The sequence below is a fragment of the Enterococcus sp. AMC1251 genome, from assembly GCF_058216535.1.
The window spans coordinates 3,401,202-3,516,544 of sequence record NZ_CM177098.1 but is presented as its reverse complement, the minus strand read 5'-3'; the positions used below and the strand labels follow the sequence as shown (position 1 = coordinate 3,516,544).

Below are 115,343 nucleotides of genomic sequence, written 5' to 3'. Positions count from 1 at the left end.
CTCCAATTTCACCAATGAGTAAAGCGGCAGACACTTCCCCAATGCCTGGAACACTTTGGTAAAGATCAAACTCCGATAATGGTTTGGTTTGTTCAATAAGCTGCTTAGACAAGGTTTCCTTATTTTAAAATGACAGTGAAGGAGACCGTTTTTTTGTAGGGACTCGAAGTCCATGAGCGTGTGGTCGATCTTCCTTTCACCCCTTACTATAACCCTAAAAACAGGAAAATAGAGGGTAAACTTATCCGTCGATGAGCTTACTCTCTAATCTTAGTATGTTTTTTATATCGTAAAATGAAATTTATAAAAATTATAAACTTAGAGAATTATTATTTTATTTGGGTTGACAAAAGGATTGGTTAAAACATGTATTAAAGTTCTGGGCGTTTTGTACTGGACTATAAGATTAGATAGTGAAAGGAAGGGGTTAAGCTGAAGAAAGTATATATGATAGTTATCTTGATCGTTTTTTTTAGCGCAATTTCTATATTATTTTTTTCTCAAAAAAGGCCTGAAACAGTTATCTGTAAAAAGAAAAGCCCAAATACAATTGGTATGATAAAGAATTGAACAAAAAGACCTTATCATATAAAAAATAATACTTTTTACATTGATAAGAAAAAGCTAGATATTATTAATATTTCAGATAAGTATTTGGCAACAAATGATTCTATTGAAAATATAGAATATAGATTTACTTTAGAAAACAAAACCAATTACATGTCTATAGATCGACTTAGTGGTAAATGCACCAATAAAACCTATAAAATTAATAGAAATACCTTGATGTAACAACAAAACCTCATAAATATGACATAAATTTATGAGGTTGGGACAAAAGTAAAAAGCATTTTTGCCTCCCGCTCTAAGACCGAATAAACGGTGGTGCAAAAGCAGCTGCTAATCACATCAAATTCTAAGTGCTTTAGCTTTTAGAATTTGATGTGATCGGAAATAAGTCGAAATTTATCGGAGCTAAACACTTTTGTTCCAACCTCATTTCATTTTATTTACTTATCCAATTGTTGTCTGTGTAAACTGAACCACAGTCCCATAAGCCAAAATTTCCACGACCCATTTCCCTTGATACTCTACATATTTTTCTTCAAAATGACAATTGATCACAGCATCTGCTTCATATTCAAATGCGATCACTTTTAGCTGGCGGTAAACACCGCTGAATACATCATTTGGATTAACCTCTGGCGAAAATAAATCCGTCTCGATTCGATCTGTCGCAAAAATAATATCCCGAACAATGTATTTTTTATTGACATTTCCTGTAGATAATGTGATTCCATTTAAACGATTTTCTAGTTCTTGTTCATTAAATTCATCTTTTTTTACTCGTTTCATTTTAGGAAACCTCCTTGCTTTAGTAAGTTTATTTTAAAGATAAACTAGAAGAAATGCAAAGTTAAAGAACACTTCTAGCAAATAAACAATGTTGCGAAAAAAACGAAAATATGCTATCCTATGTCAAGAAATTAATAGGAATTGATGCAGTGAAAGTGCTAGATCCAACCTGAAAAAATAGAGGTGGAGTGGGCGCTTTTTTTGTAGCCAAAAATCGATTTATACATAGTTTTTTAAATAATATGAGATGTTAAACGTAGTAATTATTACGCAAAAAATAGCTCAATCCATTTACGAAAGGAAGTTAGTCAAACATGCAACAAATAACATTAGAATTTGATACAATCGCTGCAATTTCAACGCCTCCTGGCGAAGGCGCAATCAGTATCGTTCGTTTAAGTGGTGATGAAGCGATTGATATCGCAAATAACGTCTATCGCTCAGGTAGTAAACAATTGCTAGAGGTGCCCACGCATACTATCCATTATGGACATATTTTTGATCCGAAAGATGATCGTTTGCTAGATGAAGTAATGGTTTCTGTCATGCGAGCACCAAAAACATTTACTAGAGAAGATGTCGTTGAAATCAACTGTCACGGTGGAATTGTAGTGGTGAATCAGTTATTACAGCTACTATTAAAAGAAGGGGCACGTTTAGCTGAACCTGGAGAATTTACCAAAAGAGCTTTTTTAAATGGTCGAATGGATTTGTCTCAAGCAGAAGCTGTAATGGATTTAATTCGAGCAAAAACGGATCGAGCAATGCATGTAGCCTTAGATCAATTAGATGGAAATTTGTCTTCTTTAATTCGCTCTCTAAGACAAGAAATTTTAGAAACATTAGCTCAAGTTGAAGTGAACATCGATTATCCTGAATACGATGATGTAGAAGAGTTGACGACAAAATTACTTCTTGAAAAAGCTGGATTTGTCAAAGCTCAGATCGAAGGATTATTGACGACAGCAAAACAAGGGAAAATCTTGAGAGAAGGCTTAAGTACAGCCATTATCGGTCGTCCGAATGTAGGGAAATCGAGTTTATTAAATCATTTATTACGTGAAGAAAAAGCGATTGTAACAGATATTGCTGGAACGACGCGTGATGTCATCGAAGAATATGTCAACGTCCGTGGTGTACCATTGAAATTAATCGATACAGCAGGAATTCGTGAAACAGAAGATATTGTGGAACGGATCGGCGTAGAACGTAGCCGTAAAGCGTTAGCTGAATCTGATTTGATTTTGCTAGTTCTGAATCAAAATGAGCCGTTAACAGATGAAGATCGTCAATTGTTAGCAGCGACAGACGGGTTAAAGCGCGTGATTTTACTGAACAAAATGGATTTACCTTCTCAATTAGATCGAGAAGAATTAAAAAAGCTCGTGAAAGATGAAGAAATTTTACCCGTATCAGTTTTGTCTAATACAGGGATGGAACAACTAGAATTAAAAATTGCAGACTTATTTTTCGGTGGTCAAACTGGGGAAAAAGATGCAACCTACGTATCCAATACCCGCCATATCGCATTACTAGATCAGGCAGCTATAGCGCTGGATGAAGTAATTCGAGGAATCGAAGCTGGAATGCCAGTCGATCTAGTTCAAATGGATATGACTCGCTGCTGGGACTTTTTAGGAGAAATCGTTGGTGACAGTGTTCAGGATGAATTAATCACGCAATTATTTAGTCAATTTTGTTTAGGAAAATAGAGAGGAAGAGTCGATGAATCAATTTAAAGCAGAATCTTATGACGTAATTATAGTCGGAGCAGGCCATGCCGGTTCAGAAGCAGCCTTAGCATCCGCTCGCATGGGCAGTAAAACCTTACTTTTAACAATCAATTTAGATATGGTCGCCTTTATGCCATGTAACCCATCTGTGGGAGGTCCAGCAAAAGGAGTCGTCGTTCGAGAAATCGATGCATTAGGTGGTGAAATGGGTCGTAATATAGACAAAACATACATCCAAATGCGGATGCTAAACACAGGAAAAGGTCCGGCCGTTCGCGCGTTGCGTGCCCAAGCAGACAAACACGCTTACGCAACAGAAATGAAGCATACAATCGAGCGTACGGACAACTTATCGTTACGCCAAGGAATCGTTGAACGCTTGATCGTAGAAGATGGTATTTGTAAAGGGGTTACCACAACAACAGGGGCACAATATCAAAGTAAAGCAGTAATCATTACAGCTGGAACAGCACTTCGTGGTGAAATCATTATTGGTGAACTAAAATATTCTTCTGGACCTAACAATTCATTGCCATCAATCGGCTTAGCAGAACATCTGAAAGAATTAGGTCTTGAAATTGATCGTTTTAAAACAGGCACACCGCCTCGCGTAAAATCAAGTACAATTGATTATTCTGTGACAGAAGAACAACCAGGCGATGAACAACCGAATCATTTTAGTTTCAGTACGCCGGATGATGCGTATAATTTAGACCAACGCTCTTGTTGGCTGACTTACACAAATGAAGGAACCCATGAAATCATTCAAGACAACTTGCATCGTGCACCGATGTTTACCGGAATTGTTGAAGGCGTTGGCGCTCGTTATTGTCCATCGATCGAAGATAAAATTGTTCGATTTGCTGATAAACCACGCCACCAACTATTCTTAGAACCTGAAGGGGTGAATACAGAAGAAGTCTATGTTCAAGGACTGTCCACCTCGTTACCAGAAGATGTCCAAACAGATATCTTACATTCGATTGCTGGTTTAGAAAAAGCTGAAATGATGCGTACAGGTTATGCGATCGAGTACGATGTGGTTGTGCCACACCAATTACGTCCAACATTAGAAACAAAAGTCATTGAAGGTTTATTTACAGCAGGCCAAACAAATGGTACTAGTGGTTATGAAGAGGCGGCTGGACAAGGGTTGATTGCAGGAATCAATGCTGCGTTAAAAGTTCAAGAGAAAGAGCCCTTTGTGATGAAACGTAGTGATGGTTATATTGGTGTTATGATTGATGACTTAGTTACCAAAGGAACGAATGAACCTTATCGTCTGCTAACATCCAGAGCTGAATATCGTTTAATTTTACGTCACGATAATGCGGATTTACGTTTAACAGAAAAAGGGTATAAAATCGGTTTGGTTAAAGAAAAGCAATATAAAGCTTATCTTGAAAAGAAACAAGCAGTGGAAGCAGAAATTGCTCGTTTAAGTTCAGTTAGAGTGAAGCCTACAGCGGACGTACAAGCATTTTTAGAAGCGAAAGGATCAGTCCCTTTAAAAGATGGCGTCTTAGCCAGCGATTTCTTAAAACGCCCAGAAATGACGTATCATGAAGTAACACAATTTATCCCAGCATCTGAGGTAGCACTAGGTGATAAGGTCATCGAACAAGTAGAGATACAAATCAAGTATGAGGGCTACATAAAAAAAGCATTAGACAAAGTCGATAAACTAAAACGAATGGAAGCAAAACGAATTCCAGAAAATATTGACTATGAAGCAATCAACGGATTGGCAACGGAAGCGAAACAAAAACTACAAAAAATCCAACCAGAAACGATAGCCCAAGCAAGTCGAATTAGTGGTGTGAATCCAGCAGATGTATCGATTTTGATGGTTTATATTGAACAAGGGAAGATAGCAAAAACCACTTCAAAAAGTGAGTGATAAAAAGGTTTCAACTCGTTCAATATAAACAATCATATTTTTGAATACGGTAAGGAATGATTACAGGATATTGGGAAGGGCTCAAGAAGAACAGAAAACATCAGCGGAGACGGGAAACGTATAGGCACCTTCACCACTGTCGGCACAGACGAGGACGGAAGCTCTGCTATTGTAGGTAACTTTAGTGAGCTGCGGATGTAATAATGTAATACTAGAAGTGTCTGGGACTAGCGCAGAGGTATTTGACACCGTAGAATACGCAAAAAAAGCCGACTTTTAAATGATTCTCGATCCTCATCTTGTTGTGTTAGACGGAATTAAAGTAGAAACAAGAAGCCTTATCATTATCGAGAAGGCTTTTTTTGCATAGCCCCCCTTCCCCAAAAAGTAAATTTGTGAGGTTGAGGGGGAACGGTGCAGCCCGTAACTTCTATATTTCTCGTTTTTCAATTTTTTGAAAATGGACATTTTATAGCTTTAAACGCTGATATAACGGTATTTAACTTTAAAAAAGACCAGAAAATTGTAGATTTCAAAATATTAGTGTACCCATACTTTTATCAGTCAGAGTCATTCTAAATTTATTTTATAAAGTTTTTTTCATACATAGTATTTATTTATGATATAATCATTATGTTAAATTTTTATTTATAATTATAAGAAAAGGGGTTGTTTGTTATGTTAGTTGAAAAAATTAAAGATTTAGTAAATAATGGGGAATGGTTAAAAATAATTATTATGGTTATTATAATGTTAGTTTTATTAATTTTATTAATTTTTGGAATTGAAAAATTGATATTATTAGTACTATCAAAAATTGATGATAGCAAAAATTATGATGAAGATAAATTACTAAAGCAAGTATTAAAATTAAAAGGAAAGAAAAATAAACAAAAACATCAATGGCAAAGAGATAAAAATACTGGAGAGTTGTATTATTGTACTGAGTACTGGTGCTGGCAATATAATAAAGCAAACGTATTGTCTGGAATATTTGAACGGAACATGAAAATTGATTTTACAGATAACACAGTTATTAGAGTTGCAGAAACGGATAAGTTAAATAAAAAAAATAAAGTTCGTAGATATAGAAAAGAGTTTCGTGTCTATTTTGAATGAATATTACTATAATACCCCCAGCTAACTGTTATAATTGAATACGGTTTTCAAAATACCATATAATCAAATTTTCCCACAGGTTTATTTTGTTTTGCTTCGGCCACTTTGAAAAATGTTTTTTCACTTTTTCAAGGATATTATTTGAATAAGCGTTCTATATAAACTGGTTTTTCTTACAAAATAACGAAAGACTGAACACCACATTATAGTTGAAATTTTTTTCTCTTATTACAAAGAGCGAATGTTTCTTTGATAATGTGGTTTTTGTCTCTTGAAAAATTGGTTTGTCGTTTTGTAGTTCAGCAAGTGCTTTGTTCTCATAGATAGTTCGATTATTAGAATCAATATCTTTCCATTGTCTTATTTTTTCGTAAACCAGCGAACCCAAGTAGTCGGAAAATATAAAAATATGTTTATCATTTTAATGTGTTAAATAATCAACTTCGCAAGAGTAGGATTTGAGCAAAAGGATCTAAATATAATTTAAAGTAAAATGAACTTACAGAATATTCAGAATAATATTGGCAATTATGTTATTTTTATGGTATTTTTTTAACAAATAGGTATTAAAAAAAGCATCGTATCTATAAAAGCTTAGATTGTTATGGTATTTATTAAAATAAGGGGGAGGATAATATGATCTTGATTGAAATTTTGATTGCTTTAGCACCAGTTATTGCTAGTATCTCTTTTGCGTTCATGTTAAAAAATAAAAAGCTAGCTAAGAAAATAGGATAAATTTAGATTTATATGAGTGATTTTGTAGAAGTGAATGTATTGAAAATAATTTGGCCGTGGTAATTGAGACTTTTGTTAGAAAAATACCTATAAGGTGTTTAATAACTTAAACATATGTAAGAACTAACTAGAGCTAAACGTATAAATAAAATTTTTCTCAATATATTTTCAAAAAATTATAGTTCCTTGGTTGAAAAATAGATAATCATCAGGGGTATTTGTTGTGGGCGTCATTTCAAAATACTTTATCAATGTAAAAACAATTTAAGGATCCTTGCTTAATTCTTTATTTTCTATTTGTGTCAATCGTAAGAACGCTCCTGCGACACTGATTGAGCTAAAATCCGATACTATTAGCCAATCTGATTTAGTTTTGTTTACGGTTGTCCTGAAAAATCAAGATAAAGTGAAACGATAAATAAATATATCTGTCGAATTATACGACAGATGTTAAAAAATATAAATATAGATTTCAATATATGATGTATCTAGGATAGAAAATAAGCTTTGTAGTGTTTGATAAAGGCATTTTTTATGTCATTAATTGTAACAAATAACAATTAAACATGTTTGATAAAAGGTTAGGATCTAGTGACGTTGCTTTAGCTCTCACCTTTTATCTGGATTCCTTGTGACTGGGGTATAACTCGCAGAGTTATGGTCCAGTCACTTTTCTAAAATAATTGACCTGAGTTTTTCAAAAGAGAGCAAAGCTTGAAAGATTCAATCAATTATTTTGAAAAAAAAAAGTAGGTGACTCTTATTTATAAAAAAATAGTACAGCATAAAAAACTACTTATTATTTTTGTTTTATACATAACAGGATTTAGTTTTTTAGCTTATCCATTTGCTAGTAATACTTATCATCAATGGGTTCAAAAAAGTGTGACAAAAGAATATCAAAAGAACGTGGCTAATAAAGATGAAAAAGAATTGGAAACGATCAGAAAAAAGATAGAAAAGCGCAATGATCAATTAATCGATCAACAATCAGTGATGGGCGAGGAAGATTTTGGCGTAGAAGCTGAAAGAAATGTTCAAAAAGGACTAACATCGCCTAAACGAGAAAAATTAGGTGATGTGATTGCAGTTTTAGATATCCCTAAAATAAACCTAGAACTACCTGTTTATAATGGTACAAACAGTCAGCAAATCTCCAACGGTGCAGGTGTCATGAAAGAAACATCATTACCATTTGGAGGGAAAAGTACGCATTCAGTGATTACCAGTCACCGAGGTCTACCCACTGCAAAACTATTTACCGATTTACCTGAATTAAAATTAAAAGATTTATTTTTTATTAAAATAGCAGGAGAAACCCATGCATACGAAGTGGATCGTGTCAAAGTAATTGAACCAGAGGATTTTAGCGAGTTAGAGGTTGTAAAAGGACAAGATTATGTCACATTACTAACGTGTACACCATACATGGTCAATACGCATAGATTGCTTGTTCGAGGTCACAGAGTAACTCCCTATAAACCCGAATTACATAAAAAAGCGGTAAAAGCTGGACGATGGCATCAACTAAAAAAATTCGCGATCTATACACTTGTAGCTTTAGCAATATTCGCTTTATTCTATCTACTAAAACGATACCGCGATAAAAAACAAAAGCTAAAAGAAAAAGCTGCTCGGGCAGCAAGAAGGCAAAAACAAAGAAGAAATTCTAAAAATACTACACGAAGAAAAATAGACCAATCGCCCCCCAATGGGATAAAAAGAAAAAAGGTCTCTCAAAAAACAACTTTGGATAATAAACAACGTAAGAATAAATTACCAGAAAAAAATAAAAGAAAATAGCTGTTTTTTGTTTAGATGGGAGGGGATGAAAAGTAATGGACAGTAGAGAAAAACAACCAATTAGAAAGAAGAAAAATAACACGTCTTCTCCAAAACGAAAAAAAGTTCGCTCTTCTGAGAAAATGAAAAGTAGTAAGGGAACGGATAAATCAAAAGAACGTCGGCGTAAAACAAACCAATCCAATTCACAAAAGTCTCAAAAAAAAACGCCTTTAAAAAAAGAATTTAATAAACCAAAAAAAAAGAAGAAAAAAAAACTAGCTATCTATATTGTTTATGTACTAGGGTTCATTTTATTTTCGTATCCCTTTTTGAGTAATTGGTACTACAGTCGAATACAAAATAACGTCTCTGAGGAATATCACCAAAGCATGTCGAAAAAAAATGATCAGGAATTATCACAAATGAAGCAAGAAATGCTAGAACATAATAAAAAATTAGCTGATACCAATGCACAGCAAGTATCAATACCAATGCTTGAGAATAATTCAAATTCATTCACAAAAATAGAGAAGGAAACGTTAGGCCCAGTTCTTGCTGTTATTGAAATTCCTAAAATACGGGTTGATTTGCCTATTTACAAAGGAACATCAGATTTTCAATTAAAAAATGGGGCAGGATTACTAGAAGGAACGTCTTTACCTTTTGGCGGAGAAGATAGCCATTCAGTTATTACTGGTCATCGAGGGTTACCTTCGGCTAGATTATTTACAGACTTACCCAAATTGAAATTAAAAGATCAGTTTTATCTTAAAATAGTCGATGAAATTCATGCGTATGAAGTGGATCAAATAAAGGTAGTTGAACCTCAAGATGTGGACGATTTAAAAATTGTTAAAGGACAAGATTACGTTACACTACTGACCTGTACACCATATATGTTAAATACGCATCGCTTATTAGTTCGCGGACACCGTATCCCTTACTCAAAGGATTATCATGAAGAACAAACAACGATTGCAAAACAAAATTATTGGAAAGAAGTTGCTCTATACGCAATTATTTTCTTAGTAATTCTTTGGTTTGTTATGTTTCGAAATTATCTAAAAAAACGGAAAGAAGTGAAAAAAAATGTGGCGTGAGCGATTATCATTGATCTTGTTTTTAATGGGCATAGCTGTGTTTTTAAGTATCCCAGTTCATGGCTTATGGTCAGCTTTAATCAATTCAAATACTATTGAAGCATATGAAGAACAAGTGCTTGATTATCAACGATCGCCAGAACTAGCTGAGGCAATTGAAAATAAGTTAGATGAAGAAAATGTACAGAGTATAGAAGAGCCTTTTGGCAATTCTAATGTTGCTTTTTCAGATCAAAAACTAGCGCTTCCAGAAGAAGCAATCGGTTTTGTTAAAATGCCTAAAATCAATGAAATCATTCCTTTGTATATGGGAGCATCTGATATAAATCTTGCCCATGGTTGCGCGCATATCACAGGAACGGATCTACCCTTGGCAGGAAAAGGAACCCACACTTTTATAGCAGGTCATAGAGGCTATTATGGACCGACGTATTTTTTATATGTTGATTATTTAGTTCCTGGTGATTTAATCTATGTATCCTATTTAGGAAAAGAGGCTGTATATTCTGTCACAGGAAACGAATTAATCGATCCTACAGATGGCGCTAAATTGACAGAAAGAAAACCAAATGAAGAGTGGTTGACTCTTTTGACATGTCATCCATTTCCGACAGCTTTACAGCGACTACTTGTTCACTCTAGGCGTTTAAGCGATGAGGAAATCTCAAGAATCCAAATGGATGAACCGATACAATCGATTGAAAGCACGCACCGTGAACAAGGACAAAATATCGAGAATTTGGACACAATAATCGATTCAAGTATAGAAACAAAAGAAAGTACAGTAGAAGTAAAACCTGAAGGAGTAATGAAAATGATTGGAGAAATTGGTCAACATTCGATTTGGTTGTATATTGGATTGTTAGTTGTTGGTGGAAGTGTGTTCATTTTTTCTTTTTGGCATTTGATAGGAACATGGTTATAAAAAATAAAATATAGATCAAGGTATTTTTGTTTCATGTGAAACATTTAAAATAGATATAGCTACGTAATTTTGAAAGGTGATTTTCGAAATTTTGTAGCTTTTTCTATTAAAAATTTAATTATAGTGATTTGACTTGTTTTAAATTAGAGGGAGAATCTGAATAAATAGAGAAGACACAAGTGTTGTTTGAAATAATGGAGTAACCGAGGAATCTACCCACTATTATGAAATTCTAAAAGAAATTCTGATATTCACCAAACAATCGTAATAAAGAAACCAATTTTTCAACACAAAATAGTCACAATTTCGGGTTATTATATATGTATACCAAACAAACAACCCTAACAAAACACTTTTTCATTTTTTAACTCCTTTTCCCACTCTTCCCCAAAGAGTGGGTTCTTTTGTTGTAAATCACCAAAATTTTAAGGTAAAAAACAGCTGAAGTGATGAGTAACAAGATAGATAAGTAAAAAAGTCAGCATTCATGTTCAGAATCAAAGACTGTGTTTCGATCGTATCGATTTCGAAATAGAAGAACACCGAGAAGCAATCACTTTGATGTTGGGTGATTGCTTCTTCGTGTTTTTTATCATTCTCTTGATTCTCAGTTTATTTTTAGAGATTAAATTCTTAGATGACTTTAGTACTGATCTGAAAACTAGAACTTACTTATTGTGTCTTCCTTTTTTTCTTTTCCAGAAAAGAAGTGATCCAGCTGCTCCAGCCATAAAGGCACCTATTCCTTGTTCTGTCGCAGAAGTTTCTGTTCCTGTATTAGGTAATCTTCTTTCCAAACGAGTATTTGGAAGCTTAGTATTTGATGGATCTAGGACAGTATTTGTTTTAGTACCTGACGTCATAGGAAGTGTCGTTTCTTCTTTTTTCTTAGGAGCTATTAATGGTACAGCAGCTTCAGGTACGTTGCTTGTTATAGGAGCTTCTAACGTTTTAGCTTCTGTTGGTGCAGTGATATCAACTAATTTTTCTACGGGAGGTGTGACGGGATCCACTGCGTCTGGCGCTATAATTTCTGGGATGTTGGGTGTTTCTGCTTTGGGCACGTCTTCAAATTCTTTTGGCTGTTCCAGCGGGTCCAAATCTGCGACTACGTCTAAATCATTTAATTCAACTGGTATTTCAGGTTGAATGCTTTCTTCGGCTTCTTCACTATCCAAGTCCACGTCAGTTACACCTGTTGATTTGCCTGGTTCTGCAACTGAATCTGTTGGTGTTGATGCGTGTTCTTTTGTCAGTGTTGGTAAATGGATCCCTGTGATAGCTAAAATGACTTTTGTAGAAACGGCAGAAGGTTCAGGAGCTGAATTTGTTGGTTCATTTACAGATTCTACTTTTTTAGGTTCATTAATTCCTACAGGTTCTATAGGGGTTACAGGCATATCTGGTACTTTTGGAATTACTGGAGCATTGATTTCTTTGAGTATTAGTGGATCTAAACTTGGATTGATAGGGTCAATACTAAATTCAGGTAATGGAAAAATAACATCTGGATTTTGTCCGACTATAACCCCACTATACTCGCCGCTTTGTCTAAATTGAGTGGTTAACCAACTATGAATTGATAATGGAGAACCTGGTATTTCTGGAAAAGGAGTATTTTTTAAACTGTTAATATTTTCAGTAACAATAGCAGAGGTGAGCGAAAGCATACTTTTTATTGAATTTGGGATAGGATCGCCCATAAAATAAATTTTAACATCGTTACCGGTTTGTTCATTGAAGGTTTCGATTGCCGTTGATAAATCTTTTTGAGCTTGAGCCCACGACGATGCAACACCGTCTAGATAAGTTCCATATTCGGAGAATTTTTTTAAATTTTCTAAGGTTACTTTTTCGTAAGTGTCTACAAATGCATTCCATTCTTCTAATGTCTTCATTTTTTTTAGATTTTCAGTTGAAAATTCTGGCGATATAGGAGTAAAATCTCCGGTATTTAGTGCATTAATAATCGGTTGCCAAACATTTGTGTAGTCATCCTCTGGATCCCAAACATTTCCAATTTGCCATCCAGTAGTGTACTCTTCAAAAGCTTTTTTGTAGTTATCATAGGATTCATAATATTTTTGATAAGCATTTGCTTTATCAATATTTTTTTGCATCATTTCTTCCGAATCTGCAATAAAGTTTATTAGTTTATCTTCAAAATGTTCTGGATCATACACAAAATCATGTTTAATATTTGGTGCGATTGAACTAGCATTGTAGATAACATTTTTTGCTTGATATTCTTCAATGACAGGCCAAAAATCAGTTAAAACAGTCGTTAAATCTTGTTTAGCTACACTATACTTGGATTTCCAAGCAGTTAAAACATCAGTAATATTTGCATAGTTATCTTGTGTAATTTCAGTTGCTGGGAATTCATCAAGAACCTGACTCATACTAGTAATGGCAGCATTGATTACTTTTTTAGCGATTGTGGCTTGTTCATACGCCTTAAGTGCATCTTCATAAGGTTTTGCAGCGGTACTAAAACTTTCTGTTGCAAGAGTATATTTCGTTTTTAAAGTGTTATAGAGTTTAATCGCTACATCATAGTCTTTTTTTAGTGTGGTAAGCTTTCTGTTTGCTGCTTGATAGGCGGTATTGGCTTCAGCCCAAGCTTTGTTTGCTTTGCTATATGCAGTTTTAATATCAAGATATTGTCTATTGAGTTCTGTAAAAGAATCGCTTAAATTTCCATATTCTTCTGAAATAGTTTGATACTCTTTCTCATGTACTGTTTGCTTAGCTTCAACTTCACCTAAAGTAATCACTGCAGCATCGTAAATTTTTAGGGTTTGTTCGTATTTAGTTTTAAGATCAATATAATACGCAGCTAAATCAGAATATTCTTTTTCGCGAAGGACAAAAGTATCTTGAGCTTCCGCAATAACTTCTGCTGCTTGAGTATAAGCTGTTTTTGCATCGGTATATTCTATTTCTAAATTAGAAAATTGCGTTTTAACTTTTTGGTAATTATCCATTGTTTCAGTATATTGTGTTTTTAAAGCGGTGTATTGTTTTTGAGTGGTTGCTAACAATTTTTCTAAATTAGTAAACGTTGTTTGGGCTTTTGAAAGTTCAGACTTTAATTGTGTCAATTCATCTTTGAGCGTTTGATATTCCGGTAATAGTTGATCATATTCATCGCGTGCTCTTTCATATTTTTGGTTAACGGTGTCATAGATTTTACTTGCCTCGATATATTTTTCTTCAATTGTTTCAAAAATTTTCGAGCCATTTGTAAATTGAACTAATATACGATCATAAGATAAATTTAGTTGATCAAATTGTGTTTTTACTTCATTTGATTCTTTTAGTGCCGCTTTATAGGCTGTTTCTGTTTCAGTATAGACATCCATCACATGAGTATAACTAGCACTGATTGTTTGATATTCTTTTTCCAGTTGTTGATAATCACTTTTAGCTTGGTCACACTGTGCTACGAGAGAATCATATTTTTGTTTGATTGCTTGGTAAGAGTCAGCAATTACTTGATACTCACTTGTTGCTGTTTCATAAGCAGTTTGTACTTCTTTAAATTCAGCAGTTAATGAATCTGCTTGTTCTTTCATTTGCTGATAATTCTTGTTTACTTCGTTGTAGCGATTATTATTTTCAGTATAAGCAGCTAAAGCAGTTGAATATTCTATGGTGCCTTCTTCATATTGTTCAAGGATAGCTTGTGCAGTTGTACGCTTTTCATTATAGATAGTCAAATCTGTTTCGTAAGCTACAAGTTTAGCATCGTATTCAGCTTTTTGTTGATCGTACGCTTTTTTAGCTGTTTCATAAGTTTTCGTTTTTTGATCAAAAGCTGTTTTTTCAGTTTCATATAGTGAGCGTTCAGTTTCGTATTGGTTCACTAAAGCTTCTAATTGACTTGTTAATGTATCGTAATTCGTTTTTGCTTCCTCGTATGCTTGTTTTGTTGTTTGATAATCGTCTTTGATTTTGTTATACTCTGCAAGTTTGTTTTCGTAATTACTTATTGAGTTGTTCAAAGTAGATAAACGTTCTTCATACGCTTTTTTTTCTGTGAGGTAGTTGTCTTTCTTTCCATTATATTCAGTTAATAAGGTATTATATTCTTTAAGTGCTTGATCATATTCTGTTTTGACTTTAGTGTAGTCTGTTTGAGCTATTTCAAGCTCTGATTTTAAGGTATCGTATGATGCAGCGGCCAAATTGAATTTTTCCGCTTTAGTATTATAAGTCGCTTTTTTAGTATTATAAGTGTTGAGGAGATCCTCGTAAGATCGTTTTTGTGTGTTATAGTCTGTCAATTGAGAGTTATAGGTCTCTTTCGCTTTGTTATAGGCTGTTTGAGCTGTTCTATAAGCTGTTGCAGCATCTTCATAAATTTTGAGTTTTTTCTCGTAATCAACACGTAAAGTTTCGTATTCCGCTCTTTTTTTCTCTGCCTCTTTGTTTAATGTTTCATACTTCGTTCGTGCATCTAAATATTCGTTTTGCTTGTCAATAAATGTTGATTCTGATTCTTGATAAAGCTGCTGTTCTATTTCGTAAGTCTCTTTAACTTTATTGTAATCATCAATATGTGCTTCATAATCAGATTTGTTTTTTTCATATTTAGCGCAATTTGCTTCATATTTTTTAGTAGCCACTTCAAATTTTGTTAATTGTGTTTTGTAGGTTTCTTTTAATCCATCCAATGTTGTTTTAAGTTCATCTGCCGTTTTATACGTATTATCGGCTTCGCCTTTTAATGTATTATATTCTTTCAATGCTTCGGTGTAACTTGTTTCTATTTTAGTGTATTCATCTTTTGCAGTTAAGTATTCCTGTAACAAAGTATCGTAATCTTTCTCCAAGACTGTTTGATTAGACTGGGTTACCTGATCGATCGTTGTTGCCAATACTTGTACAGAGTTACTTGCGGAGATGAAAAGCGTACTTGAATACAATAAAAATTTAAACGAACCTTTTTTCCATGAATCATTCATTGATATACACACTTACCTTCCTTTTTTTGTGGTGTTCATATAGTAAAAATATAGAACCTTTAAGAGGCTTATATTTTCACAAATGTAATTATACAATATTTTTAAGTGATTTATTTATCATAATTTTCAGCGTAATTCTAATTTTTTGATAAATAATGATAAAGGATACGTTTTACAAATATAGAAATTACTTCGAAGAAGAGGCAGATTTTCCTGGGAATTGGTGAGAATAGCTTTTGGAAAAAGTAATTGAGCTATCTTTAAAAGTAGTAGAAATATGTAGTTTTCCTCTTTTTTTTAATTAAAATATTTTAATAATTAAATATTTAAAAAAGTTTTATCATCATTTCGCCAAACAATCATACAAAATAAACCGAAATTTCAACACAAAATAGTCATAAATTCGAGTTATTATGTATGTATACCAAACAACCCTAACAAAACACTTTTTCATTTTTTAACTCCTTTTCCCACTCTTCCCCAAAGAGTGGGTCTTTTTTTGTCATTAAAAAATTGATGTTCATTTTTCGACAGAACGTTTTATAAACTTCTAGTACGCTAAAGAGGTACAATGAGAGGATAAATGATCGCTGAATAAAAATGAATTAGCGCAATTCAGAAATGTGCTCAAAAAATAGGTCACTAGATTCAAAGTCTATGAATAATAGGAATCGCTGGTGTTTTTTCGGTATATTTTATACGTTATTTCTGGCTCATTTGACTCAGAATGAAGTGAAAAGGAGAATGTCTTGTGTTCAACGAAAAAGAAAAAAAACGCTATTATCAAGCTTTATTGGCAAAAGATTCAAACTATGATGGAATTTTCTTTGTCGGTATCAAATCGACTGGTGTTTTTTGCCATGCAACTTGTCCGGCAAGAAAGCCAAAATATGAAAATTGTACTTTTTATGAAACTGCAGAAGAAGCGCTCTTATCAGGATACAGACCTTGCAAACGTTGTAAACCGTTATCCTATCCAAGGGAAATCTCGCCTTTGGTTCAGCAGATGGTAGAATTAGTCGAAAAGTTTCCAGAGAAACGCTGGAAAGACCAAGATTTTGCTGAATTAGGCATTCACTCGATGACCGCTAGAAGACAATTTAAAAAAGTTTATGGAATGACGTTTGTTCAGTATGCGCGTTCAAGAAGGATGGGTCTGGCTTTGAAATCGATCAAAAATGGTGAAAAACGGATCAATACTCAGTTAGATACAGGCTATGATTCTTCTAGTGGATTCTATGACGCTTTTTCTAAAATCATGGGTAAAAATCCGAAGCAGTCGAAAGATATCCAGATATTATCTGCTGATTGGATTGATACTATTCTGGGTCCGATGATGAGTATTGCAGATGATGAGTACTTATATTTGCTGGAATTTGTCGACCGCCGAGGGTTGGAAAGGGAAATTGAGCGGTTGCGAAATAGAATGAATGCGTCAATTGTTCCAGGTGAAACGAAGATTAATAAACAGATCAAAGAGGAATTGGGTTTGTATTTTGGGAAGAAGTTGGACGGATTTCAAACGCCGTATCGTTGTTTAGGATCAGAATTTCAAAAAAGTGTTTGGCAAGCTTTGGCGAAAATTAAGCGTGGTGAAACGTCTTCTTATAAAAAGTTGGCAACTTTTATTGGATGTCCAAATGGGATGCGAGCGGTTGGCAATGCGAATGGCGCAAATCAGTTGGCAATCATTATTCCTTGTCATCGGGTGATTCAGACGAATGGTAGTTTAGGTGGATATGGCGGTGGTGTGGAGCGGAAGAAATGGTTGTTGGGACATGAACGGAATTGGGGAATACCGGAGCGAAAAAATATCGACACTTGAAGAAATACTGGAAACTTCTTCAAAAAAATCAATCGAAGCTTGATTTTGAAAAACGGCTTTGGCGTTCTTCATTTCGTACCTATTTAACTGAAACTGAACTCGTTGATTGACTACTTGCGTATGATAACGAGTTGAAAATGGGCTACACCTGTTATCAGGACTTTCTTTATGCTATACAGACAAGGGATTTCGCTTGGTTTTACGCACTATTAGAGGAAGGTTTCCACTGTCTCCCTACTTATTACCAAACGACTATTGGTACTGGTCCAAAATGAAATTAAACATGCCCTAGAATTGCCTTATTCTAATGGACCACTGGAATGTCTAAATAACCATATTAAGGTGTTGAAGAGAAATGCTTACGGGTTTCGTAATTTTTACAATTTCAAGTTGAGAATTTTTTTATGTTTTGGCACTATTCTTTTCAAGTAAATAAAAAGTGACTGGGACATAACTGATCTTTCGTTTGGTCCCACGCTCTAAATCCGAATAAATGGCGAGAAAAAAGCAGCGACTACGCTTCGCTCCGATCACATCAAATTCTAAGTGCTAAAGCACTAAGTTTTGAAGGCTTCGGAAATAAGCTGAAATTGCTGTGAAACACAGCGAGGTACGAGCTGATGTAGAATAGTACCTACTTGGTCATAAAAATTTAAAAAGCAATTTTCGTGAATTCCCTCTTATTTCTTGGAGCTAAACGCTTTTGTCTCGGCCTCCTCATACTAATTGATTTAATTCTTTAGATTTTCTTCACCAACATCAGTTGACAAAGAGCCATAATTACTCAAAATAGTAACTTTTGACTTTGGGAGATAAAAGGGGGGGCTTATATTGTTTCTTTTCGTTGTAATTCTTCCATCTGCGTATTAATTTTTTTTGAAAGTTGGTAAAAGTCATTGTGAAAATTAGTGAATAGTTTAGCGCATACATAGTATTCACTTATCACTTTTTTCTTATTTAGAGGTTGTGGATTATTGTTAAAGAATTGGTGTAGTAAATCCAAAACAAGATTCCACGAGTCAAGTTGTTCTAGAGTGTTACCTAAAGATTGAATGTTTTTTGAAGCATGATTATTTTTAGTAGTGCTAGTTAATGGTTTGATAGTATTCATTGTGATTCTCCTTTAAATTTTTTTGGAGAATTTCTTAAATGTATGATATACTCAACTTGTCTGGGTAGAGTTTTAGTTTAAGAAATTCGTTTCTTAATCGTTAAAGCTCTGCTTCTTTTTATTTATAGTCAACCCTCCTTTTTATTCGTTAAAAAGAATTTAATATTCGCTTTAATGAATATATAGTACCGTAAACAGAATGTTTCGTCAATGGTTTTATTTCGTTTTCGGTATTTTTTGTTCAGTTAAACGAATTTATTGTGTTGACTGTAGAACAGCTACATTTTATACTGAGGATATAGTTAGTAGAAAACGGGAGGTTAAGGCAAATGCCGATAATTTATAATCGTTTGTGGAAGTTATTGATAGATAAAGAAATGACAAAAACACAGTTACGTAAAGAAATAGGGATAGGAACGGCTACGTTAGCGAAGCTCTCTGCGAATGAAAAAGTATCGATGGATGTTATTGAGAGGATTTGTGTGGCTCTTGATTGTCAGCCAGGGGATATTATGGAGTTTGTTTCTGAGAAGGAATAGGTGTTTAAAATAAAAACCGTTGATTATCTAACATTTGGTAAGATAATCAACGGTTTTTTAGCCATTTTTTAGAATAAAATTTAGCTGTTTCTATTCACTTTTTTAAATAATTGTGAGTAGTGATAATGATGGATATACAAGAGAGAACTAATAGAACTCCAATAATATCTATCTCTATTGAATAACTGTGTTTTTTAATTATGATAGAACTCACAAAAATAGTAGATAGTAATAAAAGACATGCTTTCCAACGTTTTGGATTTTTTGCCTGAGAACTCAATAAGTAAAGACTAACTGCACACTGTAGGATAACTAGCACTAAATATAAACTTTTATTCATAGGTTCATAGTAATATATGATCGAGCTTTTACCAGTAATAAGTGTTTTTATTAAAATATATAAAGTAGTTGCTATTTGAAAAAAAATAGTGTATTTGATTGTTTTTTCTAAATAGTATCCTTTGATTGGATCTATAAACATGCTATACTCCTTAGTTTTTTATTACAAAAAAATGATGAAAATTATTTACGATCGAAAGTAATATAGAATAGTTATTTATTAGATTCTTCAATTCCATCTTTATAACTAATCATAATATTATTAACTTCTATTTTATTTAAATCTTCTCCAAAGTAGGAGTCCTTTTTAGGAGATAACGTAATGTTTTTAGCTCCTAAAAAAATAGGTACAATAGTTTTAGGAGAAATTATCTCATCATTGATTTTCTTGTAGTTATAAGGATAATCTCCTTCATCCCCTCCATCAATTGTAGTTAAATCTAAACGGTATTCGAAAGAAATATTTTCGATTTCTCTATCCGTATTGTTCACCAAATACATTAATGTAATGAACATTTGATTTTCTTTATCATAAGTTCCCCCGTACATAATTGTAGAAATTGGTAAATCTTGTACCTCTATTTCTTTTTGATTAAATAGAAATTCTTCCATCTTTTTTGAATCTTTAACAAGAGCATCATCATATATCTTAGGAATAAAAAATTTATATTCTTGTAAATTTATATTTTTACGTTCTGTATCCATAGAACTCTCCTTAATTTGATATTTTGCGGCAACACTATCCCATGTAGAATCGCTACTGCTTTTATTATCTTGACAAGCAGTCAAAATTACTAGCCCACTTATTAACAAAACTATTTTTTTCATGAGTTTCCCCCAACCTTTAGAATGTAAAATCTTTTGTTGTTTCAGTTCTAAAATCTTGATCCTCTATTTTACCCTCTAGCTTACCAGTTATTCCTACTCCACCTTCAGCGCTTGCTTTTTGCTTGTGTTTATTCACTTCCACACTAGCACCGCCTTTAGCACCAACACCAAGATTACCGTTAATAGTAACATTTTTGTCAGTCCATGGAATTCTAATAGTTATTAAATCTGATTGAATATTGACAATATCAGCACCTATCTTGGCTTCGGCGGCAAGACCGGCATTAGTACCTTGTGTATTTATGTTAGTACTTATGTTTAAATAACCTTTTGCCACCTCTACCTGAGTATTTTTAATCATTTGTACCTTACCATCAGCACTTTCAATTAAAGGAATACCATTTTGCAAAAATTCTGCCATAACAACTTTCATACCACCTTCAAAACCAAAACTAATAGTTCCAAAGTCTTTATTTCCCAAGGTTGTTTTACCATTTTTTCTACTGGCAATAGTAAAGTCAGTATTGATGTCTCCATTTTTTTTCGGAAAACTGACTTTCCCAAATAATATATCAAAATCTGATTTTGTAGTTTCGACTCCATTAACAATATATTTTCCATCTTTAGTTATAGTTACTTCATACTTCATTCCTTTAGTGGTTATTTCTAAAGTATTGCAATTTTTAAATAATGATTCTGCTAATAGTTTAATTTGTTCCGGAGTCATTGCATCTCCGTACTTATCTCTAATTATTTTTTCAATTTCTTTTGGGGTTAATAGCTTCGGTGCACCAGCTTCTATTGCATCTTTTACTGCTGAACCTATTTCTTCGACTTTCTTTTTCATTATAGATGGTATTTTAGCTGCTTGTTCCATTCTAATTTTAGAAAATTTCGAACCAAAATCAGGTGAATTAGTGCTATTCTGGCTTATCAATTCAGTATAACTGGTTGATAGTTTAGCTAACATTTCCAGTTCTTCAATTCTAGAGGTAATTCTCATACTGGTTGTCTCTATTTGTGCATATTCCTCCAAAATAGTGTCTAAATTTTTCTTTATTTTATCTCCTAAAGTTGTAAAACTTTGATTGATTTCTGTTTGTCCTTTACCTGCTCCTCTTAATTCACCTATTGTTACAACAGAATATTTTGCTGATAGTTTATCTATCTTCTTAATAGGAGAATCAGTGTTTGTAATAAAACTAGTTGCTTCTGTGATGAACTTATCCACCTCGCTCTTTCGTGTAGTAACTCCAGAATTGGTAATTATCCTATTTTGTGCCAAATGTTTTCCCCCCTTATCTTTTATAACATATTTAGCTGATTCTGTAATGATTGAATAGAAGTATCTATCATAGTGATTTCTAAGTTACACGAGCTAATAGTTTGCTCACATTTTTCGATTTTTTCTTCAATTTTTTCTTTCACTTGTTTACCAATTTCTTTTGCAAAATTCACATCGCTGATTTGATTAAAGACATTAACTTCGAGTTTTGTCTTTAATTCTTGGACTTCTTTATCAATACGATCTCCTTTAAGTAAATCGTCTTTATTAATTTTATTCTCTTCATATGATTTGTGAACTGCTAACATCGCCGTTTCTTCAGTATCTAACTTCGAAATACAATTTTCTACCTCATCTAAATCCAGATTATAGTTCTGGATTTTTGTTTGTTGTCCAGAAATAGTTGTTGAAGCTATGTTTCTTTGTGCTCTTTTTTGATGTAGACTATCATTTAAAGCATTTTGTCGATTTTGCTTAGCTTCTTTTAATACATCATCCATTTAATCTCCTCCTATTATTTAATTACTCAAATATTTGCTCAATTTTTTATCTGTTTCTACCATTTCTCTAAAATGGAAGTTTACATGAGCATTTAATTTATCTAAGAGCTGTCCAGTTTGTTCGAAATATTTTTTTTCTGCATCAATTAATAGTTCATATGCATCTTTATTTAGTGTTTTCCAATCTGCACTGCCACTTTTGGATTTTAACTTATCTAAATTTTTTGTTTCTTTTTTTAGATTACTGATGCTTTTTTGGATTTGTTGGATATGGTGTTCCATTCCTGCAACATCCATTCGAATATTTGCTTCTGCACGATTGCTAGCATTTTCTTTCCTTAAACTATCAATTGAGCCGGGTTTACCGGCTACATCAGATCCTCTATTTACTGATTGCGCTCTAGATTTTGCGGATTCATAGTTTTTTTTAGCAGTATTCCCTTTTTCTACAACAACTGGACGCATTTCATTGTTACTCATTGAATTCCTCCTCGTAATGATTTTTTTAGCTTAATTCAATAAATGTTTCCGTATCAAATTCATGACTTATAGTCTTTAAAGATTTGAACAATTTATCATTGAAATCAATTGATTGACTAACAACATCTTCGTTCATAACAGAAATAAAATTTTTTAAAGAATCTGCAGCTTCTCCACTAATTACATTGCTATTTTCAAAATAATTTAAAGCTGTTTGTACAGATTCTAGACTTTTATTTATTGATTTCATAATTGTGTAGCTTTCATTCAATAAGTCTTCTACTTCGCTAGTTGATACTGCAACGTTTATATCTGTCATTTATTCCACTCCAGTACATATTTTTATTTTCATAAACTCAGAATCTATACAATAATAGGCTTCTGTAACATCCAACATTGGTTCATTGTAAAAACTTCCATTTATTGTGAAGTTTTTAAGATCGCCTAATCGGCTTAATGATATAAAATTCTTCTGTGCTTTTATTGATTTGGAAAGGCTATCGTATCCAGATAGTTTATTAAAATTCACGATTCCTAATATATGAATACCGTATTTTACGCCTTCTTCTAATAGATCAATAAAAGTATTCTCAATTTCTTTATCCAATTTATTATCTACATATTCAGCTATATCAGATAAAATAAGCACGACGGGGCGTATCTTACTTAATATCTCTGTTATTTCTTCACCAGCATTTCGCATATTTTCAATAGCTTGTTTCCTATCAGAAGCTAGTTGTACTATATTTTCTATTTGCTTGATTCCGTCTTCAAAACTATCTGTGTAATCTGTAAATGTGTCTTGATAGAAATTAAATTGTCTTTCACCATCATCTACTACAAGATAATCAATATTTTCCGATTGTAAACTTACCATCTTAGATAAATAGTGTTTAAATAGATTAATTTTTTCTGTTCGGTCACCTGTCACAAAGTATGAAGAAAAACGAGTATAGTCTAAATAAACTGTTTCAACTGTCTCTTTATCCAAGCCCAGTGGGAGTATTTTTACGTTATTTTCCAATGATTGTATCAATGTTTTACGTTGTTTAAAGTCATCAAAATAAAGTACATCTGGCACCATAGGAATCGGTTCAGGTCTTTCACCAGTCCAATGTTGATCCATTGCGTCAACTTCTTCTTGAATTGCTTCAATAATCTGTAACGTATCTTCGCCATCAGCTGGCAATGCAGCTTGGAACAACTCAGGTTCTTCCAACTTAATCAACCCACGACCAGGCAAGTCATCAATCGTCAATGTCGTCCGTCCAACAATTGCTCTTGGTTCACTATCGTCAATCATCTTCAAAACAACCTGTGTCTTGATATTACTTGAGAGTGTCGCTCTCATTGAGTTTTGTCTACCCGCAGATAGAAGTAAATGAACCCCAATCCCAGCCCCTTCACGGGCAACTTGGGTAATGACTTTTTCAAGAATTTCATTGAACTTCGCATCTTTCAATCCTTCAAAACCATCTAACAAGATAAGAATGATCGGCTCTTCTTTCCCACTCGCTCGCTCATACATATCCAAACTCGCCACAGAAAACTCACTCAATAACTTCTTACGACGTTTCAATTCATCATTGATTCTACGTGCAAACTTCTCAATTTTCTCTTCTTCATCAATACTCATCGTATCTGCCACATGCGGTAATTTCTTCAACGGCAGAAGTCCATTTGTCCCAAAGTCCAATAGATAAACATTCAGTCTTTCAGGACTATGCACTCTCGCCAAATCCATCACCACTGTCTGCATAAACGTACTCTTCCCATACCCAGGACTACTAAACACGGTCATATGCCCTTCTTGCGTCATATTCAAACGCAACGTATTCTGCGCCTGCATACTCGGCACATCAACCACACCTAAAACAGGTTCAAGCGGCTGTTTCTCTGTCAACCACTCTTCTCTAAAGTCCACAGGATGAAGGGTAGAAGAAGCAATCCGTTCTTCCAACGGTGGTAACCAAGGTCTCGGTAGTGGGGTGATATTCTCACGTTCCGCCACGTCATGAATCCCATCAATAATGGCATCCAGTTCAGTCGGAATCTGTTTCACATCATCCGCATTCTCCAATCCACTTAAATCTTCACTCAAGATTTCATACTGCCCTAAATCATTCACAAGGTAAATCGTATGATCTTCAATCTGTTGGTCATCTTTCTCAGGCTGATAATCCGCCCCACTCCAAGCACTTTGGAACAATTCATAAATTTCATTATTCCCTACTTGCAAGTAGGCACGCCCAGCTTGGGTGATTTCCGCCGCATCAGGTGTTTTCAACATTTCCATCGAATCGGCTTTATCCGCCACTTTTAGTGCTAATTTAAATTTTGAGTTACTCCAAATTTGGTCATTCACGACCCCACTTGGTTTTTGTGTCGCAAGAATCAAGTGAATCCCTAACGAACGCCCAATACGAGCAGTGGAAACGAGTTCTTTCATAAACTCAGGCTGTTCTGATTTTAACTCCGCAAACTCATCCGAAATTAGGAAAAGGTGAGGCATAGGCTCTTCAACATCGCCGCTTTTATATAATTTTTGATACTGATTGATATGATTCACGTTATTCTCCGAGAAAAGGCGCTGACGGCGTTTTAGCTCGGCATTGATAGAGATTAAGGCACGCATACTTTGAGCGCCATCTAGGTTGGTAATACTCCCTAATAAGTGAGGCAGGTTACGGAACAAGTTCGCCATTCCTCCCCCTTTGTAGTCAATCAGTAGGAAAGCCACATCATACGGATGGAAATTCACGGCTAAACTCAAAATATAACTTTGCACGATCTCCGATTTACCAGAACCCTTGGTACCAGCGACTAACCCATGAGGTCCATGCGCTTTTTCATGTAAGTTCAAATACACAATATCGTCTTTTCCACGTAAACCAAGCGGTACAGCCAAGGTTTTGTGAGGAGAATGTTCTGCCCAACGTTGAGTGACATTAAACTCATCAAATTTTTCGATCCCGTACATTTCTAAGAACGTCACAGTTTCAGGAATACTTGATTTCAAGTTCTGTAAGTGATTCAATGGCGCCAATAAACGCGGCAATTGTTCTTTATTAAATGCAGTAGGGAAGTGATCCAATTGGAATGGCTTGTTCATCAATTTGCCTTCTTCCAACAAAAGCACCCCAGTATTACGGTCACGAATATCGATAACCGTCTTGATATTATCGGATAAACTACTCATGACATCTTCCACGAAATCACGCTACAACCCAATTCGCTTGGATCTTCATTAAAGAATTCCATAATGACATGATCTAAAATCAACTTCTCATCGGTAATCATCACCACATAATGAGGGGAGAAGATGGTACTATCCCGACTATTGCGGTTTTCTTCCATGGAATTTTTACGGTTTTTCAAGATTTGATTCAAGCTATTCAATACTTGGTCACGGCTTCGTTGATTATAGACAAAGCCACGCACGTTCACATCCTGCATGGTGGCATGAGGCAACCAGCGCATCCATTCCCAGAGGTCTTTTTCTGCTTCTGGGAAAATGGAGATAAATTGTAGATCATGGTAACTGTGGAACACAGATAATTGATTGACTAATAAATGGAGCTATGTATTTCATTCTTTTGTATTAAGTTTAACATAAAGAATGATTAATTAGTTTGGAATAAAAGAAAAAGTCAAAAATTACTCAAAATAGTAATTTTTGACTTTGGGAGATAAAAGGGGGGCTTATATTGTTTCTTTTCGTTGTAATTCTTCCATCTGCGTATTAATCTTTTTCGAAAGTCTATAGAAGTCATTGTGAAAATTAGTGAATAGTTTAGAGCAAACGTAGTATTCTCGAATAACTTGTTTCTCATCTAGAGGTTGCGGATTATTGTTAAAGAATTGGTGTAGTAAATCCAAAACAAGATTCCACGAGTCAAGTTGTTCTAGAGTGTTACCTAAAGATTGAATGTTTTTTGAAGCGTGATTATTTTTAGTAGTGCTAGTTAATGGTTTGATAGTATTCATTGTGACTCTCCTTTAAATTTTTTTGGAGAATTCCTTAAATGTATGGTACACTCTACTTATCTACGGTGGAGTTCTAATTTAAGAAATTCGTTTCTTATTTTTAAAGCTCTGCTTTTTAATTCTAAATAGTTAATGAATTCAAAATAAATAAACTTTTTCATATAGGTTCATATTAGATCACCTCCTCAAAATAGATTATCCTGTATTCTTTTTAAACTTACAGGATATAAGATAATAATTATTTCATACGAAAGAATTATTCTGTTAACTTTATATCTATATTATACATATTTCTATTTACTTTATCAACGCTTAAAGTAAATATTTGAATACTTTTTTGAAAAGTAATGTAAAACTTAGTATAGTAATACATGAAAGAAGGTACTACTTTGGAACAGTTAGGAATCAATATTAGAAAATTACGTAAAGCCAGAGGTATGACACAGGAAGAACTGGCAGAAAACGCTAGAACAACTAAGCAAAGCATTTTAAAGATCGAAAAGGGGGAGACAATTCCTCTAAGTACAACTCTTTATGCGATTGCTTCTTCATTAGGCACAACTGTTGAGACTCTTTTTAGTGAGAATATTGAGCTTAGTCAGACTTCTGAAAATATAATTTTAGATATTTTGAGAAAACAAGCTTCATTTAATGAACTACATAGAAATATTTTGAAGGACAGTAAAGAGGATGGATTTGATAAAGTAAATTTAGAGAAGGAGAGGAAACTTCTTCTTTCAGAATTAGATATAGACAATCTAAGTAACAAAAAATTGTATGAACTTATTTTATTGAAACAGAAGTCTGAATTAGCAGTTGCTAGAGAGAAGTATTTAGAAGCTAAATCTGTTTCAGATAGAGTTTAAAAAGAAGAGAACTGACTTGAAATAGTGTCAGTTCTCTTCTTTTATCATTTTTTAGATGGTACACTCTTATTTTTAAGTTTTTTGAATGCCAGTATAGACATCATAGAATCAAAGCGTTATTTCATAGGAATATAAACGTCAATTAGAGTCTCATTATAAATATCGTAGTTTAAACAATACATTTCATCAGTTAGTTCTTTACCATATTTATCTAAAGCAAAATTGGCAATTTTTTTTCGAGCTTCCTCTAAGTTATCTTCTAAATCAGCTTGCCGTAAAACGATAGCATTTTCTAATTCAAGAAGTTTAGTTGTTTTATAAGGAAAGTTATCAGGTATTTCAGATAGAAACATGTAAAATTCAACTTTTCTTGTTTTTTGATTTTTATCAGATTCCGATAACATAAAAGCAAGTGCTGATTGACTATAAACTTCTTCTTGAAATTCTATGCTACGCATTTTCTCGAAGCCATCATCAAAATTTTCTTTAGCTAAATCCATTGTATAATGTACCACATTAGGCATTAGTAAGTTTGTTTTTTCCAAACGCATGGTCATACTCCCTTCAGGAACTGCTTCTTCATTTTTTTAAAAAAAGCTTTCATTTTTCGCTCACTTTGAAATATGCGAGTAGCTCCTAGATAAATTTCTAAATATAATTGTTCATTAACAATTTTAAACATGGTATGGAAGGGAGCGGTAAGTTCCATTTTATTTTCAATAGTATATTCAATTAATTCAGCATACTTTTCTACTGCAATCTCTTGTGCTTGTTCTTGTTTTTTAACTAGCACCCTAGTCATTAACATATTCTCAACTAAAAAATAGGTTTGGAACATTAAATCTTCATCATCTATATTTGCTAATCGGTTCTCTTCAACTGGAATACTGTACATTGCAGAAATGGGCTCAGCACCGAATTCACTCATCACTGAATAAAAAATAGGACCATTTGGTGTTAAGCCTTTTTCATTTATTAAAGTAATGAAATCTTCTGTTATTTTTGCTGATTCAGTACTCTCAAATTGATAGTACTTAGACACTACATTTTTAAAAGCAATTTTTTTTCCTTCTACAATCAATTTAAGGTTCCTCCTTCAATTGGGATGTAAAGATCAATAACTTTTTCCCCTAAGTTATCAGTGATAACAAAGTATGTTTTTACTGATAACTCTAAGTTGAAATGTTCCTCTGCATAAAGTCTCAGCTGCAAATCGTAATCAAAATAGTTTTCTTCGTTATCTGCTATTCTAGTAATTAATGCATTTTCAATCACATATTTATCAAATGTTCTTAAACCTTCTAAGCCTTCAGGAACTTTGGGTGGAAGGTTTAATGAGAGAAAGAACTCGTATTCTACGTATCCTGATTCTCCTTCTAAATGCGTAATAGATAAGACGTCGGGTCCAATTTGATAAAAGTCATCTTGAAAATCAAAATGTTGAGAAAATTGTAGCATTGTATTTATTTCGTATTTTGGCTGAATGTGCTTTGGGCTTATGACATTCAATAAAATTAATGGTCCTTGAAAAACCTTCATTTTTTTAAGCTCCTTTATTTTTTATGTGACACGATTAAGTTTTTTTCTAGATATTGTTCTGGAAATTTAAATTTTAGATAAGAGATAATTAAAAATCTAGGTACCATCCATGATATAAGACATGCGCATCCAAAAAAAATAAAAAATAATGTGAATGATGTTTCTATCATACCACCTAAACCAACTCCTATTAATGATGCATATAAAATGAATTTTTTGCTTTTTACTTGATCTAAATTTGTATTAGATTCATTTTTAAATTTTTGTTCTAATAAAATAACCTTTGGATTTTCTTTGTGTGCTTTCCCAGTATGCACCATTTTAATATATCGTCCAAATGATAATACAATACAGACAATAGGAGTTATTAACAAAATGTTGAAAAGAGAAGCTTGCCATTCTATAGAAATGTACTTTCTAAGAAAAGATAAATACTCCATCAGAATTAAAAAATAGGCAATTTCTAGAAAAGCTAAGCTAGTTAATAACCAAACTATTGAATCATACATTTCATGTTTACTAAATAGGAAAGAAAATATTGATAAAAAAATAAAGATAAGAAAGAAAAAAATGAGCCCTTTAAAAACTAGAGTATTAGGAAGGTAGATACCATCAAGTTCAAAATTTTTAATTATTAAGTACATAATAGGATAACAAGCAATAGCTGTAAGAATTATAGTTCTAGCAGTTTTAATATTTAAAAAATCCAGTCTATATTTCATTGGTATAATAAAAAAGTAAAAATCATCTGCGTTTTTCTTCAAAGTTTTCCTCCTAATCTAATTTTCTCCGAAAGCCCAATTCCCTGATTTTTTGATAGATCTTCCAAACTTATTTTTAGCTACATGAAGTAGATAGTTTATTTAATATTAACATAAAGAATGAATAGATATTGTGATTTAAAGAAAAAAGTCAAAAATTACTCAAAATAGTAACTTTTGACTTTGGGAGATAAAAGGGGGGCTTATATTGTTTCTTTTCGTTGTAATTCTTCCACCTGCTTATTAATCTTTTTTGATAGTTGGTAAAAGTCATTGTGAAAATTAGTGAATAGCTTAGCGCACACATAGTATTCACTTATCACTTTTTTCTTATTGAGCGGTTGCGGATTATCGTTAAAGAATTGGTGTAGTAAATCCAAAACAAGGTTCCACGAGTCAAGTTGTTCTAGAGTGTTACCTAAAGATTGAATGTTTTTTGAAGCGTGATTATTTTTAGTAGTGCTAGTTAATGGTTTGATAGTATTCATTGTGATTCTCCTTTAAATTTTTTTGGAGAATTTCTTAAATGTATGATATACTCAACTTGTCTGGGTAGAGTTTTAATTTAAGAAATTCGTTTCTTAATCGTTAAAGCTCTGCTTCTTTTTATTTATAGTCAACCCTCCTCTTTGTTCGTCAAAAAGAATTTAATATTCGCTTTAATGAATATATAGTACCGTAAACAGAATGTTTCGTCAATGGTTTTATTTCGTTTTCGGTATTTTTTGTTCAATTAAACGAATTTATTGTGTTGACTGTAGAACATCTACATTTTATACTGAGGATATAGTTAGTAGAAAACGGGGGGAAGGTAAATGCCGATAATTTATAATCGTTTGTGGAAGTTATTGATAGATAAAGAAATGACAAAAACACAGTTACGTAAAGAAATAGGGATAGGAACGGCTACGTTAGCGAAGCTTTCTGCGAATGAAAAAGTATCGATGGATGTTATTGAGAGGATATGTGCGGCTCTTGATTGTCAGCCAGGGGATATTATGGAGTTTGTTTCTGAGAAAAAATAATAAGCAGTGCCCACCACATTAGATATTTGTGAGGGTACTGCTTATTAGAGTAAAAAAGTAGAGTTTAAAAATTTAAAATTTTTTTTCTTTAAACTTTGATCCATACCATATTTTATTATCCACATCGAATTTTTTTCTAAAATCTTCTGAAAAATAGTTTAGGTAGAATAGCTTTATATAAGATTTATAGATACTTGTCCAAAGAAATCCAGCTATAATAATAAATATCGGGAAGAACCATAATAGAATCAAATAGAAGTTTTGTTTCAAAGCACCATCATTTTGGAAAAGTATGCTGTATATCATAGCTATTGAGAAAAAAATCCCGATTAATTCTCGAATTTTTTTCCAATTTTTTGATATAAAATCTTCTTCTTTTTTTTCCCCATAGAGCAGTTCATGAATATTTTTTTTCGTTTTAAAAATGATTAAAAGAATGCTTATAATGAACAATACAGAATAAAAGTAACGTAAAAATTTAACACTGATAAGAAGTTGACTAACAATAAAGGATAAAGTATGCAAAGATATACTTATGGCCATCAACCACTTTGCACTGAACAGAGATAACTTTATATTGCGTTTTCTTCTATAAACGGTACCTCCGAAAGTTAAAGTAAAAAAAAGTATACTAGAAAATATAAAAACTAGTGACATGGGAGCAACAAAATACTGATACTCATTAGTAGAGTCTAAGGTAATTGTAGCAGAGTGAAAATGTGTAATGGCGTATTGAGAGAAGAAACCTAACATTAATAGTAATATAGAGAAAAATCCTCCCACAAGAAATCTTCTAAAAAAACTGAATTTTTCACTCATTTCACAACATTCTAAAGCAAAATCTTTGGTAGCTATTTCTTCTATAGCATTAAATTCCATTTTTTTTGTAGTCATATGATATTCTCCATTATTCATATTTACCAAGCAAATGATTCACATAAACCGTTCCAAGCATTTGATACATTGTTTTTCATATTTTTGACATTATTACCTATAGACTTGGCAGTATCATTACTCATTTACTTATTTTTTGCGCGTTTTTCATAAAATTAATGGATCGTATAATCATTTTTGAAAGGCGCTGATTGTGTCGCCTACTGATCAAGGGTCAATATCTGCGATCTTAGTAATTAATACATTTTCAACCACATATTTTTCAAATATTCTTAAACGCTCATTGTCATCTAAATTCGTAGTGAATTAAGTTTAACATAAAGAGAGAATAGATGCTTGGTGTTAAAAGAAAAAGTAAAAAATTCCTCAAAAATAGGATTTTTTTACTTTGAAAGAGAAGAGGTGCTTATATTTCTTCTTTTTGTATTTTAGTCACCTTATTATCTTCTAATTCTATAGATAAAAATACATACCCTTTTTTTGTTTTATCTTCCCATCTCAATACAACTAGTCCATTCTCATCTTTGCTCATTTTATCAGGTTCTCCAAGTTCATTAATGACTTTGGAGAATGAATCTTCTTCTGCTATATTTTTAATCTTCTTTTCCTCAGGCATCGTTAAATCTTGACTATTCATTTTGAGAAATCGTAATTGATTTTCTTCGGGTGAATAGAGTAAATTCTGAATATAGTCTTTTGAAATAACTGAAATTTTAGGAATATTTTTATCTTTCCCTTCTATGAAAGTATACTCATTTTTTTCAGCAAATTTTTTCAATGCTTCAATATTGCTTTTTTCATACTTAGTAGAAACATCCATTGTTTTAAAAATATCTGGAAAAGAGTTGTATACTTTCTTATTGAAAGATACGAATAGCCCCCCACCAATAATAGCAACAAGAGCAATGCTAATTAAAATGACGATAAAGTTTTTTTTATTTTTCAATGTTTTCTCCTTTTTATTTGCGTATATCTATTCTCCTTGTTCTTTCTTCTTTTCTTCGTATTCTATCCGAACATCTTTTATATAAGAGTAGTGACGAAATAACAAAATAATGCCACATACAATTAATATTAATTCTAAATTTCCCCAAGTAAAGGAACTATAACTAGAAAAAATATTAGTAAAGCCAGAAGCTAAACAGCAAACCAATATCCACCATGCAGTTGAGTTTTTAGGAAATTTTTTTTCTTTATTTACCAACCAAAACATTACGATTGTTTGAATAACCGCTCGAATAAGCATTCCGCTTAGGAGTAGTCCATATAGATAGTATTGACTTCCTGCCCAAAATCCAAAAATAACGTTGAATATTGTCATTATTACTTGGACAAAAAGAAGAATATTAGCAGTAGTATCTAGTTTATCTCCAGGAAGTTTACTTTGCACTATCTTGTAGCTCCTTTTCAGATAATTCATCATAGCTTATTTCGTTACAATAGTGAATGACTAATTGATAGTTATCGTTTGTTAATGTCTGGTTATCATAGCGATCATTCCCGAAGTCAATTAAATCTAGTCTCACATCATTTGGAAGAAGTTCTTCATAACAATTTTTATTGGTTCTTAAAGCACCTGTGAAGTATTCTTTTCCAAATAAAGATAATGTAACGCCAAATTCAATTTCTTTGACGGGTTTCTCAGTATGGTTAAGTAGCGCATATTCCAATATCATATTTTCGTTTTTAATAGTCAAATTTCCAGAAATGATTACTAATTCATTGGTAGGAAGGTTGTCTTTATTCTGTTCTAGAAATTCTTTCCAAGCTGCAATGTAATTTTTGTCAATGATCATTGCTTCATATTCAGGTGTTTCTTGTAAGTATTTTGCCCATTTAATGTTCATTGGTGTTAGCCACCTTCTCTCCGTTTATTTCTAAATCCGTTATTTTAAAAGTGATATCTGGACCTTTATTTTCCATTAATAAATCTGCTGAGTTTAAAGGAGCATCTCCAGAAATAGCCAATGTAAAAAAATTTTTAGGTGGTAGTTCGACAAAATCATCACTTTCAAAATTAGATTTTATAGGTTCTACATCTCCAATATTTTTAAATGAAGGAGTAAGGGTAAAGCTCAATTTTTTGATAGTTATATTTGTGGTGTTTATTAGAAATGTCCCTAAGGTATAACGTTCCTCTTCTGGAGAATAATGTAATCCGTATAATATAATATTTATTTTTTTGGATAAATCTATATCATTTTGTTTTTTTAGAAAGTCAGCTTCAAAAAAATTATTAGCTATAAATACTTGTTTCTCATCATTTTTCTGATTTTTTGTTAATAGAAGTTTGTACTCTCCAATCTGATAACCATTGTTTAGATAATCTTCTTGTTCCTTAGTAATTATCTCTTTGTTAGTGCTATTTGAAATAGTGGTATCAGTAGTATTGTTACAACCAGAAAAAAATATAGTAGTGATAACTAATATCAGTATATAGCTTATTCTTTTTTTAAAAAATTGCATGCCAGTATTCTCCCTTACTAAAGATCAGTATCCAAATCTATTAGATCAACTTTTTTTTCCAGAAACCCCAATACCAACTAGTCCTGGTGTACCTATCTCAATACCATCTGATGCTAAATTAGCTTTAATTTTGGCTGATAGTATAGAAATGTCAAGTTTGGTCAAATATTGAAATAGACAGATGAAAATCTAGATAAAAAATCGGAAGTAGTGTTTGATAACAATAATCAGAACTACTTTCGATTTTTTAAGTATTCTAAAATATTTTGAATGCTAGTGTAAACATTATAGAATCAAAGCGTTATTTCATAGGAATATAAACGTCAATTAGAGTCTCATTATAAATATCGTAATTCACGCAGTACATTTCATCAGATAGTCCACTATTATATTTTTCTAAAGCATAGTCAGCGATTTTTTTTCTGGCTTCTTCTAAATTATCTTCTAGATCAGCCTGCCTTAGAACAATGGTATTATCTATTTCAAATACTTTAATTGTTTCGTAAGGAAAATCCTCTGGTATTTCTGAAATTGGCATATAGAATTCTACTTTTCTTACAGATTTATCTTTGTCTGATTTAGATAATTTGAAAATAATAGCGGCTACATTGTAGACATTTTCTTGAAGTTCAATATTTCGCATTTTGTCAAAACCTGAATCAATACTTTTTTCAGTTAGTTCCATCGTTTGTTTTACCACATTAGGCATAATTAACGGAATCTTTTCTAAACGCATAGCTATTCTCCTTTCGCAAATTTATCTTTCACTTTTTTTAAAAATGTCTTCATTTTTCCTTTATCATGGAATACGCGAGTTGCACCTAAATAAACTTCTAAATATAATTTTTCATCAACCATTTTAATCATAGTATGGAAAGGAGCTATAATGTCCATTTCATTTTTGTCAGCATATTCAATCAATTCTGCATACTTTGCTACTGCAAGTTCTTGAATATCTTCTGAATCTGTTGTTAATACTCTAGTCATTAACATGTGATCAACTAAAAAATATGTTTGAAACATTAAGTCTTCGTCATCTATATTTTCTAGTTGAGTTTCTTCTACAGGAATACTGTACATTGCGAAAATCGGTTCTGCTCCAAGCTCATTCATTAGTGAGTAAAAAAAAGGTCCATTGGGAGTTAAATTTTTGTCAGCAATTAAGTTCATAAAGTCTTCTGTTATTTTTGATGATTCTGAACTTTCAAATTGATAGTATTTAGAGACTACATTTTTAAAAGCTATTTTTTTTCCTTCGACAATCAAGTTAAAGTTCCTCCTTTTATAGGGATATAAACATCAATTATTTTTTCACCTAGATTGTCAGTAATAACAAAATATGTTTTTGATGATAAATCTAAATTAAAATGTTCAGATGAATAGGTTCTCAAATGTTTATCATAGCCAAAGTAATTTTCTTCATTATCTGCTACTCTGGTAATTAAGGCATTTTCAATGACATATTTATCATATGTTTTTAGATTTTTTATTCCTTCTGGAACTTCTGGAGGCAGATTTAGTGAGAGGAAAAATTCATACTCTACATAATTCTGCTCTCCATCTTGTGGTGTAATTGATAAAACATCTGGAGCGATTTGATAGAAATCATCTTGATAATTAAAATGTTTAGAAAATTCCAATGCTACATCTATATTTTCTTTTGTAGAGATCGTTTTAGGGCTAATAACATTTAATAAAATTAGTGGACCTTGAAATATTTTCATTATATTGTCCTTTCTGAATTTACTGTTAAAGAAAAAAGTAAAAAATTACTGAATAGTTGTTTATTTAGCTAACTCTTTTTCAATGCTCCTTTGGGAATATTCTTCAGGAAATCTATATTTCATAAATGAAATAATTAGATATCTTGCTGAATATATAGATATGAAATATACACAGATTATCAACAATAATGATAAGAGATAAGGATTCCTATTTAATAATCCAAGAGAGCCCACTCCAAGAAGAATTGAGTATAAGATTATACTTTTTCCTTCCAATAGAATACTTTGATTTTTATATTTCTTCTCAAGCTGTTTTGATCTTTCGGAATCCTTATGAGAAACCTTATTTTTTACTTTAAATATAATATTAAACAAAGAATATAAAAATAAAACGAGTGGAATTATAAATAAAAACTTATTAATTAATACCTCATCTTTAATTAATAGTTGCTCACTAGAAAGAAAATAGTCGTAACCAACTACGATTATTAGATATGAAAACTGAAATGCTGATAACCCACCTGTAAAATATATAAAAGCTTCATAAATTTTTGTTCTTGATAAAAAAAGAGAAGCTACTTGTATAAACAGCATGAGTATGAAAAAGTAAAATATCATTTTGAAAATTATAGAGTTTTGATATATTTCGATATTTGTTTTATTTGTATACATGAAAAAAATAAAAGTACTTATAATACTCATTTTTATTAAAAATTTCATGCTCTTTATGTTAGAATAATTCAATGTGTATTTTAACGGTAATATAAACAAATAATAATCGTCTGCACTGTTTTTCAAAGTTCTCTCTCCTTAATCATTAGCCGAATGCCCAATTTCCAATATTTTTCCATGTTTTTTCAGCATTCTTAAGTGCATCATTTACGCCTTGCTTGACTTTTTTTCTAATATTTTTAGAAGCTTCACTAGCAACCCAAGCTCCCGCAGCACCTCCAACAACTCCACCAATAACTGCACCAACTGGACCTCCAGCAGAACCTATAAGTGCTCCAATTTTTGCTCCTGCAGCAGCGCCACCAATACTTACTCCTGAATCTACAGCTGTATTCACTGTTGTACTTACGACTCTTTTAGAGCCTGTTAACCCTTGTTTAGTAGCATCATTAAAGTTTTCATAACCATTCAACCCTACTTCTACAGCAGTGCCTACAATTCCCAAAGCTTTTAGACTTTTCCCTGCTTTAGATAACTCTTTCCATCCTGTAAAAGGACCTGTAACTTTTCCTTTTAACCGTTGTTTCATTGTTTGTTTTGAGACGTCTGTGAGTTCTTTTGGAAGATCCCAAAATTTAAAATGTTTGCTTCCAGTTCCAGTTAGTTTTCCATCTTTTAAAGTAGTCAGAGCTTTAAAACGTTTTCCATTTTTCCAGTTTTTCACATATTTTAATGATTTTCCATCCCATTTCACTTTTCCAATCAAAGCTTTAGGGTTCATTACTCGTACTCTAACTTTTCCATTTTTAGCCCATGTTATTTTTATATTTCCACGGCTTAAGTGGTATCCAAAATGTGCGGTACCTGCAATTTTTTTTCCGTACTTAGCTATTTTTTTAGCTATTTTTCTCCACTCTTTAAACTTTTCAATATCACTTTTTTTAAATGTTTTAATTCCGTCAGGAACATTTGATATCTTCTGTACCTGTCCTTGCATAGAATTTAACAGACTAATAAACTCTTTAGATTGTGCCACCTCATTACTAGATGCTGAAATAAAGGTTTCAAACTTCTCCATCATATCTGTAATGATTTTTTTAAACTCCTTTTCATCATTTTTAAACTCAGTTGTTTGAACTTTACTTGCGGAAGTAATATCGGAAATACTACTTATTTCTTTGTTAATTGATTTTATAGCAGAAGAGATACTCTTAGTTGCACTTGTCACTTCTGTCTTTAATTGGGTGACGTAGCTACTGTCAATAATACAGCTTGCATCATTATCTACTGAACTACTAAACTGATCCATTGAGTAAGTAAAATTAGCTTTTAAGTCTTCTATTATATTATCATAAACTTCAATTAAATTGTCATGTGCATGAGAAATATAATTTTTTGTGGCTTTTGCTCCGTCTCCTTTGAAAGAATTCATATCTTTGATTTTACCTAATCCAGATTTTGTTTCGGCAATGGCAGAAGTGGCTTTATCTGCATTTTTAGTTAAATCTTCTTTTAATAATTTTACTTCGCTCATATCGATTTTTGCCATGTTTTTCTCCTTTCTAATCGTACTTTTTTATTTTCCTTGACTCCGTCTATCTGCATCTTCAATAGCTTTACCTATATTCGACATTTGTTGTGCATCACTTTCGATAATCGATTTATATTTTGCTAATGCTGTTGCTAAATCTTGAACAGAATTTTCGTATTCTTTAAAAGGATTGATATCTGTTTTTGATAAACTAGCACTAGGAGAAAAATCTATTGAACTAGCACTTGCCTTTAAAGAAGTTATATTGCTATTAAAAACACCTATATTAATACCGACTTGTCCACTCATATTTTGACCTCCTTTTTTATTCTTATAAACTATTTAGCTGTGCAATTAAATTAGTCACTTGTCCATTTTTTGTTGCAATTTCAGCTTCTACACGTTCTAATTCTCGTTCTAATTTAGTTTTATCATCTTGAATAGTATCCACTGCATCCTCAATTTTTGTACCGATGCTTTGGACAGATGTTTTCATCTGTCCAAGTTCCGTGTTTGCTTTTGTCGCATTTTGACCTTTCCATGATCCAGCTTCAATTGTTACGCTATCTAAACTTGATTTACCTGTATCAAAATCACTTTTAGCGGATTCGATATTCGTTAATGCTGTAGTAATTTTTTCGATTTTTCCTTCTAATTCAATTTTCTTCATACTTAACGTTGTCAAAGAGGCGCGAGTCATATTTAATTGACTGACAATTACTGCACGTTGATGTGCTTTTGCGGCATCTTTCGCAGCTTTGGCTTTTTCTTCAGCCATTCCTAATTCAACCATATTGATTCTCCTTTTTATTCTCGTGTGTGTTTAATTTTTATAAATTGTTTTTCTGCGGCATAGTAGGCACTATCTATTTCTAGTTCAGGTTCTCTAGACATATATGGTTTTTCTACAAATTCTTGATCGGAAACTCTCATTGAAAATACCGCAGCTTTGATTACTTCTTTATAATGTCTTGGTAAACCGATTCTTGTTTTTCCAAGGTATTGATGATCTCCTGCGATAATAAAGTGAACACCTGTCTGTTCAGTAGAAAGGAAGAATTCTTTTAGTTCATCCTCTGTTAAGGTAGTTTCTTTCTCAAATACTTCCATATCAGTAATGTAGATAAGCCATTTTGGTAAACCTTCATAGCCATTTTCTTTTCGATTTCTGATTTCAACTAATATATCTTCTTTTACTTTCGGTAAGGTAGCTGGATCGGCGATATAGGCGTTTACTGCTAAGGTTTCTTTCTCGCAAATGTGACCTGAATCAATAATCATTGTATTATGCTGGCCAGCTAATAGTTCTATTGAAGAAAGAACAGCCTGTTTTAATGGTAAAAATGTTTTCCTTTGTTCGCCAATAACAGCTAAATTCGTTTGATGAACTAAGTTGAATGGCATTACTTCAACTTCTTCATAATCGACACCAAGTGGTAAAATACCATTTTCAGCCATTTCTTGAACTTGTTTTTTCTTCTTAAAGCTTTCAAAATCAAGAATTTCTGGCACCATAGGAATCGGTTCAGGTCTTTCACCAGTCCAATGTTGATCCATTGCGTCAACTTCTTCTTGAATCGCTTCAATGATTTGTAGTGTATCTTCACCCTCGGCAGGCAATGCTGCTTGGAACAATTCAGGTTCTTCCAACTTAATCAACCCACGACCAGGCAAGTCATCAATCGTCAATGTCGTCCGTCCAACAATCGCTCTTGGTTCACTATCGTCAATCATCTTCAAGACAACCTGTGTTTTAATATTACTTGAGAGTGTCGCTCTCATTGAGTTCTGTCTACCTGCAGAAAGAAGTAAATGAATCCCAATCCCAGCCCCTTCACGGGCAACTTGGGTAATGACTTTTTCAAGAATTTCATTAAACTTCGCATCTTTCAATCCTTCAAAACCATCTAAAAGAATAAGGATGATCGGTTCTTCTTTCCCACTCGCTCGCTCATACATATCCAAACTCGCCACAGAAAACTCACTCAACAACTTCTTACGTCGTTTCAACTCATCATTGATCCGACGTGCAAACTTCTCAATTTTCTCTTCTTCATCAATACTCATCGTATCTGCTACATGCGGTAATTTCTTCAACGGCAGAAGTCCATTTGTCCCAAAGTCCAATAGATAAACATTCAACCGCTCAGGACTATGGACACGCGCCAAATCCATCACCACCGTCTGCATAAACGTACTCTTCCCATACCCAGGACTACTAAACACGGTCATATGCCCTTCTTGCGTCATATTCAAACGCAACGTATTCTGCGCCTGCATACTCGGCACATCAACCACACCTAAAACAGGTTCAAGCGGCTGTTTCTCTGTCAACCATTCTTCTCTAAAGTCCACAGGGTGAAGGGTAGAAGAAGCAATCCGCTCTTCCAACGGCGGTAACCAAGGTCTCGGTAGTGGGGTAATATTCTCACGTTCTGCCACTTCATGAATCCCATCAATAATGGCATCCAGCTCTGTCGGAATCTGTTTCACATCATCCGCATTCTCCAAACCACTTAAATCTTCACTCAAAATCTCATACTGACCAAGGTCGTTAACCAAGTAAATCGTATGATCCTCAATCTGTTGGTCATCTTTCTCAGGCTGATAATCCGCACCACTCCAAGCACTTTGGAACAATTCATAAATCTCATTATTCCCCACTTGCAAGTAGGCACGCCCAGCTTGGGTGATTTCCGCCGCATCTGGTGTTTTCAACATTTCCATCGAATCGGCTTTATCTGCCACTTTCAACGCTAATTTAAATTTCGAGTTACTCCAAATTTGATCATTCACCACACCACTTGGCTTTTGTGTCGCAAGGATCAAGTGAATCCCTAATGAACGACCAATACGAGCAGTAGAAACAAGTTCTTTCATAAACTCAGGCTGTTCTGATTTTAACTCCGCAAACTCATCCGAAATTAGGAAAAGGTGAGGCATCGGCTCTTCAACATCGCCGCTTTTATATAATTTTTGATACTGATTGATATGATTCACGTTATTCTCCGAGAAAAGGCGCTGACGGCGTTTTAGCTCGGCATTGATAGAGATTAAGGCACGCATACTTTGAGCGCCATCTAAGTTGGTAATACTTCCTAATAAGTGAGGAAGATTTCTAAAGAGATTCGCCATTCCTCCACCTTTGTAGTCAATCAGTAGGAACGCTACATCGTATGGATGGAAATTCACGGCTAAACTCAAAATATAACTTTGCACGATTTCCGATTTACCAGAACCTGTGGTACCAGCGACTAACCCATGAGGTCCATGCGCTTTTTCATGTAAGTTCAAATACACAATATCATCTTTTCCGCGTAAACCAAGCGGCACAGCCAAGGTTTTATGGGGAGAATGTTCTGCCCAACGCTGGGTCACATTAAACTCATCAAATTTCTCGATCCCATACATTTCTAAAAACGTCACAGCTTCAGGAATGCTTGATTTCAAGTTCTGTAAGTGATTCAATGGCGCCAATAAACGCGGCAATTGTTCTTTATTAAATGCAGTAGGGAAGTGATCCAATTGGAATGGCTTGTTCATCAATTTGCCTTCTTCCAACAAGAGAACCCCAGTATTACGGTCACGAATATCGATAACCGTCTTGATATTATCGGATAAACTACTCATGACATCTTCCACGAAAATCACGCTACAACCAAGCTCACTCGGATCTTCATTAAAGAATTCCATAATGACATGATCTAAAATCAACTTCTCATCGGTAATCATCACCACATAATGAGGGGAGAAGATCGTACTATCCCGACTATTGCGGTTTTCTTCCATGGAATTTTTACGGTTTTTCAAAATTTGATTCAAGCTATTCAATACTTGGTCACGGCTTCGTTGATTATAGACAAAGCCACGCACGTTCACATCCTGCATCGTTGCATGAGGCAACCAACGCATCCATTCCCAGAGGTCTTTTTCTGCTTCTGGGAAAATGGAGATAAATTGTAGATCATGGTAACTGTGGAACACAGATAATTGATTGACTAATAAATGAAGCTGTTCCAACACTAAAGTTCTAGGCCCAATATACCCAACCGGTCCATTGACTAAATTCGCCACAATGGGCATATCTTCCAGCTCTAAGCTCTTTGTATACAGCTCATAGCCGCTTTTCTCTAAATCATCTGTTTCTTTCCCACGTTCTTTGTTGGAATAGGTAATATCGCTGGATGAACCAAGCGTTCCTAAGCCTAAACGATAGAAGAGAAAGTCAAAGTGCAAGGGCGTTTTTTCATAAATTCTTGGGCTATAGGTTTTCGTCATCTCCAACAATTCTGAAACCGTTGGGTAATGATACAACTGCCCTTGTTTTTGTTCTTGATTTAATTGGTGCAATTCCACCGATTTATCGACTAAATACTTCTTATAGCTGACTTCACGATCGATCAAGCTTTGTTTGTGTTCTTTTTTGCCTTTAAAGTAATTCGTAATCGAGAAAATAATCGTAATCAAGGTTGTTGCCGCACTGGCTAAAACGAATAAGCCGTTTGGTCTGAAAAAGGCCATCGCAACGGTCACCATCAACATCACAATCGGTGGTAAAATTGTTTTGATGAGTTGGTCTTGTTGCTTATTGTTTGGTTCACTTGGGGCATTGATCGTGATTTTTTCCTCAGGCTCACGGTAAATGATCCGCGGTGAACGGTGGAAATCTGGATAATCCTCATAGACATCGTAACGAGAGGTGTAGATTTCACACAAATCCGATTTAATGATCGTGCCTTCTGTGGCATGAATTTCATGCGTAAAGACTTTCAAGGTATGATGCAAGAAAGACAATTCATCGCCTTTACCCAGTAAGTAATCTGTGCCCGTAAAGAGGTGATTATTGATCATCAGCGCACCAGAAAGGACGGTGAGTAACCATTGCTCGTCTTGTTTTTTCAAGAGAGCGGAAAGCGGTTCAGCTAAATGATCGTTTGGCAATTCAAGGGTTGCGCCTTTGTCGGTGCTTACAATAAGCTCTTTTTTGTCTAATAAATCGAAAATATGAAGCTTTGTTTCAGGTGCTAAAATAACCGTGAGCTCTTGTTCCTCAGATAAAGAGAAGGAGAGAGGCTCAGCTAAATGTAAGGCATACTCTTTCTCAGAATACGTCAATACCCAGTTATCATCGGCCTTTTTTTCGATCGTAAAGGTATCTGCTTCTGACAATAAAGGTAAGTGAAGCGCGGCTTGGTTGTCAGAACTAATCTGTTGGACTTTTTCTTCGTCAAGGGTTAGTTGGTAACGATAGCCTTGAAGGTAGAAGATGGCTTGTGTCTTGGTCATCTAATTTCCCTCCTGAGCAGTCGATCCTTGTGTTTGTTCTGCTTCTGTTGCAGCATTCACACTTTCATCACGTTTTTCTTTGTATTTCTTGTAGTCCGCTTCTAATTTACTGATGACTTCTTCTTTTTCGGTTCCAGTCATTTTCGTGTCTTTTCTGACTTGTTCGATTTTTTGCGTGATCCCGTATAGAATTAAATCAGAATCCTCTAGGTTTTTAGCTACGTCTAGCGCCTCATCAAGATTTCCACGACCGTTTTCGATCCAGTAATCTAAATAATTTTCATCAGAACGTAAGGTTACGTTGTTTAAAATCACTTTTTTCTGTTGTTCTTGTAACGCTTCCCCTTGAATAAAGCTATACGCTAGTTCATATTTTTGCGTAAATGGCATTTTTGCTGTTTTCACAGGTTCTAACGTCGTAATCACGGCTTCATAGTCATTTTTCAAGAAGGCTGTATCTGTGTCTTGCATACGATCCAAAAATGGTAAGCGGAAAAAGAGTAAGTAAGCTAAGGGAACCACTAATAAGACGGACAAAACAGTCATCCAGATGGAAAGTTGCTTCATTACTTGGAATGTTGTTTTGCTGACTTTTTTGATCGTTTTCTTTGTACGTGCAACGGTATGGTCATAGCTTTCTACAAGATACTGTCTGATTTCTTCGAAGCTTTCTTTTTTAAGAATCGTTTGGATAAATTCTGAGCCTTTTTTAATATCTAGTTGACCTTCATAAAGTTTTGAAAAATCTTGTTTCTTTTCGAATAAGGCAACAATCAAGCTTTTGTACTGTCTTAATAATAAGTCGTTGTTCGTGACTTTTGGCGGCATTTTTCCGTCTAATCCACGATAAGCAATTTTTGGCAGTAAATTGTAATCAAATAAAATATTCTCTGGATGAATAAAGAACGTTAAGGGTAGATCTAATAACTGCTCAATGGCGGCCATATTTGCCATGGCACGTAATTTTTCTTCTTTAGAAGCAGTTTTCAATTCTTCAAAAGTGAGTCGTTCTTTTGGTAGCTCATACGTAAATGTTACGGTATCTTCTTCCCAGTGAATGCGTGTATCCATCAATAATGGATGAGTCACCTTAAGTAGCGCTAAGTCTTTTTCTTCCGATACTTGGACTTCCGATTTTCTTAATGCTAGCGTCCAGTTTTCTGCTGTTTTGTTAAATTCATACGTATGTTTTTCAATGATTACGTCTGTTTTTTTCGTAGTTTCCATCTAATTTAATCCCCCAACACTTCGATTATGTCTCCGTTAGTAATCGCCCAATCTTTTAATTTTTGTTCTTCGTCTAAAAGAATGCCTTTGTTCAATACTTTTAATTGATATTTTTTTAATGCTTTTTCTTTACCGAATATTTGATTCAATTCTCGAATAAAGCGGTAAACAGTAATGTTATTCGGGATTCGTAAATCCATTTGTTTGTCCGTCTGTCCTTGATAGAACAAGGTAATATTAATATGTTCTTTATTATCTGCCATTTTGCTGCCCTCTTTTTCTATTGTGATACAACACTAATGTAACAACTGTGACCAGTAATAATCCTAGTAGTAATGGAAACAACGCAGGAGGAGAAGAAACAGATGGAACTGTTTCTTCTTTTTTAACTGCTAGGTGTTTGGTCTCATTTTCTGTAAATAACTGCGTATTGTCATTTGCTTTTACCTTTGGGACATCCGTCAAAAAGAATTGTGCTGCTTCTTCCTGTCGTTGTTTTGCTTCCATTTTTTTGGCATTTGTTACTTTTTCAATCATTTCTGCTTCGAATAAGCGGTCTTCCGCGATAAAACTTTGGGCTTTGCCAGTATCGACTTGTTCTTTGTTTAGACGGTCTGTTTTTAAGTCTAGGTTGTTATCTAGTAAGGTTTCTTTTGCATAGGATGTTTCAGTGAAAGAAAGGAGTCCGATTCCGACGACAATGAAAAACAGAAATTTCTTCATTTTTTCACCACTTCCTTAGCTGCTCTTCTTGGCTTCCAAATGAAAATATTACATGCAAAAAGAACGACAATTGCTAGGATGTATAAAATGATATGAACGACATTCAACGCATTTCTTGATAGAATATCGGCTAGATTAGTTTCCCCGATTGATAACGGGTTGATGGAGCGGATCATATCAACCATCGGATTATTTCCTTTGGTTTTTCCAATAGCATTCGTGACAAACACGTAACTAATAAATAGGAATAAACTGAAGGCAAATCCTGCGATATGGAACTGTTTTAGCGCATAGTGATTGAGTAGTGAGAATATCAGCATAAAGAGTATAACCATCGTAACCCAAATGATTTGAGATTCTTTTACAATGGCTAATTCACTAGCGCTCAGTATGCCCAAAACTAATCCAATACCAATGGCACTTAGTCCAAGTAGTGCTGTTTCCATAATGTTGTCTTTGAACCATAATTGTTCTCGTTTGAATTTATCTTTAACTTTTCTGACGATCGGTTGTGTCGCAAAGAGATACGCGATAAATAAGCTCAACGTATACATGATTAAAATCCATGTGAATGGTTCGTTAATCTCAGTTGTTTTAATAGTTGCTTCGGCTTTTCCGTTTACTGGATTTGCGATAAATTGTAGTAATGTATTATTTGGTACGCCATCTTTTTGAGCATTGCTCAGTACTTTAATAAAGGCAGAGACAAAGTCATTGTTCTTTGCTAGTTCATCATTTAAGTTTTCCATGATCACATCTGCATTGCTGGAGAGTTCTTCTCCATTTTTTTGTGCGGTATTGACTTCTTGGTCAAAAGAAGTGAAGACTGATTTTACGGTTTCGGCTTCTTTAACATTCATTTCAGATGCTTCTTTAACTGCTTGCGATTGTTGCAAGAGTGATTCTAACGTTGATTTGGCAGACCCGATTTCTGAATCTGTTTGGCTGTTCCAAGAGCTAACTTTGCTTTCTGAGCTGAGCGCTTCTTGAATTTGTTTTTGTCCTTCTTCTACAGAGGCAGTTTGTTTTTCAATTGCTTCATTTAATCCTACCGTCGTTGATAGCACGTTACTCATTTTTTCTCCGACTACTTCGGATTGTGATTCAAGACTGTCTGCTTTGAGCTTCAAGGCTTCAAGGTGATCTACTTGGACTTTGTAATCACCGCCAAGGAAGGTCTCGTTAAGAATTTTTTTGAAAGCATCCGTCAAATCCAATTTAAGAAAGCCGCCGAATTGTTCAAATTGATAGTTTTCATAAAAGGCTAATTCACTGTTGATTGAGTCGTAAAGGTCTAACGTTTTACCGACTTGTTCAGAGTAAAGTCTCTTTTTAAGTTGATAATCTCCATCAAGGAAAGCAGAAGTATCAATCGTTTGATCCCATTCTATAGAAAATTGTGATTGTATCAGTTCGCTTGTATATCTTTTTGTTTCTGTAGCTTTAGTGGGCTCTTCTTGAGATTGTTGACTACTTTCTTCTTTATCAGAAGAGGACGTTCGTTCTTCTGAAGATGTTTCAGGAGAGGTTACGTCAGCTGAAAAAGAAGTGTCTCCTTTACTAGATAGTTCTGGTTGACCGATTCTAATGGTCATTTTTGGTGATGAAGTTGTTTCATTGTATTCATCTGTAAACTGGTAAGTGATTGTTCGAGTGCCGTTTCCAATGAAAGGATACTCTCCGCCGTCTTCAATGGGTCCCATATTATCAATTTTAATGTTCGTAATTCCTGCGGGGATATTGCTAATTTTAATTGTTCCGCCTGAACCAATATTGTTTGGTTTGATTTGGAAATTACCGTGAGTATTTGATAATAGTTCCGTTCGTTTCGTCGTTAAATTGTCATAAGCTTCTTTCAACTGCTTATAATAAGGGCTTTCTAGAGCTTTTTCTGGATTCATTTCAAAATCTATAGGCGCTTCTTTCAGATTATTTTCTTTATTGTTTTCTTCGATTTTTTCATTTAAAACAAATACTTTCCCTGAAACTGTATTAAATTTTTCTTGTAATTGAGCAAAAGGCTGTCCATCTCCATAAGGTGCTTTTGTATATCTAAAAATGTCGTCTTGTGGATTTAAGTTAAATGTGATTGTTCTAAAAGGGAGTAAAGCTAAGCGTTCTTCCATCCATTTTTTGTAATCGGCATTAAAACCAGTATCGTCACTAGGCGGATATTCTTTGTCAGCCTTTTTTAAGACATCTTTTAAGGTTACTTTTGCTTCTCCACCAGTTTCGTTGATCCCTAATGAAGCGAAAAATGGTTCCTTGTATCTGTCAAAATAGTTGTCACTAATCTCTGTTAATTTCTCCTGTTGTTCAGTAACTGCCGTTTTTGCATCCGCTAACTGTTGTTTTAAAAGTGCCATTTGTCTAGCAGTCGTATCAGATGAACCATCAGGATTGAATTCATTTTGTAGATTCATACCTGTTTCTTGAAGTTGCTGGAACATAGCTGCTATATTTTCTGATGTTACAGCGTTCTCTGCTTCCGTTAATTGTTTTATAAATTCTTCGTACGTGAGTTGTCCTTTTGCTCGCTCGTCTAGTAGTTTCTCTAAAAGGGAAGAGTACTCTTTATGACTATTGACGAGTGAATCGGTACCTTGTGTGTGACTCCCTAACGTATTTGCCAATAAATCATTGGCTTGTAGTGCACTTTTTGATTGTGATGTGATAGAAGGGAGATAGTCTTTAAAATTTAACGTCGGCTGATACAAGACATCTTGGAATTCCTGCACAGACGAGGTCTGATTCGCATAGACTTTTTCAATATTTCTTTGTGCAGTAAATAAATTATCTACAATACTAACGACATATAAATCGACGAGCTGCTGATTCAACTCATTGACAATTCGTCGCCCAACACTTTTTGATTCATTTTCTAAGGTTGCATTCCCATTTGCATTAATTTTGTAGTTTACTTGGACTTTTTCTGGTGCTTCGCTATCTAATTCTAATAATTTACTTGAAAAATTGCTGGGTATTGTTACGAGTAAGTTATACGTCCCATTTTTTAAGCCATTTTCGGCAATTCCTCGACTTACTGTAAACCAGTTATAGGTAACATCTTTTTCAATTTTTTTAACATAATCTGAACCAAGATTATAGTCTATGTTATTTTTATTGACTCCTGCATCTTCATTCACCAATGCAATATTTAACCGCATATCTTTTTCTTCTTGATCTTTTTTTGCAGAGATATCGGTAAAGTCTCGGTTCATGAAGATAAGCATAATAAGTAATATGACAACCATCCAAACAGACTTCAACATATAATATAGTTTTTTACTGTTCATTTATCATTCTCCTAAAAAAAGAGGAACAGCGAGGAGCAAGTGCCCTCCCTATTCCTCAGATATGTGTTTCTTATAGACCTCTTCCGATTGCTGAAGAGATATTTTGGTCTGTTTCTTCTACAATGTTTGCAACTTCGTTTAATTGTTTGTTGATTTGCTCTAATAACTCAGCAAATTCAGTTACTTTTGGTTTTAAAGCAGTGAATTGATCGTTAAAGCTATCAAAACCGCTACCTTCCCAGTTGCCTTGAATTGTATCTTGTTCAGATTGTAACTTCTGTAAGATGTCGTTTACTTGGTTTGATCCATCTGTATATTTTGTTGCAGAAGTTCTTAGTTCTTGTGGGGATAATTTAATTCTATCGCCTGCCATTTTCATTCCTCCAAATAGTTTTTTATTAGTGAGCATTGATAATATCTGCTACTTACATAAACGTTACCATAAAAAGAAGGTCTGTAAATACTTAATGTAAAAACTTGCAAGTTTTAAGTAAAAAATAACAAAAATAATAGAATTATAAATAATCATTAGGATTATTTTTTATATTTCATAGATTTTTATAGTTTTCTACAAGTCTGAAAAATAAAAATAATGTTAGAAATTTATTCTAATAGTTAGACTTTACTTATGTTTTTCTTGTTTTTGGAAAAATGGCATATGATTTTTTGACGTTATCCTTAAAGGTTCTACTTATAGGCAAAATGGTTGGTGTTTCTTGTTGTACGCCATTTTTAAAGTGTTTAATAAATACTTCATTTTTAATGATTTGAACAATATAATTTGAGTTCACCATGTAACTACCATGTATTCTAGTAAATATATTTCCGTCCAGCTTATCTATAATTTCAGCCATCGTTAAATAGGTTTTATAGACTTTTTCGGTTGTGTGGATATATGCGATCCGTCCACTTTTAGCGATATAAACGATTTCATTCATTGTTAGTACAATCAGTTTTCGGTTAAAAGAAAACTCGAAGTAAGCGCAGATAGTATTAAAATAATTGTTTGCTCTAGCCATTGTTTCTAGTAAATAGTCATCAGAAATCGGTTTTATTAAGTAATCAAATGCTTGAACTTTGAACACTTCAGGCATACGCTGAATATCATCAGATACAAAAATAATCAATGCATTTAAATCAAACGTACGTATTTGTTTCGCTAATGCAATACTATCCATTTTATTCAGTTCAATAGAAATGAAGTAGATGGCATAAATTATGTCTCTGTCTTTTAGATGTCTTATTAATTTTTCACCATTGCTAAAAAAATCAATTTCGTACTTTTGAGAAAAATTTAGAGTGATAGCTTTTTCGATTTTTCCCATTTCTCTCTGGTTATTATCACACAATGCAATCTTCAATGGCTCATCTCCCTTGAGTATAAGATTCAAAATGTATGTTTAATGTAGTATTTCTTGTTTTTTGAACTGTTTTCTTAATCAATTTTAATCATAGCATATTTTTTGATGTAGAAATTCTCAAAAATTTTAATCAAATCTACATTTTTAGAAAATTTGTTATAATCTTTTGAAATAAATGATACTGTATGTTGAAGCAAAGAGCGCTGGAAATACAATTGTTGGGTCATTTTTGTTACACTAGAGAAGTAGAATAGGAGGAGCAGATGAAAAAAATAGTCGCTAAAACCAATACGAATAATCAACCATCTATCCAGTAAATGCTTGGTCTGCAAGACAATATCCGACAAAACTGTTGCTGAATGAAGCTATTGTGAATTAGAGAAAGTAGATCCAAGAAAACGGTTAAAAGATTTGTGTCAAGTATATGAATCATAAAGTTGTTTTAAAAATTGGACATATAGCATGCTACGCGCTAGATGCGTTAAGGTATCGACGTTATGAATGGACGAGTGATGCCTTAAATGAGCGTTAAAAAAAAGCAGCGTTGCGTTTAGGTTGTGTTTTTGAGGGAATCTTTCGGAATGCGTTGGTTTATAAGAAGCGTAATCGAGATATAGTTTGGTTTTCTATTATTGAAAGTGAATGGCCAGAAAAAAAGCTTGGCTAGAGTCATGGTTCTCTGATTCAAATTTTACTGCGGATGGAAAATAAAAAAGACGTCTAAATGAATGTTAAGTATAAAAAAACTTGTTTGAAGGGAAATCAATGAAAATGAAAAAGCCAGAAATTCAATTAACTAAAGTATCTAAGCCAATGATTTTTTCAGAGGTTGCTCCAACGTTTTTAACAGATGAAACGATGGTTGAGCGAAAGCAAAAAGTATTGGACAATATGAAATCAGAAGGCTTTGACGCGTTGGTGATTTATGCGGACAAAGAGCATGGTGGAAATTTTGAATATCTAACGGGATTTATTCCCCGCTTTGAAGAAGGATTGCTTATGCTAGATCCAACAGGAGAGTGTACTCTGATTCTTGGAAATGAAAATTTAAAAATGGCGAAGGTCGCTCGAATCAAAAATCGATTGATTCATTCTCCTTTATTTTCTCTACCCAATCAACCGATGGACAATGAAGCAAGGTTAGAAACGATTTTTGAACGTATTGGTTTATCAGAAAAAAGTAAGATCGGCGTTGTTGGTTGGAAAATGTTTACGACAGCGAAATCAGACAATGACTTATATTTTGATCTTCCTTATTTTATTATTCAAGCACTTTTGATAAGCAAAAAGGAACAAGCAGTGCTCAAAAATGCGACTCATCTATTTATTAGAGGAGATAAGGGGGCTCGTACAACGAATAATGCCAATGAGATTGCTCACTATGAATATGGAGCGAATCTATCTTCTAGCTGTATGCTAAACGCAATGGATGCCGTTGAACTCGGCGTAACAGAAGCTGAGTTAGGGAATGAAATGACTGCTGAAGGACAAGCGAATACCGTGGTGACAATTGCAGCAACAGGCCAGCGTTTTGAATATGGGAATGTGTATCCAACACATAAAAAAGTAAAACTAGGTGATCCACTATCCTTAACGACGGCATTCAAAGGTGGGCTGTCCAGTCGAACTGGTTTTGTGATAGAACATGCGGCGCAATTGCCAGAAAATCAGAAAGATTATCTAGAAAGGGTAGCGAAACCTTATTATCAAGCTGTTACAACTTGGTTGGAGACGATAAAAATCGGAATGCCAGGGAAAGAACTCTACCAAACGATTGAAACTGTTCTTCCTCAATCGGAGTATCATTGGCATCTAAATCCTGGACATTTAGTATCTGATGAAGAATGGATGTCTTCACCGATTTATGCTGAGTCTGAAGAGCAATTGAAAAGCGGTATGATGTTACAAATCGACATTATTCCATCTATAGCTGGCTATACGGGAGTGAGTGCCGAAGAATGTGTTGCTTTGGCTGACGCAAACCTACAAAAGCAAATCAGAGAAGCTTATCCAGAGCTATGGTACCGAATTGTCACAAGAAAAAACTATATTAAAGAAATACTAAATATTAATCTTAGTGAGGATGTCCTTCCGTTATCTAATACAGTGGGGTATTTGCGTCCGTTTTATTTAGCAAAAGATCAAGCATTGTACTGCGTAAAATAAAAATCTAAAAGTAAGTAATTGTTTTTCGTAAGAAGGATAATTACTTACTTTTTGGTCTGAATGTCTGGTGTTACACGTGAAACATTTATTCTATTTCTCGTAAAATGATTTTATGTTTCAATGTTTCAACGTTCTCAATAGTGACATAGCCTACCGCTTGTTCAAGAGCGTTGCTCATTCCACATGCCATAGCATAACGCAAAGTTTCTTCTATAGAAAAGTCTTGATCTAAAGCAAAAGCTACACCACCTACGGTAGCATCACCTGAACCTGTTGGATTAATACTATCGATAGATGGAATGATGATATCAAAAATTCGTTCATAATATTTTGCTACTGCACCATTTCCACCACATGAAACTAGAATAAATGGCGTTTCTTTTAGTAAAGGATGATTTAAATGATTCATTACTTCTTTTTTACTCATTAACGGACTATCTAGCAACTCTGAAAATTCGTGGATATTTGGTTTAATAAAAAAAGGATTGATAGGTCCTTTTAGTGCGTTTTGTAGCTGTTTTCCTGAAATATCTGCTAGAATTTTTACTTTGGAGCCTAAATTGGTATTTAACTGGTGTAAATAATCTTGATATAAACGTTCATTTTTGGTATTAGCTGATCCGCATAAAGCAATGATGGGGTCTTTTGGTTGTTTGGAAGAAAAATCAATTACGCTACTGATTATTTTTTGAGCAGTTTCGGGTGTTATTTCAGGTCCCAGTTCTACGATTTCTGTTTGATTTTTCTCTTGATCCATTACTGTAACAGCGTTTCTTGACTCCCCATCAATTGAGAGAAAGGCTGTTTTAAATGGTTCTTTCGCAAGTGCCGTACGAATCAATTCCCCATTCATCCCAGCTAAAACACCTATTGCAGTTACATTTCCCCCTAAAATTGCAGCGGTTCTTCCTGCATTAATTCCTTTGCCGCCAATTGCTTTGACTGGATTACTGCAGCGGTTCATTTCACCTAAAATAAATGTGTTTGTAAAATAAATGGAATCCATCGATGGATTAAGTGTCACTGTTAAAATCATTGTCATTTCCTCCTTAGAATCCTAGCTAAGCTGGGTTTCTGAAAGAGTGGAGAAACCTCAGTTAACTTTCTTGTTTAATAATTTTCCATAAGATTGGTAAAAATTTAACGTTTGTTCATCGATCTTGTCGTCGGTAATCACGTAGTCTAAATCAGATAGTTTATAAAATGTATAGACATCGCTAACATTGAATTTTGTACTATCTGCGACGACGATTTTCTTCTTGGCATGTTTAAAAGCAGCTCGTTGGACGCCACCTTCTAAATAGTTAGAAGTAGTTACGTTATTATTATAGATGCCATTCGTTGCAGCAAATGCAATATCAATATTAATGGTTTCAAAAGTTTGTTCTGCATGTTCTCCAATAAATTCCTCAGTGATCGGTGTAAAATCCCCCCCAGTTAATAAAATTCGATAATCAGTGTGCTCAATAAGGTAGTTGAACGCTAACAAACTGTTTGTAACGATCATCAAATTTTGCTTCTTGATAAAAGGCAATGCATACAAAATGGTTGTTCCTGCACCAACAAAAACAACTTGATGATCCTGGATCAAAGAATTCATGATTTTTCCGATATATTCTTTTTGCTCGATATGTAGATTGATTTTTTCATGGGTCGCTAATTCTTTTTCCTTTCGATCAATTTTTTGCGCCCCGCCGTATAAACGAACTAGTTGATTAGAATCACTTAGCTCATTAATATCTCTTCGTATCGTCATTTCAGAAACGTACAATTCTTTGGCTATATCAGATACCGTCATAAAGGTCTTTTTTTCCAGTAATTCTAAAATATGTGCATGTCGCTCTCTTTTTAACATAAATAGACTCCCTTTTTGTTCGAAATTGTTTATCTATTACATTTTATACGTAAAACGAACAAAAAACAATGAAAAGAAAGCGTTGACAAACCTTTGTACAAGTTGTATCCTTTTTGTATAAACAAAGTTTAACATATAATTACAAAGTTGAACATAAAAACTTTGAATATGAAAAAAACGAGGAGGGATTAGGATTATGAATATGCATCAGATGTTTCAACCAGAATTGATTGATTTACACGTTACTGTCCAAGATGAAGAAGAATTATTTGAGTGTATCGCAAAACGGCTACAAGAAAAGGGATATGTAAATAGTGGGTATTTGGAAGGGATCAAAACAAGAGAGAGAATATTCCCAACAGGTTTGATTACAGAGTATCTTAATATCGCATTACCACATTCAGACACAGAATATATTGAGAAGCCTTTCATATATATTACAAGAACAACAAAACCAATCAAGGTCAAACAAATGGGGGATAATCAGGAAATGGAGGTGAAAGATTTATTTTTCTTAGGGATCAAGGAACCCTCAAAACAAGTTGGGTTACTGCAGGAATTGATGGTCTTATTTCAAAATCAAGCATTTGTATCAGCGTTAAAAGAGGCAACAGGAAATGAAGAAATATTCAAATTATTCATGAATCAATGGGAGGAAGTAAAAAATGGCTAGAAAATTAATTGTAGCATGTGGCAGTGGTGTTGCGACGAGTACAACAGTAGCAGAGAAAATAAAAAGTAATTTTGATGCTGATAATATTGATTATCCAGTAGAAGCAGTTGATTACAAATCGATTTTGCAGGAATTGCCAAGTGCTAGTATTTATGTTTATATCGCAAAACCTGATGATGAAGTGTTAGAAGAGGCGGAGAAATTGGGTGTTTCTGTTTATGCAGGCGTTCCTTTTTTAACAGGCATGGGTGTTGACGAAATCTACGATGGGATTGTAAGTGACACGAGGAAGTAAAAGAACGCGCTCGGATTATGACGAATCCGAACGCCAGTAAATAATACAATACAAACTAATCATACCAAAAAATTTAAAAGATAGGTAGGTAAAAGAGATGGAAATTTTTCAATCTATGATTGATTATATATTAACTCTTGGTTCGGCAATTTTTGTTCCTTTGATTATTCTGATTATCGGGCTGATAGCTAAGATGCCGTTGAAGAAAGCTTTTATGTCAGCGGTTACATTGGGGATTGCTTTTACTGGAATGAGCATGGTGATCGGATTTATGTCAGACGCGGTAAGTCCAGCATCTGTTGCGATGGCTAAAAATACAGGAATTAGTTTACCAGCTTTGGATTTAGGCTGGACGGGTGCCGCCAGTATCACATGGTCTTGGTCTTATGCTTTTGTTTTTTTCGCAGTTGTTTTAGGCGTTAATTTTGCTATGTTGCTGTTGAACGTAACAAAAACGTTAAATGTTGATATGTGGAATGTTTGGGGCAAAGCGTTGACAGCATATTTGGTGTATTTCATTAGTGGGTCGCTTGTTGCAGGATTTATTGCTGCGGTTATTCAAGTTGTTTTAGAGTTGAAAATGGGTGATATGTTTCAGCGTCATATTCAAGATTTAACAGGAATTCCTTTAGTAACAGTAACACATTTAATGAATATTTCCGCAGTGCTGATGCTGCCAGTAAATATTGTAATGGATAAAATTCCTTTCTTTAATAAAAAAGCAGATACATCCGCTTTAAAAGCAAAAATTGGGATTTTTTCTGAAAATAGTGTGATGGGCTTTATTATTGGGGTCTTGCTAGGATTTGGTGCGGCATATGGTATTTCGGGATCACTGAACTTAGGGATTAAAGTAGCTACAGCGATGGCGTTGTTTCCAATGATTAGTAAAATGTTTATGCAGTCACTTTCTCCTTTAGCTGATGCAATGTCAGAAATGATGAAAAAACGTTTCAAAGATCGGGAAGTATATATAGGGTTAGATTGGCCTATTTTAGCCGGTCGTTCTGAAATCTGGGTGACAGCGATTCTTTTAGTCCCAGTATTTATTGGTTACGCCATGATTTTACCAGGCAATCAAGTATTACCACTTGCTGGAATTATTAACTATTCGATTGCTGTTGGAGGATTATTGCTTACAGGAGGAAATTTATACCGAATGATTACACTTGGGATTATTTACACCCCACTTTATTTATATGGTGCAACGTATCTTGCGCCAGTACTGACAGGGTTAGCGAAAAAAACAGGAGCGGTAGATTTAAAGGGTGGAAGTATAACTTGGTCATCGATTGAAGGTCCTGAATTTAGAATATTATTTGCCGAAGCAGTCAATATGAATGGTATGGCGATTGTTGGTTTTATTATATTTATTGCACTGTTCATCTGGTTATATAAATATATGACGAAAGAACCTGTTCCAAGTGCGCGTTATGAAGAAATAAAAAACTAAGAAAGGACTGAATAACATGAATCAAAAGAGGATATGGCTAGCATTGCTATTTTTAGATAGCTTCCTTTTTATCCTGGCACTTTCAATCGATGTTGTTCCACTATATCTATTAGTGCTGATTCTTTCTTTTTTCATTTATAAAAATGGTAATGCAGTGATTTTTAAAGAATATGATGACAGAAAAAAGCAAAAATATGAAGAGTATAAAGTAATACAGGCAGCAGCAAAAGAAACGATCCGCACAGGTAATTTACTAAAGAAAAAGGAGCTGTAATAAAGCATGGCAGATGGAAGAATTTTATTTGAACGTGAAAGAGAAGATATGGCAAAAATTGTACAGTTGATTTTTGAGCGCAAAAATACAAATGTTGCTGGAGGAAATTTTTCATTTAAAGCAATGGATCACGAGGGCAAGGAGTATATCATTATGACGCCTACCATGATGTCGCAAGCTTATCTAGGGCATGTTTCCCCTTCACAGATTTTGGTGGTAGAGCCGCATACAAGAAGAGTGATTGCTGGTGAAGGAGGTTTAACAAGAGAGATAAATATGCATGAAGCAGTCTACGACGCAAATCCAGAAATAAAAGCTGTGCTTCATGCGCATGCACCAAACAGCATGTTCTGGGCAACAAGTGGATTGGACATGCCTAATTTGACTGAAGCAACACAGAAAGTAGAATATATTGAAGTTTTAGATTTTGAACCAAATTGTTCAGAAGAATTAGCAGAAATCGTAAGTAATCACATTAAAACTATGGCGAAGAAAACTCTTCCACATGAATTTTTACTAGATAGCCACGGGGTCCTGATTACGACTGGTGGTCAAACTGGAATGGAGGCGATTCATTCAGCTTTGTCAATTCTGGACACAGTGGAATGGAATGCAGATATTGCGTATAAACAAACGATTTTTCAAAAATTAGGTATTCTAGATGGTTATTATTCCAAAGGGGTAAAAATAGGAACGATTGATGATTTGATGAACCATGAGCCGATCTATAATAAAATTATAAAAATGACAGTGGGGGATTAGAGGTAGTATGATGGGTGAAATATTTGTTTAATCATAAAAAAAATGGTCTTATTCAGGTTCAATTTAAAAACCTGAATAAGACCACTTTTTTGATTCATCGATCTAATCATTTAAAAAAGTCTGTTCTATTTTAATTGCTTATTTAGAAGATCTATTTGAGATGAATAAGATTATTTTTGTACGAATGTATAATCTAACATTTTACCATCTTTATCGATGTAAGCTAGCGCTAACCAGCTGTTTCCAGAGGTAGCTGGTCTTGTTAAAGCAAAAACACCTGAAATAGCTAATGGATAGAATTTAGTCACTGGTACAAAGTTTTTGAATTGTCTGTCGCCAAAAAAGTCAAATTCGCCAATAACTAATCTAGAACCTTTAGGTTTTTTAGACAAATTAGTAATGACAACATCTACAGTTTCAGGTCCCATGTTATCACGAGTTCCACCATATTGAGCACCGATGAAATATTGTGAAGGGCCTCTAGGGACTTCATTTTGAACTTGTACATACTCAGAAGCATCTACACTATTTACACCAGCAAGTGCAAAAATACCAACGAACATTGAAGCTAAAAAGCTTTTTAAAATTAATTTTCTCATAATTGAATAAATCTCTCCTTTTCTAATGTAACTACTATTGATAATATCTGTCTCAAATAGTAATAATTTAATCTTCTAAAGCAAATAAAATGATCATAAAAAAAGTAACGTGTTCCATTATAATGGATAACGAACAACAACCTTTGATTACTTTTTCGAACCTTTTTGTCAAATCATAGATACAAGTGAAATTATACAGTTATTATTTATATAACGCAAGTTATTATTAAAACAAAATAACAATAAATAAAAAAATCTCATTTTCATTCGTTTTGTATAATGTTTTTTCAAGAAATTATCTTAGACATAATTTCATTTAATATAAGTAAAAACGCGACTAAAACCATTGCATGTTAGGCAGATTTACGTTAAAGTAAGAAAAGACAACTGTGAAACATTTTCTGTTTCACGCAAGGAAGGAAACGTATGATACCAGAAGAATTTAAACAACTATTAAGTCAAAAAGACATTGATCTATCGGATCATCAAATGGAACAATTTGCCCGTTATTTCGAATTACTTGTCGAATGGAATGAGAAAATGAATTTAACCGCAATTACAGAGAAAAAAGACGTGTATTTAAAACATTTCTATGATTCGATTTCTTTAGCGTTCTTTGAAGATTTTTCAACAAATAAATCAATTTGTGATGTAGGAGCGGGTGCAGGATTTCCTAGTATTCCCTTAAAGATTATTTTTCCAACATTACAAGTGACAATTGTGGATTCTTTAAATAAACGAATCACATTTTTAACAGAATTAGTCAATGAATTGGAGTTGGAAGAGGTTTTTTTGTATCATGATCGTGCGGAAATATTTGGTCAAAAAATGGCGTTTCGTGGTGCCTTTGATTATGTTACGGCTCGTGCAGTTGCTCGTCTAAATATATTGAGCGAGTTATGTCTGCCTCTAGTGAAGAAAGATGGTTTTTTCTTAGCATTGAAAGCTGCTAAAAGTGAGGAAGAAATTGCCGAAGCGAAGTCGGCAATTGCTATTTTAGGTGGTAAATTTCAAAAAGAAGTCTCCTTTGAATTACCGATCACTGATGACAAGCGGCATATCGTAGTCATTCAAAAGAAAAAAGAAACACCAAAAAAATACCCAAGAAAACCTGGGTTACCAAATAAACAACCAATCAAATAAGATGGAGGGACACAAATGGCACGAATAATTTCTGTAGCGAATCAAAAAGGTGGTGTTGGTAAGACAACGACCACTGTGAATCTAGGTGCTTGCCTTGCTTATTATGGTAAGAAAGTTTTGCTAATCGATATTGATGCTCAAGGAAATGCGACAAGTGGTATCGGCGTACGTAAACCAGATGTTGCAACGGATGTTTATGATGTATTAGTGAATGAAGAACCAATCAAAAATGTGATCCAGCAAACTTCTAGAGAAAATTTAGATATCGTTCCTGCAACGATTCAGCTTGCTGGAGCGGAAATTGAATTGACTTCAATGATGGCTAGAGAGTCTCGCTTAAAAGCAGCGATAGAAGAAATTAATGATAGTTATGATTTTGTTTTGATTGATTGTCCTCCTTCTTTAGGTCATTTAACGATCAATGCATTTACAGCGAGTGATTCGATTTTGATTCCTGTACAATGTGAATATTATGCATTAGAAGGTTTGAGCCAGCTGTTAAATACGATTCGTCTCGTCCAAAAACATTTTAATCCTGATTTACGCATCGAAGGTGTGCTGTTGACAATGTATGATGCACGAACAAATTTAGGCGCTGAGGTTGTAGAAGAAGTCCGCAAATACTTCCGCGAAAAAGTCTATGACACGATTATCCCTAGAAATGTTCGTTTGTCCGAAGCACCAAGTCATGGGTTATCGATTATTGATTATGATCCCCGTTCACGTGGTGCCGAAGTGTACCAAGCACTAGCAAAGGAAGTGTTGGATAATGAGTAAAGGAAAAGGTTTAGGTAGAGGTATTGACGCATTGTTTCAGGATTTTGCTAGTTTGGAAGATGTAGATGTTCAAAAAGAAGAAGTACTTGAAATTCCTTTAAATGAACTTCGTCCGAATCCTTATCAGCCAAGAAAAACATTTGATGAAGCTTCTCTTCAGGAATTGGCAAACTCAATTCAGCAATCAGGTGTCTTTCAACCGATCATTGTCAGAAAATCAGCTGTTAAAGGATACGAAATCATTGCTGGTGAAAGACGTTTTCGCGCTTCAAAATTAGCAGAGAAAGAAACCATCCCAGCGATTGTTCGAGAATTTGACGAAGAAGCAATGATGCAAGTTGCCGTTTTAGAAAACTTGCAGCGTGAAGATTTAAATCCGCTGGAAGAAGCAGAAGCCTATGATATGCTGATGAAAAACTTGAAGTTAACACAAGTAGAAGTCGCAGAACGTTTAGGAAAAAGCCGTCCATACATTGCAAATTATCTACGTTTGTTAACATTACCAACACAAGTTAAAGAGATGGTTCAAGGTGAAACCTTATCAATGGGGCAAGCCAGAACATTGCTTGGTTTAAAAGACAAAGACGTGATTTTAACTTTAGCCAAACGAGTGATAGAAGAAAACTTAACGGTTCGTCAGTTAGAACAAATTGTTAATGATTTAAATGAAAACCAAGGCAAAAAAGCACCTAAGAAAGAAAAGAAAAATATTAAAGATAAACCTTATTACATTCGTGAGAGTGAAGATCGTTTAATGGATAAATTTGGTACGACTGTCGCGATTCAAGAAAAAGAAGGCAAAGGGAAAATCGAGATCGAGTACCTTTCGCAGTCAGATTTAGCTAGAATTTTAGATATTTTAAACATTCATTTTGATGAAGCTTGATTAATCAGATAAAAAGCGTAAAGCGAAACTTCTTTTAGTTTCGCTTTACGCTTTTTTGTATAGGTATATATTTTTTTATTAAATTTTATATTTGTCTCATTTTGCTGATCATAAAAACTTATATTTAAAAATAACATATTTTTCTTATTTTTATGTAGAATAAGAAAAATCTATAATTGTCTAAATTAAACCCAATGAATATTGTTTATAAAAGGTACTTTAGTCAATTAACCTATACTATGAGTATACAATAAAGAATTTGGGTGTGTCAATGAGGAATAAAAAAATAACAATATATTTAATTTATGTATATTCCAGCTGATAAAAGCAACAAGACCTCTTTTAACGCTAAAACTTTGATAAATAAAGGTTAATGTAGACTACTTCCTTTTTGTAGTTCATGATAAATAGTAACTCGAAATAAAATTACTTATTTTTTTACGCCGTCAAATGAACCGTCAAATATAATATTTTAGACTCACTGGTATCCAGTGATATAGTTGAAAGAAAAATCTGATTAAATTAGTCATGTTTTTTCAAATTTGCTAACTTTCGTCAGAATCTCATAAGAAAGTAGTTAAGTGTAATAGTATTTTAAGTGAGACTGAATATAAATAAATACGTGTGAGAAAAAAAGCAAAAAATCACTTTTATTTCACCACTTAAACACGAATAAATGAAGGAAGCAGGAGAAGCACTTTCGAAAATAAGCTTCTATCTCAGCCTTTTCGAATTTATAAAAACAATACAAGTTTGTTTATTCAAAAAAATCATTATTTTTAAGATATTTTTTCCTGTTATTACTTAATAGACCGTCGTTTAGCCGTCAACAATAGAATATAAACATTTGTATATACTGCATTTATAATCATTTTTTCTTATTCTACATAAGAATAGGAAATTCCTAGTTTTTAATAGTTACAGTTTTAAGCAGCGCATGAGTTAAAACTCTGTATCACATTCAACTGTCTAAGGAATTTTATCAAACAATAAATGGTTGGAATTTACTATATAAAAATTAAGAGGAGGATTTTCTTTATGAGGAAAAAAATTATTATATTGACAGACACACTGAGTGCAAATGGACTGTTGCAAAACAGTTTATTGAATATGGATTATGAAATAATGGTTTCAAAAGATATATTGACTCAACCAAAAGATAAAGAGTTCTATTTTCTGCAAAACTTTGATCTTATTATTTATCAACAGTCTATGTATAGCAGTTTGAAAGAGTCGTTTCTAGATAACTTATCACTGCTGAACAAGCCAATAGTTGTGTTAACGTTTGAATCAGAACAAGTCAGTAAATCTAAGTATCTGAACAATACTAATGTAAGCTTTGTTCGTTATCCAATATCTGTCACTGCTCTAGCAAGCAAATTGTCGACTATTTTTGAGGAGAATGCTAACTTTAAAGGCAAAAATAGCCAAGAAAAAGCAGTAGATTCTTCTATGAACGGTGAAGGATCTTTTCGAAAAACAACATCGTCTTCCAATTTAGTTAAGGTGAAAAAACAATATTTTTTCCAACTTAAAGATCGCACGTTAATTATCGATAACTGGTTGATTCCATTGACTAAAAAGGAACATCAGGTGTTAGAACATTTCATTGAGTCTGATCAAAGTGTTTTTTCAAGTCAGGCGTTATGTGAAGCGATTTGGACAAATGCCAATCAAAAAAATAAACAGGCTCTATTGAGTAATCTGATTAATCGCATCAAGCAAAAGATAATGGAAAAAACATCGATTTTTGATCCATTTATTCTAAATAAAAAAGGGATAGGCTATTATTTGAATAAGGAGTTTGTGGCACTAGACGAACAAAATGATGAAAAAATTGGAGAACTTCTGGTAGGTAGTGTCTAACTTAAGCAAGATATGTAAGAAGGGAAGCGAGAGAATTGGCGATATTTAATAAAAAAAAGCAAAAAAAAAAGAATCATGACGATTATGAAGAATACTACGATGAGTATGAAGAATTTGACGATTATGAAGAATACGATGATAAATCTGAGGAACAGTCATATGAGCCACCTCCAAAAAGCCGTCCAGAAAATTCAACTAAAAGAGAGCGTTTGGAAAATACTATGAGAGAACAAGAGCAAGAAGAACAAGCAACAGTAATTGAACACTTAAATAAAGAAAATCAGCAATTTCAAAAAGAAATGCATCGCCAAAAAACAATGGCAGAACGCTTAAAGGCAGAGGTTGAGAACAAACAGCAAGAAATTGATCAATTAACGATGCGTTTGACAAGTTCATCTAAGTTTAAAGAAAGGATCCTTTCACTAGAAGAGCAAGTCAGACAATCGGAAGAATTGAGGGTTCAATTAGACGAACAATTATTAGACGAACGAAACAAAAGTGTAGAGACGGAAAGGCAACTTCGTCAACAAGATCAAATGAAAAATCAAATTGCTGAAGTTTTGATGGAAGCAAAAGAAAAAGCAAAGCAAATCATAGAACATGCAACCATTGAAGCTGATCGAACAGTAGAAGCCGCAAGACATGAAACTAAAAAAGCAGTTTCGGAAGCTTCGATTGAGTTAAAGATGATCAATCAGGAAGCAGCAAATTATCATACGAGAATTCTTCGCTTGCAGAGCGAAACGAATGTTCTGATGGAGGATCTGTTAAACAAATCCAGCCGACTAGCTGACCAATCGCTAGATTAAAGGAAGGGGATTAAGAAGTGGTTTACCAAAATATTATGGTTGACATTTATCAAGCTGCTTCTCCAGCAGTAGGCGAGCGTCTTTTTGACGATGACATGTTGCGGGATATCTATTATATTTGCGAAGAGATTTTTCAAAAGAAAAATAAAAGAATTCCCTATCCTCAAAAAGAAGTGGAAGAATATTTTGAAGAATTTCATACTATAATTTCTTTTTTTAAACATGTAGAGATTACTTTAGATTTTGTAGATCTTGACTGGTCTGCTTTGCTGGATGAGCTGATTCATACATTTCCACAAATTGCCTGGATTGGTGGTTCTAAAGAAAAAGAGGACAATCGGGTTATTTATTATATTGATTTTGTACCTATTGCCTATAGTGAAACTGGATTTCCTTTCATAGTCAATCTACTGCAGTCGTTAGATCAGCAGCTATCTGATGAGAGTAACAATGTATTGACATTATTTATTTGTGAAATTGAAAGGCTTGTAGCTAGGTTTATTAAACCTTTTAGAGCGTCTAATTTCAATCTAGAAACAGAAGTAGAGGTTGTAAAACGCAATGGCAATGATGATAGTTCAAACTATTTGATTAAAATGGAAGAAGCTGTCAGTAGAGAACGATATGCAAAAGAAAGAATGCGGCTTGCAAATAAGAAATTAGAAGTTGTAATCGATCAAATGGAGCGGCAAAATCTAAACAGAGCTATGAAAGAATTAAGTCAATCAAATAGTGATGAAAATGAAAATTGGGATCAAATAATAAAAGTTGATCTAAGGGAATATTCTCAACTGATACAAAAAGCTAAGTTTTTGGAACAGTCTTGGATGATGAATAAAGAATTAATGACAAAATCAGAAAAGATGACAATTTCGGACAATCAATTGACTTATGAAAGAGAACAGGTAAGAAGCTTCAAAGATTCAGTTTCTACAAATGAGATTTACTTGATTTTAGATGAGTGTAAATTAATTGAATCCAGAGTGAAAATCAAGAAGAAATTTTGGTTTCGTCAACCCCATGTGCGGATGATGAAGATGGATTATGACAGCATATTGAATAAAGCAGCTTATTTTGATCTTATACAAGGAGAAAACTACTTGCTAGAACAGGTTGTGCTAACAGAGGAGTCCATCGATGACGACTAAAATAGTTTTTTTTGAACATTTATGATGAGTAGCATGAGTTTGTTTAAAGAAGCCAAAAGGATTGGGAATAGTCGGCTTTTCCCGTCCACCACTACATAATATTGTTAAATATCAACTAGGAAAAAATAGTATCGCTAAGTTAGCTGAAATATGCTTACCAGTAGTTTAAAGAGTAAATTTATTGAGACATAGCTTTGCAAATTACATTTTTTATCTTCTAAAAAAGAGAGAATAAAATAGGTTGATTAATCATTTTAAATCATGAAAATTTGACGTACAGTATAGAGATTTTAGGAGTTGGAGGATATGAACGAAATTGAACAAAATACTCAAAAAAAGAGAAAAAAAATAATAAAAAAGTACATTCTCCATCAAAAAGTTAACCCAAGACTTTTAGGCGTAGAACTTATCAACAATCACATAGTTACACCACTCGAAGCTTATCTATCATGCAAATTGATCTTCAAAAAAGATGTTCGCTCGTTGAAGGAACTCGAGCAGATCGCAAACAAAATATACGAAAATTGGATTGAAAATAATGAAGAATTACTTATTAAAAAAATCAATGTTTATACATTATCTACATATATCGTATTAACGTTTACCATTGGGTTTTACGAAGAAACACAGATAAAACATCTGCGAGGGTTAAAAGAGTATGTCAAAGAACTCATCGAAACATACGGTGAGTTGATCAAGCAGGAAAAAGAAGCTGGATATAAGAAAAAAGAAGAAGAAATTTATGATGTTTTAGAAAAATTCAGTCAGTTAACTACGAAGATGGAGGTCTTAGAAGATCGGCTCATGAAAAGTGAATCAATCGTATTAGATTCCGGAGAATTATTAAAAACTGAGCTTATGAAGGTAAGCCAAACAATTAAAGAACAGATGAGTCAAATAGAATATAACAAAAAAAATAGTCAAAACTATTCTGAAAACAAAGAACAAGTACTGAAGGAAACAATACGTCACACAAAGAAAAAGCTTATCAATAAAGAAGAATTTCAAGTACGTAAGTATATCCTTGATCGATCAAAAACACGTCCAGTAACGCTAAAAATAAAAAATTGGACATCGGATCAGTTAAAAAAAAAGATAGTGAGAGCAATTCCAGATCGCACTAAAAAATACACTTTAACCAGATATGTATCCAAACTTGAATTAGACATCCTAATGTGGTTTACCGAAAATAAAGAATTGACTAAAAAGCGACTGATACCCAAAAAACAATTATTAATTTTAAAAGCAAAAGTAGAGTTTATTGACTATTTGTGGATGTTGCTAGAGTTAGAAGGAAGAGATGAAATCATCATTGCTGACAAGCTAAGTTGTAGAGCGCTGATCGAAGAGTTGGGTCCATTTATGGAACATGTCGAAAAAGTTGCTGTAGGACCGACAATTTTTAATTACTGGTTGTACTGTTCGCAAGAGATATTAGTAAAACTAGAAGGATATGCAGCATTGAAAGATTTTTTGAGCAGTTTTTTAAGACTAAGCAACAAAGCTCTAGTCAATGAAGAGCGATGATTAATAGGTTGATTTGAAGAAAAAAAGGAGAGGGGTAGAAGAAACTAAAATAGTTTCAGATGTATAAGACCGCTTTCTTTTTTCTCGAATATTATATGAATAGTATTTGTATAACAAATAAATTAGATAGATTACTTCCAAAATTTTTCTTCTTTAGTGGAATTTTTGAAAGGAAGTAAAAAAATTTTTAATGCATACTTGGTTAAGAAAACTGAACGTATTGTAAAGTCTTGTCTGAGCGTATGTGGGAATGGAAATAAGATACATTGATTTTCGATAAATGATTATCTATTTTGTAAAAATAACATAGAACATTTAGAGGTTTGTAGTGAGTTCATTTTCTCAAATTAAATGAATTAGAAAGGATCTTAATTATGGCAAGAAGAGGAGAAAATATCTATAAAAGAAAAGATGGCCGTTGGGAAGGTCGATACATAAAAGGTAGGCAACAAAATGGGAAAATTCACTATGGCTATATATATGGCTATAAGTACTCAGAGGTAAAGCACCAACTTATCTTGAAGAAATACGAAAAACAGACGAGCAGCAATCAAAACGCGCTTCTGTATGAAGGGAGATTACTAGATTGGACAAATTACTGGTTAGAGACATTTGTTCGTCCGAAAGTAAAAAGCAGTACATATGCTAGCTATAAAAATAAACTGGACGTCCATGTATTATCAAGCATGGGTTCAATTAAGTTGCAAAAGCTGGAACAATCAGATATTGATTCGCTGCTAAAAAAGATGGATGAAACACTGAAAGCAAGTTCGATCAGGTCAGTATTTGCAGTATTGAAAAATTGTTTGAGCAAGGCAGTTTCCTTAAATTTACTGGTAGAAAATCCATGTAGGGGATTGGAACTTCCAAAGATAAGAAGAAGACCAGTGCAAGCTTTATCCATTAAGGACCAGGCTAAATTAGTCAAAGAGATCAATACAAACCAGAAATTTTTTTCTATTATGATTGCTTTACAGACAGGACTACGAATAGGAGAAATTTGTGGGCTAAAATGGGATGATATTGACTTTGAAAACAATACACTAGGTGTTAATAGAACGATACTTAGAATTCAGACGAAAGACAGCGCTGGAAGAAAAACAGAGATTGTGGAAGTCACACCTAAAAGTGATAACTCACAACGAAAAATCCCGATTAATAAATCTCTAAAGAAAAATTTGTTGGAACTTCAAAAAGTATCGACGAGTGATTACGTTATTTCGAACAAGCACAAGGCATTAGAACCTAGAACGATTGCTTATCGTTTTCAAATCATTCGTAAAAAGATTGGCTTAGAAAGTTTTTCTTTCCATTCGTTAAGACATACTTTTGCTACCCGTTGTTTGGAAGCTGGTGGGAATATTGCGACAATAAGTTCATTGTTGGGACACTCATCAACAAAAATGACACTAGATTGTTATACAAATTCATTTTTTTCGGAAGAACGCCAGTTGGTAGAAAAACTTGTTTTTATTTAATGAAAAATCAAGAGGAAGAAACTAGGACATAACTCTACGAGTCACATCCCAGCCTCAAGGAATCTGAATAAACGATTGAAAAGTAACTACTACACTTCGCTTCGATCACATCCAATTCTAAATGCTAAAGTACTAAGATTTGAAGACTGTGGAAATAAGATGAAATTGTTGTAAAACGCAGCGAATGAAATGAACTGAAGGTGCTCAATACCTACTCGGTCACAAAAATTTGAAAAACCCCAGCTAGGAATTATTAAACATCGAAATTGAAAATTACGTGATTTTTGTCATTTTCGTGAAAATCCTTTTATTTCTCGGAGTTAGATTCTTCTGTCCCAACAGCCTCTTCAGATATTCAGAAAAAGTAAATAGCTTAGTTAATTAGAGGAATAAATCTCATGCAGCAATTGATCAAGATCAAAGATGTCTTTTTTTTCATTGTAATGGGTCAAAAAGAAAAAATAGGTCCCTCTTTTTTTTAGATAAGAACAATCTACATTACTAATAATCAGATCATAAAATTGGTTTGGGGCTAGAGGTTCTGCTTGAGCAAAAGTAGTTAATCCAACATAGTTGATCCATAGGGTTGTAAATTGTTTTTTGTATAATAAATCACCTTCAATAAATACGCCAACAGAAATTTTTGTTTTGACACATTCTTCATAGAAACGGAAGGCATGGGTGTATTTTGTAATAAGAACGGTATCATGAATGTTATCTACAAAAATTACCGGGTATTTTTCTTTTAGATAATCAACAAAATGATAGATAGTCTTAGAATGCCTAGTTTTTTCTTGTCTGGGATAATCTAGTTTCCAATAATAGTCAATATATCCTTTAAATATTAAATGGCGATAGCCGATAGAATTCAAATAATAATGAAGGCTTGCACTATGAGAATTGCTTAAACAAGTATTTGGATAACAGGTTTTCATAAAATTAAAAAATTCTTTATTTAGAGTCCGTATAAAAAATCTACTATATTTTTCAATTAAACTTAGTTCGTTTAAGCAGGGAGAATTAGCGGGAATGATTTCCTCGCCAAGCATGAAGAGAAGTAATAAGACAGTTTCATTAGGAAGCATTTTAAACGAGTAATAAACTAAAAATAACTCAAGCGTTTCATTAATTTTTTTGAATAAGTGAGAATTTTTAAGTGCATTTACAAATCTTTTTTGACTGCTAATATCTGATTTGTTATTGAAAAAAGGTTCTTGTTCACTGTAATCGTAGATATTTTTTTGCGCATTTCTTCTTTTTAATAGACTTAAATAGATGATAAGTTTTTTTCGTGCCAAGGCGGAAAAGGGACTGTCTAAGATTTGTTGGATAATATTGACTGTTTCATAAATTCTAGGATCAACGTTTGGGGCTTCTAATTGTTGCTTAGGATCTGTGACAATGTAAAGAGAGACGTAAAAAAAACGAATTTGTAATTCAGAACCTAGTAGAGAGCCATTTTGGATAGATAGGTCAAACTCATCCAACAAAATGTTTAATTCGTTAATTTTCCTAAAGTAGGTGGAGTGACTGATTCCAATTTTTTCACATAAACGATTGACATCAATCGTTCCACAAAGCAGTAATTCTGCTAAAATTGTATATTTTGGTGCAAGGATAATTAATTCATTATACAAAGTATGCAGAGAGTAGTCAGGTTTGGTTTGAAAGACAATTATTTGTTTATTTACATCAATAGAAAAGCGATCATTTGATTTTTTTGCTAAGGTTATCAGTTCTTCGATTAGTTTTGATAAAAAGTATCCTCCTATGTCTAGATGCTGTAAAAGTTCCTTTTTTGTTGCAGTACCACCAACGTTACTCAGATAGATCAATAAGTCAATTTGATAAACTTCTAATTTTTCTAGTAAGTCAAATTTTCTCATATGTAAAACTCCTTTTAATGTCAGTAACAGGCTAGAGGGGATTGTTCCAGCCTAATTCTTGCAGTGACATGTCCATTATTATCCAACATAAATACAGTAAATACAATAGTATTTAAAAGGATTCATTAGTGTATTTTTTTGGTAAAGATACAAATCAACTGAATCAGCAAAATAGCTTTGCTTGATTGCTCAAAAAATGGTATTGTATCTTTGTATGTTTATGTCTTATTGCAAGAATATTGACAACTATTTTTAGAAGGGATATGTCTGTAATGTATGAACTTGGTGATATTGTAGAGATGAAAAAACCCCATGCTTGTCAGGCAAATCGATGGGAAATTATCCGAATGGGTGCCGATATTAAAATAAAATGTACGAACTGCGGTCATATCGTGATGATGACACGCCGTGATTTTGAAAAAAAGATGAAGAAAATTTTGGAAAAAAAACTGATAAAGGATAGTGAATGATCAATGGCATTAACAGCTGGAATTGTAGGTTTACCTAACGTAGGGAAGTCTACCCTTTTTAACGCAATTACAAAAGCAGGAGCAGAAGCAGCAAATTATCCGTTTGCAACAATTGATCCTAATGTGGGGATGGTTGAAGTACCAGATGAGCGCTTGCTGCGTTTAACAGAGTTAGTGAAACCTAAAAAAACAGTACCAACAACGTTTGAGTTTACGGATATCGCTGGAATTGTAAAGGGCGCAAGTAAAGGTGAAGGGTTAGGAAACCAATTTTTAAGCCATATTCGTCAAGTAGATGCTATTTGTCATGTAGTACGCTGTTTTGATGATGATAATATTACCCATGTTGAAGGACGTGTCGATCCGTTAGCAGATATTGATACAATTAATTTGGAATTAGTATTAGCTGATTTAGACTCTATTACAAAACGTTATACACGTGTAGCAAAGATAGCTAAGACAAAAGATAAAGATGCAGTAGCTGAGCTTGCAGTATTGGACAAGCTTAAACCTGTTTTAGAAGAAGGTTTATCGGCTCGAACAATTGAGTTTACGGAAGATGAGCAAAAAATCGTTAAAAGTTTATTTTTATTAACAGCGAAGCCAATTTTATACGTGGCAAACGTTTCAGAAGATGAAGTAGCTGAGTCAGATAACAATCCTTATGTTCAGCAAGTTCGTACTTTTGCTGCAAATGAACAAGCAGAAGTAATTGTTGTTTGTGCACGCGCAGAAGAAGAGATTGCTGAATTAGATGATGAAGACAAAGCTGAATTTTTAGAAGCGCTAGGTATTGAAGAGTCTGGTTTAGATCAATTAATTCGTGCAGCGTATGACCTATTAGGATTAGCAACATATTTTACTGCGGGGGAACAAGAAGTTCGTGCTTGGACTTTCCAAAAAGGAATTAAGGCACCTCAAGCAGCTGGGATCATCCACACTGATTTTGAACGCGGGTTTATTCGGGCTGAGACGGTTTCATTTGACGATTTGAATACGTATGGCAATATGCAAGCAGCGAAAGAAGCTGGCAAAGTTCGTTTAGAAGGAAAAGAATATCTTGTAGAAGATGGCGATGTTATGCTTTTCCGTTTCAATGTATAGGAGTATAGAAAAAAATTGCTAAAAACTGTTTTTCTCCCTAAAAAATGTGTTAGAATACTTTCTAGGTAAAGACTACCCCGTTGGTCACGGGTGAGGAGGACGCAAAAAATGGAATCAGAAGCACTTCGAGACATTGTTTCAGAAAATCGTGAACTTGAACAAAAGTTGACAAAAAGAAACGAACAATACATCTTTGATTTGAAAAAATCTTTGGTTGCTGCTAACCTTTCAGAAGAAGCACAGACACTTGCTTTGCAAGAAATTCTACCTCATTTAGTAGAAGGTCAAAAAAGTGGAAAAACTGCGCGGCAGCTTTTCGGAACAGTGGCTGAACGCACGGAGTCCATCTTAAATAAACCAGAAGAACTTCCGGAATCAACACCAGCATTGATGTGGCTGGACAATACATTGTTATTATTTGGTGTAATGACGATTATATTTTCAGTTATGATGATGTGGTCTAAAGGCAAATCACAGCCATTAGGTCTATTGACATTGGTACTGGCATCCATGGCAGGAGGTTATGTATTTTATTTAATGTATAAATATGTATATCAATATGATCGTCCAGGTATAGATAAATCAAAACGTCCTGGATGGTTCAAAACGGGATTGATCTTAGTTGGAGCGATGCTTTTATGGCTTGTTGTCTTTACGGGTTCTGCAATGTTGCCAGCGGTTATTAATCCTGTATTAGATCCAGTAGTGGTTATCATTATTGGTGGAATTTCTATAGGTACTCGTTACTTATTAAAGAAAAAATACAATATGCGTAGTAGTTTGGCGCGTTAAGGAATAATGTAGAAAAAGAGAGGCTGGGAAGCGTTTAACTTTAGCGTGTCTCATGCATAGAAGTTAATGAGATCGAAACGAAGTGTAGTGGTCATTTCTGCTTCCAATGTCTATTCGCGTTCAGGGTGTGAAACAAAAGTGTATTTCATTTTGTACCACTCCCTTTTTTGGCTTTTTTAGTTATAGATAAATTGCTTATTAGTTTAAAAATGAAAGGGTTCATGTTTGAAAGAAAAGTTTCAGCACGTTACCATAATAATAAGGAATGGAAAGCAAAGAAATAACCGTAGTTATCCTTTTATTTTGATAACAAAAAAATGAGAATATGCTCATGTTTCGAGGGACGAAAAGAAAATCTCTGTAAACAGGGAAATGCGGTTGACTTCTTTTTTATTATCTGTTATTTTCTTATATAAAATTAAGATAGAGGAGTGGTCTGGAAAATGTCTAACTGGGAAACAAAATTCGAGAAAAAAGGTCTTACATTTGATGATGTTTTATTGATTCCAGCAGAGAGTTATGTATTACCCAATGAAGTAGATATGAGTATCCAACTTGCAAAAAATATTAAGTTGAATATTCCTCTAATCAGTGCAAGTATGGATACAGTAACAGATAGTAAAATGGCAATTTCAATGGCTCGACAAGGCGGTTTAGGTGTTATTCATAAAAATATGAGTATCGCCCAACAAGCAGATGAAGTTCGTAAAGTAAAACGCTCTGAAAGTGGCGTGATCATCGATCCATTTTTCTTAACACCAACGAATTTAGTCGCAGATGCTGAAAATCTGATGAGTAAATACCGTATTAGCGGAGTACCCATCGTAGAAACGATGGACAACCGTAAATTAGTTGGCATCATTACGAACCGTGATATGCGATTTGTAACAGATTATCAAATGAAGATCGACGAAGTAATGACAAAAGACAACTTAGTTACTGCCCCAGTTGGTACTTCTCTAAAAGATGCTGAAAAGATTTTACAAAAACATAAAATCGAAAAACTACCGATTGTTGATGAAAACAACCGCTTAAGTGGCTTGATCACAATCAAAGATATTGAAAAAGTAATAGAATTTCCAAATGCAGCAAAAGATGAGCATGGCCGTTTACTAGTCGCTGCGGCAGTTGGCGTGACAAGTGATACATTTGAACGTGCGGAAGCTTTATTAGATGCAGGCGTTGATGCAATCATTATCGATACAGCTCATGGTCATAGTGCAGGTGTGATTCGTAAGATCAAAGAAATTCGTGATACATTCCCAGACGCAACATTAATTGCTGGAAATATCGCAACAGCTGAAGGTGCTAAAGCACTTTATGATGTAGGTGTGGATGTGGTTAAGGTTGGGATCGGACCTGGTTCTATTTGTACAACTCGTGTTGTTGCAGGTGTGGGTGTTCCTCAATTAACAGCTATCTATGATGCGGCTTCTGTTGCGCGTAAATATGGTAAGGCAATTATCGCTGATGGCGGGATCAAGTATTCAGGTGATATCGTGAAAGCTTTAGCTGCTGGTGGACATGCAGTTATGTTAGGTAGTATGTTGGCGGGAACAGATGAATCACCAGGTGAATTTGAAATTTATCAAGGCCGTCGTTTTAAAACATATCGGGGAATGGGTTCGTTAGGCGCAATGGAAAAAGGTTCAAGTGACCGTTATTTCCAAGGCGGTGTCAATGAAGCTAATAAACTAGTTCCAGAAGGTATTGAAGGCCGTGTTGCTTATAAAGGCAGTGTATCAGATATTGTTTTTCAGTTAATTGGTGGATTAAAATCAGGTATGGGATATGTCGGTGCGGCAAACTTAAAACAACTGCGTGAAGAAGCACAGTTCATTCAAATGAGTGGGAATGGATTGAAAGAATCTCATCCTCATGATGTGCAAATTACAAAAGAAGCGCCTAATTACTCTGTAGAACAATAAATCGAGATAAATATAAAAACTTCCGATGTCGCATAGGCATCGGAAGTTTTTATATTTATTGAACGGGACGTTCATCTTTGGAACCATAATACATATGGAGTGGTTTGGCTTTTTTTCCTAATAATTCTTTAGAAGGTAAAATCTCATAACCTTCTCCACGTAAGTGGTCGATCACAGTTGATACAGCATCCACTGTATCTGGATGAATATCATGCATCAAGACGATTGTATCATTGTAAGCTGTATCATCGATACGTTTAATGATCTTTTGTGCGTCATGACTTTGCCAATCTTGCGAATCGACAGACCATTGAATGATCGGTTTACCAATGATTGCTGCTACATCTTTATTTATAGCCCCATAAGGCGGTCTAAAATCAGTTGGGAGTTTGCCGATAGCATGGTAGATGGCTTTGTCTGTATTCTGCACTTCTTCTTTCACTTTTTGTGCGTCGACTCCAGTCAATTGAGGATGTGAATAAGAATGGCTAGCTACTTCATGCCCTTCTACCGCTACTCGTTTAACGAGTGATTCATGTTTTACAACATTTTGCCCAAGCATAAAGAATGTAGCTTTGACGCCTTTTTCTTTTAAGATATCTAAAATTTTAGGTGTTGTTTCAGGGTTTGGACCATCATCAAATGTTAGTGAAATGTACTTTTTATCTGGAGCTAAAGGTTCAGGTAAGGCATCTTTAATAGACGAAGCACCAACAAACTCAGGATTTACGTAGCCAGCAATTTCTTTATAAGACAATGTAATTTCTTTTTTGCTAGTTGGATTTTCTGGTAAGGCTAAACTGATTTTGTCGGAATAATAAGTAAAGGAAGTTCCCTCTAAAGAAATGCTCGGCATGTTGAGAATACCATCGATAATGGCATTTCCGTCTGGGCTTTCAGAGAGTAATTTTTGCTGAATGACTTGCTGAATAGCTAAAACATTCGCTTCACTCATAAAAATATCAAGCAAGCTTAACGGTTTCTTTGTTTTTTGATTAACAAATGCAGTATTTTTCCCCTTTTCAGTTTTCTCGGACCAATCAGCTTTTTTTCGATCCCAAGTATAGGTTTCAACAACGGGTTGATAACCGATCAACTGTTCATTAATTTTTTCAGTTTTCACATAACCGACGAATTTAATTGTAGCTTCTTTAGGACTGTTCCTTTGAGCAGTGGCTATCAAAGCGGTCAACTCGGTTTTGATAGTTGATAATTGAGGAATAAAGTCAGCTGCGACGGGTTCATAAACAAGTGTTTGGATGCTACCATCTATTTTTTCTTGCTCCATAGTCTCAAAGTCTTCTTGATTTTGAGATGTCCGAATTTTTTCTAATAATAAGGCCTCTTTTTGTTTATATTGCCGTTCATCTTCCACTTTGTTTGCTTCATTGGAGTCATGCTGTATAGCGTAGGTTGCATAAACGCCACCGCAGATTAAAATGAATGAAAGTGCGCAAACTGCCGTAAAAGCCATTTTTTTTGAAAAACTACACTTATTTTTTTTGCGCCGACTTTTTCGGGTTCCTCGTGAGTGATTACTTTTGTCCATAACGTTTGATCCTTTTTATTTATAAATTTAATATAAATGTATCATGCTCGTTTAGGACTTTCAACAGCCTTAGAAATAAATTAGTAATTTTTTTATTTATCTAATTAATTTCAAGTTACCCATGTATGGAATCAAAACTTCTGGAATGGTTACTGTTCCGTCTTCATTTTGATAATTTTCTAAGATAGCTGCAACTGTCCGACCTACAGCCAAACCAGACCCATTTAGCGTATGAGCATATTGTACTTTGTCATTTTCATCACGGTAGCGGATCATTGCACGACGAGCTTGAAAATCTTCACAGTTTGAACAAGAACTAATTTCACGATAAGCATTTTGAGCTGGGATCCAGACTTCTAAGTCATACGTTTTTGCAGCAGAGAAGCCCATATCGCCTGTTGCTAGCGACAGGACGCGATAAGGTAAATTCAATTTTTGTAAAATATCTTCTGCATTTGCCGTCATTTTTTCTAATTCTTCATAAGAATGTTCTGCATCACTGAATTTCACCATTTCTACTTTGTTGAATTGATGCAGACGAATCAAGCCTCTCGTATCGCGACCGGCACTTCCAGCTTCAGAACGGAAAGATGGACTAAGTGCTGTAAAATAGATAGGTAAATCTTTACTATCTAAAATTTCGTTATTATAATAGTTTGTCAAAGGAACCTCAGCCGTTGGGATCAATGTCATATCGGTTCCATCTAGTTGAAAAACGTCTTCTTTGAATTTTGGAAATTGACCAGTACCAAACATAGAGTTGCTGTTTACGATATAAGGGGTCATCATTTCGGTATAACCATGGTCATAAACGTGCATATCCAGCATAAAGTTGTACAATGCACGCTCTAATCTGGCACCTAATCCTTTATAGTAGACAAAACGACTTCCAGAGACTTTTGCTCCACGCTCAAAATCAAGAATATCCAGATTTTCTGCTACATCCCAATGAGGTTTCGGTTCAAAAGCAAAATTTCTAGGCTCGCTCCAACGGCGTACTTCAACATTATCGTCTTCATCTGCCCCGATAGGTACTGAATCATGAGGAAGATTCGGTAATGTTGTAGAAATTTCATGAAGTTTTGTATCAATCTCTTCGATTTCAGTGTCCATGGATTTGATCTTGCCACCAACTTCTTTCATTTCAGTAATCTTGGCAGTGGCATCTTCTTTATTTCGTTTTAACTGTGCGATTTCGGCAGAAACATCATTCCGATATTTTTTTAGCTCTTCTGATTTTACTAATAAATTCCGACGGCTTTCATCTAAACGCAAGAATTCTATTAATACCTCTTCCTTTACACCACGGGTTTTCAATTTTGCTTGAACAGCATCAAAATTTTGACGAATCATTTTTACATCTAACATAATTACTCCTCCTTAAGTTTAAAAGCGTGATGGGCTAGACCATGTAGCTAGATAACATTGAAATAAAATAAAAAGCCACTCCATCCCTAGAAAAAATTTCTTGGGACGAAATGACTTGAATTTCGCGGTACCACCCAAGTTCAGCTTAAAGCTGCACTTGTAATACAGATAACGGCTGTGACCGGTTTAACTTATTTCGTTAAACGCAAGGAACAGAGACGGACTTCTTTATAGTAGAATATTTGCTCTCACCACCGCAAACTCTCTTTGATTCAGCACTATAAATACTTTTTCTCTTTGCTTGTCACTAGGATACAAAACTTTTGTTTGGATGTCAACCTTAGTAAATCAATTTCTCTTCAAAGGCAAATGAATAATAAAAGAGGTCCAATGATTATCAGATGTTGCATAGATATATCCTCCATGTAATGCAATAATGCTTTGTGCAATAGCCAAACCAAGACCTGTTCCACCTGTTTCTTGGGAACGTGATTCTTCCACACGGTAGAAACGATCAAATAATTGATCTAAAGATTTTTTTGGAATTGGAGGACCATCGTTTCTAACCGAGATTACAGCTTCTGTCCCAACCTTCTCTACGTCAATGACGATATTTTTCCCACCCTTACCGTATTTAAGTGCATTTGATAGTAGATTGTTGAAGACACGAACTAGTTTTTCTGTGTCACCATCCATTTTTATCGATGGCGGATTAGCATTAACTTGAATCGTCATGTCGTTTTTATCTGCCTCCAGCTCAAAATCAGCAGCAAGTTGTTCAATTAATTGCGCCATATCAAAACTAATCGTATTGATAGGAACTGAGGGCTGACGAACTTTTGTATATTCAAAAAGATCATCAACAAGCAATTTCATTTGTTTCGCTTTTACGTAAGCTGTATGTGTATACTTCAGCAAATCTTCTTCGTTATGAAATTGTCGATCCTCAATCAAACCTAAATAACCTATAATAGAAGTTAAAGGCGTTCTAATATCATGACTAACATTTGTGATCAGTTCGTCTTTTGATTTTTCTATTTTACGTTCGTCCTCAATTGCCGCAACGGTGCTATCAACTAAACCGTTGATACTAGTAACAACTTTTGCTAAATCACCACTTAGCTCAAATGGAATACGGTGGTCGTAATTACCATCAGCAATGTAATGCAACTCACTAATAATGTGGCGCAATTGCATTTGACGATAACGACGAATCAAACGCCAGTACAACACAGCAACGTCCACTATAAAAAAGATAGGAATAACAAATTTACTCAAACTCCAAAATAAATCTGTATTTAGCTCTGTTGCAAAAGCACCTTTAGTTGCCCAGATAATACCTTGTAATGTTTGATTGCCGCTAAGAATAACCGTAATCGAGACATTTAATAGAAGTAACAGGATAATCGTGACGATTCCTTCAGCGAGTAATTCACTAATTTCCTTTGATGTTAAGGTGATTCTTTTTTGTTTTTCAATTTTCTTTTGTCTAACGAGCATCGATCTTATATCCAACTCCCCAAACTGTTTGAATAACTTTTTCTCCACCAGTTGCGTCTTCTATCTTATCTCTCAAGTGACTTACATGAACCATGACTGTTTTTGCAGAAACAATACTTTCTTGTTGCCACACACGTTCAAAAATTTCATCAGCACTAAAAACGCGATTCGGATGACTAGCTAATAGATATAAAATCCCGAATTCCAATGCAGTTAATTGAATTTCTTTTCCTTCGACTGTTTTTACTTCGTGGGAATCCTTGTTAATAATCAACGAGCCTATTTCAAGTACATCAGGTTCATCCGCTTTGAGCTGCATTTGGCTACGTCTTAAGATAGACTTAACGCGAGCCATTACTTCTAATGGATTAAATGGTTTTGTGACGTAGTCATCAGCGCCTGCCACTAAACCTTTAATTTTATCCATATCAGTAGTTTTAGCAGTTAGCATAATAATAGGAATTTGAGATTCTTTGCGTAATTCCTTAACTACTTGCATGCCATCCATAATTGGCATCATGATATCTAAGATAAGTAAATCAACATTTGAAATTGTTCGAATCTTAGATAAAGCTTCTTTTCCATCGTAAGCTTTAACAACTTCATACCCTTCATTGTGAATATAAATACTCAGTAGTTCTACGATCTCTTTATCATCATCAGCAACTAAAATTTTCATATCGTTTATTTCCTCCATAAAATAGTAGAATCCTTCTTTCTTATTCTAACAAAAAAATAGAAAAATTGACAAAAACAAGTAGAAATTACGGGAAACTTAGAAAATGTTATCGAAAATTAAGAAATAGCCGAAAAAACTTACTTTTTCAGTCTAGAAACGAACAATAAAGAACGGAAATGACAAAATAATCGGCAACGTAAAAAAGTTGAAAAAAAGTGCAAATATTAGTTGACCTAAGCTTAGAAACTTGGTATATTATATCTTGTCGCAAGGCACTGATGAAATACGCCGAATGACAAAAGTAGAATAACGTTTCAGGTTCTAAAAAAACTTGAAAAATCAGGAAGAAAGTTGTTGACAAATAACAAACAACCTGATAAACTAATGAAGTTGTCGCAAAACATTCGATAACATCAAGCAGAAAAAAACTTTGAAACTTTTTTTGAAAAAGTGTTGACATCGAATCAGAGATTTGATATGATATAAAAGTTGCTGCGAGGTAACACAGTAGACCTTTGAAAACTGAACAAAGTAAGACGAACCAAATGTGTAGGTTGTTTTTACAACGGTAAAAACAAACAACAATTTTTAACAAAGCGAAGCAATATGCTAGCAACCAAATGAGCTTAACAATCTTCGGATTGTGTTCAACTTTTATTATGAGAGTTTGATCCTGGCTCAGGACGAACGCTGGCGGCGTGCCTAATACATGCAAGTCGAACGCTTCTTTTCTACCGAGTGCTTGCACTCATTTGAAAAGAGGAGTGGCGGACGGGTGAGTAACACGTGGGTAACCTACCCATCAGAGGGGGATAACACTTGGAAACAGGTGCTAATACCGCATAATAGTCAACACCGCATGGTGTAGATTTGAAAGACGCTTTCGGGTGTCACTGATGGATGGACCCGCGGTGCATTAGCTAGTTGGTGAGGTAACGGCTCACCAAGGCCATGATGCATAGCCGACCTGAGAGGGTGATCGGCCACACTGGGACTGAGACACGGCCCAGACTCCTACGGGAGGCAGCAGTAGGGAATCTTCGGCAATGGACGAAAGTCTGACCGAGCAACGCCGCGTGAGTGAAGAAGGTTTTCGGATCGTAAAACTCTGTTGTTAGAGAAGAACAAGTAGGAGAGTAACTGCTCTTGCCTTGACGGTATCTAACCAGAAAGCCACGGCTAACTACGTGCCAGCAGCCGCGGTAATACGTAGGTGGCAAGCGTTGTCCGGATTTATTGGGCGTAAAGCGAGCGCAGGCGGTTTCTTAAGTCTGATGTGAAAGCCCCCGGCTCAACCGGGGAGGGTCATTGGAAACTGGGAGACTTGAGTGCAGAAGAGGAGAGTGGAATTCCATGTGTAGCGGTGAAATGCGTAGATATATGGAGGAACACCAGTGGCGAAGGCGACTCTCTGGTCTGTAACTGACGCTGAGGCTCGAAAGCGTGGGGAGCAAACAGGATTAGATACCCTGGTAGTCCACGCCGTAAACGATGAGTGCTAAGTGTTGGAGGGTTTCCGCCCTTCAGTGCTGCAGCTAACGCATTAAGCACTCCGCCTGGGGAGTACGACCGCAAGGTTGAAACTCAAAGGAATTGACGGGGGCCCGCACAAGCGGTGGAGCATGTGGTTTAATTCGAAGCAACGCGAAGAACCTTACCAGGTCTTGACATCCTTTGACCACTCGAGAGATCGAGCTTTCCCTTCGGGGACAAAGTGACAGGTGGTGCATGGTTGTCGTCAGCTCGTGTCGTGAGATGTTGGGTTAAGTCCCGCAACGAGCGCAACCCTTATTGTTAGTTGCCATCATTCAGTTGGGCACTCTAGCGAGACTGCCGGTGACAAACCGGAGGAAGGTGGGGATGACGTCAAATCATCATGCCCCTTATGACCTGGGCTACACACGTGCTACAATGGGAAGTACAACGAGTCGCTAGACCGCGAGGTCATGCAAATCTCTTAAAGCTTCTCTCAGTTCGGATTGTAGGCTGCAACTCGCCTACATGAAGCCGGAATCGCTAGTAATCGCGGATCAGCACGCCGCGGTGAATACGTTCCCGGGCCTTGTACACACCGCCCGTCACACCACGAAAGTTTGTAACACCCGAAGTCGGTGAGGTAACCCTTGTGGAGCCAGCCGCCTAAGGTGGGATAGATGATTGGGGTGAAGTCGTAACAAGGTAGCCGTATCGGAAGGTGCGGCTGGATCACCTCCTTTCTAAGGAATATTACGGAAACTTACACATTCGTCGATACTTTGTTCAGTTTTGAGAGGTTTACGTTTATCAAAAAAGTTAATCGTTTGATTATCTTTTTTCTTATAATGTTTCTCTCAAACGAATTGTTCATTGAAAACTGGATATTGAAGTAAAAAAGTAATCAAAACAAACCGAGAACACCGCGTTGAAGAGTTAATTAACTGTTCGAAGCTTATTTTATTGGTGACGCCTCTATCGCTAGAGAAACGAACCAAACAATTGATCGTAAGATCATAAGGTTAAGTGAATAAGGGCGCACGGTGGATGCCTTGGCATTAGGAGCCGATGAAGGACGGGACTAACACCGATATGCTTTGGGGAGCTGTAAGTGAGCTATGATCCAGAGATTTCCGAATGGGGAAACCCAGCATCTTTTATAGGATGTTACTTTCCAGTGAATACATAGCTGGTTAGAGGTAGACGCAGAGAACTGAAACATCTAAGTACCTGCAGGAAGAGAAAGAAAATTCGATTCCCTGAGTAGCGGCGAGCGAAACGGGAAAAGCCCAAACCAACAAGCTTGCTTGTTGGGGTTGTAGGACTCCGTTGTGGTAGTCTGTCAAGATAGTCGAAGAACTTGGAAAGGTTCGCCAAAGTGGGTAATAGCCCCGTAGACGAAATGTTGGCAACACCTAGGAGGATCCTGAGTACGGCGGAACACGAGAAATTCCGTCGGAATCCGCGGGGACCATCCCGCAAGGCTAAATACTCCCTAATGACCGATAGTGAACCAGTACCGTGAGGGAAAGGTGAAAAGCACCCCGGAAGGGGAGTGAAATAGATCCTGAAACCGTGTGCCTACAACAAGTCAAAGCCCGTTAATGGGTAATGGCGTGCCTTTTGTAGAATGAACCGGCGAGTTACGATTGCATGCGAGGTTAAGGTGAAGAGCCGGAGCCGCAGCGAAAGCGAGTCTGAATAGGGCGAATGAGTATGTAGTCGTAGACCCGAAACCATGTGATCTACCCATGGCCAGGTTGAAGGTGTGGTAAAACGCACTGGAGGACCGAACCCACGTACGTTGAAAAGTGCGGGGATGAGCTGTGGGTAGCGGAGAAATTCCAAACGAACTTGGAGATAGCTGGTTCTCTCCGAAATAGCTTTAGGGCTAGCCTCGGAATTAAGAATGATGGAGGTAGAGCACTGTTTGGACTAGGGGCCCATCTCGGGTTACCGAATTCAGATAAACTCCGAATGCCATTCATTTATATCCGGGAGTCAGACTGCGAGTGATAAGATCCGTAGTCGAAAGGGAAACAGCCCAGACCACCAGCTAAGGTCCCAAAATATATGTTAAGTGGAAAAGGATGTGGGGTTGCACAGACAACTAGGATGTTGGCTCAGAAGCAGCCACCATTTAAAGAGTGCGTAATAGCTCACTAGTCGAGTGACCCTGCGCCGAAAATGTACCGGGGCTAAACATATTACCGAAGCTGTGGATTACACCTCTGGTGTAATGGTAGGAGAGCGTTCTAAGGGCGTTGAAGGTCGATCGTGAGGACGGCTGGAGCGCTTAGAAGTGAGAATGCCGGTATGAGTAGCGAAAGACGGGTGAGAATCCCGTCCACCGTATGACTAAGGTTTCCTGGGGAAGGCTCGTCCGCCCAGGGTTAGTCGGGACCTAAGCCGAGGCCGAAAGGCGTAGGCGATGGACAACAGGTTGATATTCCTGTACCAGTTGTTTTTGTTTGAGCAATGGAGGGACGCAGGAGGCTAAGGAATGCATGCGACTGGAAGTGCATGTCCAAGCAGTAAGTCTTGAGTAGAGTCAAATGCTTTACTCTGTACGGACAAGCTGTGATGGGGAGGGAAATAATAGTACCGAAGTTCCTGATGTCACACTGTCAAGAAAAGCTTCTAGTGAGAAAACAACTGCCCGTACCGTAAACCGACACAGGTAGTCGAGGAGAGTATCCTAAGGTGAGCGAGCGAACTCTCGTTAAGGAACTCGGCAAAATGACCCCGTAACTTCGGGAGAAGGGGTGCTGACTTCGGTCAGCCGCAGTGAATAGGCCCAAGCGACTGTTTATCAAAAACACAGGTCTCTGCAAAATCGAAAGATGAAGTATAGGGGCTGACGCCTGCCCGGTGCTGGAAGGTTAAGAGGATGGGTTAGCTTCGGCGAAGCTCAGAATTGAAGCCCCAGTAAACGGCGGCCGTAACTATAACGGTCCTAAGGTAGCGAAATTCCTTGTCGGGTAAGTTCCGACCCGCACGAAAGGCGTAACGATTTGGGCACTGTCTCAACGAGAGACTCGGTGAAATTTTAGTACCTGTGAAGATGCAGGTTACCCGCGACAGGACGGAAAGACCCCATGGAGCTTTACTGTAGCTTGATATTGAGTGTTTGTACCACATGTACAGGATAGGTAGGAGCCGATGAACCCGGAACGCTAGTTTCGGTGGAGGCGCTGGTGGGATACTACCCTTGTGTTATGAACCCTCTAACCCGCACCACTTATCGTGGTGGGAGACAGTGTCAGGTGGGCAGTTTGACTGGGGCGGTCGCCTCCTAAAGAGTAACGGAGGCGCCCAAAGGTTCCCTCAGAATGGTTGGAAATCATTCGCAGAGTGTAAAGGCAGAAGGGAGCTTGACTGCGAGACTTACAAGTCGAGCAGGGACGAAAGTCGGGCTTAGTGATCCGGTGGTTCCGCATGGAAGGGCCATCGCTCAACGGATAAAAGCTACCCTGGGGATAACAGGCTTATCTCCCCCAAGAGTCCACATCGACGGGGAGGTTTGGCACCTCGATGTCGGCTCGTCGCATCCTGGGGCTGTAGTCGGTCCCAAGGGTTGGGCTGTTCGCCCATTAAAGCGGCACGCGAGCTGGGTTCAGAACGTCGTGAGACAGTTCGGTCCCTATCCGTCGCGGGCGTTGGAAATTTGAGAGGAGCTGTCCTTAGTACGAGAGGACCGGGATGGACTTACCGCTGGTGTACCAGTTGTTCTGCCAAGGGCATTGCTGGGTAGCTATGTAGGGAAGGGATAAACGCTGAAAGCATCTAAGTGTGAAGCCCACCTCAAGATGAGATTTCCCATTTCTTTAAGAAAGTAAGACCCCTGAGAGATGATCAGGTAGATAGGTTGGAAGTGGAAGTGCAGTGATGTACGGAGCGGACCAATACTAATCGGTCGAGGACTTAACCAAAGAAACGAAATAAAAAAGTATTTCGGGCTGTTTGATTACTACTTCAATCCAGTTTTGAGTGAATAAAAAGCACTCAATTAAATAGCAACAACACCCAGTGTGGTGGCGATAGCGAGAAGGATACACCTGTTCCCATGCCGAACACAGAAGTTAAGCTTCTTAGCGCCGATTGTAGTGAAGGGTTTCCCTTTGTGAGAGTAGGACGTCGCCACGCTAAAGTGTTGTCTTGGAGGTTTAGCTCAGCTGGGAGAGCACCTGCCTTACAAGCAGGGGGTCGGCGGTTCGATCCCGTCAACCTCCATTTTTTGAGCCGTTAGCTCAGTTGGTAGAGCATCTGACTTTTAATCAGAGGGTCGCAGGTTCGAGCCCTGCACGGCTCATAGAAATATTTTGCGGGTGTGGCGGAATTGGCAGACGCACTAGATTTAGGATCTAGCGCCTTACGGCGTGGGGGTTCAAGTCCCTTCACCCGCATCTTTAGTCTCGTTTTATTACTAGGCGATTATAACGCCGGCTTAGCTCAGTTGGTAGAGCATCTGATTTGTAATCAGAGGGTCGAGGGTTCAAATCCTTTAGCCGGCATCCAAACTGCGGAAATAGCTCAGTGGTAGAGCACCACCTTGCCAAGGTGGGGGTCGCGGGTTCGAACCCCGTTTTCCGCTTAGCCTTTTCAAAACGCCGGGGTGGCGGAACTGGCAGACGCACAGGACTTAAAATCCTGCGGTGAGTGATCACCGTACCGGTTCGATTCCGGTCCTCGGCATTGCTTTGAAACACTATGAATGGCAATTGTGAAATTGACAGAATAGGGGTTGAAAAGTATAAAGCACCCATAGCTCAACTGGATAGAGTGCTTGACTACGAATCAAGAGGTTAGGGGTTCGACTCCCTTTGGGTGCATAGTTGAAATGTTTGACTGCGATTTAGAAGGTAGTGAGTATTAGTTCCTTTTAAGCGTTTAGTCTTTTTTTTATTATTTAGCTACGGGAAGTAGCTCAGCTTGGTAGAGCACTTGGTTTGGGACCAAGGGGTCGCAGGTTCGAATCCTGTCTTCCCGATTTAAAGAACAGAGTGATTACTCTGTTCTTTTTTGTTCATTTGAATAATTAGCTAGTTCAATGTATTTACCTTTTCTTATCAATTCGGGCATTCTTCTTTATTAAACACTTGAAATTATGTATAATTAAGGTCAGTATTAGTCAAGGGAAAAGGATGAGTGTGATGAGTAATCAAAATACTTCGGATTTAATAGAGGCATATTTAAAAAAAATTCTTGAAGAAAGCAGTAAAATTGAGATTCGTAGAGCCGAGATGGCTCACTTATTCAATTGTGTTCCCTCCCAGATTAATTATGTTATCAATACACGCTTTACGATTCAACGAGGCTATTCTGTTGAAAGTAAACGTGGTGGTGGTGGATATATTAGGATCGCTAAAGTACAAATTTCTGATAGTGATCAACTACTAAAGCAAATAGCCCAATTTACTGGGAGTGAACTTTCGGAAAAAGATGCACTAATTTTTGTGCAAAAGTTGTATGAAGAAGAAGTTATTACCAAAAGAGAAGGAAATCTGATGTTGTCTGTTCTTGGAAAAACAGTTTTAGGCAAAGCGGGCTCAAATGAAGATTATTTACGTGCTCAATTAATGCATTCATTTTTAGAACGTTTGAGTTACGAGGAGGAATGATAGTATGGACGAATTATTTACAGAAAGTGCCAAGGCGGTATTAGCTATTGCACAAGAAGAAGCAAAATATTTTAGACATCAATCTGTGGGGTCTGAACATTTATTATTAGCACTAGTCTTAGAACCGAATGGAATTGCAGGGAAATCATTGCGTCAGTTGGACGTTGATAAAAATGATATTCGTGAAGAAATAGAGCACGTAACTGGCTATGGAACCGTTAAAGGATATCCTAAAGGTGCCTATTTACCTTATTCTCCTCGTGCAAAACAAATTTTTGCTTATGCAGGCGATGAAGCGAAACGTTTAGGCGCGCCAAATATTGGAACAGAACATATCCTACTTGGTTTATTAAGAGATGAAGATATATTGGCTGCACGTATTTTATTAAATTTAGGGTTAAGTTTGTCTAAGATGCGTCAGTTATTGATGAAGAAAATAGGCATTACTGATCCACAAATGAGTGGGAATGTAGGGCGTCGTCGTAATAATCAAGCTCAAAAAGCTGCGCCAAAAGGAACACCAACCTTGGATTCATTAGCGCGTGATTTAACAAAATTAGCGCGTGAAAATGATTTAGATCCTGTAGTCGGGCGTTCGCAAGAGGTTAGACGATTAATCCAAATTCTAAGTCGTCGTACGAAGAACAATCCTGTTTTAGTTGGTGAACCTGGTGTTGGTAAGACTGCCATTGCTGAAGGACTAGCTCAAAAAATTGTGAACGCTGAAGTTCCTGAGGATATGTTGGAAAAACGCTTAATGATGTTGGATATGGGTGCCTTAGTTGCCGGTACCAAGTATCGCGGTGAATTTGAAGATCGACTAAAAAAAGTAATCGATGAAATTTATCAAGATGGCGAAGTGATTTTATTTATTGATGAATTGCATACCTTAATTGGTGCAGGTGGTGCTGAAGGTGCGATCGATGCATCGAATATTTTAAAACCAGCCCTTGCAAGAGGAGAATTGCAAACGATCGGTGCAACAACACTAGATGAATACCAAAAATATATCGAAAAAGATTCAGCATTAGAACGTCGTTTTGCTCGTGTGCAAGTCGATGAGCCAACGCCGGAAGAAGCAGAAGAAATTCTAAAGGGTTTACGCTCTCGTTATGAAGAACATCACGGTGTGGAAATCACAGATGATGCGCTACATGCGGCAGTTCAATTATCTGTACGATACATTAATTCTCGCCAATTACCAGACAAAGCAATCGATCTGATGGATGAGTCTTCGGCTAAAGTTCGTTTAGATTTGGCAGATGAACCCTCTGAAATCAATAATTTACGCGTGGAAATCGCTCGTTTAGTTCAAGAAAAAGAAGAAGCGATTCAATCACAGTCTTTTGAAAGTGCAGCAAGACTACGCCAAAAAGAAAAAAAACTAGCACGTAAATTAGAAAACATTCTATTATTAGAACAAAAAGAAGCTTCCGGCTATGCGAATCAAGTGACGGAGCAAGATGTTGCGAATGTTGTCTCACAATGGACTGGCGTGCCGTTACAACAGTTAGAGAAAAAGGAAAGTGAACGTTTGCTTGAATTAGAAAGTATTCTACATCATCGCGTAGTTGGTCAAGAGGAAGCTGTTCAAGCCGTGTCACGTGCGATTCGTAGAGCTCGTAGCGGGTTAAAAGATCCAGATAGACCCATTGGATCATTCATGTTCTTAGGCCCAACAGGTGTAGGTAAAACAGAGCTTGCAAAAGCATTAGCTGAAACAATGTTTGGTAGTGAGGACGCCCTTGTTCGTGTGGATATGTCTGAATTTATGGAAAAATATAGCACGAGCCGTTTGATTGGTTCTCCTCCAGGATATGTGGGTTATGAAGAAGGCGGACAGTTAACTGAAAAAATCCGTCAAAAACCATATTCTGTCATTTTATTGGATGAAGTAGAAAAAGCTCATCCAGATGTCTTCAATATTCTGTTACAAGTACTGGATGATGGTCATTTAACTGATTCTAAAGGGCGTAAAGTGGACTTTAGAAATACAATTTTGATCATGACGTCAAATATTGGGGCAACAGCGATTCGTGAAGAAAAAAATGTCGGTTTTAATGTAAAAGATCTGACAAAAGACTACGATGCGATGCAAAAACGAATCATGGAAGAATTGAAAAAAGCATTCCGTCCAGAATTCTTGAACCGTGTGGATGAAACAGTTGTCTTCCGTTCATTGGATCAAGAAGAAATCCACGAAATCGTGAAAATCATGAGCAAATCTATCGTTAAGCGTTTGAGAGCGCAAGATGTCAATGTGAAGATCACAGCAGCAGCCATTGAAGTGATTGGAAAAGTTGGGTTTGATCCAGAGTATGGTGCACGACCAATTCGTCGAGCATTACAAAAAGAGGTCGAGGATCGTTTAAGCGAGGCATTACTTTCTGGTCAAATCCATCTGGGTGATAAAGTAACGATCGGTGCAAGTAAAGGCAAAATAACGTTGACTGTTAAGTCGCCTAAACCTGAACAAGTATTACAAACAATTTAATCAAAAAAATCAATAATTCGCTGTGCAAAACGAATCTGTTTTGTACAGCTTTTTTACTTTAGTAAAACTAGAATAAAGTTATTTATTTTGTGAAAAATGAACGTTAAAATATAGAGAGACTATTGGAAAGTTTGTGAACCTATGCTACTATAAAACAGTTGTTAGAAGACTATAGAAAAAGCTACAAGATATATTAATTATTCGAGGACTGAACAGCCTGCTCAGCTTTCAAAGGAGGATATAAAATGATTGAACTTATTGCGACTGCTGAGTCGATTGAACAAGCAGAGGCATTGTTAGCAGTAGGAGTAGACACATTATACATTGGAGAAGAGATGTTTGGATTACGTTTGCCGACGTCATTTTCTCGTGAAGAACAGCGAACTATTACCGAAAAAGCGCACGAGGTCGATAAAAAAGTAACGATTGCATTGAATGGTATCATGCATCCTGAAAAAATGAAAAAGGTTCCGGAATATTTGGCTTTTTTACAAGAAATTCAAGTAGATCAAGTAACAGTTGGTGATCCAGGAGTTGTATTTGTAATGCAACGTGATGGAATCGATATTCCCTATATTTACGATGGCGAAACCTTAGTGACTAGCTCTCGCCAAATCAATTTTTGGGCCAAACGTGGAGCAACGGGTGCAGTATTGGCGCGTGAAGTTCCTTTTGAAGAAATGAAAGCGATGAAGGAAAACTTGATGGTTCCAGCTGAAGTTCTTGTGTATGGCGCCACATGCATTCATCAATCAAAGCGCCCTTTGCTGCAAAACTACTATAATTTCACTAAAAATGATGAGTCAGCAGGCAAAGAGCGTGGTTTGTTTATATCAGAACCTAAAAAAGAAGAGACACACTATTCGATTTATGAAGACAGCCACGGCACGCATATTTTTGCGGATAATGATGTAAATTTAATTGGTGAACTGGACAAACTTCATGAGCATAATTACACAAAGTGGAAACTAGATGGGATCTATGCGCCAGGTGAAAATTTTGTAAAAGTAGCCAAACAATTTGTAGATGCAAAAGAAAAAATCAAAACAGGTCTTTGGTCGAGTGAGCAGGCACAAAAAGCAATTGATCAAATCGAAGCTTTACATCCAGAAAACCGTGGTTTAGATATCGGATTCTTTGATTTAGATCCAGACGAGATAAAATAAGGAGAAAAAACACATGACAAACGAACGAACATTGAAGCGTCCTGAGGTCTTAGCACCAGCAGGGACGCTAGAAAAACTAAAAACAGCCATTCATTATGGAGCAGATGCGGTATACATTGGCGGAAATGCTTATGGTTTGCGCAGTCGTGCAGGGAATTTCACAAAAGAAGATATGATCGAAGGTGTAGCATTTGCTAACGAACATGGGGCAAAAGTATACGTGGCAGCAAATATGGTCACGCATGAAGGGAATCAAGAAGGAGCAGGAGACTTTTTTAGGGAAATTCGTGATATTGGTATTTCAGCCGTAATCGTTTCTGATCCAGCCTTGATTGAAATTTGTGCAGCAGAAGCACCTGGCTTGCCGATCCATTTATCTACACAAGCTTCAGCGACCAATTATGAAACATTAGAGTTTTGGAAAAACGAAGGATTAGAACGTGTTGTTTTAGCGCGGGAAGTATCGATGGATGAAGTAGCAGAAATCCGTAAAAATACGGATGTTGAGATCGAAGCGTTTATTCATGGTGCAATGTGTATTTCTTATTCAGGTAGATGTACGTTGTCGAATCATATGTCGATGCGTGACGCTAATCGCGGAGGTTGTTCACAATCTTGCCGTTGGAAATATGAGCTTTATGATATGCCTTTTGGCGCTGAACGTACAAGCTTAACAGACAAAGGTGAAGTTGAAGAAGAGTTTTCAATGAGTGCGGTTGATATGGCGATGATCCAGCATATTCCTGAATTGATCCAAAATGGTGTCGATAGTTTTAAAATCGAGGGACGAATGAAATCAATTCACTACGTTTCAACTGTGGCGAATGTGTATAAAAAAGCTGTTGATACGTATATGGAAGATCCTGAAAATTATGAATGCAAACAAGAATGGATCGATGAACTCTGGAAAGTGGCACAAAGAGAACTTTCAACGGGTTTTTACTATCATGTGCCGACCGACGAAGAACAATTATTCGGAGAACGCCGCAAGATCCCTCAATATAAATTTATCGGGGAAGTGATGGCATATGATTCTAAAACAAAAGTCGCAACAATTCGTCAAAGAAATCATTTTAGTGTAGGCGATGAAATTGAATTTTATGGTCCTGGGTTCAATCACTTCCATCAAACAGTAGAAGTTATGTATAATGAAGAAGGCGAGTCAATCGATCGAGCACCAAATCCAATGATGATTTTAACAATGCCGGTAGAAGAACCAGTAGCGGTTGGGGATATGATTCGTAAGAAGAAATAAGTAATATGAATGAGGGATTGGCTGTCGTAGCTTATCCCTTTCATAGCAAAGTAAAGTTCATAAAATAAGGAGGATAAATAACAATGTCAAAACAATATGATTACATCGTAATCGGCGGAGGCAGCGGTGGAATTGCTTCTGCTAATCGTGCAGGTATGCATGGAGCTAAGGTTTTATTGATTGAAGCTGCAGATATTGGTGGAACGTGTGTCAATGTTGGCTGTGTACCAAAAAAAGTGATGTGGCAAGCAAGTTCAATGATGGAAATGATGAAACGAGACACAGAAGGATATGGATTTGATGTAGATGTAAAAGCATTTAGCTTCAAGAAACTCGTTCAAAATCGTGAAGCATACATTGATAACTTACACGCAGCGTATCATCGTGGATTAGATAGTAACAAAGTAGACGTTTTATCTGAATATGCAACGTTTGTTGATGATCATACAATCGAAGCAGGTGGAGAAATGTATACAGCACCTCATATTTTGATTGCGACTGGTGGACGTCCTAAAAAGTTGGGTATTCCTGGTGAAGAATATGCGATAGATTCTAATGGCTTTTTTGCTTTAGATGAATTGCCGAAGCGCGTTGTATTTGTTGGTGCAGGTTATATAGCCGCTGAACTTGCTGGAACAATCCACGGATTAGGCGCTGAAACGCATTGGGCATTTAGAAAAGAACGCCCATTACGAGAATTTGATGAAATGCTTTCTGAAAAAGTGGTTGAGCATTATAGTGAAGATGGTATGCATATTTATCCTCATTCAACGCCTCGTTCGATTGAGAAGTTTGATTCTGGAGAATTGATGATTACTTTTGAAAATGGAACTAAGATCACAGCGGACAGTATTGTTTTTGGAACTGGCCGTCAACCGAATACAGATACTTTAGGGTTAGAGAATACTCATATTGAGCTAACAGAAAAAGGCTACGTAAAAGTCGACAAATTTCAAAATACAACGCAATCTGGCGTATATGCTGTTGGGGATGTAATTGGTAAAATTGATTTAACACCTGTTGCGATTGCAGCAGGAAGAAGGCTTTCGGAACGTTTATTCAATGGGCAAGAAAATGAATATTTAGACTATGAAACGATTCCGACTGTTGTCTTTACTCACCCACCGATTGCGACAGTTGGTTTGACTGAAATAGAAGCAGAAGAAAAATATGGTGATGAGAATATCAAAGTCTACCAATCAACGTTTACTCCAATGTATTTTGCATTAGGAGAGTATCGTCAAAAATGCGACATGAAATTAGTGTGTGTTGGTGAAGAGGAAAAAATTGTTGGACTACATGGTATTGGTCTTGGCGTAGATGAGATGCTGCAAGGTTTTGCAGTCGCTATTAAGATGGGAGCTACGAAAAAAGATTTTGATAATACAGTCGCCATTCATCCAACCGGTTCAGAAGAATTTGTGACGATGAGATAAAAAATTAGGATGAGATGAACTTTTTTTAGTTTGTCTTATCCTTCATAGTTAAGTATTTCAGTAACCTTTATCTATACAGACAAATAATATTAGGGGTAATAGTTCGGTATGAATTTTATAAGTAGCTATATTAATAAAGTAGGTAAAAATTTTTTTTTCTTAGTACAACAGCTATGGTTTTTATGATAGTAGGTTTAGTTATAATTTCTATTTTTAATGGATTTAAACTGCCTCATATCACAGTAGAAGATATACTAGTTTCTCTTTTATTGGTATTCGCAGTACCAACTATAGTTTTGGGAATAGCAATGGTTTTGCCGCTTGTAAAAACATGTTATCAAATCAATAAGTACCTTCGTGAGAGTTCCAAGGAACAGCAGCAGGAATTACATAGATTACTAAAAAGTGAGTGCTCTGATAAAGAGGCGATGTGGCATCTTCAAGCGCGATGTAGTGAACAATTTATGATTTTTTTACCAGATATCGTTATAAAAAGAGACGAATTGGCATCTTGTAAACGGTTTGGCACAAAGAAATATTGGAGAGGAGGAACATATTATCGGGTAAAATTTATGTTGAAGAATGGAAAAAAGAAAGTAATCGACTATCCGACAACAGTGAGTGCAGATATAACGCTCAGGTGGTGGAAACGAAAATAAAAAGTCATATAGGTGCAAGCAATGAGTAGGTAACTAACTACATCTATTTGCTTCTAGCCAATTAGATTAAAAACCACACAATACGCACCTGTTATAAGTATTGAATGGTTTTAGAAATTTCAAGAATAGGCTTTTTTTTTGTTTTTAATTTGTTCGCGCAAGAATCGCTTGTGTGATTGTTAATAATTCATTTTTAGCATCAATGGATGTTTCAGGCAACTTATTAATGCTTTTTAATGCTCGTTGTGTATATTTTTCTGCGAGTTTCTGAGCTTTAACAACACCGCCAAATGAATGAACAAGTTCAAAGATTTTGTTGGTCTCAGTATCAGTCAACGTTTCACCTTTTTCAAGGTAAGGAAGTAACGTTTCACGACCTTCCTCTAAAGCATATAAAAGTGGTAGCGAATAGATCCCTTGACGGACATCTTCTAGTACGGGTTTACCAATTTGTTCAGGACTTTGTGTATAGTCTAAAATATCATCAATAATTTGAAAAGCAAGTCCAATATTTTCTCCGATTTTCCCGCATTTTTTAGCAAATCGTTCAGTTGACCCACTTTCATAAGCGCCGACAAAGCAACTTAATGAAAACAGTTCAGCTGTTTTACCAGAAATATTTTCGAGATATTGATCAATTGTCATATCAAGATTATAACGGTTATCCATTTGTCCCAACTCACCGCTCAATATTTTTTCCATACTTCTAGAATTTAGTTGGATACTGTTTAAAGAAGAGGAATAGTCTGCTAAAAGTTTAAAACAACTCACAAACAAATAATCACCAGCATAAACTGCTGTGCTATTACCAAACTGAGAACGAATCGTTGGTAAACTACGTCTGATGTCCGCGTTATCTACGATATCGTCATGAATCAAGGTAGCAGTGTGCAATAATTCAATAGCAGCAGCTAAAGCAACTGCTTTTTTAGGATCCCTACCTTCTCCAAATTGTGAAAATAGAAGCTGGTAAGCGGGTCTCAATAACTTGCCTCCAGAATGGATCATAGATAGTATAGCATTTTCAACCTCTTTATTTTTTAAGGTAACACTATTTTCCATTAGTTTTAGTGTACTGTTTAAATCCTTTGCTAGTTCAGGATGTTTTTTCCACATGGGATGAATGTTCATAAAATGACTCCTTTGATTGTACTCGATCAAACCAAGGTATTACTGGAGATATTGACTCCATTTATGCTTGGTTGTTGATTCATAACTTAACTGAAATTGGCGTAAGGTTTGAACATGGCGTAGTAAGTAGTTAGCTGCAATTCCTATAGCAATCCCGGATAATAAGCCCATAAATGAAAGAAATGGTAGATACAGCATAGGAGCCCATGACTCAGCAAAGAAACAAGTGGTCAAAAGTTGTCCAACATTATGTAAAAATCCACCTGCTGCACTGATTCCGATAATACTAACACGTTTTGGACCTAACTGCATGATCAGTAGCATGCCCAAATAACTAAGCAAAGCGCCACTAGCGCTGTAAAAGAAGGTGGAAATCGTTCCACCAAGCAAGGTGGTCAAAATCAGACGCATACAGACTAAAAAGAAACTGTCTCTTTTTCGCATGGTAAAAATGGCAATAATCGTAATCAAGTTAGCTAATCCTAATTTTGCACCTGGAGCAAAAGCAAAGGGATAAGGAATCATACTTTCAATTAAACCGATGATTACACCTTGGGCAACTAACATGGAAATGTAGATGTTTTTCTGTAATTTGCTCATATATATACTGGCACTGTTTAGTAAATCAAACTGCCATCCTCACTCCCGTCAGAAGCTACAACTGTGATGAATAAATTATGGGGTAAACAGGCAATCGGTGTTTCACCTGCTTTAGATATCCATCCTCGCTGTACGCAAATTTGATCTCCGCAATTCGTTTCAACCATACGGATTTTGTCGCCACTAATTTCAATTAGGTTATAATCGCCATCAGCTGCTTCATATTTGTATGTATAAGTGGGACCATCTTCTTTTAAATCAAAGACTTTGATAACTTCGCCGTCTACTTTTAAGACTGCTTGTTTTGCTGCATCGTCGCGCGCTGTATTTTGTATGCCAAAAACAACAAGGGGCAAGAAAGAACTGATGGTTAAAAGTAAAATAATAACAATATCCCACGGACGTATATAACTTTTTTGAATAAATTCTTTAAAATTCAACTCTTTCCTCTCCTTTGTAGTTTTTAGTTTAATATATTCTATCATAATGAGAAAAGAAAGTTCTAGGAGTAAACCTAGAACTCTCTTAGATTTTTACTATAAAAGTAATTATTTACTACCGTATCTAGATTTAGGTGTTCCATACCACCATTTACCAAGTGTACGTTGTACCCAAGGGATAACCCAGCGGTCTAAACCTAGTGCACGTCCAGAACCATTCATTAAAGCGAATGCTACAAAGATAAACCAAATGTTAACCCAGTAGAACATACCTGAAAGACAGAAGGCAATTGTCAAACCAATTGTCGCTGCACTGCTTAACCAAGTGAATAATCCAGCAATCAATGCTAAAGCAATCAGGATTTCGACGATTGTCATGAATTTTTGCATGAATAACGCTACTTCTTGATTTGGCATCATGAATTTCATCACACTTTCAAACCATTTAGGCATATGTTCAAAGACTTGCATTGGTTCTTCACCGTATGCGTAGCTTAAACCAAACGTAGCTTTAGCAGTTTCTGTTGTTGCTTCACCTGCTGCAGAAGCTCCTGTTGTTACTTGTTCTTGTAACCATGGGAACGGAAATGCGACTTTATCGGTAAACCATGAACCATCACCGAACCAAGTGCTTGGCTTTAAGTAATCGCCAGTTCCAACAACTTTCTTCATAGCTTCAACTAACCAAACCATACCATAGAATACACGTAGAGGAACGCTCCATAGAACATTACCATAGCGAGAAGAATGCCCACGCGCCACATTACGGTCATCTTTAATATGGAAGAACTCGTGCATAATATATTGGAACATGTAATAACCAGAACGGATATCAAAGAAATATTTCAAGTTAACGATATGTTTCATAATAATGGCTAAGAAACCACTAAGATGGATTTTATCGAATAAGTTTGCCACGCCCCATTTTGAGCCGACAGAAACCATGAATCCTTGATAATTCCCTTTGAATTTGTGTTTTTCACTGCCTTTGATATCAGCTACAATATTTGCAGCCGCTGTGTGACCTGTTTGCTCAGCGGCTTGAACGATTTGCGGTGTTGGTGTTTCAGGGAACTCTTCGTAATATACCAAGTCACCAACAATATAAATATTTTTATCTTCATAACCTTTAGCCTGCATGTATTCATTTGCAATCAAACGATTACCACGAGCAGATTCTAAACCGAAGTCAGCAGCATCAGAAGTTGCTTTAACACCAGCAGTCCAAATCAATGTATGGGTTGCAACAGAAGAACCATCTTTTAACTTGATGTGATCAGCAGCCACTTCAACAATTGGCGCATTAAGTAGTAACTTAACATTTTTCTTCTCTAAATAACGTTCAGCTTTGGCTGCGTCATTACGAGATAACATGTTTAAAATTGTCGGCATTGCTTCAACGACCATTAATGTAAATTCATTAGGATCGAGTTTGAAGTCTTTTGCAAGACGATCTTTCCAGTCAATCAGCTCACCAATCATTTCAATACCAGTAAATCCTGAACCACAGACAACAAATGTTAGCATTGCTTTACGAACTTCCGGATCTGGTTCGATTGCCGCTTTTTCAACGGTTTCCAAAATATGTTCACGAATTTTCAGAGAGTTTTCAAACGACCATAGTGTAAAACCATGTTCCTTAACTCCAGGAGTACCAAAATCATTTGGCTCGCCACCCATACCGATAATTAATTGGTCAAATTCATAAGCACCTAACTTCGTTTGAACGACTTTTTTATCTTTATCGATACCAGTTACAGTGTCTGTTACAAGAGTGACATTCTTTTTACGTGAGAATAAACGTTGCAAATCATATTGTATCGCAGAAGGTTCAACACGTCCTCCAGCTACTTCATGCAACTCAGTCATCATGGTGTGGTAAGAATGACGATCAATTAAAGTAATCTCAACGTCAGAATCTTTTTTCAATTTTTTGGCTAAAAATTTAGTAGCTGAGACTCCAGCATAACCAGCTCCCACAACGACAATTTTTTGCTTTGTCATTGATAATCCGCTCCTTAAAAAAATAAAATAGAAAATGATAATAATTACACAATTGAATCCATTATATAGCGATATTCAGGTTTTGTCTAATAACAATTCTTAAATATAGGAAATAAATTTTTATTATTAAAAAGGAGTGAAAAACGGGTAAAAATTTGTCTTTCTTTTATAACTTTAATTGACTTAATTGTAATTTTCTATAGAATGTAAATTAGATCACAAACAAAATTTGTGGAACGTTTAAGAAAAGGAAAAGGTGAATAAAAATGAAAATGAACAAAATTGTAAAGGGCTTTACAGCTATCGCACTTTCATCTCTTTTATTAGCAGCATGTGGATCAGACGACAAAAAAGATACTGCGAAATCATCTGACTCAAGCACTGCAACATCAAAAACAGCTGATTCTTCTACAGTAGCAGAAAAAGAAGCTGGGGCTGATTTACAAGATGGTACGTATAAATTAGAAGAGAAAAATGAATCGAATGGTTACCGTGCAACATTTGAAATGACCGTTAAAGATGGAAAAATCACCGAATCTAAATATGATAACATCAACGCCGATGGTAAATCTAAAGCGGACGATAAAGAATATGAAGAGAAAATGAAAGACAAATCAGGCGTAGGTCCAGCTGAATATATTAAAGAATTAAACGATTCTTTTGTTAAAGCACAAAGCGCTGACGGTGTAGAAGTTGTAACTGGTGCGACTCATTCTAGTGAATCATTCCAAAACTATGCACAACAATTGATCCAAGCAGCTCAAGCTGGAGATACTAAAACAATCGAAATCGACAATGGTGCTGACCTTAAAGATGGTACGTATTCATTGAAAGAAAAAAATAACTCAAATGGTTACCACACTGAATTTTCAATCGTTGTTAAAGATGGTAAAGTAACTGAATCTAATTATGATAATGTGAACGACGAAGGCAAATCTAAAAAAGATGATGCTGAGTACAACAAAAGCATGAAAGATAAATCTGGTGTAGGTCCAGCTGAATACATCAAAACATTAAACGACGAGTTAGTTAAAGCTATGAACGAAGAAGACGGTTCTGCTGCAAATGTAGAAGTAGTAACAGGTGCGACTCACAGCTCTCACTCATTCGTAATCTACGCAGAACAATTAGTTAATGCTGCTGAAAAAGGCGACACTAACGAAATTGTTGTAGACAACATTGTGATGAAAAAATAATTTTTTTATAATGTAAATTGATAGATAATTATGTGCAGAATTCAGATACCTGTCTGGATTCTGCTTTTTGCTGTTCAACACTCTGATTGCTTCGTAGAGCAGATGCTGAACAGTACTTGGTGACCAGAAGGAGCGTTGCTCTATTGTCTTGACTCACACGGTACAATGTTCTCAAAGGAAACGTTGTCTGTTATTCACTAAAAAATGCAACCAATAAATAGAAAATCCTTTCCATTCATGAGAAAAAGCGCTACTATAAATAAGATAATTTTCTATTCAGAAAGAGGGATACAATGAAAAACAAAAAATCACTGATCATTTTAATAGTAGCATTATTTTTAGTTATTCTAGCAGGATGCAATTCGAAAGCTAAGGAGTCGAAAATTAATAAAGAACCTTATTCGGATCAGCAATCATTATTAGGAACATATGTCCAGGTGAGAATTTATGACGATGGTAAAGAAGATGTACTAGAAAAAGCCTTTGCTCGTGTCAAAGAATTAGGCGATAAAATCACTGTAAATGAAAAAGGCTCAGAAATAGATGCAATCAATGAACAAGCTGGGATCAAACCAGTTAAAGTTTCTGATGATGTTTATCCATTGTTGAAACGAGCGTATGAATATAGTGAAGATTCTTCTGGCGGTTTTGATATGGCTATTGGACCAATCACACAATTATGGCATATAGGATTTGATGATGCACGCAAACCTTCGCAAGAAGAAATTGACCAGGCGTTAAAATTAGTTGATTATCATAAAGTGAAATTAAATGATGAAGATAAAACCGTTTATCTTGAAGAAAAAGGTATGCAACTTGATTTAGGTGCGATTGCCAAAGGATTTATAACAGACGAAGTTGTAAAAGTGTTAAAAGAGAATGATGTAACCACTGCGATCGTGGATTTAGGTGGAAATGTTTATGTCCTAGGCCATAGTCCTCGCGGCAAGGATATGGATTGGAATGTTGGGATCCAAGATCCTAATAAAGCACGCAATTCAGTAATTGGAACAGTTCAAGAAAGTAACAAGACGTTAGTAACTTCTGGCATCTATGAGCGCTTTTTGGAAGCGGATGGTGAAAAATATCATCACTTATTTGATCCCAAAACAGGCTATCCTTTTGATAACGATATTGCTGGTGTCACAGTGGTGACGAATGAATCAATCGATGGTGATGGATTATCTACAGCGGTATTTTCTATGGGGGTTAAAAAAGGCTTAGAATATGCAGAAGGATTAAAAGATGTTGACGTAATTTTTGTTACTAAAGAGGATGAAGTGTTTGTAAGTAAAGACATTGAAAATGATTTTGAGTTAGGAAAAGATTCAGGTTATACGATGGGTGATCGTAAAAATCTGAAATAAGGAGAACGGATATGTCGTTGAAAGTATTTTTACAAGTAGTAGAAATTCAAACAAAGTTAGCAAGTTTTTTTCCGTTTGTAGTTGGGGTATTATTTTCTATTGCTTATTTTGATCAGTTTCAACTAGGATACACAGTCTTGTTTTTTGTTGGGATGGTCGTCTTTGATATGGCGACAACAGCGATCAATAACTATATGGACTTTAAGAAAGCGAAGTCTGAAATATATAAATATGAAGAAAATATTATTGGCAGTTCTGGGATTGCTCCAGTTTTTGTTAGAAATATGATCTTTGGAATGATCGCTTTTTCAGCAGCAATCGGGCTCTTTTTAACTGTTAAAACAGGATGGTTATTTTTGGTGATGGGGGGTGTATGCTGTTTTATTGGTATTTTTTACACATTTGGTCCGATCCCGCTCTCTCGAATGCCTTTAGGTGAGGTGTTTAGCGGATTTACCATGGGACTTGGTATTTTTGCGATGACAATTTATTTGAATGTTCAGGAGGGTCGTCCGTTTTATCTGATGCTTGACTGGAGTTTGGGAACATTCACTTTGAACGGAAATCTGTGGGCAGTATGTGCAATTATCTGGGCCTCGTTGCCGATGGTATTTACGATTGCGAATATCATGTTAGCGAATAACTTGAGGGACTTAGATACAGACATTGAGAATCATCGGTACACGTTGGTTTATTACATTGGTCGAAAGCAAGGCGTGATTTTATTTCAACTATTGATGTTGATGTGCTATGCCGTTACTTTGATTGGATTACCGTTTGGTGTATATCGCTGGCCGATTTTAACCGTATTTTTATCGTTGCCAGCTGTTTGGAAAAATCTTCAGGCGTTTAAAAAAGAGTTGCCACAGCCTAAAAGCTTTGGCTATTCGATAAAAAACTTGATGGCTTTTAATGGTAGCTATTTATTAGGATTACTGCTGACGATTGTTTTAGAAAAAATATAAATAAAAAGAAGGAAGCAGTATGTTGTACCAACAACGACTTTGCTTTCTTCTTTTTTACGATTTATTTTAACAACCCTTTTTCATAAACTACTTTTTATTTTTTTTACTTTTGATGAATAGAAATAGTATAGCTAATAAAATAATGGCAATACCAACAATTGAAAAGTACACAGTTTTCTTTTCTCCTGTATGTGGGAATAGACCTTTTTTCTTCTCTTCTTTTTTCTCAGAAGATGACTCAGTATTTTTCACTGGTTTAGAAGTATCTGTGGTTCCAGTTGCTCCTGCAAAGGCTTTATCGGTCAATGTGTAGACTGGTGAGTAGTCACCTGATTCAGAATTGAACGCAGCGAAACTAAAGTTCTCTTGGTAAGGAAGGGTGAAGGAACCTTCAGCGTCTGTTGTAGTCGAATGACTAGGGACTGTTAATGGATAAAGTTCTTTGATCGTTGCAGCAGTTAGGCCTAATAGGCTATCCACACTATAACCAATAATAGATAAGCCTTTTGTTGAACCGCCATCGGTAGAAAGCACTTTGCCTTTAACCTCATTATTTTCTGAATTATAAGAAATAAATTGGATATCGTAGGATGGAGCGGCTTTGATTACAGTGTAGCCCATCTCCAGAGTAACTTTTTGTTTCTCCCCTTGACCTTCTTCTAAAGGATAAATCATGAAGCTGACTTTTACTCTATTTTTACCTAAAGTTTTTGTTGAAGGTTCTTCCAAAAGCTTGAGTTCTCTATACGCAGCTCCATGAGATGAAGCATCATCATGCAACATTTCTGCAGTTACTTTTTCGCCTTGCGAAACAATTAGCGTTGAATCGACAAAATCTCCATAAGCAGTTGCCGCTGTGCTGGATGATTCTGTGGCACTTGAATTTACTGTGGAAGAAAAGCTGCTATCCACAGTTTTTGTGTAACTTTCTTCGGTAGCTTGTGTTGAATCGGCTACCGAAGAACTTTCAATTTTTGAATCCTCCGTTTTAGATAGCGTTTCCTCAGCAATGCTTGTGATAGGTAGAGCAAAGGATAGTACAACCAAACAAAAAACAAATTTTTTCATAACCATTCTCCTTTTTTTGTAACATTCGTATTATTAGCAATGTAAATGTAACATAAATGAAATATAGAGCAAATACTTGTAAGGGAAAATGATGTTTTCTTAAGGAAATCTTAAGGTTTGTGTTTGGTGAGAAAACTAAATCGTCGGATTTATTTTACTTAAACTAATTTCTCCAGAAGAGAGCACCTTTTCAGTTTTATCTTGGAGCTTCACCACTAGTTCGCCATGCTCGTTGATTGCTGTGGCAATTCCTTCATAATCAACACCTGATTGTGCAAAGCAAACAGTTCTACCAAGGACAAATGATTTTTGGCGGTATTCTTCTAAAAAAGTTTCTTCAGGCAGTTGATTCAGTATACTATAAAATTGATTCCAGATTGCTCCGATCAATTCATTCCTTGTAATTGTAGGTTCTTTTTTTGGAAATAAAGAGCTTGCTTTTTCTCTTAGGTCCTCTGGGAATTCGTTTTGTTTTAAAGAAAAATTGATGCCCATACCAATAATGACGTTGGAAATTTGGCCTGTTTCTACATCGCTCATTGCTTCCGATAAAATCCCGCAGACTTTTTTTCCATCGATGTAAATATCATTGACCCATTTGATTTCAGTTTGTACGTGGGGGAGATTATCCATTGCACGGGCGATTGCTACTGCCATGATCACGGTATATTGCGCCATTTCTTCAAAGTTTTGGTTTGGTCTTAGCAGCATGCTCATGTAGATGCCGCTACCCGCTTTTGAGAAGAAAGGTCGGCCGAATCGTCCTTTGGGAGCTTCTTGGACATCTGCTATAATCAATGTATTATTGGGTTCACCGTTGATTGCGGCTAGCTTAGCATCTTTCATTGTAGACTCTGAAGAATTTAGAACAGTGATTGAAAGATTTGGTGTTGTAGGGTCTAAAGCTAAACGAATCCCCTCAGCGGACAAAACGTCTGATTTATCATAACAGTACCCTTTATTTCGGCTACTGGAAATAAGATGACCTTCTTTTTTTAGTTCGTTGATTGCTTTCCAAATCGCTGTTCGAGATAAAGAAAGTTGTTGCGCCATTTCTTCACCTGAAATAAACGCAGGTGCTTGTTTCATTAATAAAGTTAACACCTGACTTTTCGTAGACATAGACATCGCTCCTTTATAGTAGTTTCATTGTATCTGATGAGAGGAAGACGGGTCAACCGCAATACGCCTGAAAGAGGATGAAACAATCCTTCTTAGGATGTATGATTTCTTTTTGAAAGCTTGCTATACTTATGAGGTAGGAACGAAGAATAATATCTTAGTAATATAATGAAGAGATGGAGTGGGGAAGAATGGAAAAGCAACAGTATATTTGTGATAAGTGTGGAAATGAACATTATGTTTCGGATCAGTTTCAAGCAACAGGAGGAAACTTTGCGAAAATATTTGATGTACAAAATAAAAAATTTATTACAGTCAGTTGTACGAGATGCGGATTTACGGAATTATACCGTGGACAAACATCAGATGGCTGGAATGTTTTAGACTTTTTAATCGGTGGTTAATAGCCTCTAAATAAAAAAAGGAGCTCAAGTGCATGGTGCGCTCGAACTCCTTTTTTACTTAAATTAACAATAATTGATCGTCTTTTAATTCGGTGCCGCTATTTTTATGGAACATTTCCATCAATTCATTGACAGTCAAATCTTTTTTCTGATCGGCAGGTACATCGACTACGACTTGACCTTGATGAAGCATGATTAGGCGGTTGCCGTAACGAATTGCATCTTCCATGTCGTGTGTTACCATAAATGCCGTTAAATTTTGCTCTTGGATCAATTTTTCAGTCAGCTCCATGACCGTGATTGATGTTTTAGGATCAAGTGCTGCAGTATGTTCATCTAGCAAAATCAATTCTGGACGAATCAAGGTCGCCATGAGTAACGTAATTGCTTGACGTTGTCCGCCGGATAGTAAACCAATTTCTGAACCTAAACGATTTTCTAGCCCTAAATTCAAGCTGGCTAATTGTTTCTTGAAGAAACTGCGGTCATTTTTGCGAACACCATTTCCCAAACCGCGTTTTTTTCCACGTTTCATAGCAAGTGCCATGTTTTCTTCTACCGTTAGACGAACAGCGGTCCCCATCTTAGGATCTTGGAAAACACGGCTGATTTGTTTTGAACGGGCGACGACACGCTGTTTTGTGATGTCTTTGCCGTTTAAAGCTAAATGACCTTCTTCGATCGGTAACGTTCCAGCGATACTGTTTAGCAAAGTAGATTTACCAGCGCCATTTCCACCGATGATCGTAATGAATTCCCCTTGATTGATAGTTAAATTAATTCCTTTTAATACATGGTTTTCATTGACTGTTCCGCGTTCAAAATATTGGTGTAAGTTTTTGATTGTTAGTACAGGCTCCATTAATTTGTGCCTCCTTTACGTTTTCCTAGTTTAGAAAAGCCTAATTTTTTTTGAATCAGAGGTGAAGAGAGACAGATGACCAGAATGATTGCTGAGAATAATTTTAGGTCTGCCGGATCAACACGCAGTTCTAACACACAAGCGAGGATAAATCGGTACAAAATAGCCCCAACCACAATCGTGATCAAACGCAAACCTAGTGATTTGTTTTTGAAGAGAACTTCTGCAATGATGATTGAAGCAAGGCCAATAACGATTGTTCCAATGCCGGAATTCAAATCAGCAAAGTTATTATTTTGTACAAGTAAAGCACCAGATAAAGCGATACAACCATTTGAAAGCATATAGCCGATGATCTTCATAGTGTCTGTTTTGATTCCGTTGGCTTCACTCATGTCGATGTTGTCACCAGTTGCACGAGTGGCCAAACCAATTTCTGTTTTAAAGAATAGCACAAGTAAAACGATGACTAAAAGTACAATGATCGAGCCGACAACTATCGCACTGTTGACTTTAGTAAAACCTAATGACTGAGCATGAGAGAAAATTGAATCTGTCCCAATCAAAGAAATGTTTGGAGCGCCCATAATTCGTGAATTGATACTGTAAAGTCCAGTCATTGTGATGATTCCGGCTAATAGAGCGGGGATTTTTAATTTGGTGTGTAGCAGTCCTGACACAAGACCTGCCAACATGCCAGCAATAAAAGCAAAAAGTAATGCGAAAATCGGCGCTATCATATAATGAATTTCAAATAAAGATTGGATCGGCGCTGGCCAAGTAGTAGGATCTTTTGCTAAAATGACTGCAGCCACAGCACCGCCTAAAGGGAAACTTCCTTCTGTTGTTAAATCAGCAATGTCTAAAATACGGTAAGTTAGAAAGACTCCAATGGCAAGTAACGACCAAAGAAGACCTTGTGATGTTGAGGATAGTAGTATGTCTAACAATAAAATCAGCTTCTTTCAATAATATTTATGTATTTCCCGCAGTTCTTGATTGAAGTGCGGGAAAAATTCAATTAGGGTGCTTTGATAGTATCCGGATCGATATCTAAGGCTTTTGCCATGTCTTTATTTACGAAAAGTTTTAAGTCTTTCGCTTTTTCAACAGGCATGTCCTCAGGTTTTGCTTCGCCTTTAAGAATTTTCGCCGCCATAACACCTGTTTGTTTGCCTAGTGATTTATAATCGATTCCCACAGTTGCCAAACCGCCTTCTTCGACTTGTTCGATTGAACCTGCAATGACAGGGATTTTGTTTTCTTTGGCTACTTCACCGATAACAGCAGCGGCTGAAGCGAAAGTATTATCTGTTGGGATATAAATGGCATCGACATCTTTTGCTAAGCTTGTCGTTACTTGTTGTACGTCATTCGTTGAATTTGCCGTTAAAATTTTTGCTTTGATCCCAGCTTCTTTTAAGGCTTTTTCAGCCATATCAGCTTGGATTTTAGAATTCGCTTCCCCTGCGTTGTACATAATTCCCACAGTTTTAGCATCAGGAACAATAGTCAATAATAAGGCGATTTGTTTGTCGATTGGGACTATATCGGTTGTTCCTGTAACATTGCCACCTGGTTTTTCATCTGATTTGACTAATTTAGCGCTGACTAAGTCAGTAACTGCTGTGACTAGGATTGGAATATCCGTCGTTTCGTTCAATAATGATTGCGCGGCAGGTGTTGCGATTCCTAAAAGTAGGTCTGGTTTTCCTTTAACTAATTTTTCGCTCATGCTTTTTAATTGGGCTTGATCGTTTTGGGCGTTGCTGTATTCAATCGTCAGATTTTCGCCATCCTTAAAGCCATTATCCGCTAAACCTTCTTTGAATCCTTCAAACGCAGCATCTAGTGAGCCATGCTCAACAGGTTGTAACACACCGATTTTTTTACTGTCACTATCTGTTCCGTTGTCTGCTTTTTTGCCATCGCCACATGCGCCAAGCGCCAATAATGCTACTGCTGAGACAATACTTAGTCCTACTAGTTTCTTTTTCATCTTGATTCCTCCAATTATAGTTAATAAAACAAAAAATCCATTCAGACAGTATGCCTAAATGGATTGATAAAAGTCGTAGGTAAACACTTCTTTATTCGCCACTTAGGATTGTCTACGTGGCTGTTTGTTCAGTACAAAGCGCTCTAGCCATCAATAGATACAAAAACAGGTTTTTGCTGTTTGTACCCATGATTTCATGAATACAAAACTATCTAAAATAGCTAAAGTAAGCGTTATTCAGTTGTGGGTTGATTGAATATATCATAAAAAATCCCTCCGCAAATTGAATTATATTCAGTATAATTGAAAGGGTAACAAGTTGTCAACAGATTATTTTAAATTTTCTGAACATTTGTGTGGTGAGTAGAAATGAAAATAGATAAAATAAAGGGAACTTGTGAATTTTTTAAATTAGTAGGGATCGGCTACAAGTTAAAGTAGATATCTTTGTGAATTTTTTTGAGTTCATGCTAAAATTTAATTGATAAAATAGATAGCAAAAAATTAGGAGGATGTATATGATTTCAAAAAAATTGGTTACACTTGGTACATTAGCAGCAACTGTATTAGTATTAGGCGCATGTAACAGCGATGATAAATCTTCTAAAGATAGTTCATCTGATAGTAAAACAGAAGAAACGTCAATGAGCTCAAGTATGGACGCGGTAAGTGGTGCATCAATCAGTGATAAACCAGAAGTAATTGAAAAAGCGTTAGGCAAAGAGGGGAACTGGATCGTTGCGGCAACGGCAGACGTTTCTTTTGATAAAGATGTGACTGTTTCAGGAGAATTTCATGATAAAGGTGAAGAATCCGGCGATATTTATAGAAAATTAGCATTATATGCACAAGACTCAGACCGTAAAGTGACGGATGAATACACATTAACTGTTCCTGAATTAATTGTTGAGACAGAAAACTTTAATATCGTTAACGGAATGGTTAAAGGGGATATTTTAGTCAAAGCAGATGGTTTTGTTTTAAATGGAACAAAAGTGGATGGTAAAGTGACGTTTGAAAAAGAAGAATATAAAGCTTCTGCTACATTAGATAAAGAAGGCGCGGAAGTAACTGGAGACGTAACTGTTAAATAAGCTCGTTTTTTTAGAAAATGTAAGAAGGCACTCGATTTTATCGGGTGTCTTCTTTGTGGAATTCGAATATTTTACGTTTCCGAAAACCCTTGACTTTTACTATAGAAGAAAGTACAATGTAAAGATGCAAAAACTATCTGAAAAATGACAAAGCAGGAGCGAAATATTGTCCGTTCCGGTTTTTAATAGGGAAACAAAAGTAGAGACGCACGAGAAATTTTCAAGAGCACATTCTATTTTTGGTTTTTTTTTGCCTAAAAACTGCAAAAAATGCTCAATATTACAGATATTTAATATTTGTAATATTAAAGAAATATTTTCGGTTAGTGTTTTGATAGACTTTTAATTAGAGGAGTGAAGAGCTTGGCTGGACACGTAGTAAAATACGGAAAACACCGCGAACGTAGAAGTTTCGCCCGGATCAGTGAAGTGTTGGAATTACCCAACTTGATCGAGATTCAAACAGACTCTTACCAATGGTTTTTAGATGAAGGACTAAGAGAAATGTTTGAGGACATTTTACCGATCGATGATTTTCAAGGGAATTTATCTTTGGAATTTGTGGATTATGAATTAAAAGAACCAAAGTATACGGTAGAAGAAGCGCGTGCGCATGATGCAAACTACTCTGCACCGTTACATGTTACTCTACGATTGACGAACCGTGAATCTGGAGAAATCAAATCACAAGAAGTATTCTTCGGTGATTTCCCTCTAATGACTGAAATGGGAACATTTATCATCAATGGTGCAGAACGTGTTATCGTTTCTCAATTAGTGCGTTCACCAGGTGTTTATTTCCATGGAAAAGTAGATAAAAATGGTAAAGAAGGCTTTGGCTCAACAGTGATCCCTAACCGTGGTGCATGGTTAGAAATGGAAACTGATGCGAAAGACATCTCTTACGTACGTATTGACCGTACACGTAAAATTCCTTTGACTGTATTAGTTCGTGCCTTAGGTTTTGGCTCTGACGATACAATTTTTGAAATTTTCGGTGAAACATTAAGCCTGCGCAATACAATCGAAAAAGATTTACACAAAAACGCGAGCGATTCTCGTACTGAAGAAGGCTTGAAAGACATTTACGAGCGTCTACGACCTGGCGAACCAAAAACAGCCGACAGTTCTCGTAACTTGCTGAACGCTCGTTTCTTCGATCCGAAACGTTATGATTTAGCGAACGTTGGTCGTTACAAAGTCAACAAAAAATTAGATCTAAAAACTCGTCTATTGAACCTAACTTTAGGAGAAACATTGATTGATGCTGAAACTGGTGAAATCATTGTTGAAAAAGGTACTGTATTGACTCACCAAGTAATGGAAACATTAGGTGAACATATCGATAACGGCTTAAACAGCGTAACCTATTACCCAAGTGAAGATGGTGTGGTTACTGAGCCAATGACGGTTCAAGTAATCAAAGTTCTTTCTCCAAAAGATCCAGAACGCATCGTCAACGTCATCGGTAATGGTTACCCTGATACAAGTGTAAAAACAGTTCGTCCAGCAGATATCGTGGCTTCAATGAGTTATTTCTTTAACTTACAAGAAGACATCGGTAACGTGGATGATATCGATCACTTAGGTAATCGTCGTATTCGTTCAGTTGGTGAATTACTACAAAACCAATTCCGCATTGGTTTAGCTCGTATGGAGCGTGTGGTTCGTGAAAGAATGTCGATTCAAGACACTGAAACATTGACACCACAACAATTGATCAATATTCGTCCTGTTGTTGCAAGTATCAAAGAATTCTTTGGTTCTTCTCAGTTATCACAATTCATGGATCAAACAAATCCTCTAGGTGAGTTGACACACAAACGTCGTCTATCTGCCTTAGGACCTGGTGGTTTGACTCGTGACCGTGCCGGCTATGAAGTTCGAGACGTTCACTATTCCCATTATGGCCGTATGTGTCCGATCGAAACACCTGAGGGACCAAATATCGGGTTGATCAATAGTTTGTCAAGTTATGCCAAAGTCAATAAATTTGGTTTTATTGAAACGCCTTATCGTCGTGTTGACCGTGCAACAGGAAAAGTAACCGATCAAGTGGATTACTTAACTGCTGACACAGAGGATCACTACATCGTAGCGCAAGCAAACTCACGTTTAAATGAAGATGGCTCATTCGCTGAAGAATTAGTAATGGCTCGCCTGCAAAGTGAAAACCTTGAAGTGACGATCGATAGAGTCGATTACATGGACGTTTCACCTAAACAGGTAGTTGCAGTCGCTACAGCATGTATTCCTTTCTTGGAAAACGATGACTCCAACCGTGCCTTGATGGGAGCCAACATGCAACGTCAAGCTGTGCCTTTGATCCAACCTCGTTCACCACTTGTGGGAACTGGTATGGAATACAAATCAGCACATGACTCGGGTGCCGCTTTACTATGTAAACATGATGGTGTCGTTGAATATGTGGATGCATCAGAAGTACGCGTTCGCCGTGACAATGGCGCATTAGATAAATATATGGTAACAAAATTCCGTCGTTCAAATTCAGGTACAAGTTACAATCAACGTCCAATCGTTCTTTTAGGCGAAAAAGTTGAAAAAGGCGATACATTAGCAGACGGACCTTCTATGGAAGAAGGCGAAATGGCTTTAGGTCAAAACGTCCTTGTTGGATTCATGACTTGGGAAGGGTATAACTACGAGGATGCGATCATCATGAGCCGTCGTTTGGTGAAAGATGATGTTTATACTTCTATTCATATTGAAGAATATGAATCAGAAGCTCGCGATACTAAATTAGGCCCTGAAGAAATCACGCGTGAAATTCCAAACGTCGGAGAAGATGCATTAAAAGATCTTGACGAAATGGGGATTATCCGTATTGGTGCAGAAGTCAAAGATGGCGACCTATTAGTAGGGAAAGTAACGCCTAAAGGGGTAACAGAGTTATCTGCTGAAGAACGTTTACTACATGCAATCTTTGGTGAAAAAGCACGTGAAGTTCGTGATACATCTCTACGTGTGCCTCACGGTGGTGGCGGGATCGTTCATGATGTGAAAATCTTTACTCGTGAAGCTGGAGACGAATTATCTCCAGGCGTAAACATGTTAGTTCGTGTGTATATTGTTCAAAAACGTAAAATCAACGAAGGCGATAAAATGGCTGGACGTCACGGTAATAAAGGGGTTGTATCCCGCATTATGCCGGAAGAAGATATGCCATTCTTACCAGACGGCACACCAATCGATGTCATGTTGAACCCATTAGGGGTACCATCACGTATGAATATCGGACAAGTACTAGAATTGCACTTGGGTATGGCTGCTCGTCAGTTAGGTATCCACATTGCAACACCTGTATTCGATGGCGCCAATGATGATGACGTTTGGGAAACAGTTCGTGAAGCGGGTATGGCTCGTGATGCGAAAACGGTTCTTTATGACGGACGTACAGGTGAACCATTTGATAACCGTATCTCTGTTGGTGTGATGTATATGATTAAATTGGCCCACATGGTTGATGATAAATTACATGCCCGTTCTATTGGACCATACTCACTTGTTACTCAACAACCACTTGGAGGTAAAGCTCAATTTGGTGGACAACGTTTTGGGGAAATGGAAGTATGGGCACTGGAAGCATACGGTGCAGCTTACACACTACAAGAAATCTTAACGTACAAATCTGATGACGTAGTTGGTCGTGTGAAAACATACGAAGCAATCGTTAAGGGTGAACCAATTCCAAAACCAGGCGTACCAGAATCATTCCGCGTATTGGTAAAAGAATTACAATCACTTGGATTAGATATGCGTGTATTAGACATTGAAGAACAAGAAATCGAATTGCGTGATATGGACGATGATGATGATGACTTGATCACCGTTGATGCCCTAACAAAATTCGCAGAACAACAATCAGCGAAACAATTAGAAAAAGAAGCAGCGGAAGCGAAAGAAGCAGCTGATGCAGTGCTTGAACAAGAAATAGAAACTGCTGAAGATACAAAAGACTAATTGTTTTACATTTTGTATAAAGTGACAATGAAATCCGTTAGTTAAGAGCTAGAAAGATTAACATAATTGTTTCTAGTTCCAAACTACGGTGAATAGCTCATTCAGCTTTTCTAACTAATTGAATGGAGGGAATCCCTTTTGATCGATGTAAATAAATTCGAAAGTATGCAAATAGGTTTAGCTTCTCCAGAAAAGATCAGAAGCTGGTCTTACGGTGAAGTAAAGAAACCCGAAACGATTAACTACCGTACGTTAAAACCTGAACGTGAAGGTTTGTTCTGTGAACGCATTTTCGGCCCAACTAAAGACTGGGAATGTGCTTGTGGAAAATATAAACGTATTCGTTATAAAGGTATCGTTTGTGACCGTTGTGGTGTAGAAGTAACTCGTTCTAAAGTTCGTCGTGAACGTATGGGACACATCGAGTTAGCAGCACCTGTTTCACATATCTGGTATTTCAAAGGTATTCCATCTCGTATGGGGCTTGTATTAGACATGAGTCCTCGTGCCTTAGAAGAAATTATTTACTTTGCATCTTATGTAGTAATTGATGCCGGAGATACATCTTTAGAGAAAAAACAATTATTAACAGAGCGTGAATACCGCGATAAACGTGATCAATATGGTCAAGGTTTTACTGCTGCAATGGGTGCAGAAGCGGTTAAACAATTATTGGATAATGTTGATTTAGATGGCGAAGTTGCTGGTTTGAAAGAAGATTTGAAAACAGCACAAGGTCAGAAAAGAACACGTGCGATCCGTCGTTTGGATATTTTAGAAGCATTCCGTGCTTCTGGAAACTTACCGAGCTGGATGGTTATGGATGTTATTCCTGTAATCCCGCCAGATTTACGCCCAATGGTTCAACTAGAAGGTGGACGTTTTGCGACAAGTGATTTGAATGACTTATACCGTCGTGTAATCAACCGTAACAATCGTTTGAAACGTTTATTAGATTTAAATGCGCCAAATATCATTGTTCAAAATGAAAAACGTATGTTGCAAGAAGCGGTCGATGCGTTGATCGATAATGGTCGTCGTGGTCGTCCTGTTACAGGACCAGGTAACCGTCCATTAAAATCTTTATCTCATATGTTGAAAGGGAAACAAGGTCGTTTCCGTCAAAACTTATTGGGTAAACGTGTGGATTACTCTGGTCGTTCAGTTATCGTCGTAGGACCTAACCTTAAAATGTACCAATGTGGGTTGCCTAAAGAAATGGCAATTGAATTATTCAAACCATTTGTAATGCGTGAATTAGTTCAACGCGAAATTGCAACAAACATCAAAAATGCAAAACGTAAAATCGAACGCGGAGAAGATGAAGTTTGGGATATCTTAGAAGAAGTGATTCAAGAGCATCCAGTATTGCTTAACCGAGCACCTACACTTCACAGACTGGGGATTCAAGCCTTTGAACCAGTGTTAGTTGAAGGTCGTGCAATCCGTCTTCACCCATTAGTATGTGAAGCCTACAATGCCGATTTCGATGGAGACCAAATGGCCGTTCACGTTCCATTGAACGAAGAAGCGCAAGCAGAAGCACGTATGCTGATGTTAGCTGCTCAAAATATTTTGAATCCAAAAGATGGTAAACCAGTTGTAACCCCTTCTCAAGATATGGTCTTAGGAAACTATTACCTAACAATGGAAGAAGAAGGTCGTGAAGGGGAAGGCATGATCTTCCGTGACATGAACGAAGCTGTTTTAGCATGGCGTAATGGATACGTGCATTTACATTCACGTATCGGTGTTCAAACAACATTACTTGGCGACAAACCATTTACAGATTGGCAAAAAGAACGTATCCTAATCACAACTGTAGGTAAGATTATCTTTAATGAAATCATGCCTGTAGAATTCCCATATTTGAATGAACCAACAGATTACAACTTAACGGTGCAAACACCTGACAAGTATTTTGTAGAGGCTGGTACAGATATTCCTACTCACATTAAAGAGCAAGAATTAGTCTTACCATTCAAGAAGAAAAACTTAGGGAATATCATCGCTGAAGTCTTCAAGAGATTCCATATCACTGAAACTTCTAAGATGCTTGATAGAATGAAAGACTTGGGGTATAAACATTCGACTCATGCTGGGATGACCGTTGGTATCGCTGATATCATGGTATTGCATGAGAAACAAGAAATCATTGATGATGCCCACAAACAAGTAGAAAATATCACGAAACAATTCCGTCGTGGTCTAATTACAGATGACGAACGTTATGAACGTGTTATTGCTGTTTGGAACAAAGCTAAAGATGAAATTCAACAAAAACTGATTGAAAGTATGGATGCTAAAAATCCAATCTTCATGATGTCAGATTCTGGGGCCCGTGGTAACATCTCCAACTTTACTCAGCTTGCTGGTATGCGTGGACTGATGGCCGCACCGAACGGACGTATCATGGAACTGCCGATCATCTCGAACTTCCGTGAAGGACTTTCTGTCTTAGAAATGTTTATCTCTACCCATGGCGCTCGTAAAGGGATGACCGATACAGCCTTGAAGACAGCCGATTCAGGTTACTTGACTCGTCGTTTAGTTGACGTTGCCCAAGATGTTATTATTCGTGAAGACGATTGTGGAACTGACCGTGGTCTAGTCATCCAATCCATTCGTGAAGGAAATGAAATCATTGAACCTTTAGAAGAACGTTTACTTGGACGTTATACTCGTAAATCAGTGATGCATCCTGAAACTGGTAAAATGATTATTGGCGAAGATCAACTGATTTCAGAAGATCTTGCAAGAGAAATCGTTGATGCTGGTGTTGAAACTGTAACGATCCGTTCCGTATTTACATGTAACACGAAACATGGCGTATGTAAACACTGTTACGGCCGTAACTTAGCAACTGGTTCAGGTGTTGAAGTTGGGGAAGCAGTTGGTACTATTGCCGCTCAATCAATCGGAGAGCCAGGTACTCAGTTAACAATGCGTACGTTCCATACAGGTGGGGTTGCCGGAGATGATATTACACAAGGTCTACCTCGTGTCCAAGAAATCTTTGAAGCACGTAATCCTAAGGGACAAGCAGTTATCACAGAAGTTACCGGTGAAGTGATCGATATTTCAGAAGATCCTGCAACACGTCAAAAAGAAGTAACGATCAAAGGGAAAACTGATACTCGTACGTATACAGTTCCTTATACAGCTCGTATGAAAGTTGCTGAAGGCGATACGATCCATCGTGGTGAACCATTGACGGAAGGGTCGATCGATCCTAAACAATTATTACAAGTTCGCGATGTTTTATCAGTTGAAAACTACCTATTGCGTGAAGTACAACGTGTTTACCGTATGCAAGGGGTGGAAATCGGCGATAAACATATCGAGGTAATGGTTCGTCAAATGCTTCGTAAAGTTCGTGTCATGGATCCAGGTGACACTGAAATCTTACCAGGTACATTACTAGATATCGCTGAATTTAAAGATCGTAACTACGACACATTAGTAGCTGGTGGCGTTCCTGCAACAAGTCGTCCAGTCTTACTAGGAATCACAAAAGCATCATTAGAAACAAATAGTTTCTTATCTGCTGCGTCATTCCAAGAAACGACTCGTGTGTTAACAGATGCTGCGATCCGTGGTAAAAAAGACCCATTACTTGGTTTGAAAGAAAATGTTATCATTGGTAAGATCATCCCAGCTGGTACTGGTATGGCTCGTTACCGTAATATGGAACCAAAAGAAGTTGGCGTAGCGAGCGAAAATGTTTACAGTATCTCTGATATTGAAGCACAAATGGCTGCTGAAGATGCGTTGAATGAGTTGAATAAATAATTAAATAGCAAAAGGCTTGAAATCAATTGATTTCAAGCCTTTTTAATTAGTTCAGTTCTGATGCAGCTTCTTGATCTAAGACAATCGTTAAATTAGGGTGAGTTTGTAGTAAAGAGGCAGGGACTTCATTTGTAACTGGGCCGAAGAAAGCTTGTTTGATGATTGCAGCTTTTTTCTTTCCTGTGGCAAAGAGTACGATTTCTTTTGCCTGCATCACGCTTTTTGGTCCCATCGTAACATAAAAGTCTGGACGCTCATTTTCATCGCCGCCGACCTCGCTTAATAAAATATCTTTCATATTCTCAGTAGCATTTTCTCCTACATAAGAAGTTAGGT

92 protein-coding genes, 8 tRNA genes, 3 rRNA genes, 3 pseudogenes and 1 other annotated feature (2 of these 107 cut by a window edge) are annotated in these 115,343 nt (G+C 35.9%); of the genes and pseudogenes, 53 read left to right on the top strand and 53 right to left on the bottom strand.

The genetic code is table 11. The features are described from left to right. Positions 1–121: pseudogene (locus tag AC4BBR_RS16625) on the bottom strand (transposase); its annotated part reaches 344 nt to the left of the window's first position; the annotation flags it as partial. Positions 122–1,014: 893 nt separating this feature from the next. After that, a complete protein-coding gene (locus AC4BBR_RS16620; protein WP_490460564.1) occupies positions 1,015–1,356 on the bottom strand; it encodes a hypothetical protein in 342 nt (113 codons plus the stop codon). 314 nt (positions 1,357–1,670) lie between these two features. On the opposite strand from AC4BBR_RS16620, the gene mnmE reads away from it, so the two are divergent. From mnmE to AC4BBR_RS16590, 6 genes are all read left to right on the top strand, one after another. Further along, positions 1,671–3,068, top strand: a complete 1,398-nt coding sequence (gene mnmE, locus AC4BBR_RS16615) for a tRNA uridine-5-carboxymethylaminomethyl(34) synthesis GTPase MnmE (RefSeq protein ID WP_490460563.1) — start codon at positions 1,671–1,673, stop codon at positions 3,066–3,068. A 13-nt stretch (positions 3,069–3,081) separates the two neighbouring features. Further along, a complete protein-coding gene (gene mnmG / locus AC4BBR_RS16610; RefSeq protein WP_490460562.1) occupies positions 3,082–4,989 on the top strand; it encodes a tRNA uridine-5-carboxymethylaminomethyl(34) synthesis enzyme MnmG in 1,908 nt (635 codons plus the stop codon). A 678-nt stretch (positions 4,990–5,667) separates the two neighbouring features. Beyond that, on the top strand, positions 5,668–6,108 hold the full coding sequence (locus AC4BBR_RS16605) for a hypothetical protein (RefSeq protein WP_490460561.1): 441 nt from the start codon (positions 5,668–5,670) through the stop codon (positions 6,106–6,108). 1,491 nt (positions 6,109–7,599) lie between these two features. Then, positions 7,600–8,649 carry a class C sortase gene (locus AC4BBR_RS16600; RefSeq protein WP_490460560.1) on the top strand — a complete coding sequence of 350 codons (1,050 nt, stop codon included), beginning with the start codon at positions 7,600–7,602 and terminating at the stop codon, positions 8,647–8,649. Between the two features lie 35 nt (positions 8,650–8,684). Beyond that, complete coding sequence (locus AC4BBR_RS16595) at positions 8,685–9,731, top strand: class C sortase (protein ID WP_490460559.1); 1,047 nt, start codon at positions 8,685–8,687, stop codon at positions 9,729–9,731. After that, positions 9,721–10,656: a class C sortase gene (locus AC4BBR_RS16590; RefSeq protein ID WP_490460558.1), complete on the top strand. Its 936-nt coding sequence runs from the start codon at positions 9,721–9,723 to the stop codon at positions 10,654–10,656. The genes AC4BBR_RS16595 and AC4BBR_RS16590 overlap by 11 nt, the downstream gene beginning before the upstream one ends. Before the next feature lie 668 nt (positions 10,657–11,324). Here the strand turns inward: AC4BBR_RS16590 and AC4BBR_RS16585 are convergent. Continuing rightward, complete coding sequence (locus tag AC4BBR_RS16585) at positions 11,325–15,626, bottom strand: LPXTG cell wall anchor domain-containing protein (RefSeq protein ID WP_490460557.1); 4,302 nt, start codon at positions 15,624–15,626, stop codon at positions 11,325–11,327. A 751-nt stretch (positions 15,627–16,377) separates the two neighbouring features. Here AC4BBR_RS16585 and AC4BBR_RS16580 point away from each other — a divergent pair. Together AC4BBR_RS16580 and AC4BBR_RS16575 are read left to right on the top strand one after the other, a co-directional pair. Next, positions 16,378–17,451, top strand: coding sequence for a bifunctional transcriptional activator/DNA repair enzyme AdaA (locus AC4BBR_RS16580; RefSeq protein WP_490460556.1), 1,074 nt, complete (start codon positions 16,378–16,380; stop codon positions 17,449–17,451). Further along, a pseudogene (locus AC4BBR_RS16575) lies at positions 17,427–17,883 on the top strand (transposase); the annotation flags it as partial. The gene AC4BBR_RS16580 and the pseudogene AC4BBR_RS16575, both read left to right, overlap by 25 nt. A 394-nt stretch (positions 17,884–18,277) precedes the next feature. Here the strand turns inward: AC4BBR_RS16575 and AC4BBR_RS16570 are convergent. Continuing rightward, positions 18,278–18,562, bottom strand: a complete 285-nt coding sequence (locus AC4BBR_RS16570) for a hypothetical protein (protein ID WP_490460555.1) — start codon at positions 18,560–18,562, stop codon at positions 18,278–18,280. A 329-nt stretch (positions 18,563–18,891) separates the two neighbouring features. Between AC4BBR_RS16570 and AC4BBR_RS16565 the strand changes: the two genes are divergently transcribed. Next, complete coding sequence (locus AC4BBR_RS16565) at positions 18,892–19,101, top strand: helix-turn-helix domain-containing protein (protein WP_490460554.1); 210 nt, start codon at positions 18,892–18,894, stop codon at positions 19,099–19,101. Between the two features lie 552 nt (positions 19,102–19,653). On the opposite strand, the gene AC4BBR_RS16560 is transcribed toward AC4BBR_RS16565, so the two are convergent. The 7 genes and pseudogenes from AC4BBR_RS16560 to AC4BBR_RS16530 form a co-directional block, all read right to left on the bottom strand. Next, positions 19,654–20,268 carry a membrane lipoprotein lipid attachment site-containing protein gene (locus AC4BBR_RS16560; RefSeq protein WP_490460553.1) on the bottom strand — a complete coding sequence of 205 codons (615 nt, stop codon included), beginning with the start codon at positions 20,266–20,268 and terminating at the stop codon, positions 19,654–19,656. A gap of 16 nt (positions 20,269–20,284) precedes the next feature. After that, complete coding sequence (locus AC4BBR_RS16555; protein WP_490460552.1) at positions 20,285–21,553, bottom strand: hypothetical protein; 1,269 nt, start codon at positions 21,551–21,553, stop codon at positions 20,285–20,287. A 20-nt stretch (positions 21,554–21,573) separates the two neighbouring features. Beyond that, positions 21,574–22,053 (bottom strand): hypothetical protein, encoded by a 480-nt coding sequence (locus tag AC4BBR_RS16550; protein ID WP_490460551.1) that lies wholly within the window; start codon positions 22,051–22,053, stop codon positions 21,574–21,576. A gap of 18 nt (positions 22,054–22,071) precedes the next feature. Then, positions 22,072–22,533 (bottom strand): hypothetical protein, encoded by a 462-nt coding sequence (locus AC4BBR_RS16545; RefSeq protein ID WP_490460550.1) that lies wholly within the window; start codon positions 22,531–22,533, stop codon positions 22,072–22,074. A gap of 25 nt (positions 22,534–22,558) precedes the next feature. Beyond that, on the bottom strand, positions 22,559–22,852 hold the full coding sequence (locus tag AC4BBR_RS16540) for a hypothetical protein (protein WP_490460549.1): 294 nt from the start codon (positions 22,850–22,852) through the stop codon (positions 22,559–22,561). Continuing rightward, positions 22,853–26,112, bottom strand: a pseudogene (gene essC, locus AC4BBR_RS16535) (type VII secretion protein EssC); the annotation flags it as partial. It lies immediately after the preceding gene. A gap of 123 nt (positions 26,113–26,235) precedes the next feature. After that, a complete protein-coding gene (locus tag AC4BBR_RS16530) occupies positions 26,236–26,520 on the bottom strand; it encodes a hypothetical protein (protein WP_490460548.1) in 285 nt (94 codons plus the stop codon). Positions 26,521–26,909: 389 nt separating this feature from the next. Between AC4BBR_RS16530 and AC4BBR_RS16525 the strand changes: the two genes are divergently transcribed. Further along, positions 26,910–27,386: a helix-turn-helix transcriptional regulator gene (locus AC4BBR_RS16525; RefSeq protein ID WP_490460547.1), complete on the top strand. Its 477-nt coding sequence runs from the start codon at positions 26,910–26,912 to the stop codon at positions 27,384–27,386. A gap of 116 nt (positions 27,387–27,502) precedes the next feature. Here AC4BBR_RS16525 and AC4BBR_RS16520 read toward each other — a convergent pair whose 3' ends face one another. The 5 genes from AC4BBR_RS16520 to AC4BBR_RS16500 all read right to left on the bottom strand — a co-directional run bounded on the left by AC4BBR_RS16520 (position 27,503) and on the right by AC4BBR_RS16500 (position 30,174). Then, a complete protein-coding gene (locus AC4BBR_RS16520) occupies positions 27,503–27,937 on the bottom strand; it encodes a hypothetical protein (RefSeq protein WP_490460546.1) in 435 nt (144 codons plus the stop codon). A gap of 2 nt (positions 27,938–27,939) precedes the next feature. Then, on the bottom strand, positions 27,940–28,467 hold the full coding sequence (locus AC4BBR_RS16515) for a DUF5085 family protein (protein WP_490460545.1): 528 nt from the start codon (positions 28,465–28,467) through the stop codon (positions 27,940–27,942). After that, positions 28,464–28,925, bottom strand: coding sequence for a hypothetical protein (locus tag AC4BBR_RS16510; RefSeq protein WP_490460544.1), 462 nt, complete (start codon positions 28,923–28,925; stop codon positions 28,464–28,466). Before AC4BBR_RS16510 ends, AC4BBR_RS16515 begins: the two co-directional genes overlap by 4 nt. A 14-nt stretch (positions 28,926–28,939) precedes the next feature. Then, the gene (locus AC4BBR_RS16505) at positions 28,940–29,689 is read right to left on the bottom strand and encodes a hypothetical protein (protein ID WP_490460543.1); all 750 of its coding nucleotides are present in this window, start codon (positions 29,687–29,689) and stop codon (positions 28,940–28,942) included. A 200-nt stretch (positions 29,690–29,889) separates the two neighbouring features. Beyond that, positions 29,890–30,174 carry a hypothetical protein gene (locus AC4BBR_RS16500; protein WP_490460542.1) on the bottom strand — a complete coding sequence of 95 codons (285 nt, stop codon included), beginning with the start codon at positions 30,172–30,174 and terminating at the stop codon, positions 29,890–29,892. A gap of 327 nt (positions 30,175–30,501) precedes the next feature. Between AC4BBR_RS16500 and AC4BBR_RS16495 the strand changes: the two genes are divergently transcribed. After that, on the top strand, positions 30,502–30,711 hold the full coding sequence (locus tag AC4BBR_RS16495) for a helix-turn-helix domain-containing protein (RefSeq protein ID WP_490460541.1): 210 nt from the start codon (positions 30,502–30,504) through the stop codon (positions 30,709–30,711). Between the two features lie 72 nt (positions 30,712–30,783). Here AC4BBR_RS16495 and AC4BBR_RS16490 read toward each other — a convergent pair whose 3' ends face one another. From AC4BBR_RS16490 to AC4BBR_RS16400, 19 genes are all read right to left on the bottom strand, one after another. After that, the gene (locus AC4BBR_RS16490) at positions 30,784–31,605 is read right to left on the bottom strand and encodes a hypothetical protein (RefSeq protein ID WP_490460540.1); all 822 of its coding nucleotides are present in this window, start codon (positions 31,603–31,605) and stop codon (positions 30,784–30,786) included. A 406-nt stretch (positions 31,606–32,011) separates the two neighbouring features. Beyond that, entirely contained in the window at positions 32,012–32,551 is a 540-nt protein-coding gene (locus AC4BBR_RS16485; RefSeq protein WP_490460539.1) for a hypothetical protein, read from the bottom strand. Between the two features lie 27 nt (positions 32,552–32,578). Then, positions 32,579–32,995 carry a hypothetical protein gene (locus AC4BBR_RS16480; RefSeq protein ID WP_490460538.1) on the bottom strand — a complete coding sequence of 139 codons (417 nt, stop codon included), beginning with the start codon at positions 32,993–32,995 and terminating at the stop codon, positions 32,579–32,581. Then, positions 32,985–33,452, bottom strand: coding sequence for a hypothetical protein (locus AC4BBR_RS16475; RefSeq protein WP_490460537.1), 468 nt, complete (start codon positions 33,450–33,452; stop codon positions 32,985–32,987). Before AC4BBR_RS16475 ends, AC4BBR_RS16480 begins: the two co-directional genes overlap by 11 nt. Beyond that, complete coding sequence (locus tag AC4BBR_RS16470; RefSeq protein WP_490460536.1) at positions 33,442–34,071, bottom strand: hypothetical protein; 630 nt, start codon at positions 34,069–34,071, stop codon at positions 33,442–33,444. The genes AC4BBR_RS16475 and AC4BBR_RS16470 overlap by 11 nt, the downstream gene beginning before the upstream one ends. Positions 34,072–34,372: 301 nt before the next feature. After that, a complete protein-coding gene (locus AC4BBR_RS16465) occupies positions 34,373–34,807 on the bottom strand; it encodes a hypothetical protein (RefSeq protein ID WP_490460535.1) in 435 nt (144 codons plus the stop codon). Between the two features lie 2 nt (positions 34,808–34,809). Beyond that, a complete protein-coding gene (locus AC4BBR_RS16460) occupies positions 34,810–35,337 on the bottom strand; it encodes a DUF5085 family protein (RefSeq protein ID WP_490460534.1) in 528 nt (175 codons plus the stop codon). Beyond that, complete coding sequence (locus AC4BBR_RS16455) at positions 35,334–35,795, bottom strand: hypothetical protein (RefSeq protein ID WP_490460533.1); 462 nt, start codon at positions 35,793–35,795, stop codon at positions 35,334–35,336. The genes AC4BBR_RS16460 and AC4BBR_RS16455 overlap by 4 nt, the downstream gene beginning before the upstream one ends. Positions 35,796–35,855: 60 nt before the next feature. Continuing rightward, a complete protein-coding gene (locus tag AC4BBR_RS16450) occupies positions 35,856–36,593 on the bottom strand; it encodes a hypothetical protein (RefSeq protein ID WP_490460532.1) in 738 nt (245 codons plus the stop codon). Between the two features lie 19 nt (positions 36,594–36,612). Further along, entirely contained in the window at positions 36,613–38,016 is a 1,404-nt protein-coding gene (locus AC4BBR_RS16445; RefSeq protein ID WP_490460531.1) for a T7SS effector LXG polymorphic toxin, read from the bottom strand. Between the two features lie 27 nt (positions 38,017–38,043). Further along, complete coding sequence (locus AC4BBR_RS16440; protein WP_490460530.1) at positions 38,044–38,307, bottom strand: TIGR04197 family type VII secretion effector; 264 nt, start codon at positions 38,305–38,307, stop codon at positions 38,044–38,046. Positions 38,308–38,329: 22 nt separating this feature from the next. Beyond that, positions 38,330–38,791, bottom strand: a complete 462-nt coding sequence (locus AC4BBR_RS16435) for a YwqH-like family protein (RefSeq protein WP_490460529.1) — start codon at positions 38,789–38,791, stop codon at positions 38,330–38,332. A gap of 14 nt (positions 38,792–38,805) precedes the next feature. Next, positions 38,806–43,284 carry a type VII secretion protein EssC gene (essC, locus tag AC4BBR_RS16430; protein WP_490460528.1) on the bottom strand — a complete coding sequence of 1,493 codons (4,479 nt, stop codon included), beginning with the start codon at positions 43,282–43,284 and terminating at the stop codon, positions 38,806–38,808. Next, positions 43,285–44,511 carry a type VII secretion protein EssB gene (gene essB / locus AC4BBR_RS16425; RefSeq protein WP_490460527.1) on the bottom strand — a complete coding sequence of 409 codons (1,227 nt, stop codon included), beginning with the start codon at positions 44,509–44,511 and terminating at the stop codon, positions 43,285–43,287. 5 nt (positions 44,512–44,516) lie between these two features. Continuing rightward, entirely contained in the window at positions 44,517–44,774 is a 258-nt protein-coding gene (locus AC4BBR_RS16420) for an EsaB/YukD family protein (RefSeq protein WP_490460526.1), read from the bottom strand. After that, the gene (locus tag AC4BBR_RS16415; protein ID WP_490460525.1) at positions 44,764–45,234 is read right to left on the bottom strand and encodes a hypothetical protein; all 471 of its coding nucleotides are present in this window, start codon (positions 45,232–45,234) and stop codon (positions 44,764–44,766) included. The genes AC4BBR_RS16420 and AC4BBR_RS16415 overlap by 11 nt, the downstream gene beginning before the upstream one ends. Further along, a complete protein-coding gene (gene esaA / locus AC4BBR_RS16410) occupies positions 45,231–48,530 on the bottom strand; it encodes a type VII secretion protein EsaA (RefSeq protein WP_490460524.1) in 3,300 nt (1,099 codons plus the stop codon). The genes AC4BBR_RS16415 and esaA overlap by 4 nt, the downstream gene beginning before the upstream one ends. A gap of 70 nt (positions 48,531–48,600) precedes the next feature. Beyond that, entirely contained in the window at positions 48,601–48,903 is a 303-nt protein-coding gene (locus AC4BBR_RS16405; RefSeq protein ID WP_490460523.1) for a WXG100 family type VII secretion target, read from the bottom strand. Between the two features lie 253 nt (positions 48,904–49,156). Beyond that, on the bottom strand, positions 49,157–49,891 hold the full coding sequence (locus AC4BBR_RS16400; protein WP_490460522.1) for a LytR/AlgR family response regulator transcription factor: 735 nt from the start codon (positions 49,889–49,891) through the stop codon (positions 49,157–49,159). Positions 49,892–50,662: 771 nt separating this feature from the next. Between AC4BBR_RS16400 and AC4BBR_RS16395 the strand changes: the two genes are divergently transcribed. After that, complete coding sequence (locus AC4BBR_RS16395) at positions 50,663–52,057, top strand: M24 family metallopeptidase (RefSeq protein ID WP_490462143.1); 1,395 nt, start codon at positions 50,663–50,665, stop codon at positions 52,055–52,057. A gap of 85 nt (positions 52,058–52,142) precedes the next feature. On the opposite strand, the gene AC4BBR_RS16390 is transcribed toward AC4BBR_RS16395, so the two are convergent. Together AC4BBR_RS16390 and AC4BBR_RS16385 are read right to left on the bottom strand one after the other, a co-directional pair. Then, positions 52,143–53,093, bottom strand: coding sequence for a 1-phosphofructokinase family hexose kinase (locus tag AC4BBR_RS16390; protein ID WP_490460521.1), 951 nt, complete (start codon positions 53,091–53,093; stop codon positions 52,143–52,145). Between the two features lie 57 nt (positions 53,094–53,150). Beyond that, a complete protein-coding gene (locus AC4BBR_RS16385) occupies positions 53,151–53,912 on the bottom strand; it encodes a DeoR/GlpR family DNA-binding transcription regulator (protein ID WP_490460520.1) in 762 nt (253 codons plus the stop codon). A gap of 196 nt (positions 53,913–54,108) precedes the next feature. Here AC4BBR_RS16385 and AC4BBR_RS16380 point away from each other — a divergent pair, with 196 nt between their 5' ends. The 5 genes from AC4BBR_RS16380 to AC4BBR_RS16360 all read left to right on the top strand — a co-directional run bounded on the left by AC4BBR_RS16380 (position 54,109) and on the right by AC4BBR_RS16360 (position 57,369). Then, a complete protein-coding gene (locus AC4BBR_RS16380) occupies positions 54,109–54,585 on the top strand; it encodes a PTS sugar transporter subunit IIA (RefSeq protein WP_490460519.1) in 477 nt (158 codons plus the stop codon). Then, complete coding sequence (locus tag AC4BBR_RS16375) at positions 54,578–54,880, top strand: PTS sugar transporter subunit IIB (protein WP_490460518.1); 303 nt, start codon at positions 54,578–54,580, stop codon at positions 54,878–54,880. The genes AC4BBR_RS16380 and AC4BBR_RS16375 overlap by 8 nt, the downstream gene beginning before the upstream one ends. A gap of 97 nt (positions 54,881–54,977) precedes the next feature. Then, positions 54,978–56,333, top strand: coding sequence for a PTS galactitol transporter subunit IIC (locus AC4BBR_RS16370; RefSeq protein WP_490460517.1), 1,356 nt, complete (start codon positions 54,978–54,980; stop codon positions 56,331–56,333). A gap of 16 nt (positions 56,334–56,349) precedes the next feature. Continuing rightward, complete coding sequence (locus AC4BBR_RS16365) at positions 56,350–56,607, top strand: hypothetical protein (protein ID WP_490460516.1); 258 nt, start codon at positions 56,350–56,352, stop codon at positions 56,605–56,607. Positions 56,608–56,613: 6 nt separating this feature from the next. After that, positions 56,614–57,369 carry a class II aldolase/adducin family protein gene (locus AC4BBR_RS16360; RefSeq protein WP_490460515.1) on the top strand — a complete coding sequence of 252 codons (756 nt, stop codon included), beginning with the start codon at positions 56,614–56,616 and terminating at the stop codon, positions 57,367–57,369. Positions 57,370–57,539: 170 nt separating this feature from the next. On the opposite strand, the gene AC4BBR_RS16355 is transcribed toward AC4BBR_RS16360, so the two are convergent. Then, positions 57,540–57,968 carry a hypothetical protein gene (locus AC4BBR_RS16355; protein WP_490460514.1) on the bottom strand — a complete coding sequence of 143 codons (429 nt, stop codon included), beginning with the start codon at positions 57,966–57,968 and terminating at the stop codon, positions 57,540–57,542. Positions 57,969–58,394: 426 nt separating this feature from the next. Between AC4BBR_RS16355 and rsmG the strand changes: the two genes are divergently transcribed. From rsmG to AC4BBR_RS16315, 8 genes are all read left to right on the top strand, one after another. Next, complete coding sequence (gene rsmG, locus AC4BBR_RS16350; protein ID WP_490460513.1) at positions 58,395–59,111, top strand: 16S rRNA (guanine(527)-N(7))-methyltransferase RsmG; 717 nt, start codon at positions 58,395–58,397, stop codon at positions 59,109–59,111. Positions 59,112–59,126: 15 nt separating this feature from the next. Continuing rightward, positions 59,127–59,888: a ParA family protein gene (locus tag AC4BBR_RS16345; protein ID WP_490460512.1), complete on the top strand. Its 762-nt coding sequence runs from the start codon at positions 59,127–59,129 to the stop codon at positions 59,886–59,888. Continuing rightward, a complete protein-coding gene (locus AC4BBR_RS16340; protein ID WP_490460511.1) occupies positions 59,881–60,774 on the top strand; it encodes a ParB/RepB/Spo0J family partition protein in 894 nt (297 codons plus the stop codon). The genes AC4BBR_RS16345 and AC4BBR_RS16340 overlap by 8 nt, the downstream gene beginning before the upstream one ends. 1,038 nt (positions 60,775–61,812) lie before the next feature. Further along, a complete protein-coding gene (locus tag AC4BBR_RS16335) occupies positions 61,813–62,640 on the top strand; it encodes a helix-turn-helix domain-containing protein (RefSeq protein WP_490460510.1) in 828 nt (275 codons plus the stop codon). Between the two features lie 35 nt (positions 62,641–62,675). Beyond that, the gene (locus AC4BBR_RS16330) at positions 62,676–63,449 is read left to right on the top strand and encodes a hypothetical protein (protein ID WP_490460509.1); all 774 of its coding nucleotides are present in this window, start codon (positions 62,676–62,678) and stop codon (positions 63,447–63,449) included. Positions 63,450–63,466: 17 nt separating this feature from the next. After that, positions 63,467–64,597 carry a CCDC34 family protein gene (locus tag AC4BBR_RS16325; RefSeq protein WP_490460508.1) on the top strand — a complete coding sequence of 377 codons (1,131 nt, stop codon included), beginning with the start codon at positions 63,467–63,469 and terminating at the stop codon, positions 64,595–64,597. Between the two features lie 306 nt (positions 64,598–64,903). Beyond that, a complete protein-coding gene (locus AC4BBR_RS16320) occupies positions 64,904–66,124 on the top strand; it encodes a hypothetical protein (protein WP_490460507.1) in 1,221 nt (406 codons plus the stop codon). Between the two features lie 374 nt (positions 66,125–66,498). Further along, positions 66,499–67,602, top strand: coding sequence for a tyrosine-type recombinase/integrase (locus tag AC4BBR_RS16315; RefSeq protein WP_490460506.1), 1,104 nt, complete (start codon positions 66,499–66,501; stop codon positions 67,600–67,602). A gap of 377 nt (positions 67,603–67,979) precedes the next feature. On the opposite strand, the gene AC4BBR_RS16310 is transcribed toward AC4BBR_RS16315, so the two are convergent. Then, complete coding sequence (locus AC4BBR_RS16310) at positions 67,980–69,488, bottom strand: helix-turn-helix domain-containing protein (protein WP_490460505.1); 1,509 nt, start codon at positions 69,486–69,488, stop codon at positions 67,980–67,982. A 272-nt stretch (positions 69,489–69,760) separates the two neighbouring features. On the opposite strand from AC4BBR_RS16310, the gene AC4BBR_RS16305 reads away from it, so the two are divergent. From AC4BBR_RS16305 to guaB, 4 genes are all read left to right on the top strand, one after another. Beyond that, positions 69,761–69,958, top strand: a complete 198-nt coding sequence (locus AC4BBR_RS16305) for a DUF951 domain-containing protein (RefSeq protein WP_010770224.1) — start codon at positions 69,761–69,763, stop codon at positions 69,956–69,958. 3 nt (positions 69,959–69,961) lie between these two features. Next, positions 69,962–71,062, top strand: coding sequence for a redox-regulated ATPase YchF (gene ychF, locus AC4BBR_RS16300; RefSeq protein WP_490460504.1), 1,101 nt, complete (start codon positions 69,962–69,964; stop codon positions 71,060–71,062). Between the two features lie 108 nt (positions 71,063–71,170). After that, positions 71,171–71,854: a DUF1129 domain-containing protein gene (locus AC4BBR_RS16295; RefSeq protein ID WP_490460503.1), complete on the top strand. Its 684-nt coding sequence runs from the start codon at positions 71,171–71,173 to the stop codon at positions 71,852–71,854. A gap of 443 nt (positions 71,855–72,297) precedes the next feature. Continuing rightward, complete coding sequence (guaB, locus tag AC4BBR_RS16290) at positions 72,298–73,782, top strand: IMP dehydrogenase (RefSeq protein ID WP_490460502.1); 1,485 nt, start codon at positions 72,298–72,300, stop codon at positions 73,780–73,782. A gap of 55 nt (positions 73,783–73,837) precedes the next feature. On the opposite strand, the gene AC4BBR_RS16285 is transcribed toward guaB, so the two are convergent. The 4 genes from AC4BBR_RS16285 to croR form a co-directional block, all read right to left on the bottom strand. Further along, positions 73,838–75,331, bottom strand: coding sequence for a polysaccharide deacetylase family protein (locus AC4BBR_RS16285; RefSeq protein ID WP_490460501.1), 1,494 nt, complete (start codon positions 75,329–75,331; stop codon positions 73,838–73,840). Between the two features lie 96 nt (positions 75,332–75,427). Continuing rightward, positions 75,428–76,699: a serine--tRNA ligase gene (serS, locus tag AC4BBR_RS16280; protein ID WP_490460500.1), complete on the bottom strand. Its 1,272-nt coding sequence runs from the start codon at positions 76,697–76,699 to the stop codon at positions 75,428–75,430. A gap of 98 nt (positions 76,700–76,797) precedes the next feature. Further along, positions 76,798–77,009: a binding site (T-box leader), on the bottom strand. 38 nt (positions 77,010–77,047) lie between these two features. After that, positions 77,048–78,199 carry a sensor histidine kinase CroS gene (gene croS, locus AC4BBR_RS16275; RefSeq protein ID WP_490460499.1) on the bottom strand — a complete coding sequence of 384 codons (1,152 nt, stop codon included), beginning with the start codon at positions 78,197–78,199 and terminating at the stop codon, positions 77,048–77,050. Further along, positions 78,189–78,878 (bottom strand): response regulator transcription factor CroR, encoded by a 690-nt coding sequence (croR, locus tag AC4BBR_RS16270; RefSeq protein ID WP_490460498.1) that lies wholly within the window; start codon positions 78,876–78,878, stop codon positions 78,189–78,191. The genes croS and croR overlap by 11 nt, the downstream gene beginning before the upstream one ends. Positions 78,879–79,533: 655 nt before the next feature. Between croR and AC4BBR_RS16265 the strand changes: the two genes are divergently transcribed. From AC4BBR_RS16265 to AC4BBR_RS16185, 17 genes are all read left to right on the top strand, one after another. Beyond that, a 16S ribosomal RNA gene (locus AC4BBR_RS16265) occupies positions 79,534–81,094 on the top strand. Positions 81,095–81,371: 277 nt separating this feature from the next. After that, positions 81,372–84,283, top strand: a 23S ribosomal RNA gene (locus AC4BBR_RS16260). 98 nt (positions 84,284–84,381) lie between these two features. Further along, positions 84,382–84,497, top strand: a 5S ribosomal RNA gene (rrf, locus tag AC4BBR_RS16255). Together the 16S, 23S and 5S rRNA genes with 8 tRNA genes alongside form the textbook arrangement of a ribosomal RNA operon. A 14-nt stretch (positions 84,498–84,511) precedes the next feature. Further along, positions 84,512–84,584, top strand: a tRNA-Val gene (locus AC4BBR_RS16250). 6 nt (positions 84,585–84,590) lie between these two features. After that, a tRNA-Lys gene (locus AC4BBR_RS16245) sits at positions 84,591–84,663 on the top strand. Positions 84,664–84,675: 12 nt separating this feature from the next. Continuing rightward, positions 84,676–84,757, top strand: a tRNA-Leu gene (locus AC4BBR_RS16240). A gap of 35 nt (positions 84,758–84,792) precedes the next feature. After that, a tRNA-Thr gene (locus AC4BBR_RS16235) sits at positions 84,793–84,865 on the top strand. A gap of 8 nt (positions 84,866–84,873) precedes the next feature. Next, positions 84,874–84,945: transfer RNA gene (locus tag AC4BBR_RS16230), tRNA-Gly, on the top strand. A 15-nt stretch (positions 84,946–84,960) separates the two neighbouring features. Next, positions 84,961–85,046 (top strand) — tRNA-Leu (locus AC4BBR_RS16225). Positions 85,047–85,109: 63 nt separating this feature from the next. Then, a tRNA-Arg gene (locus AC4BBR_RS16220) sits at positions 85,110–85,183 on the top strand. An 84-nt stretch (positions 85,184–85,267) separates the two neighbouring features. Next, positions 85,268–85,341, top strand: a tRNA-Pro gene (locus AC4BBR_RS16215). 163 nt (positions 85,342–85,504) lie between these two features. After that, positions 85,505–85,972, top strand: coding sequence for a CtsR family transcriptional regulator (locus AC4BBR_RS16210; RefSeq protein WP_490460497.1), 468 nt, complete (start codon positions 85,505–85,507; stop codon positions 85,970–85,972). Positions 85,973–85,976: 4 nt separating this feature from the next. Then, positions 85,977–88,466: an ATP-dependent Clp protease ATP-binding subunit gene (locus AC4BBR_RS16205; RefSeq protein WP_490460496.1), complete on the top strand. Its 2,490-nt coding sequence runs from the start codon at positions 85,977–85,979 to the stop codon at positions 88,464–88,466. A 245-nt stretch (positions 88,467–88,711) separates the two neighbouring features. After that, the gene (locus AC4BBR_RS16200) at positions 88,712–89,632 is read left to right on the top strand and encodes a peptidase U32 family protein (protein ID WP_490460495.1); all 921 of its coding nucleotides are present in this window, start codon (positions 88,712–88,714) and stop codon (positions 89,630–89,632) included. Positions 89,633–89,645: 13 nt separating this feature from the next. Next, on the top strand, positions 89,646–90,887 hold the full coding sequence (locus tag AC4BBR_RS16195) for a peptidase U32 family protein (RefSeq protein WP_490460494.1): 1,242 nt from the start codon (positions 89,646–89,648) through the stop codon (positions 90,885–90,887). Positions 90,888–90,970: 83 nt separating this feature from the next. Beyond that, entirely contained in the window at positions 90,971–92,323 is a 1,353-nt protein-coding gene (gor, locus tag AC4BBR_RS16190; protein ID WP_490460493.1) for a glutathione-disulfide reductase, read from the top strand. Between the two features lie 182 nt (positions 92,324–92,505). Continuing rightward, on the top strand, positions 92,506–92,982 hold the full coding sequence (locus AC4BBR_RS16185; protein WP_490460492.1) for a hypothetical protein: 477 nt from the start codon (positions 92,506–92,508) through the stop codon (positions 92,980–92,982). Positions 92,983–93,126: 144 nt separating this feature from the next. Here AC4BBR_RS16185 and AC4BBR_RS16180 read toward each other — a convergent pair whose 3' ends face one another. The 4 genes from AC4BBR_RS16180 to AC4BBR_RS16165 all read right to left on the bottom strand — a co-directional run bounded on the left by AC4BBR_RS16180 (position 93,127) and on the right by AC4BBR_RS16165 (position 97,157). After that, on the bottom strand, positions 93,127–94,113 hold the full coding sequence (locus AC4BBR_RS16180) for a polyprenyl synthetase family protein (protein WP_490460491.1): 987 nt from the start codon (positions 94,111–94,113) through the stop codon (positions 93,127–93,129). Positions 94,114–94,152: 39 nt separating this feature from the next. Then, entirely contained in the window at positions 94,153–94,713 is a 561-nt protein-coding gene (locus tag AC4BBR_RS16175) for a Gx transporter family protein (protein WP_490460490.1), read from the bottom strand. A 17-nt stretch (positions 94,714–94,730) separates the two neighbouring features. After that, positions 94,731–95,153, bottom strand: coding sequence for a NusG domain II-containing protein (locus AC4BBR_RS16170; protein ID WP_490460489.1), 423 nt, complete (start codon positions 95,151–95,153; stop codon positions 94,731–94,733). Between the two features lie 108 nt (positions 95,154–95,261). Further along, the gene (locus tag AC4BBR_RS16165) at positions 95,262–97,157 is read right to left on the bottom strand and encodes an FAD-dependent oxidoreductase (RefSeq protein WP_490460488.1); all 1,896 of its coding nucleotides are present in this window, start codon (positions 97,155–97,157) and stop codon (positions 95,262–95,264) included. Positions 97,158–97,423: 266 nt separating this feature from the next. Here AC4BBR_RS16165 and pplA point away from each other — a divergent pair, with 266 nt between their 5' ends. The 3 genes from pplA (at position 97,424) to menA (ending at position 100,685) form a co-directional block, all read left to right on the top strand. Then, positions 97,424–98,353: an extracellular electron transfer flavoprotein PplA gene (gene pplA / locus AC4BBR_RS16160; protein ID WP_490460487.1), complete on the top strand. Its 930-nt coding sequence runs from the start codon at positions 97,424–97,426 to the stop codon at positions 98,351–98,353. 293 nt (positions 98,354–98,646) lie between these two features. Next, the gene (locus AC4BBR_RS16155; protein WP_490460486.1) at positions 98,647–99,720 is read left to right on the top strand and encodes an FAD:protein FMN transferase; all 1,074 of its coding nucleotides are present in this window, start codon (positions 98,647–98,649) and stop codon (positions 99,718–99,720) included. A gap of 11 nt (positions 99,721–99,731) precedes the next feature. Continuing rightward, positions 99,732–100,685 (top strand): 1,4-dihydroxy-2-naphthoate polyprenyltransferase, encoded by a 954-nt coding sequence (gene menA / locus AC4BBR_RS16150; protein WP_490460485.1) that lies wholly within the window; start codon positions 99,732–99,734, stop codon positions 100,683–100,685. Positions 100,686–100,772: 87 nt separating this feature from the next. Here menA and AC4BBR_RS16145 read toward each other — a convergent pair whose 3' ends face one another. Both AC4BBR_RS16145 and AC4BBR_RS16140 read right to left on the bottom strand, forming a co-directional pair. Beyond that, positions 100,773–101,753 (bottom strand): LPXTG cell wall anchor domain-containing protein, encoded by a 981-nt coding sequence (locus AC4BBR_RS16145; RefSeq protein ID WP_490460484.1) that lies wholly within the window; start codon positions 101,751–101,753, stop codon positions 100,773–100,775. A 135-nt stretch (positions 101,754–101,888) separates the two neighbouring features. Next, positions 101,889–102,875 (bottom strand): biotin--[acetyl-CoA-carboxylase] ligase, encoded by a 987-nt coding sequence (locus tag AC4BBR_RS16140; protein ID WP_490460483.1) that lies wholly within the window; start codon positions 102,873–102,875, stop codon positions 101,889–101,891. A gap of 191 nt (positions 102,876–103,066) precedes the next feature. On the opposite strand from AC4BBR_RS16140, the gene AC4BBR_RS16135 reads away from it, so the two are divergent. After that, positions 103,067–103,279 carry a zinc ribbon domain-containing protein gene (locus AC4BBR_RS16135; RefSeq protein WP_010762199.1) on the top strand — a complete coding sequence of 71 codons (213 nt, stop codon included), beginning with the start codon at positions 103,067–103,069 and terminating at the stop codon, positions 103,277–103,279. Between the two features lie 58 nt (positions 103,280–103,337). Here the strand turns inward: AC4BBR_RS16135 and AC4BBR_RS16130 are convergent, their stop codons facing one another. From AC4BBR_RS16130 to AC4BBR_RS16120, 3 genes are all read right to left on the bottom strand, one after another. Further along, on the bottom strand, positions 103,338–104,141 hold the full coding sequence (locus AC4BBR_RS16130; RefSeq protein ID WP_490460482.1) for an ABC transporter ATP-binding protein: 804 nt from the start codon (positions 104,139–104,141) through the stop codon (positions 103,338–103,340). Further along, positions 104,141–105,091, bottom strand: coding sequence for an ABC transporter permease (locus AC4BBR_RS16125; protein ID WP_490460481.1), 951 nt, complete (start codon positions 105,089–105,091; stop codon positions 104,141–104,143). The genes AC4BBR_RS16130 and AC4BBR_RS16125 overlap by 1 nt, the downstream gene beginning before the upstream one ends. A 71-nt stretch (positions 105,092–105,162) precedes the next feature. Further along, positions 105,163–106,140, bottom strand: a complete 978-nt coding sequence (locus AC4BBR_RS16120) for an ABC transporter substrate-binding protein (protein WP_490460480.1) — start codon at positions 106,138–106,140, stop codon at positions 105,163–105,165. Between the two features lie 518 nt (positions 106,141–106,658). Between AC4BBR_RS16120 and AC4BBR_RS16115 the strand changes: the two genes are divergently transcribed. The 3 genes from AC4BBR_RS16115 to rpoC all read left to right on the top strand — a co-directional run bounded on the left by AC4BBR_RS16115 (position 106,659) and on the right by rpoC (position 115,007). Beyond that, positions 106,659–107,234, top strand: coding sequence for a polymer-forming cytoskeletal protein (locus AC4BBR_RS16115; RefSeq protein ID WP_490460479.1), 576 nt, complete (start codon positions 106,659–106,661; stop codon positions 107,232–107,234). A 363-nt stretch (positions 107,235–107,597) separates the two neighbouring features. Then, positions 107,598–111,215, top strand: coding sequence for a DNA-directed RNA polymerase subunit beta (gene rpoB / locus AC4BBR_RS16110; RefSeq protein WP_490460478.1), 3,618 nt, complete (start codon positions 107,598–107,600; stop codon positions 111,213–111,215). 138 nt (positions 111,216–111,353) lie between these two features. Then, complete coding sequence (gene rpoC, locus AC4BBR_RS16105) at positions 111,354–115,007, top strand: DNA-directed RNA polymerase subunit beta' (protein WP_490460477.1); 3,654 nt, start codon at positions 111,354–111,356, stop codon at positions 115,005–115,007. Between the two features lie 46 nt (positions 115,008–115,053). Here rpoC and AC4BBR_RS16100 read toward each other — a convergent pair whose 3' ends face one another. Next, positions 115,054–115,343, bottom strand: the 3' portion of a protein-coding gene (locus AC4BBR_RS16100) for a glucosamine-6-phosphate deaminase (RefSeq protein ID WP_490460476.1). Its footprint extends 430 nt past the window's final position; only the last 290 of its 720 coding nucleotides appear in the window; its start codon lies off the right edge, out of view; the stop codon is at positions 115,054–115,056.

Excerpts from the sequence above, each read along its gene's own strand:
- AC4BBR_RS16415 (WP_490460525.1), bottom strand. The coding sequence starts at position 45,234 with ATGAAGAAATTTCTGTTTTTCATTGTCGTCGGAATCGGACTCCTTTCT.
- AC4BBR_RS16175 (WP_490460490.1), bottom strand. The coding sequence starts at position 94,713 with ATGAGCAAATTACAGAAAAACATCTACATTTCCATGTTAGTTGCCCAA.
- AC4BBR_RS16570 (WP_490460555.1), bottom strand. The coding sequence starts at position 18,562 with ATGAATACTATCAAACCATTAACTAGCACTACTAAAAATAATCATGCT.
- AC4BBR_RS16490 (WP_490460540.1), bottom strand. The coding sequence starts at position 31,605 with ATGACTACAAAAAAAATGGAATTTAATGCTATAGAAGAAATAGCTACC.
- AC4BBR_RS16495 (WP_490460541.1), top strand. The coding sequence starts at position 30,502 with ATGCCGATAATTTATAATCGTTTGTGGAAGTTATTGATAGATAAAGAA.
- AC4BBR_RS16590 (WP_490460558.1), top strand. The coding sequence starts at position 9,721 with ATGTGGCGTGAGCGATTATCATTGATCTTGTTTTTAATGGGCATAGCT.
- croR (WP_490460498.1), bottom strand. The coding sequence starts at position 78,878 with ATGAAAATTTTAGTTGCTGATGATGATAAAGAGATCGTAGAACTACTG.
- AC4BBR_RS16440 (WP_490460530.1), bottom strand. The coding sequence starts at position 38,307 with ATGAGTGGACAAGTCGGTATTAATATAGGTGTTTTTAATAGCAATATA.
- AC4BBR_RS16500 (WP_490460542.1), bottom strand. The coding sequence starts at position 30,174 with ATGAATACTATCAAACCATTAACTAGCACTACTAAAAATAATCACGCT.
- AC4BBR_RS16320 (WP_490460507.1), top strand. The coding sequence starts at position 64,904 with ATGAACGAAATTGAACAAAATACTCAAAAAAAGAGAAAAAAAATAATA.
- AC4BBR_RS16180 (WP_490460491.1), bottom strand. The coding sequence starts at position 94,113 with ATGAACATTCATCCCATGTGGAAAAAACATCCTGAACTAGCAAAGGAT.
- essC (WP_490460528.1), bottom strand. The coding sequence starts at position 43,284 with ATGACCAAGACACAAGCCATCTTCTACCTTCAAGGCTATCGTTACCAA.
- AC4BBR_RS16620 (WP_490460564.1), bottom strand. The coding sequence starts at position 1,356 with ATGAAACGAGTAAAAAAAGATGAATTTAATGAACAAGAACTAGAAAAT.
- AC4BBR_RS16355 (WP_490460514.1), bottom strand. The coding sequence starts at position 57,968 with ATGAGAAAATTAATTTTAAAAAGCTTTTTAGCTTCAATGTTCGTTGGT.
- mnmG (WP_490460562.1), top strand. The coding sequence starts at position 3,082 with ATGAATCAATTTAAAGCAGAATCTTATGACGTAATTATAGTCGGAGCA.
- AC4BBR_RS16140 (WP_490460483.1), bottom strand. The coding sequence starts at position 102,875 with ATGTCTACGAAAAGTCAGGTGTTAACTTTATTAATGAAACAAGCACCT.
- AC4BBR_RS16185 (WP_490460492.1), top strand. The coding sequence starts at position 92,506 with ATGATAGTAGGTTTAGTTATAATTTCTATTTTTAATGGATTTAAACTG.
- AC4BBR_RS16475 (WP_490460537.1), bottom strand. The coding sequence starts at position 33,452 with ATGAACATTAAATGGGCAAAATACTTACAAGAAACACCTGAATATGAA.
- AC4BBR_RS16445 (WP_490460531.1), bottom strand. The coding sequence starts at position 38,016 with ATGGCAAAAATCGATATGAGCGAAGTAAAATTATTAAAAGAAGATTTA.
- AC4BBR_RS16545 (WP_490460550.1), bottom strand. The coding sequence starts at position 22,533 with ATGAGTAACAATGAAATGCGTCCAGTTGTTGTAGAAAAAGGGAATACT.
- AC4BBR_RS16360 (WP_490460515.1), top strand. The coding sequence starts at position 56,614 with ATGGCAGATGGAAGAATTTTATTTGAACGTGAAAGAGAAGATATGGCA.
- croS (WP_490460499.1), bottom strand. The coding sequence starts at position 78,199 with ATGCTCGTTAGACAAAAGAAAATTGAAAAACAAAAAAGAATCACCTTA.
- AC4BBR_RS16155 (WP_490460486.1), top strand. The coding sequence starts at position 98,647 with ATGAAAAACAAAAAATCACTGATCATTTTAATAGTAGCATTATTTTTA.
- ychF (WP_490460504.1), top strand. The coding sequence starts at position 69,962 with ATGGCATTAACAGCTGGAATTGTAGGTTTACCTAACGTAGGGAAGTCT.
- mnmE (WP_490460563.1), top strand. The coding sequence starts at position 1,671 with ATGCAACAAATAACATTAGAATTTGATACAATCGCTGCAATTTCAACG.
- AC4BBR_RS16420 (WP_490460526.1), bottom strand. The coding sequence starts at position 44,774 with ATGGCAGATAATAAAGAACATATTAATATTACCTTGTTCTATCAAGGA.
- AC4BBR_RS16200 (WP_490460495.1), top strand. The coding sequence starts at position 88,712 with ATGATTGAACTTATTGCGACTGCTGAGTCGATTGAACAAGCAGAGGCA.
- AC4BBR_RS16195 (WP_490460494.1), top strand. The coding sequence starts at position 89,646 with ATGACAAACGAACGAACATTGAAGCGTCCTGAGGTCTTAGCACCAGCA.
- AC4BBR_RS16120 (WP_490460480.1), bottom strand. The coding sequence starts at position 106,140 with ATGAAAAAGAAACTAGTAGGACTAAGTATTGTCTCAGCAGTAGCATTA.
- AC4BBR_RS16455 (WP_490460533.1), bottom strand. The coding sequence starts at position 35,795 with ATGAAAATATTTCAAGGTCCACTAATTTTATTAAATGTTATTAGCCCT.
- AC4BBR_RS16565 (WP_490460554.1), top strand. The coding sequence starts at position 18,892 with ATGCCGATAATTTATAATCGTTTGTGGAAGTTATTGATAGATAAAGAA.
- AC4BBR_RS16310 (WP_490460505.1), bottom strand. The coding sequence starts at position 69,488 with ATGAGAAAATTTGACTTACTAGAAAAATTAGAAGTTTATCAAATTGAC.
- AC4BBR_RS16520 (WP_490460546.1), bottom strand. The coding sequence starts at position 27,937 with ATGCGTTTGGAAAAAACAAACTTACTAATGCCTAATGTGGTACATTAT.
- AC4BBR_RS16385 (WP_490460520.1), bottom strand. The coding sequence starts at position 53,912 with ATGTTAAAAAGAGAGCGACATGCACATATTTTAGAATTACTGGAAAAA.
- menA (WP_490460485.1), top strand. The coding sequence starts at position 99,732 with ATGTCGTTGAAAGTATTTTTACAAGTAGTAGAAATTCAAACAAAGTTA.
- AC4BBR_RS16165 (WP_490460488.1), bottom strand. The coding sequence starts at position 97,157 with ATGACAAAGCAAAAAATTGTCGTTGTGGGAGCTGGTTATGCTGGAGTC.
- AC4BBR_RS16295 (WP_490460503.1), top strand. The coding sequence starts at position 71,171 with ATGGAATCAGAAGCACTTCGAGACATTGTTTCAGAAAATCGTGAACTT.
- AC4BBR_RS16115 (WP_490460479.1), top strand. The coding sequence starts at position 106,659 with ATGATTTCAAAAAAATTGGTTACACTTGGTACATTAGCAGCAACTGTA.
- AC4BBR_RS16305 (WP_010770224.1), top strand. The coding sequence starts at position 69,761 with ATGTATGAACTTGGTGATATTGTAGAGATGAAAAAACCCCATGCTTGT.
- AC4BBR_RS16130 (WP_490460482.1), bottom strand. The coding sequence starts at position 104,141 with ATGGAGCCTGTACTAACAATCAAAAACTTACACCAATATTTTGAACGC.
- AC4BBR_RS16375 (WP_490460518.1), top strand. The coding sequence starts at position 54,578 with ATGGCTAGAAAATTAATTGTAGCATGTGGCAGTGGTGTTGCGACGAGT.
- AC4BBR_RS16340 (WP_490460511.1), top strand. The coding sequence starts at position 59,881 with ATGAGTAAAGGAAAAGGTTTAGGTAGAGGTATTGACGCATTGTTTCAG.
- AC4BBR_RS16550 (WP_490460551.1), bottom strand. The coding sequence starts at position 22,053 with ATGGATGATGTATTAAAAGAAGCTAAGCAAAATCGACAAAATGCTTTA.
- AC4BBR_RS16395 (WP_490462143.1), top strand. The coding sequence starts at position 50,663 with ATGAAAAAGCCAGAAATTCAATTAACTAAAGTATCTAAGCCAATGATT.
- AC4BBR_RS16210 (WP_490460497.1), top strand. The coding sequence starts at position 85,505 with ATGAGTAATCAAAATACTTCGGATTTAATAGAGGCATATTTAAAAAAA.
- AC4BBR_RS16540 (WP_490460549.1), bottom strand. The coding sequence starts at position 22,852 with ATGACAGATATAAACGTTGCAGTATCAACTAGCGAAGTAGAAGACTTA.
- AC4BBR_RS16315 (WP_490460506.1), top strand. The coding sequence starts at position 66,499 with ATGGCAAGAAGAGGAGAAAATATCTATAAAAGAAAAGATGGCCGTTGG.
- AC4BBR_RS16205 (WP_490460496.1), top strand. The coding sequence starts at position 85,977 with ATGGACGAATTATTTACAGAAAGTGCCAAGGCGGTATTAGCTATTGCA.
- rsmG (WP_490460513.1), top strand. The coding sequence starts at position 58,395 with ATGATACCAGAAGAATTTAAACAACTATTAAGTCAAAAAGACATTGAT.
- AC4BBR_RS16345 (WP_490460512.1), top strand. The coding sequence starts at position 59,127 with ATGGCACGAATAATTTCTGTAGCGAATCAAAAAGGTGGTGTTGGTAAG.
- AC4BBR_RS16390 (WP_490460521.1), bottom strand. The coding sequence starts at position 53,093 with ATGATTTTAACAGTGACACTTAATCCATCGATGGATTCCATTTATTTT.
- AC4BBR_RS16370 (WP_490460517.1), top strand. The coding sequence starts at position 54,978 with ATGGAAATTTTTCAATCTATGATTGATTATATATTAACTCTTGGTTCG.
- serS (WP_490460500.1), bottom strand. The coding sequence starts at position 76,699 with ATGTTAGATGTAAAAATGATTCGTCAAAATTTTGATGCTGTTCAAGCA.
- AC4BBR_RS16435 (WP_490460529.1), bottom strand. The coding sequence starts at position 38,791 with ATGGTTGAATTAGGAATGGCTGAAGAAAAAGCCAAAGCTGCGAAAGAT.
- gor (WP_490460493.1), top strand. The coding sequence starts at position 90,971 with ATGTCAAAACAATATGATTACATCGTAATCGGCGGAGGCAGCGGTGGA.
- AC4BBR_RS16405 (WP_490460523.1), bottom strand. The coding sequence starts at position 48,903 with ATGGCAGGCGATAGAATTAAATTATCCCCACAAGAACTAAGAACTTCT.
- AC4BBR_RS16530 (WP_490460548.1), bottom strand. The coding sequence starts at position 26,520 with ATGAATACTATCAAACCATTAACTAGCACTACTAAAAATAATCACGCT.
- AC4BBR_RS16560 (WP_490460553.1), bottom strand. The coding sequence starts at position 20,268 with ATGAAAAAAATAGTTTTGTTAATAAGTGGGCTAGTAATTTTGACTGCT.
- AC4BBR_RS16470 (WP_490460536.1), bottom strand. The coding sequence starts at position 34,071 with ATGCAATTTTTTAAAAAAAGAATAAGCTATATACTGATATTAGTTATC.
- esaA (WP_490460524.1), bottom strand. The coding sequence starts at position 48,530 with ATGAACAGTAAAAAACTATATTATATGTTGAAGTCTGTTTGGATGGTT.
- AC4BBR_RS16605 (WP_490460561.1), top strand. The coding sequence starts at position 5,668 with ATGTTAGTTGAAAAAATTAAAGATTTAGTAAATAATGGGGAATGGTTA.
- AC4BBR_RS16585 (WP_490460557.1), bottom strand. The coding sequence starts at position 15,626 with ATGAATGATTCATGGAAAAAAGGTTCGTTTAAATTTTTATTGTATTCA.
- AC4BBR_RS16135 (WP_010762199.1), top strand. The coding sequence starts at position 103,067 with ATGGAAAAGCAACAGTATATTTGTGATAAGTGTGGAAATGAACATTAT.
- guaB (WP_490460502.1), top strand. The coding sequence starts at position 72,298 with ATGTCTAACTGGGAAACAAAATTCGAGAAAAAAGGTCTTACATTTGAT.
- essB (WP_490460527.1), bottom strand. The coding sequence starts at position 44,511 with ATGGAAACTACGAAAAAAACAGACGTAATCATTGAAAAACATACGTAT.
- AC4BBR_RS16465 (WP_490460535.1), bottom strand. The coding sequence starts at position 34,807 with ATGCGTTTAGAAAAGATTCCGTTAATTATGCCTAATGTGGTAAAACAA.
- AC4BBR_RS16285 (WP_490460501.1), bottom strand. The coding sequence starts at position 75,331 with ATGGACAAAAGTAATCACTCACGAGGAACCCGAAAAAGTCGGCGCAAA.
- AC4BBR_RS16510 (WP_490460544.1), bottom strand. The coding sequence starts at position 28,925 with ATGAAGGTTTTTCAAGGACCATTAATTTTATTGAATGTCATAAGCCCA.
- AC4BBR_RS16595 (WP_490460559.1), top strand. The coding sequence starts at position 8,685 with ATGGACAGTAGAGAAAAACAACCAATTAGAAAGAAGAAAAATAACACG.
- pplA (WP_490460487.1), top strand. The coding sequence starts at position 97,424 with ATGAAAATGAACAAAATTGTAAAGGGCTTTACAGCTATCGCACTTTCA.
- AC4BBR_RS16380 (WP_490460519.1), top strand. The coding sequence starts at position 54,109 with ATGAATATGCATCAGATGTTTCAACCAGAATTGATTGATTTACACGTT.
- AC4BBR_RS16365 (WP_490460516.1), top strand. The coding sequence starts at position 56,350 with ATGAATCAAAAGAGGATATGGCTAGCATTGCTATTTTTAGATAGCTTC.
- AC4BBR_RS16335 (WP_490460510.1), top strand. The coding sequence starts at position 61,813 with ATGAGGAAAAAAATTATTATATTGACAGACACACTGAGTGCAAATGGA.
- AC4BBR_RS16145 (WP_490460484.1), bottom strand. The coding sequence starts at position 101,753 with ATGAAAAAATTTGTTTTTTGTTTGGTTGTACTATCCTTTGCTCTACCT.